The sequence below is a fragment of the Klebsiella sp. 54 genome, assembly GCF_018223875.1.
GTDB lineage: Bacteria > Pseudomonadota > Gammaproteobacteria > Enterobacterales > Enterobacteriaceae > Klebsiella > Klebsiella quasipneumoniae.
In genome coordinates this window covers 1-113,605 of record NZ_JAGRRA010000007.1, presented here as the reverse complement: position 1 = coordinate 113,605, position 113,605 = coordinate 1, and the positions used below count along the sequence as shown (strand labels likewise).

At 59.0% G+C, this 113,605-nt stretch carries 109 protein-coding genes and 5 pseudogenes (1 of these 114 cut by a window edge); 65 read left to right on the top strand and 49 right to left on the bottom strand.

Features of this window, described 5'->3' with window-relative positions; all coding sequences use genetic code 11:
- A protein-coding gene (locus KHQ24_RS17170) for a PqiB family protein (RefSeq protein ID WP_017900210.1) crosses the window boundary here: on the bottom strand, positions 1-1,858 show its 5' portion. It extends 776 nt beyond the left edge of the window; only the first 1,858 of its 2,634 coding nucleotides appear in the window; its start codon is at positions 1,856-1,858; its stop codon lies beyond the left edge, outside the window.
- Positions 1,827-3,110, bottom strand: a complete 1,284-nt coding sequence (yebS, locus tag KHQ24_RS17165) for a membrane integrity lipid transport subunit YebS (protein WP_004203379.1) — start codon at positions 3,108-3,110, stop codon at positions 1,827-1,829. Before yebS ends, KHQ24_RS17170 begins: the two co-directional genes overlap by 32 nt.
- 132 nt (positions 3,111-3,242) lie before the next feature.
- Here yebS and KHQ24_RS17160 point away from each other — a divergent pair.
- The 4 genes and pseudogenes from KHQ24_RS17160 (at position 3,243) to htpX (ending at position 7,703) form a co-directional block, all read left to right on the top strand.
- A pseudogene (locus KHQ24_RS17160) lies at positions 3,243-3,756 on the top strand (GAF domain-containing protein).
- 81 nt (positions 3,757-3,837) lie between these two features.
- The gene (proQ, locus tag KHQ24_RS17155; RefSeq protein ID WP_004203375.1) at positions 3,838-4,515 is read left to right on the top strand and encodes an RNA chaperone ProQ; all 678 of its coding nucleotides are present in this window, start codon (positions 3,838-3,840) and stop codon (positions 4,513-4,515) included.
- Between the two features lie 19 nt (positions 4,516-4,534).
- A complete protein-coding gene (gene prc / locus KHQ24_RS17150; protein ID WP_080846935.1) occupies positions 4,535-6,583 on the top strand; it encodes a carboxy terminal-processing peptidase in 2,049 nt (682 codons plus the stop codon).
- Between the two features lie 235 nt (positions 6,584-6,818).
- A complete protein-coding gene (htpX, locus tag KHQ24_RS17145; RefSeq protein WP_004203371.1) occupies positions 6,819-7,703 on the top strand; it encodes a protease HtpX in 885 nt (294 codons plus the stop codon).
- Positions 7,704-7,772: 69 nt separating this feature from the next.
- On the opposite strand, the gene KHQ24_RS17140 is transcribed toward htpX, so the two are convergent.
- A complete protein-coding gene (locus KHQ24_RS17140; protein ID WP_004203370.1) occupies positions 7,773-9,143 on the bottom strand; it encodes an MFS transporter in 1,371 nt (456 codons plus the stop codon).
- Between the two features lie 177 nt (positions 9,144-9,320).
- Between KHQ24_RS17140 and kdgR the strand changes: the two genes are divergently transcribed.
- Positions 9,321-10,112, top strand: coding sequence for a DNA-binding transcriptional regulator KdgR (gene kdgR / locus KHQ24_RS17135; RefSeq protein ID WP_004203369.1), 792 nt, complete (start codon positions 9,321-9,323; stop codon positions 10,110-10,112).
- 55 nt (positions 10,113-10,167) lie between these two features.
- Here kdgR and KHQ24_RS17130 read toward each other — a convergent pair whose 3' ends face one another.
- On the bottom strand, positions 10,168-10,407 hold the full coding sequence (locus KHQ24_RS17130) for a YobH family protein (RefSeq protein ID WP_004203368.1): 240 nt from the start codon (positions 10,405-10,407) through the stop codon (positions 10,168-10,170).
- Between the two features lie 159 nt (positions 10,408-10,566).
- Between KHQ24_RS17130 and mgrB the strand changes: the two genes are divergently transcribed.
- The 6 genes and pseudogenes from mgrB to rlmA all read left to right on the top strand — a co-directional run bounded on the left by mgrB (position 10,567) and on the right by rlmA (position 14,825).
- Positions 10,567-10,710, top strand: a complete 144-nt coding sequence (gene mgrB / locus KHQ24_RS17125; RefSeq protein WP_002911375.1) for a PhoP/PhoQ regulator MgrB — start codon at positions 10,567-10,569, stop codon at positions 10,708-10,710.
- A 74-nt stretch (positions 10,711-10,784) separates the two neighbouring features.
- Positions 10,785-11,075 (top strand): YebO family protein, encoded by a 291-nt coding sequence (locus KHQ24_RS17120; protein ID WP_004203366.1) that lies wholly within the window; start codon positions 10,785-10,787, stop codon positions 11,073-11,075.
- A 591-nt stretch (positions 11,076-11,666) separates the two neighbouring features.
- Positions 11,667-11,738 (top strand): annotated as a pseudogene (locus tag KHQ24_RS17115) (DUF2627 domain-containing protein); the annotation flags it as partial.
- An 85-nt stretch (positions 11,739-11,823) separates the two neighbouring features.
- Positions 11,824-12,033, top strand: a complete 210-nt coding sequence (cspE, locus tag KHQ24_RS17110) for a transcription antiterminator/RNA stability regulator CspE (RefSeq protein WP_001062678.1) — start codon at positions 11,824-11,826, stop codon at positions 12,031-12,033.
- 187 nt (positions 12,034-12,220) lie between these two features.
- The gene (gene ftsI, locus KHQ24_RS17105) at positions 12,221-13,969 is read left to right on the top strand and encodes a peptidoglycan glycosyltransferase FtsI (protein ID WP_048295092.1); all 1,749 of its coding nucleotides are present in this window, start codon (positions 12,221-12,223) and stop codon (positions 13,967-13,969) included.
- 61 nt (positions 13,970-14,030) lie between these two features.
- Complete coding sequence (gene rlmA, locus KHQ24_RS17100) at positions 14,031-14,825, top strand: 23S rRNA (guanine(745)-N(1))-methyltransferase (protein WP_048295091.1); 795 nt, start codon at positions 14,031-14,033, stop codon at positions 14,823-14,825.
- Between the two features lie 3 nt (positions 14,826-14,828).
- Here rlmA and mntP read toward each other — a convergent pair whose 3' ends face one another.
- The 5 genes from mntP to manX form a co-directional block, all read right to left on the bottom strand.
- Positions 14,829-15,395: a manganese efflux pump MntP gene (mntP, locus tag KHQ24_RS17095; RefSeq protein WP_017900206.1), complete on the bottom strand. Its 567-nt coding sequence runs from the start codon at positions 15,393-15,395 to the stop codon at positions 14,829-14,831.
- Positions 15,396-15,814: 419 nt separating this feature from the next.
- Entirely contained in the window at positions 15,815-16,273 is a 459-nt protein-coding gene (locus KHQ24_RS17090; protein ID WP_211777373.1) for a DUF986 family protein, read from the bottom strand.
- A 62-nt stretch (positions 16,274-16,335) separates the two neighbouring features.
- Complete coding sequence (locus KHQ24_RS17085; protein ID WP_004145526.1) at positions 16,336-17,187, bottom strand: PTS mannose transporter subunit IID; 852 nt, start codon at positions 17,185-17,187, stop codon at positions 16,336-16,338.
- A 12-nt stretch (positions 17,188-17,199) separates the two neighbouring features.
- Positions 17,200-18,000: a PTS mannose/fructose/sorbose transporter subunit IIC gene (locus KHQ24_RS17080; RefSeq protein WP_004203359.1), complete on the bottom strand. Its 801-nt coding sequence runs from the start codon at positions 17,998-18,000 to the stop codon at positions 17,200-17,202.
- Positions 18,001-18,056: 56 nt separating this feature from the next.
- Positions 18,057-19,028: a PTS mannose transporter subunit IIAB gene (gene manX / locus KHQ24_RS17075; protein ID WP_004203357.1), complete on the bottom strand. Its 972-nt coding sequence runs from the start codon at positions 19,026-19,028 to the stop codon at positions 18,057-18,059.
- 446 nt (positions 19,029-19,474) lie between these two features.
- Here manX and yoaE point away from each other — a divergent pair, with 446 nt between their 5' ends.
- Positions 19,475-21,037 carry a CNNM family cation transport protein YoaE gene (gene yoaE, locus KHQ24_RS17070; protein ID WP_004203354.1) on the top strand — a complete coding sequence of 521 codons (1,563 nt, stop codon included), beginning with the start codon at positions 19,475-19,477 and terminating at the stop codon, positions 21,035-21,037.
- 36 nt (positions 21,038-21,073) lie between these two features.
- Here yoaE and KHQ24_RS17065 read toward each other — a convergent pair whose 3' ends face one another.
- The 4 genes from KHQ24_RS17065 to pabB form a co-directional block, all read right to left on the bottom strand.
- The gene (locus KHQ24_RS17065; RefSeq protein WP_211777372.1) at positions 21,074-22,630 is read right to left on the bottom strand and encodes an EAL domain-containing protein; all 1,557 of its coding nucleotides are present in this window, start codon (positions 22,628-22,630) and stop codon (positions 21,074-21,076) included.
- Between the two features lie 189 nt (positions 22,631-22,819).
- Complete coding sequence (gene sdaA / locus KHQ24_RS17060; RefSeq protein ID WP_004203344.1) at positions 22,820-24,184, bottom strand: L-serine ammonia-lyase; 1,365 nt, start codon at positions 24,182-24,184, stop codon at positions 22,820-22,822.
- A 162-nt stretch (positions 24,185-24,346) separates the two neighbouring features.
- The gene (locus KHQ24_RS17055) at positions 24,347-24,925 is read right to left on the bottom strand and encodes a CoA pyrophosphatase (protein ID WP_211777371.1); all 579 of its coding nucleotides are present in this window, start codon (positions 24,923-24,925) and stop codon (positions 24,347-24,349) included.
- Between the two features lie 3 nt (positions 24,926-24,928).
- On the bottom strand, positions 24,929-26,284 hold the full coding sequence (pabB, locus tag KHQ24_RS17050) for an aminodeoxychorismate synthase component 1 (RefSeq protein WP_049116231.1): 1,356 nt from the start codon (positions 26,282-26,284) through the stop codon (positions 24,929-24,931).
- A gap of 88 nt (positions 26,285-26,372) precedes the next feature.
- Here pabB and KHQ24_RS17045 point away from each other — a divergent pair, with 88 nt between their 5' ends.
- Positions 26,373-26,558, top strand: coding sequence for a YoaH family protein (locus KHQ24_RS17045; RefSeq protein WP_004203339.1), 186 nt, complete (start codon positions 26,373-26,375; stop codon positions 26,556-26,558).
- Here KHQ24_RS17045 and KHQ24_RS17040 read toward each other — a convergent pair whose 3' ends face one another.
- On the bottom strand, positions 26,559-26,903 hold the full coding sequence (locus tag KHQ24_RS17040; RefSeq protein ID WP_002910910.1) for a RidA family protein: 345 nt from the start codon (positions 26,901-26,903) through the stop codon (positions 26,559-26,561).
- A 131-nt stretch (positions 26,904-27,034) separates the two neighbouring features.
- On the opposite strand from KHQ24_RS17040, the gene KHQ24_RS17035 reads away from it, so the two are divergent.
- The 5 genes from KHQ24_RS17035 to rnd all read left to right on the top strand — a co-directional run bounded on the left by KHQ24_RS17035 (position 27,035) and on the right by rnd (position 33,494).
- Positions 27,035-28,945, top strand: a complete 1,911-nt coding sequence (locus KHQ24_RS17035; RefSeq protein WP_004175456.1) for an ATP-dependent DNA helicase — start codon at positions 27,035-27,037, stop codon at positions 28,943-28,945.
- Between the two features lie 145 nt (positions 28,946-29,090).
- The gene (tsaB, locus tag KHQ24_RS17030) at positions 29,091-29,786 is read left to right on the top strand and encodes a tRNA (adenosine(37)-N6)-threonylcarbamoyltransferase complex dimerization subunit type 1 TsaB (protein WP_017900203.1); all 696 of its coding nucleotides are present in this window, start codon (positions 29,091-29,093) and stop codon (positions 29,784-29,786) included.
- Positions 29,787-29,824: 38 nt separating this feature from the next.
- Positions 29,825-30,406: a Slp family lipoprotein gene (locus KHQ24_RS17025; protein WP_211777370.1), complete on the top strand. Its 582-nt coding sequence runs from the start codon at positions 29,825-29,827 to the stop codon at positions 30,404-30,406.
- Between the two features lie 205 nt (positions 30,407-30,611).
- Complete coding sequence (gene fadD / locus KHQ24_RS17020; protein WP_025999236.1) at positions 30,612-32,297, top strand: long-chain-fatty-acid--CoA ligase FadD; 1,686 nt, start codon at positions 30,612-30,614, stop codon at positions 32,295-32,297.
- Between the two features lie 81 nt (positions 32,298-32,378).
- Complete coding sequence (gene rnd / locus KHQ24_RS17015) at positions 32,379-33,494, top strand: ribonuclease D (protein WP_072500816.1); 1,116 nt, start codon at positions 32,379-32,381, stop codon at positions 33,492-33,494.
- Between the two features lie 77 nt (positions 33,495-33,571).
- Here rnd and minE read toward each other — a convergent pair whose 3' ends face one another.
- From minE to minC, 3 genes are read right to left on the bottom strand one after another with little or no spacing between them, the layout of a single operon-like run.
- The gene (gene minE, locus KHQ24_RS17010) at positions 33,572-33,841 is read right to left on the bottom strand and encodes a cell division topological specificity factor MinE (RefSeq protein WP_004103270.1); all 270 of its coding nucleotides are present in this window, start codon (positions 33,839-33,841) and stop codon (positions 33,572-33,574) included.
- A 3-nt stretch (positions 33,842-33,844) separates the two neighbouring features.
- Complete coding sequence (gene minD, locus KHQ24_RS17005; protein ID WP_002910900.1) at positions 33,845-34,657, bottom strand: septum site-determining protein MinD; 813 nt, start codon at positions 34,655-34,657, stop codon at positions 33,845-33,847.
- Positions 34,658-34,680: 23 nt separating this feature from the next.
- A complete protein-coding gene (gene minC / locus KHQ24_RS17000; RefSeq protein ID WP_004203323.1) occupies positions 34,681-35,379 on the bottom strand; it encodes a septum site-determining protein MinC in 699 nt (232 codons plus the stop codon).
- A gap of 126 nt (positions 35,380-35,505) precedes the next feature.
- On the opposite strand from minC, the gene KHQ24_RS16995 reads away from it, so the two are divergent.
- The 3 genes from KHQ24_RS16995 (at position 35,506) to KHQ24_RS16985 (ending at position 37,004) form a co-directional block, all read left to right on the top strand.
- The gene (locus KHQ24_RS16995; protein WP_004203320.1) at positions 35,506-35,787 is read left to right on the top strand and encodes a YcgL domain-containing protein; all 282 of its coding nucleotides are present in this window, start codon (positions 35,506-35,508) and stop codon (positions 35,785-35,787) included.
- Between the two features lie 16 nt (positions 35,788-35,803).
- A complete protein-coding gene (locus KHQ24_RS16990; RefSeq protein ID WP_023318603.1) occupies positions 35,804-36,463 on the top strand; it encodes a fumarylacetoacetate hydrolase family protein in 660 nt (219 codons plus the stop codon).
- 94 nt (positions 36,464-36,557) lie between these two features.
- Positions 36,558-37,004: a YcgN family cysteine cluster protein gene (locus KHQ24_RS16985; RefSeq protein ID WP_017900197.1), complete on the top strand. Its 447-nt coding sequence runs from the start codon at positions 36,558-36,560 to the stop codon at positions 37,002-37,004.
- Positions 37,005-37,009: 5 nt separating this feature from the next.
- Here KHQ24_RS16985 and KHQ24_RS16980 read toward each other — a convergent pair whose 3' ends face one another.
- From KHQ24_RS16980 to nhaB, 3 genes are all read right to left on the bottom strand, one after another.
- Positions 37,010-37,354 carry a DUF1971 domain-containing protein gene (locus tag KHQ24_RS16980; RefSeq protein ID WP_211777369.1) on the bottom strand — a complete coding sequence of 115 codons (345 nt, stop codon included), beginning with the start codon at positions 37,352-37,354 and terminating at the stop codon, positions 37,010-37,012.
- Between the two features lie 148 nt (positions 37,355-37,502).
- Positions 37,503-38,033, bottom strand: coding sequence for a disulfide bond formation protein DsbB (dsbB, locus tag KHQ24_RS16975; RefSeq protein WP_004203315.1), 531 nt, complete (start codon positions 38,031-38,033; stop codon positions 37,503-37,505).
- Between the two features lie 128 nt (positions 38,034-38,161).
- Positions 38,162-39,712 carry a sodium/proton antiporter NhaB gene (gene nhaB / locus KHQ24_RS16970; RefSeq protein ID WP_004203313.1) on the bottom strand — a complete coding sequence of 517 codons (1,551 nt, stop codon included), beginning with the start codon at positions 39,710-39,712 and terminating at the stop codon, positions 38,162-38,164.
- A gap of 248 nt (positions 39,713-39,960) precedes the next feature.
- On the opposite strand from nhaB, the gene fadR reads away from it, so the two are divergent.
- Positions 39,961-40,680, top strand: coding sequence for a fatty acid metabolism transcriptional regulator FadR (fadR, locus tag KHQ24_RS16965; protein WP_004203311.1), 720 nt, complete (start codon positions 39,961-39,963; stop codon positions 40,678-40,680).
- A gap of 72 nt (positions 40,681-40,752) precedes the next feature.
- Here fadR and KHQ24_RS16960 read toward each other — a convergent pair whose 3' ends face one another.
- Positions 40,753-42,285 carry a SpoVR family protein gene (locus KHQ24_RS16960; protein WP_004203310.1) on the bottom strand — a complete coding sequence of 511 codons (1,533 nt, stop codon included), beginning with the start codon at positions 42,283-42,285 and terminating at the stop codon, positions 40,753-40,755.
- 76 nt (positions 42,286-42,361) lie between these two features.
- On the opposite strand from KHQ24_RS16960, the pseudogene KHQ24_RS16955 reads away from it, so the two are divergent.
- The 3 genes and pseudogenes from KHQ24_RS16955 to dadX all read left to right on the top strand — a co-directional run bounded on the left by KHQ24_RS16955 (position 42,362) and on the right by dadX (position 44,985).
- Positions 42,362-42,508: pseudogene (locus KHQ24_RS16955) on the top strand (hypothetical protein).
- A gap of 98 nt (positions 42,509-42,606) precedes the next feature.
- A complete protein-coding gene (locus KHQ24_RS16950; RefSeq protein WP_023318600.1) occupies positions 42,607-43,905 on the top strand; it encodes a D-amino acid dehydrogenase in 1,299 nt (432 codons plus the stop codon).
- Positions 43,906-43,914: 9 nt separating this feature from the next.
- The gene (dadX, locus tag KHQ24_RS16945; protein WP_004203306.1) at positions 43,915-44,985 is read left to right on the top strand and encodes a catabolic alanine racemase DadX; all 1,071 of its coding nucleotides are present in this window, start codon (positions 43,915-43,917) and stop codon (positions 44,983-44,985) included.
- Between the two features lie 16 nt (positions 44,986-45,001).
- On the opposite strand, the gene KHQ24_RS16940 is transcribed toward dadX, so the two are convergent.
- Positions 45,002-46,735, bottom strand: a complete 1,734-nt coding sequence (locus KHQ24_RS16940; protein WP_004203303.1) for a potassium/proton antiporter — start codon at positions 46,733-46,735, stop codon at positions 45,002-45,004.
- A gap of 92 nt (positions 46,736-46,827) precedes the next feature.
- Positions 46,828-47,742, bottom strand: coding sequence for a muramoyltetrapeptide carboxypeptidase (gene ldcA, locus KHQ24_RS16935; protein ID WP_017900195.1), 915 nt, complete (start codon positions 47,740-47,742; stop codon positions 46,828-46,830).
- 175 nt (positions 47,743-47,917) lie between these two features.
- On the opposite strand from ldcA, the gene emtA reads away from it, so the two are divergent.
- Entirely contained in the window at positions 47,918-48,529 is a 612-nt protein-coding gene (emtA, locus tag KHQ24_RS16930; RefSeq protein ID WP_004203299.1) for a membrane-bound lytic murein transglycosylase EmtA, read from the top strand.
- Between the two features lie 32 nt (positions 48,530-48,561).
- On the opposite strand, the gene KHQ24_RS16925 is transcribed toward emtA, so the two are convergent.
- The 4 genes from KHQ24_RS16925 to KHQ24_RS16910 form a co-directional block, all read right to left on the bottom strand.
- Positions 48,562-49,371 (bottom strand): TIGR04222 domain-containing membrane protein, encoded by an 810-nt coding sequence (locus KHQ24_RS16925; protein WP_228298008.1) that lies wholly within the window; start codon positions 49,369-49,371, stop codon positions 48,562-48,564.
- Positions 49,372-49,398: 27 nt separating this feature from the next.
- Positions 49,399-49,941 carry a hypothetical protein gene (locus KHQ24_RS24425; protein ID WP_224051269.1) on the bottom strand — a complete coding sequence of 181 codons (543 nt, stop codon included), beginning with the start codon at positions 49,939-49,941 and terminating at the stop codon, positions 49,399-49,401.
- Between the two features lie 489 nt (positions 49,942-50,430).
- The gene (locus KHQ24_RS16915; RefSeq protein WP_108433293.1) at positions 50,431-52,551 is read right to left on the bottom strand and encodes a TonB-dependent siderophore receptor; all 2,121 of its coding nucleotides are present in this window, start codon (positions 52,549-52,551) and stop codon (positions 50,431-50,433) included.
- Between the two features lie 251 nt (positions 52,552-52,802).
- The gene (locus KHQ24_RS16910) at positions 52,803-54,548 is read right to left on the bottom strand and encodes an alpha,alpha-trehalase (protein WP_069734115.1); all 1,746 of its coding nucleotides are present in this window, start codon (positions 54,546-54,548) and stop codon (positions 52,803-52,805) included.
- 486 nt (positions 54,549-55,034) lie between these two features.
- Between KHQ24_RS16910 and KHQ24_RS16905 the strand changes: the two genes are divergently transcribed.
- The 6 genes from KHQ24_RS16905 (at position 55,035) to KHQ24_RS16880 (ending at position 61,215) form a co-directional block, all read left to right on the top strand.
- Positions 55,035-56,474, top strand: a complete 1,440-nt coding sequence (locus KHQ24_RS16905) for a circularly permuted type 2 ATP-grasp protein (protein WP_211777367.1) — start codon at positions 55,035-55,037, stop codon at positions 56,472-56,474.
- A complete protein-coding gene (locus KHQ24_RS16900; protein WP_002910835.1) occupies positions 56,468-57,397 on the top strand; it encodes an alpha-E domain-containing protein in 930 nt (309 codons plus the stop codon). Before KHQ24_RS16905 ends, KHQ24_RS16900 begins: the two co-directional genes overlap by 7 nt.
- Positions 57,394-58,209: a transglutaminase family protein gene (locus tag KHQ24_RS16895; protein WP_017900188.1), complete on the top strand. Its 816-nt coding sequence runs from the start codon at positions 57,394-57,396 to the stop codon at positions 58,207-58,209. Before KHQ24_RS16900 ends, KHQ24_RS16895 begins: the two co-directional genes overlap by 4 nt.
- 16 nt (positions 58,210-58,225) lie before the next feature.
- Positions 58,226-58,972, top strand: coding sequence for a proteasome-type protease (locus KHQ24_RS16890; RefSeq protein ID WP_004203290.1), 747 nt, complete (start codon positions 58,226-58,228; stop codon positions 58,970-58,972).
- Between the two features lie 469 nt (positions 58,973-59,441).
- Positions 59,442-60,422, top strand: a complete 981-nt coding sequence (locus KHQ24_RS16885) for a fatty acid desaturase (RefSeq protein WP_043520523.1) — start codon at positions 59,442-59,444, stop codon at positions 60,420-60,422.
- Entirely contained in the window at positions 60,415-61,215 is an 801-nt protein-coding gene (locus KHQ24_RS16880) for a phosphate/phosphite/phosphonate ABC transporter substrate-binding protein (RefSeq protein WP_004203279.1), read from the top strand. Before KHQ24_RS16885 ends, KHQ24_RS16880 begins: the two co-directional genes overlap by 8 nt.
- 47 nt (positions 61,216-61,262) lie before the next feature.
- Here the strand turns inward: KHQ24_RS16880 and KHQ24_RS16875 are convergent, their stop codons facing one another.
- The 6 genes from KHQ24_RS16875 to KHQ24_RS16850 form a co-directional block, all read right to left on the bottom strand.
- The gene (locus KHQ24_RS16875) at positions 61,263-62,606 is read right to left on the bottom strand and encodes an NtaA/DmoA family FMN-dependent monooxygenase (protein WP_227665912.1); all 1,344 of its coding nucleotides are present in this window, start codon (positions 62,604-62,606) and stop codon (positions 61,263-61,265) included.
- Between the two features lie 58 nt (positions 62,607-62,664).
- A complete protein-coding gene (locus tag KHQ24_RS16870) occupies positions 62,665-63,564 on the bottom strand; it encodes an ABC transporter substrate-binding protein (protein ID WP_114466107.1) in 900 nt (299 codons plus the stop codon).
- A gap of 60 nt (positions 63,565-63,624) precedes the next feature.
- Entirely contained in the window at positions 63,625-64,293 is a 669-nt protein-coding gene (locus KHQ24_RS16865; RefSeq protein WP_211777383.1) for an ABC transporter permease, read from the bottom strand.
- The gene (locus tag KHQ24_RS16860; protein WP_004203268.1) at positions 64,293-64,922 is read right to left on the bottom strand and encodes an ABC transporter permease; all 630 of its coding nucleotides are present in this window, start codon (positions 64,920-64,922) and stop codon (positions 64,293-64,295) included. Before KHQ24_RS16860 ends, KHQ24_RS16865 begins: the two co-directional genes overlap by 1 nt.
- Positions 64,915-66,003, bottom strand: a complete 1,089-nt coding sequence (locus KHQ24_RS16855) for an ABC transporter ATP-binding protein (RefSeq protein ID WP_065904538.1) — start codon at positions 66,001-66,003, stop codon at positions 64,915-64,917. The genes KHQ24_RS16860 and KHQ24_RS16855 overlap by 8 nt, the downstream gene beginning before the upstream one ends.
- Positions 66,004-66,440: 437 nt before the next feature.
- On the bottom strand, positions 66,441-66,584 hold the full coding sequence (locus KHQ24_RS16850; protein ID WP_043520518.1) for a hypothetical protein: 144 nt from the start codon (positions 66,582-66,584) through the stop codon (positions 66,441-66,443).
- Between the two features lie 176 nt (positions 66,585-66,760).
- Between KHQ24_RS16850 and tdcA the strand changes: the two genes are divergently transcribed.
- From tdcA to pflB, 5 genes are all read left to right on the top strand, one after another.
- Positions 66,761-67,699 (top strand): transcriptional regulator TdcA, encoded by a 939-nt coding sequence (gene tdcA / locus KHQ24_RS16845; protein ID WP_004203266.1) that lies wholly within the window; start codon positions 66,761-66,763, stop codon positions 67,697-67,699.
- Positions 67,700-67,792: 93 nt separating this feature from the next.
- Entirely contained in the window at positions 67,793-68,782 is a 990-nt protein-coding gene (tdcB, locus tag KHQ24_RS16840) for a bifunctional threonine ammonia-lyase/L-serine ammonia-lyase TdcB (protein WP_004203265.1), read from the top strand.
- Between the two features lie 25 nt (positions 68,783-68,807).
- A complete protein-coding gene (gene tdcC / locus KHQ24_RS16835) occupies positions 68,808-70,139 on the top strand; it encodes a threonine/serine transporter TdcC (RefSeq protein ID WP_004203264.1) in 1,332 nt (443 codons plus the stop codon).
- 27 nt (positions 70,140-70,166) lie between these two features.
- The gene (tdcD, locus tag KHQ24_RS16830) at positions 70,167-71,375 is read left to right on the top strand and encodes a propionate kinase (RefSeq protein ID WP_017899865.1); all 1,209 of its coding nucleotides are present in this window, start codon (positions 70,167-70,169) and stop codon (positions 71,373-71,375) included.
- 29 nt (positions 71,376-71,404) lie between these two features.
- Positions 71,405-73,699 carry a formate C-acetyltransferase gene (gene pflB / locus KHQ24_RS16825; protein WP_017899864.1) on the top strand — a complete coding sequence of 765 codons (2,295 nt, stop codon included), beginning with the start codon at positions 71,405-71,407 and terminating at the stop codon, positions 73,697-73,699.
- Between the two features lie 51 nt (positions 73,700-73,750).
- Here the strand turns inward: pflB and KHQ24_RS16820 are convergent, their stop codons facing one another.
- Positions 73,751-73,897 (bottom strand): hypothetical protein, encoded by a 147-nt coding sequence (locus KHQ24_RS16820; RefSeq protein WP_032425919.1) that lies wholly within the window; start codon positions 73,895-73,897, stop codon positions 73,751-73,753.
- 289 nt (positions 73,898-74,186) lie between these two features.
- Between KHQ24_RS16820 and KHQ24_RS16815 the strand changes: the two genes are divergently transcribed.
- The 5 genes from KHQ24_RS16815 (at position 74,187) to KHQ24_RS16795 (ending at position 79,153) form a co-directional block, all read left to right on the top strand.
- On the top strand, positions 74,187-75,245 hold the full coding sequence (locus KHQ24_RS16815) for a branched-chain amino acid ABC transporter substrate-binding protein (protein ID WP_004203259.1): 1,059 nt from the start codon (positions 74,187-74,189) through the stop codon (positions 75,243-75,245).
- Positions 75,246-75,354: 109 nt separating this feature from the next.
- Positions 75,355-76,269, top strand: a complete 915-nt coding sequence (locus KHQ24_RS16810; protein ID WP_017899862.1) for an ABC transporter permease subunit — start codon at positions 75,355-75,357, stop codon at positions 76,267-76,269.
- 9 nt (positions 76,270-76,278) lie between these two features.
- Positions 76,279-77,565, top strand: a complete 1,287-nt coding sequence (gene livM / locus KHQ24_RS16805; RefSeq protein WP_004203256.1) for a high-affinity branched-chain amino acid ABC transporter permease LivM — start codon at positions 76,279-76,281, stop codon at positions 77,563-77,565.
- Positions 77,562-78,437 (top strand): ABC transporter ATP-binding protein, encoded by an 876-nt coding sequence (locus KHQ24_RS16800; RefSeq protein ID WP_004148803.1) that lies wholly within the window; start codon positions 77,562-77,564, stop codon positions 78,435-78,437. The genes livM and KHQ24_RS16800 overlap by 4 nt, the downstream gene beginning before the upstream one ends.
- On the top strand, positions 78,434-79,153 hold the full coding sequence (locus tag KHQ24_RS16795) for an ABC transporter ATP-binding protein (RefSeq protein WP_211777366.1): 720 nt from the start codon (positions 78,434-78,436) through the stop codon (positions 79,151-79,153). The genes KHQ24_RS16800 and KHQ24_RS16795 overlap by 4 nt, the downstream gene beginning before the upstream one ends.
- Positions 79,154-79,158: 5 nt before the next feature.
- On the opposite strand, the gene KHQ24_RS16790 is transcribed toward KHQ24_RS16795, so the two are convergent.
- The gene (locus KHQ24_RS16790) at positions 79,159-80,052 is read right to left on the bottom strand and encodes a LysR substrate-binding domain-containing protein (protein ID WP_004203253.1); all 894 of its coding nucleotides are present in this window, start codon (positions 80,050-80,052) and stop codon (positions 79,159-79,161) included.
- A 283-nt stretch (positions 80,053-80,335) separates the two neighbouring features.
- Between KHQ24_RS16790 and pckA the strand changes: the two genes are divergently transcribed.
- The gene (gene pckA, locus KHQ24_RS16785) at positions 80,336-81,979 is read left to right on the top strand and encodes a phosphoenolpyruvate carboxykinase (ATP) (RefSeq protein ID WP_053810212.1); all 1,644 of its coding nucleotides are present in this window, start codon (positions 80,336-80,338) and stop codon (positions 81,977-81,979) included.
- A 49-nt stretch (positions 81,980-82,028) separates the two neighbouring features.
- On the opposite strand, the gene KHQ24_RS16780 is transcribed toward pckA, so the two are convergent.
- Complete coding sequence (locus KHQ24_RS16780) at positions 82,029-82,505, bottom strand: GNAT family N-acetyltransferase (protein WP_004203250.1); 477 nt, start codon at positions 82,503-82,505, stop codon at positions 82,029-82,031.
- Positions 82,506-82,604: 99 nt separating this feature from the next.
- Between KHQ24_RS16780 and KHQ24_RS16775 the strand changes: the two genes are divergently transcribed.
- From KHQ24_RS16775 to KHQ24_RS16765, 3 genes are all read left to right on the top strand, one after another.
- A complete protein-coding gene (locus tag KHQ24_RS16775) occupies positions 82,605-83,537 on the top strand; it encodes a LysR family transcriptional regulator (RefSeq protein WP_032425943.1) in 933 nt (310 codons plus the stop codon).
- A gap of 326 nt (positions 83,538-83,863) precedes the next feature.
- Positions 83,864-85,159: an MFS transporter gene (locus KHQ24_RS16770; protein ID WP_004203248.1), complete on the top strand. Its 1,296-nt coding sequence runs from the start codon at positions 83,864-83,866 to the stop codon at positions 85,157-85,159.
- An 11-nt stretch (positions 85,160-85,170) separates the two neighbouring features.
- The gene (locus tag KHQ24_RS16765; protein WP_025999205.1) at positions 85,171-85,980 is read left to right on the top strand and encodes a substrate-binding domain-containing protein; all 810 of its coding nucleotides are present in this window, start codon (positions 85,171-85,173) and stop codon (positions 85,978-85,980) included.
- Here KHQ24_RS16765 and KHQ24_RS16760 read toward each other — a convergent pair.
- The gene (locus KHQ24_RS16760) at positions 85,955-86,854 is read right to left on the bottom strand and encodes a LysR family transcriptional regulator (protein WP_017899856.1); all 900 of its coding nucleotides are present in this window, start codon (positions 86,852-86,854) and stop codon (positions 85,955-85,957) included. The two genes, KHQ24_RS16765 and KHQ24_RS16760, sit on opposite strands and share 26 nt — an antisense overlap.
- A gap of 114 nt (positions 86,855-86,968) precedes the next feature.
- Complete coding sequence (locus KHQ24_RS16755; protein WP_004203243.1) at positions 86,969-87,451, bottom strand: cold-shock protein; 483 nt, start codon at positions 87,449-87,451, stop codon at positions 86,969-86,971.
- Positions 87,452-87,642: 191 nt separating this feature from the next.
- Between KHQ24_RS16755 and KHQ24_RS16750 the strand changes: the two genes are divergently transcribed.
- Positions 87,643-88,341, top strand: a complete 699-nt coding sequence (locus tag KHQ24_RS16750; protein WP_032456279.1) for an RluA family pseudouridine synthase — start codon at positions 87,643-87,645, stop codon at positions 88,339-88,341.
- 24 nt (positions 88,342-88,365) lie between these two features.
- Here the strand turns inward: KHQ24_RS16750 and KHQ24_RS16745 are convergent, their stop codons facing one another.
- Together KHQ24_RS16745 and KHQ24_RS16740 are read right to left on the bottom strand one after the other, a co-directional pair.
- A complete protein-coding gene (locus KHQ24_RS16745) occupies positions 88,366-88,905 on the bottom strand; it encodes a DUF2058 domain-containing protein (protein ID WP_017899854.1) in 540 nt (179 codons plus the stop codon).
- Positions 88,906-89,020: 115 nt separating this feature from the next.
- Complete coding sequence (locus KHQ24_RS16740) at positions 89,021-89,350, bottom strand: gamma-glutamylcyclotransferase family protein (protein ID WP_004203231.1); 330 nt, start codon at positions 89,348-89,350, stop codon at positions 89,021-89,023.
- Positions 89,351-89,647: 297 nt separating this feature from the next.
- Here KHQ24_RS16740 and KHQ24_RS16735 point away from each other — a divergent pair.
- The 3 genes and pseudogenes from KHQ24_RS16735 to KHQ24_RS16725 all read left to right on the top strand — a co-directional run.
- Positions 89,648-90,010: pseudogene (locus tag KHQ24_RS16735) on the top strand (VasL domain-containing protein); the annotation flags it as partial.
- Between the two features lie 131 nt (positions 90,011-90,141).
- A complete protein-coding gene (locus tag KHQ24_RS16730; RefSeq protein WP_004203227.1) occupies positions 90,142-91,056 on the top strand; it encodes a sugar ABC transporter substrate-binding protein in 915 nt (304 codons plus the stop codon).
- A gap of 83 nt (positions 91,057-91,139) precedes the next feature.
- Positions 91,140-91,469, top strand: a complete 330-nt coding sequence (locus KHQ24_RS16725) for a DUF1869 domain-containing protein (protein ID WP_004203225.1) — start codon at positions 91,140-91,142, stop codon at positions 91,467-91,469.
- An 86-nt stretch (positions 91,470-91,555) separates the two neighbouring features.
- On the opposite strand, the gene ychF is transcribed toward KHQ24_RS16725, so the two are convergent.
- Together ychF and pth are read right to left on the bottom strand one after the other, a co-directional pair.
- A complete protein-coding gene (gene ychF, locus KHQ24_RS16720) occupies positions 91,556-92,647 on the bottom strand; it encodes a redox-regulated ATPase YchF (RefSeq protein ID WP_004203224.1) in 1,092 nt (363 codons plus the stop codon).
- A gap of 117 nt (positions 92,648-92,764) precedes the next feature.
- Positions 92,765-93,349 (bottom strand): aminoacyl-tRNA hydrolase, encoded by a 585-nt coding sequence (pth, locus tag KHQ24_RS16715; RefSeq protein ID WP_004180389.1) that lies wholly within the window; start codon positions 93,347-93,349, stop codon positions 92,765-92,767.
- A gap of 272 nt (positions 93,350-93,621) precedes the next feature.
- On the opposite strand from pth, the gene ychH reads away from it, so the two are divergent.
- Together ychH and KHQ24_RS16705 are read left to right on the top strand one after the other, a co-directional pair.
- Complete coding sequence (gene ychH, locus KHQ24_RS16710) at positions 93,622-93,897, top strand: stress-induced protein YchH (RefSeq protein ID WP_002910437.1); 276 nt, start codon at positions 93,622-93,624, stop codon at positions 93,895-93,897.
- Positions 93,898-94,119: 222 nt separating this feature from the next.
- Positions 94,120-95,166: a MerR family transcriptional regulator gene (locus tag KHQ24_RS16705; protein WP_211777365.1), complete on the top strand. Its 1,047-nt coding sequence runs from the start codon at positions 94,120-94,122 to the stop codon at positions 95,164-95,166.
- On the opposite strand, the gene dauA is transcribed toward KHQ24_RS16705, so the two are convergent.
- From dauA to lolB, 4 genes are all read right to left on the bottom strand, one after another.
- Positions 95,167-96,846 carry a C4-dicarboxylic acid transporter DauA gene (gene dauA / locus KHQ24_RS16700; RefSeq protein ID WP_154041145.1) on the bottom strand — a complete coding sequence of 560 codons (1,680 nt, stop codon included), beginning with the start codon at positions 96,844-96,846 and terminating at the stop codon, positions 95,167-95,169.
- A gap of 250 nt (positions 96,847-97,096) precedes the next feature.
- A complete protein-coding gene (gene prs / locus KHQ24_RS16695; RefSeq protein WP_002910407.1) occupies positions 97,097-98,044 on the bottom strand; it encodes a ribose-phosphate diphosphokinase in 948 nt (315 codons plus the stop codon).
- A gap of 183 nt (positions 98,045-98,227) precedes the next feature.
- Positions 98,228-99,076 carry a 4-(cytidine 5'-diphospho)-2-C-methyl-D-erythritol kinase gene (gene ispE, locus KHQ24_RS16690; RefSeq protein WP_025999204.1) on the bottom strand — a complete coding sequence of 283 codons (849 nt, stop codon included), beginning with the start codon at positions 99,074-99,076 and terminating at the stop codon, positions 98,228-98,230.
- Positions 99,076-99,687 carry a lipoprotein insertase outer membrane protein LolB gene (gene lolB / locus KHQ24_RS16685; protein WP_004203216.1) on the bottom strand — a complete coding sequence of 204 codons (612 nt, stop codon included), beginning with the start codon at positions 99,685-99,687 and terminating at the stop codon, positions 99,076-99,078. The genes ispE and lolB overlap by 1 nt, the downstream gene beginning before the upstream one ends.
- 271 nt (positions 99,688-99,958) lie before the next feature.
- Between lolB and hemA the strand changes: the two genes are divergently transcribed.
- The 6 genes from hemA to kdsA are packed head-to-tail and all read left to right on the top strand — an operon-like array spanning position 99,959 to position 105,290.
- Positions 99,959-101,215, top strand: coding sequence for a glutamyl-tRNA reductase (hemA, locus tag KHQ24_RS16680; RefSeq protein WP_002910404.1), 1,257 nt, complete (start codon positions 99,959-99,961; stop codon positions 101,213-101,215).
- Between the two features lie 42 nt (positions 101,216-101,257).
- A complete protein-coding gene (gene prfA / locus KHQ24_RS16675) occupies positions 101,258-102,340 on the top strand; it encodes a peptide chain release factor 1 (RefSeq protein WP_004203214.1) in 1,083 nt (360 codons plus the stop codon).
- Positions 102,340-103,188: a peptide chain release factor N(5)-glutamine methyltransferase gene (gene prmC / locus KHQ24_RS16670; RefSeq protein ID WP_017899848.1), complete on the top strand. Its 849-nt coding sequence runs from the start codon at positions 102,340-102,342 to the stop codon at positions 103,186-103,188. Before prfA ends, prmC begins: the two co-directional genes overlap by 1 nt.
- Complete coding sequence (gene sirB2, locus KHQ24_RS16665; protein ID WP_008804389.1) at positions 103,188-103,580, top strand: invasion regulator SirB2; 393 nt, start codon at positions 103,188-103,190, stop codon at positions 103,578-103,580. Before prmC ends, sirB2 begins: the two co-directional genes overlap by 1 nt.
- Positions 103,581-103,583: 3 nt before the next feature.
- On the top strand, positions 103,584-104,396 hold the full coding sequence (gene sirB1, locus KHQ24_RS16660; protein ID WP_017899847.1) for an invasion regulator SirB1: 813 nt from the start codon (positions 103,584-103,586) through the stop codon (positions 104,394-104,396).
- 39 nt (positions 104,397-104,435) lie between these two features.
- On the top strand, positions 104,436-105,290 hold the full coding sequence (kdsA, locus tag KHQ24_RS16655; protein WP_002910393.1) for a 3-deoxy-8-phosphooctulonate synthase: 855 nt from the start codon (positions 104,436-104,438) through the stop codon (positions 105,288-105,290).
- 87 nt (positions 105,291-105,377) lie between these two features.
- On the opposite strand, the gene chaA is transcribed toward kdsA, so the two are convergent.
- Positions 105,378-106,478, bottom strand: coding sequence for a sodium-potassium/proton antiporter ChaA (gene chaA, locus KHQ24_RS16650; protein ID WP_004203207.1), 1,101 nt, complete (start codon positions 106,476-106,478; stop codon positions 105,378-105,380).
- Between the two features lie 263 nt (positions 106,479-106,741).
- Here chaA and chaB point away from each other — a divergent pair, with 263 nt between their 5' ends.
- Positions 106,742-106,972, top strand: a complete 231-nt coding sequence (chaB, locus tag KHQ24_RS16645; RefSeq protein WP_004203206.1) for a putative cation transport regulator ChaB — start codon at positions 106,742-106,744, stop codon at positions 106,970-106,972.
- 136 nt (positions 106,973-107,108) lie between these two features.
- Positions 107,109-107,789 carry a gamma-glutamylcyclotransferase gene (locus KHQ24_RS16640; protein ID WP_004203203.1) on the top strand — a complete coding sequence of 227 codons (681 nt, stop codon included), beginning with the start codon at positions 107,109-107,111 and terminating at the stop codon, positions 107,787-107,789.
- A gap of 56 nt (positions 107,790-107,845) precedes the next feature.
- Here the strand turns inward: KHQ24_RS16640 and KHQ24_RS16635 are convergent, their stop codons facing one another.
- Together KHQ24_RS16635 and KHQ24_RS16630 are read right to left on the bottom strand one after the other, a co-directional pair.
- Positions 107,846-108,088 carry a DUF1883 domain-containing protein gene (locus KHQ24_RS16635; protein ID WP_002910387.1) on the bottom strand — a complete coding sequence of 81 codons (243 nt, stop codon included), beginning with the start codon at positions 108,086-108,088 and terminating at the stop codon, positions 107,846-107,848.
- 238 nt (positions 108,089-108,326) lie between these two features.
- Entirely contained in the window at positions 108,327-108,680 is a 354-nt protein-coding gene (locus KHQ24_RS16630) for a DsrE/DsrF/TusD sulfur relay family protein (protein WP_012541343.1), read from the bottom strand.
- 68 nt (positions 108,681-108,748) lie between these two features.
- On the opposite strand from KHQ24_RS16630, the gene nasR reads away from it, so the two are divergent.
- The 5 genes and pseudogenes from nasR to KHQ24_RS16605 form a co-directional block, all read left to right on the top strand.
- A complete protein-coding gene (nasR, locus tag KHQ24_RS16625; RefSeq protein ID WP_080841577.1) occupies positions 108,749-109,930 on the top strand; it encodes a nitrate regulatory protein NasR in 1,182 nt (393 codons plus the stop codon).
- 245 nt (positions 109,931-110,175) lie between these two features.
- Entirely contained in the window at positions 110,176-111,432 is a 1,257-nt protein-coding gene (locus tag KHQ24_RS16620; RefSeq protein ID WP_004203198.1) for a CmpA/NrtA family ABC transporter substrate-binding protein, read from the top strand.
- A 1-nt stretch (position 111,433) separates the two neighbouring features.
- The gene (gene ntrB, locus KHQ24_RS16615; protein WP_017900761.1) at positions 111,434-112,318 is read left to right on the top strand and encodes a nitrate ABC transporter permease; all 885 of its coding nucleotides are present in this window, start codon (positions 111,434-111,436) and stop codon (positions 112,316-112,318) included.
- Between the two features lie 9 nt (positions 112,319-112,327).
- Positions 112,328-113,116: an ABC transporter ATP-binding protein gene (locus KHQ24_RS16610; protein ID WP_004203195.1), complete on the top strand. Its 789-nt coding sequence runs from the start codon at positions 112,328-112,330 to the stop codon at positions 113,114-113,116.
- 10 nt (positions 113,117-113,126) lie between these two features.
- Positions 113,127-113,594 (top strand): annotated as a pseudogene (locus KHQ24_RS16605) (FAD-dependent oxidoreductase); the annotation flags it as partial.
- Between the last annotated feature and the right edge of the window lie 11 nt (positions 113,595-113,605).

Below are 113,605 nucleotides of genomic sequence, written 5' to 3'. Positions count from 1 at the left end.
TGTTATTCAGCCGCGCATTGGCGCTGCTGCCGTTGAGGTTATCGAAACTGATCGCCCCTTTTATGGCGCGGGCCAGCGGCGAGGCCTGAACGGTGAGTCCGTTGCCGTCAAGTTTAACCTTCGCACCCCCTTCCGCCCAGAAGACGCTGTTGTTGGTCAGCAGGTAGCGGTACTCGGGCTTGATATGCAGATCGATATCGAAAGCGTCTTTGCGCGGTTTGACGGCGATGATCTCGCCGACGGCGAATTTACGATACAGCACCACCGAGCCAGCCTGAACGTCAGGCAGCGTCTCAGCGGAGAGGCTCAGAGTGGTGGTCGGCACTTCGCTCAGGCTGTTTTCCTGCGCCTTTTCGAGGTTGGCGTACAGCGGATAGCTGCTCTGCATTTCGCCTTTTTCACCCGGGATCACCCGGATCCCGCCGTTCACCCATTCGCTGGCGCTGGCGCCCAGCACCTGCACGCCATCAAGTCCCACTTTGACGTCCAGACGACTGTTCACCACAAACTTGCTGTCGCCGCGAATCAGATCGCGGTATTCCGGGGCAATCGCCACCTGGAAGGTTACCCCTTTGGCCGTCAGCTTGCGCTCCAGCACCTGGCCGACTTTCACTCCGTGAAGCACCAGCGGCTGGCCGCCGTCGATCCCGTAGCTCTCCGGCGCCGATAGGGTGACGGTGGCGACATTGGGCTCCTCCAGCAGCGCTTTATCCGCTGGCATGACGGAGAAGTGATTACGCGGCTCGCCTTCGCCGGGCACCAGCTCAAAGGTATTGCCGGTGAGCAGGGCGCTGACGCTGGGGTTATCGAGGGAGATCTTCGGCTTCTTCATCTGAATCAACGTTTTCTCCCGCAGCAGGGTCACCACGCTCGGATCGACGGTCATCTCGCCAGTGACTTTGCCGCCGGGGTTAAGATTCAGTTTGCTTAACTGGCCCACTTCCAGCCCCTGATACATCAGCGGCGTCGAGCCCGCTTTCAGGCCGTCGCCGTCAGGCAGGTCAAGGGTCACCACCACCCCGCGCTGGCTGTGCGCCAGGTCTTCATACAGATGATAGTCATCGTTTTGCGACGCGACCTGCGAATCGGCAGGGGAGTCAAAGGCGATGGCACCGTTCACCAGCGCGGAAAGGTTCTCCAGCTGCACTTTGGCCCCGCTCAGGCCGACATCGGCTTTGATCCCCGAGACGTTCCAGAAACGGCTGCCTTTTTTCACCAGGTTGGTGAACCGGCGCTCGATCAGCACATCAATGGTGACCCCCTGATTATTATCATTCAGCGTGAAGTCATACACCCGCCCGACCGGGATCTTACGGAAGTAGACCAGCGAGCCGCTGCTCAGAGAGCCAAGGTCGGGCGCCTGCAGGTGGATCATCAGCTCGCCGTTGTTGATACGGTATTTTGGCTGAGTGTCGAGGGCGACGAAGTGATCTTCGGGTTCGCCCTTGCCCGGCATCATGCCGATATAGTTCCCGCCCACCAGCGCATCGAGGCCCGACACGCCGGCCAGAGAGGCTTTCGGCGTGACCAGCCAGAACTGCGTATCTTTGCGCAGCGCCTCTTTCATATCGCGCTTGATGCTGGCGGAAACTTCAATCTTGCTCAGGTCTTTACTGAGACTAATATCCTGGACGGTACCGACTTCCACCCCCTGATAGCGGATAGGCGTCCGCCCCGGCACGATGCCGTTAGCAGACTGGAAATCGATAGTAATCGTCGATCCGCGGTCGTCAAAGCTGGTCCAGATGAGCCAGGCGGCAATCAGCAGCGCGATGACCGGCAACAGCCAGAATGGCGAGATACGACGTTTGGTTTTTATTCTGGCTTCAGTCTGCGAAGCGGGCGTTTCCTGACTCATGTGCGTCCCAAAGTAAGCGGCTGTCCAGCCATTCAACTGCAAGAATAGTTAAAATTACCGCGCCGCCAAAGTAAACCGCGGCCGGCCCCATCGTAAAGGCGAGGAGCTGATCGCGATTAATGAGCGACATGGTGAGTGAGATAACAAACAGATCCAGCATCGACCAGCGGCCAATCCAGGTTATCAGCCGCAGCAGCAGGATGCGGGTGCGCAGCCCCTGCTCGCACTTGAATTGTATGCTGAGCAGCAGGGTAAATAACACTATAACTTTGGTGAATGGCACCAAAATACTGGCGATAAACACCACGCCGGCGATGGCGATATTGCTGCTGGCGAGGGAGATGATCCCGGAAAGGATGGTGTCTTCCTGGCGCGCGCCGTTGACGTAGATGATAGAGATCGGCAGCAGGTTGGCCGGTAGGAGGAAAACCAGCGAGGCAATCAGCGCCGCCCAGCTGCGCTGCAGGCTCTGCGGCCGGCGATGGTGCAGCGGCGTGTGGCAGCGTCGGCAGCGGCCGCGGGCGTCGCGGTAGCCGGTGTAGTGGCAGCCGGTGCACACCTGCAGATTGTTATCGGCGCGGGTCGCCGGCCGTTCGGGATAGAAGCGCTCCCATAGCTCTTCGACGTTCATATGGATAAGCGTCAGGATACTCAGCAGCGTCAGGGAGATAAACGCCACCAGGCCGATGCCGGGCTGCAGAAAGGCGTAATCCTGCACCTTGATGGAGGCGACGCCGATGCCCACCAGATAGATATCCAGCATCACCCACTCCTTGAGCTTATCGAGCATTAGCAGCACCGGGCGCAGGTTCATCCCCAGCACGTTGCCCAGCCACAGATAGCTAATCGAGACCACCAGCAGTACCGGGGCGACCACCGCGCAAAACAGCACCATCGCGGCGGTAAGCGGGTCGCCCTGCGCGGTCATCTGCCAAATCCCCTGCAGGACGTTGGCGTCAATGCGAACCCCCAGCAGGTGAAGGCGCAGTAGGGGTTCGGACCAGGCAAAGGGCATTAACAGCAGCATGGCCAGGGCCATGCTGCCCAGACGGGTCAGCGACCAGTCGCGGCCATCGCGCACCTTCGCGTTACAGCGTGGACACCAGGCGCTTTGGTTGCGTTTGAGCACCGGTAAGCGGAACAGCATGTCACACTGCGTACAGCGCTGATAATGCGCATAGGGAAGCGGCGTGCTGACGGCATGCACGACCATCTTATTCGCAGGCTTAAGGGTGGGTGTTTTTATCGGCATTTATTACGTACAGGAATGAATGTATCTCACTATCTTAACCTATGAATGAATTCATCTTGAGCCCAAGCGCATTTAATGCTTATTTTAGTAGGCTGTACGTATGAGGCAGTAAGACAACCAAGTGAAGATATAATGAGCAAAACAGAATTTTACGCGGATTTGAACCGCGATTTCCAGGCATTAATGGCAGGTGAAACCAGTTTTCTGGCGATGATCGCTAATACCAGCGCGCTGCTGTTTGAACGACTGGGCGAGGTCAACTGGGCCGGTTTCTATCTTCTGGAAGGCGATACTCTGGTGCTGGGGCCGTTCCAGGGCAAACTGGCCTGCGTCCGGATCCCGGTTGGGCGCGGCGTATGCGGCGCGGCGGTGGCGCAAGCCCAGGTGCAGCGCGTCGAGGACGTCCACGCCTTTGACGGCCACATTGCCTGCGATGCCGCCAGTAATTCGGAAATTGTCTTCCCCCTGCGCGTGAACGACCAGATTATCGGCGTGCTGGATATCGACAGTCCGGCTTACGGCCGCTTCACTGCTGAAGATGAGCAGGGGTTGCGCACACTGGTCGAGCATCTGGAAAAACTTATCGCGGCCACTGATTATCAAAAAATCTTTACCCGTGTCGTGGGATAATCAACGGATAACGTAGCATTTAGCGAGGACGTCATTATAATGTCGCCTGTTCATGCCTGCGGCTTGTTGGCTACGTCCGTTGTAATCAGGAAATTTCATGGAAAATCAACCTAAGTTGAATAGCAGTAAAGAAGTTATCGCCTTTCTGGCCGAACGTTTCCCTCAGTGCTTCAGCGCTGAAGGCGAAGCGCGCCCCCTGAAAATCGGAATTTTTCAGGATCTCGTTGAGCGAGTGGGTGGTGAGATGAATCTCAGCAAAACCCAGCTTCGCGCTGCATTACGTCTTTACACCTCGAGCTGGCGCTATCTCTACGGCGTAAAAGCCGGCGCTATCCGCGTTGACCTGGACGGCAACCCGTGCGGCGAACTGGAAGAGCAGCACATTGCCCATGCGCGTCAGCAGCTGGAAGAAGCGAAAGCTCGCGTTCAGGCGCAGCGCGCTGCCCAGCAGGCGAAAAAACGCGAGGCCGCTGCCGCTGCAGGCCAGCCGGATGAAGGCGTTCGCCGCGAGCGTAAACCGCGTCCTCAGCAGCCGCGTCGTAAAGAGGGCGCTGAACAGCGTAAACCGCGTCCTGTTGCGGCCAAAGCTCCGCGTGAAGAGCGTCTTACTCCGGTATCGGATGTTTCCGTTCTGACCGTCGGCCAGGCGCTGAAGGTAAAAGCAGGCAATAACGCAATGGACGCCACCGTTCTGGAAATCACCAAAGATGGCGTTCGTGTACAGCTGACTTCTGGTATGTCAATGATTGTACGCGCAGAACACCTGGTGTTCTGAAACGGAGGCCGGGCCAGGCATGAACACATTTTTTAAAATCACCGCGCTTGCGGGCCTGCTGGCAATAGCAGGCCATGCTTTCGCTGTTGATGAAATAACCCGTGCAGATCAAATCCCCGTGCTGAAAGAAGAGCCGCAGCACGCGACGGTGAGCGAGCGCGTGACGTCGCGCTTTACCCGCTCTCACTACCGTCAGTTCGATCTCGACAACGCCTTCTCGGCAAAAATTTTTGACCGTTATCTGAACCTGCTGGACTACAGCCATAATGTGCTGCTGGCCAGCGATGTGGCGAAGTTCGCGGCGAAAAAAGACCAAATCGGCGACGAACTGCGCACCGGGAAACTGGACGTCTTCTACGACCTCTACAACCTGGCGCAGCAGCGCCGCTTCGAACGCTATCAGTATGCTTTGAAGGTGCTGGAACGTCCGATGGACTTTACCGGCAACGACAATTTCAACCTTGACCGCTCCAAAGCGCCGTGGCCGAAAGACGAGGCCGAGCTGAACAAGCTGTGGGACGCCAAGGTTAAATTTGACCAGTTAAGCCTGAAGCTGGCGGGAAAAGACGATAAAGAGATCCGCGACACCTTAACCCGTCGCTACAAGTTCGCTATCCGTCGTCTGGCGCAAACCAACAGCGAGGATGTCTTCTCGCTGGCGATGACCGCCTTCGCCCGCGAAATCGACCCGCACACCAACTATCTGTCGCCGCGCAATACCGAGCAGTTCAACACCGAGATGAGTCTCTCACTCGAAGGGATCGGCGCTGTGCTGCAGATGGATGATGACTACACGGTGATTAATTCGCTGGTGGCCGGTGGTCCGGCTGCGAAGAGCAAAGCGATCAGCGTCGGCGACCGCATCGTCGGCGTCGGCCAGACCGGGAAGTCGATGGTCGATGTCATTGGCTGGCGTCTGGATGACGTCGTGGCGCTAATTAAAGGGCCGAAGGGCAGCAAGGTTCGCCTTGAGATCCTGCCGGCCGGCAAAGGGGCCAAGACGCGTATCGTCACCCTGACCCGCGAGCGCATCCGTTTGGAAGATCGCGCGGTGAAGATGTCGGTGAAAACCGTTGGTAAAGAAAAAGTCGGCGTGCTGGATATCCCGGGCTTTTACGTTGGCCTGACCGATGACGTGAAGGTGCAGCTGCAGAAGCTGGAAAAACAGAACGTCAGTAGCATCGTTATCGATCTGCGCAGCAACGGCGGCGGGGCGCTGACCGAAGCGGTATCGCTGTCGGGGCTGTTTATTCCGTCCGGCCCGGTGGTGCAGGTGCGGGATAACAATGGCAAGGTGCGCGAAGACAGCGATAACGATGGCGTAGTCTATTACAAAGGGCCGCTGGTGGTGCTGGTTGACCGCTTTAGCGCCTCGGCGTCTGAGATCTTTGCCGCCGCAATGCAGGATTATGGCCGCGCGCTGATCGTTGGCGAGCCGACCTTCGGTAAAGGTACCGTACAGCAGTATCGCTCGTTGAATCGTATCTACGATCAGATGCTGCGTCCGGACTGGCCGGCGTTAGGTTCCGTGCAGTACACTATCCAGAAGTTCTACCGCATTAACGGCGGCAGTACTCAGCGCAAAGGCGTTACGCCGGATATCATGATGCCAACCGGCAATGAAGATCGCGAAACCGGCGAGCAGTATGAAGACAACGCGCTGCCGTGGGATAGCATCAACGCGGCCACCTACGTGAAGTCCGGGGATCTGACCCCATTTGGACCGGAACTGCTCAAGCGCCACGACGAGCGTATTGCCCAGAATCCTGAGTTCCAGTACATCATGAAGGATATTGCCCGTTATAACGCGATGAAGGACAAACGTAACATCGTCTCTCTGAACTACGCTCAGCGTGAAAAAGAGAACGAAGAGGATGATGCGATTCGTCTGGCGCGGATTAACGATCGCCTGAAACGCGAAGGCAAACCGCCGCTGAAAAAACTGGACGATTTGCCGAAGGATTACCAGGAGCCGGATCCGTATCTTGATGAGACGGTCCATATCGCGGTAGACCTCGCCCATCTCGAAAAAGCGCGCCCAGCGGTGGAACCGCCGGCCAGCCAATAAGTCGCCAACGGGCACCCTGAGAGGTGCCCGTTTTTTTTATGCCCTTTGTCATCGCCATTCAGCTCATCTAACAAAATGTCAACCTGCTCTGCCGCTGTCAGCAAGATGCTACAAAATGTAAAGTTGTGTTTTTATCGTGACTTAGCGGGGGTTGATGGTTGAAAATTGCAGCCTGACCCATACGATGTGGGTAATCGCATAGTGCGTTTTGTTAAATTGAGGTAAAAAGAAAATTATGATGCGAATCGCGCTTTTCCTGCTGACGAACCTGGCAGTGATGGTCGTGTTCGGGCTGGTGTTAAGCCTCACGGGGATCCAATCCAGCAGCATGACCGGTCTGTTGATTATGGCCCTGCTGTTCGGCTTCGGTGGTTCTATCGTTTCGCTGATGATGTCGAAATGGATGGCGCTGAAGTCTGTGGGTGGGGAAGTGATCGAGCAGCCGCGCAACGAAACGGAACGCTGGCTGATGAACACCGTTGCGCAGCAGGCGCAGCAGGCGGGCATTGCCATGCCGCAGGTGGCTATCTATCACGCCCCTGACATCAACGCCTTCGCTACCGGTGCGCGTCGCGACGCCTCGCTGGTCGCTGTCAGTACCGGGCTGTTGCAAAACATGAGCCGTGATGAAGCGGAAGCGGTCATCGCCCATGAAATCAGCCACATCGCCAATGGCGATATGGTCACCATGACTCTGATTCAGGGGGTGGTGAACACCTTCGTTATCTTTATCTCCCGCGTTATCGCGCAGATTGCGGCCGGCTTCCTCGGCGGCAACCGGGAAGATGAAGGCGAGAGCAGCAATGGCAACCCGCTGATCTACTTCGCCGTCGCCACGGTGCTGGAGCTGGTGTTCGGTATTCTGGCCAGCATTATCACCATGTGGTTCTCTCGTTATCGCGAATTCCATGCTGATGCCGGCTCGGCGCGTCTGGTGGGCCGCGAAAAGATGATTGCCGCCCTGCAGCGCCTGAAAACCAGCTATGAGCCGCAGGAAGCCAGCAGCATGATGGCGTTCTGCATCAACGGTAAAGCGAAGTCCATGAGCGAGCTGTTTATGACCCACCCGCCGCTGGACAAGCGTATTGAAGCGCTGCGTAGCGGAGAATATCTGAAATAGTCCGTCAATCTGACGCTGAAAATAAAAATCCGCAGCCCGAAGGCTGCGGATTTTTTTTGTCCTTAATCGTCAGGCTGCGCGCGGCTGAGTGACGCGCAGACCGCTAATCAGCGCAGCGACGGTCGCCAGGATGCCGGCCAGCAGCAGGGCGGTGTGGGTGCCGCTGTTGCCGAGCAGGTTGAATAAAAGGGCCACCAGCGCGGCGCCGGTGCTCTGGCCGAGCAGGCGAGCGGTACCCAGCATGCCGCTGGCGCCGCCGCTGCGATGGCTCGGGGCCGAGGCGACAATGGTGTGGTTGTTTGGCGACTGGAACAGCCCGAAGCCGGCGCCGCACAGCGCCATACGCCAGATAATATCCAGATCGCTGGGCGACGCCGGAAGCAGCGCCAGGCCGAACAGGCCGCAGGCCATAACCAGCAGCCCAATGGCCCCCAGCAACCCCGCATGGCATTTTTCAATTAAATAACCGGCCAGCGGCGCCATCACCATCGTTGCCAGCGGCCACGGCGTCAGCAGCAGGCCGGTCTCCACTTCGCTGCGCCCGATCATTGTTTGCAGGAAGAAGGGCAGAGAGACCATCGCCAGCATTTGCGCACAGAAAGAGCAGATGGAGGTGCAGATAGAGAGGGAGAAGAGCGGGATGCGAAGCAGATCGACCGGCAGCAGCGGGACGGGCATCGTGAGCTGACGGCGAACGAAGAAAAAGCCCACCACCAGCATAGCGGCGACCTCCGCCAGCACCAGCTGAGTGGACTGGCCCTGGGCGAAACCGCTCAGGGCGGTGATCAACAGCCCGAAGGTCAGCGCGTTCATGATGGCGCTCGGCAAATCGAAGCGGACGATTTTGCTGCGCGCGCTGTTGGGCGGCAGAAAGCGCATCGCCAGAAGTAAGGCGACGATGCCGAGAGGCACGTTAATTAAAAACAGCCATTGCCATGAGGCGAGGGAGAGGATCGCAGCGGCGATCGTCGGGCCTGCTGCTGAAGAGACGGCGACGACAAAGGAGTTGATACCCATGCCACGACCGAGAAAGCGCTGCGGATAAATCAGGCGGATCAACGCGGTGTTTACGCTCATCAGCGCGGCGCCGCCCAGCCCCTGGGCGACGCGGGCGAAGGTTAGCATTTCGAGGCTGCGCGACAGGGCGCAGGCCAGCGAGGTAAAGATAAACACCACCAGGCCTATCTTATAGATACGACGATAGCCGACCATGTCGCCGAGGAAAGAGAGCGGTAGCAGGGCGATCACAATGGCGATTTGGTAGGCGTTAACAATCCAGATTGAAGCCGCCGGGGAGGCGTTAAGATCGCTGGCGATGGTCGGCAGCGCGACGTTGGCGATGGCCCCGTCGAGCACGGCCATGGTCAGCCCAAGCACAATGGTCAGAATGGCGCCATAGCGCTGCGGCAGCGGCACGCCATCGGAAGAGTTTTTATCCATGGTGAAAATGAGTCTTAAATGAAACGGTTTTTTGAATGATGAGTTTAGCATTGATTATTCCGCCGTATGTCGCAGATTTGTAACGAAGTGGCAGAAGAATGATTGCGGCGCAGAGGCGGCGAATTTATAATAAAAACCGGTTCTAAATTTTATAAAACAGTTACGACGAGGTGATAAATGGCAGGTGCAGATTTGGATAAACAGCCAGATTCTGTCTCTTCGGTATTGAAGGTTTTCGGCATCCTGCAGGCGCTGGGTGAAGAGCGTGAAATTGGCATTACCGAACTGTCCCAGCGCGTCATGATGTCGAAAAGCACCGTTTATCGCTTTTTACAGACCATGAAATCACTGGGCTATGTGGCGCAGGAGGGAGAGTCTGAGAAATACTCCCTCACGCTCAAACTGTTCGAGCTGGGGGCGCGCGCGCTGCAGAACGTCGACCTGGTGCGCAGCGCCGATATTCAGATGCGGGAACTTTCCCGACTGACGAAAGAGACGATCCATCTCGGCGCGCTGGATGAAGACAGTATTGTTTATATTCACAAGATTGATTCGATGTATAACCTGCGGATGTACTCTCGTATCGGCCGTCGCAATCCGCTGTACAGCACCGCGATTGGCAAAGTACTGCTGGCGTGGCGCGATCGCAGCGAAGTGGAGCAGATCCTTGACGGCGTGGAGTATAAACGCAGCACCGAGCGGACCATCACCAGTACCGCTGAGTTGCTGAAGGTGCTGGATGGCGTTCGCGAGCAGGGATACGGCGAAGATAACGAAGAGCAGGAAGAGGGGCTACGCTGCATTGGGGTACCGGTATTCGACCGTTTCGGCGTAGTCATCGCCGGGTTGAGCATCTCTTTCCCGACCTTACGGTTCTCTGAAGAACGTTTGCATGAATATGTGGCGATGCTGCACCAGGCGGCGCGCAAGATTTCTGAGCAGATGGGCTACAACGACTACCCCTTCTGACCGCGCTGAAGCATTCGGCGACCGCGGCGCTATCGTCGCGGTCGCCGGTTCGATCTTAGCCGTTATCCACGACGGTTGCGCTTTTACGCAGCAGCGGGCAGCTGCTGACGCCGATCACGCCGCTATCGGAATGCACATAAAGTGCGGTACTGACCCCACGGGCGGTGAGATATTGACACTTCAGGCCCAGGCCGCCGACGTTTTCTTCACTGTGGAATAATACCCCGTAGCCGCTTAATAATACGCCAATCCATAAGATAGCCACGACCACAATAGTACGAATGATTAATCGCATTGATGCCTCATTATTTGTATGATCCTTGCCGTGATTTTGACACGAACACGTTTTGAAACAAGTCGATGATTCCTAAACTTGCCTTTCGTATTACAGTTAGCCGCGGTTTAAGAAGGCCGTGTTATCCTGGCGACATAAAGTACTGATGCGGAGAGTGGAGTGAAAAAATTACGGTGGGTTTTACTGATAGTCATCATAGCAGGCTGCCTGTTGCTGTGGACTCAGATGCTTAACGTAATGTGCGACCAGGATGTTCAGTTTTTCAGCGGCATTTGCACTATCAATAAATTTATCCCGTGGTAAGACATTTTTCTGACGACTGATTTCCTTCTGCGCCGCGGGTGGTAGAATGAACGCCTTCTCTTTGAGGTGGTGAAATGAGTGAGTTACTAAATCCTGGGATCTTAAATCTGGCATCGCTGGCCGTGTCTGTGGCGCTGCTGCTTGTCGGTCTGTTGTTATGGTTCTTCGTCAACCGCGCCAGCTCGCGGGCGAATGAGCAGATAGAACTGCTGCAGGCTCTGCTGGATCAGCAAAAGCGGCAGAATGCGCTGCTACGTCGCTTGTGCGAAGCCAGTGCGCCGGAAAAAGAGGACGTGGTCGAGCCGACCGTCGCCGGTAAGGCGAAAGGGGAGGATGAGTTTATCCGCCTGGTGGCAGAGCGCTAAGTACCTCGACAGGTGTGCATCATATGATGCGCACCTGCATGATAGCGGTCGGTAATATCTTATTCTTATTCCATTATTCCTTTCTCAATGCACTATCCTCTTTTATACACGCTGTAAATAAAGTGATCCCCGCCGCGTTTATTGTCGGATAACGTGACGCTGTCATCTTTTTTTCATTATTAAGGTGCAGAATTAGCACTATTTTTAGCGAGACGACTGAAAGGATTTATTATCACTACACTGGCCTGGCTTTAGCGATTTTTCGTCTGGGGTTATAACGAATTTTGCGCATCAATATTCATCACGGCTCGTCAGTCGCCCGTATACTGGCAGTTCGTATACGGACATACCTGGACGAAGCGAAGTTGTTGAGCTATGGTAAAAAAGTTGCAGTTACAAGGCAGCGCTCCGGCGTTATTGATAAACGCCATAGCGCCTTGCCAGGGGCGGCAAAGACGCATAAATGTGCAGGCGATCAAAGGATTACCTTATAATTTGTGCGAACGATCGAGACACGTTTAAAAATGGCTTGCCATTATTTACGTAGTGTGTGATAACACCTTTCGGGTTAAACGAGGTACAGTTCTGTTTATGTGTGGCATTTTCAGTAAAGAAGTCCTGAGTAAACACGTTGTCGTTGAATACCGCTTCTCTGCCGAACCTTAAATTAGTGCCTCATGCAGTTATGTGTCAGTTTTATCTATGTAAACGCCAGCAGGCGAAGAAAACAGTCTAAGGAATTTTGCAAATGGCAAAGATTAAAGGTCAAGTTAAGTGGTTCAACGAGTCTAAAGGTTTTGGTTTCATTACTCCGGCTGATGGCAGCAAAGATGTGTTCGTACACTTCTCCGCTATCCAGGGTAACGGCTTCAAAACTCTGGCTGAAGGCCAGAACGTTGAGTTCGAAATTCAGGACGGCCAGAAAGGTCCGGCTGCAGTTAACGTAACTGCTATCTGATACAAGACCACTCTTCTTGTATAAAAGCCTCGCCTGTGCGGGGCTTTTGCGTTTTTATTGCAAAGCATGTCATTTTCCCCCCTCTCGTCGCGTCTTGTTGCAAATACTCAACTTTATTAGCATTGTGTAGCAGTCTGTTTTGCTAATTTTCTGTTAAATCAGTTGGTTGCAAAACAATGCCGGAGCTATGGTGCTAAACAAAAAAATGAAGTCCGCCGCCAGCTTTACCCCGATTCGCTTCGGGTTACTCTGTGTGGCCATACTCGGTTGTCTGGGACTGCTATTGGCCCGCGTGGGCTGGCTGCAGGTTGTTTCCCCCGATAATCTGGTAAAACAAGAGGATATGCGTTCTCTGCGCGAAGAGCCCGTTGCGGTTGAGCGGGGGATGATCACCGACCGGGAAGGACGACCGCTGGCGGTGAGCGTTCCGGTTAGCGCGATCTGGATCGATCCGCAGACCACCATGGAGAAAGGCGGCGTCGGCTACGGGCCCCGCTGGCAGGCGATGGCCGAAGCGCTGCATCTCAACCTCGGGGAACTGGCCCAGCGGGTACAGAGCCATCCTCACGCCCGCTTTCTCTATCTGGCGCGGCAGATCAATCCCGAGCAGGCGGAGTGGATTGATAAACTGCATCTGCCTGGCGTCTACCTGCGTGATGAATCGCGGCGTTTCTATCCGGCAGGCCACGTGGCTGCCAATCTGCTGGGCTTTACCAATGTCGATAATCAGGGCATCGAAGGGGTGGAGAAAAGCTTCAACGCCCAGTTGACCGGTAAACCCGGGCGACGTCTGGTGCGTAAAGATAAACATGGCAATGTGATTGAGAATATTACCGAAGTACCGCCGGTGCCGGCGCATAATCTGCAGTTGAGTATCGATGAGCGCCTGCAGACGGTAACGGAAGATGCCCTCGACAACGCTGTTCGCTGGAATAAAGCCGAGTCAGGGGCAGCGGTGCTGATCAAAATCGATACCGGCGAGATCCTGGCGATGGCCAGCTATCCCGATTTCAATCCAAACAATCGCGATGCCGCAACGCTGGATGATTTTCGCAACCGGGCCATCAGCGATACCTTCGAGCCGGGGTCGACCGTCAAACCGCTGGTGATCATGACCGCGCTGCAGCAGGGGATTGTCCAGCCGGACAGCGTCGTGGACACCCATCCGTTTGTCCTTGACGGCCACCGTATCCGCGATGTCGGCTATTATCCGGAGCTGAGCCTGACCGGGATCCTGCAGAAATCCAGCGATACCGGCGTGTCGCATCTCTCGCTGGCCATGCCGGTGCAGCATCTGATTGACACCTATACGGCTTTCGGTTTCGGCGAGCCGACGGGGCTGGGGTTGACCGGGGAAAGCGCTGGGCTGATGCCGCATCGTCGCTACTGGGGGCAACTGGATCGCGCCACCTTCGCTTTCGGCTATGGTTTGATGGTGACCCCGCTCCAGCTGGCGCATGTTTATGCCACCATCGGCGGCTTCGGCATTGAACGACCGTTGTCGATCACCCGCATCGACCCGCCAGTGATTGGCACGCGCGTAATGCCGGAGAATATTGTCCACAGCGTGGAGCATATGATGGAGAGCGTGGCGCTCCCGGGCGGAGGCGGCACTAAGGCGGCGGTGCGCGACTATCGGGTGGCGGTAAAAACGGGGACGGCGAAGAAGATCGGCCCGGACGGCAAATATATCGATAAATATGTGGCCTATACCGCCGGCGTGGCGCCCGCCAGCCGTCCGCAGTTCGCGCTGGTGGTAGTGATGAACGATCCCAGCAATGGCTCGTATTACGGCGGGGCCGTTTCCGCCCCGGTATTCAGCCAGATTATGGGCGACGTCCTGCGGCTGGAGAACGTCATGCCGGACGGTATGCCGCAAGGCGCGGAGAATCTGATCGTCATGCACGACAGCCACCCGCTGGCGCCGGCGCTGTAACAGTGGTCTGCAAGGGCGAATAGCGCTACACTTTCGCCCTTTCAGCGACACCGGAGCCGTCATGTCATACAGTTGCCCCCTTTGCCACGCGCCGCTCAGCCGTAGCGACAACCACTATTCCTGCCCGCAGCGGCACCAGTTCGATCTGGCGAAAGAGGGGTACGTCAATCTGCTACCGGTGCAGTTCAAACGGTCGCGCGATCCCGGCGACAGCGCTGAGATGATGCAGGCCCGTCGGGCGTTCCTTGACGCCGGGCATTATCAGCCGCTGCGGGACGCTATCGCTGAACGACTGCGGCACGCTGCCCCTCAGGCGTTACTGGATATCGGCTGTGGCGAAGGATATTACACCCACGCGTTTGCCGCCATCGCCAGCCGCAGCTGGGGGCTGGACGTGTCGAAGCCGGCAATTCGCGCGGCGGCAAAACGCTATCCGCAGGTGAATTTTTGCGTCGCCTCCAGCCAGCGTCTGCCGTTCTCCGATAACAGCTTCGATGCGATAGTGCGCATTTACGCCCCCTGCAACGCCGGTGAGCTGGCGCGAGTGGTGCGGCCTGGCGGGTGGGTGATCACCGCCACGCCGGGACCCCGCCATTTGCTGGAGCTGAAAGGGCTGATTTACGATGAGATCCGCCTGCATGAGCTGAAGACGGAAGCGATGCCGGGGTTCCGCCTGGCTGCTCAGCAGCAGCTGGCTTATCCGATGACCCTGACGGGCAGTGAAGCGCAGGCTCTGCTGCAGATGACGCCGTTCGCGTGGCGGGCCAAGGCCGACGTGCATGACGCGCTGCGTCAGCAGGCAACCTTTGGCTGCCAGACCGATTTTATGATCCATTGCTGGCAGCGCGAGGAGTAAAGCTTAACCGGCGAAATGGCTCCAGAGGATTTCGCTGCCGATGCCAATCAGCACGATACCGCCGAGAATTTCGGCCCGTTTGCCCAGCAGCGGGCCGATAAAGCGACCTACCATGATCCCCAGCGTCGACATGATAAAGGTGGCGCAGCCGATCGCCAGCGCGGTGGTGACAATGCTGACCTGCAGGAAGGCCAGGCCGACGCCGACCGCCATGGCGTCAAGGCTGGTGGCGAAGGCGGTGGTGACCAGCAGCCAGAAGCCATGCCGGCGAGGCGCCTCGCACGCCTCGTCGCTGTCGCCGCGAAACCCCTCGATGATCATCCGCCCGCCGAGAAACACCAGCAGAATAAAGGCAATCCAGTGGTTCCATTCGAGAACAAACTGGCTGGCCAGCATGCCCAGTCCCCAGCCGACCAGCGGCGTCAGGGTTTCAATAGCGCCAAAAATCAGCCCGGTGCGCACTGCTTCTGAGAATTTGGGTTTGTGCAGGGTGGCGCCTTTGCCAATAGAGGCCGCGAAGGCGTCCATAGACATGCCGAAAGCGAGAAGAAGGGTTGCGGATAAATTCATGTGCCTGTCCTGACCGGGGATAATCCATATGACACATCGCTGCCCCCAGTAAATATACGCGGAGCCGCTCAATGGCTGAGCAATACGTACAGCAGTGATGTATCTATGGTCTCGCCTGATTGAATCACTTCAACCCGTACGTGCCACGTTTTGCAACGAGTATGTTGACACGTACATTTCCTGGCGGGCAGGAAATCGGCTACTCCCCAACGACGGGCGCAACCTTAACATATTTTTAGAATATAAAACAATAACAGAAGAGGGCTATTTTAATAACCAAATGATAACGATTTTCATTTGAATTTATAAGTAAATAAATAGTTAATGAAAAACAGAAGAGCAGGTGGGGAAATATAGCCATGGCTATATAATCCCCCAGACGAAATCGGAAAAAGCATAGCGCTGGCTATATTTATAACTCATTGAGTTGAAACAATAAGTTTGTATATCTTCTCCAGATCGTCGATATTTCGTACGCGAATCAGCAGCCGCCGTTGCTCTAATTGCATCACCAGCACGCCGTCTTCGGATAAATTCATCTCTTTAATTCGCTGATATTCTATCCACACGTTGGCGAAGAAAAAGCCGCGCGGTTTGAAAATGATTTTCGGCGTACGGATCCAGAATAAATAGAGTCCCATCAGCGCCAGCGCAGACAATAGCCAGGTGGTGATCGGGGTGCCGTGCTGGGTGATGTTGTTATAGATCAGAATGGCGATGAGGCCGACAAAGATCAGGCCGTCAACGCGGCTGCGGCGAAGCAGGGGAATGGCCAGCAGCACCGGGCCGTTGCGCCTCGGCATAATAAACTGGTCATACACCGCGTAGGCCAGTAGCGCAAGGATGAACAGGATGATCACCAGGTCCGTGAATGTCATTGCTTTGCGTTCCTCCTGATAAAAAAAAGCCGGGGGCTAGCCCCCGGCGTACAACCTGGAAATTACAGACCCAGCAGGCCGACAGCGTAGCCTGCGATACCGATGACGAAGAAGCCAACGATGATCCACAGCGGGTTAACTTTCTTACGCAGCAGCCACATACAGGCGAAGGTCAGCAGCAGCGGTACCAGGCCCGGCATCAGCTGGTCGAGGATCGTCTGCACCGTGGTGACATGAACCTGTCCGTCAGAGCCGGTGATTTTTGACACCACCATCGGAATGTTCACGTGCGTCCACTTGTTAACCAGCGCCCCCATGACAAACAGGCCGAGGATTGACGCCCCCTCAGTCAGTTTCTGCAGGAAGCCGCCGCCCATATCTTTCACGATGTCCACGCCTTTGCGGTAGCCGTAGGCGACGCCATAGTAGCGGGTCAGCAGTCGCACTGCGTTGAACAGGATAAAGAACAGCAGAGGGCCGAGCAGGCTTCCGCTCATCGCGATCCCGGCGCCTAAGGCCGCGAACACCGGACGCACAGTGCCCCAGAAGATCGGGTCGCCGACGCCGGCCAGCGGTCCCATCAGACCGACTTTGATGCCGTTGATAGCGCCATCGTCAATCTCTGCGCCATTGGCGCGCTGCTCTTCCATCGCCAGCGTTACGCCCAGTACCGGAGCGGCAACGTAAGGATGGGTATTGAAGAACTCAAGGTGACGCTTAATCGCCTGCTTACGCGCATCGTTATTCTCCGGGTACAGACGACGAATCGCCGGAACCATAGAGAAGCAGAAGCCCAGCGCCTGCATACGTTCGAAGTTCCATGAACCCTGGAACAGGTTAGAACGAATGAACACGCCACGAATATCACTCTGAGTGAGTTTTTTCTCGGTGGTATTTTTAGTCATATCAACCATTTCGCTCACCTGTTAGTCCAGTTCGTTATCGAGATCGTTGTTACCAGCCGCCTGAGCCGGGGCACCGGCGACGCGGTTATATTTCGGGCTCAGCTGGATGTAGAGGATTGCCATGACCGCGCCAATCACGCCCAGGGCCACCAGGTTGAAGTTGGTGAAGGCGGCGGTGACGAAGCCGAGGTAGAAGAACGGCATCAGGTAGCCCGCGCGCATCATATTGATGACCATCGCGTAACCAACCACCACGATCATGCCGCCGGCAATGTTCAGGCCGCTGGTGACCACTTCAGGGATTGCGTTCAGCAGGCCCTGGACTTCGCTGGTACCGACGGAAATGGCCACGATGACGGCCGGGATAGCGATACGCATCGCCTGCAGGAACAGGGACGAGACGTGCAGCCACGACAGGGCAGTCAGGTTGCCATTCTCCGCCGCTTTATCCGCCGCGTGCTGGAAGGCTACGGTGATAGTACGCACGATGATGGTCAGCACCTGGCCTGCAGCCGCCAGCGGGATAGCCAGCGCGATGCCGGCGCCGATGCTCTGATGGCCGGCAATAACCAGAACGGTGGAAATAATGGACGCCAGCGCGGCATCAGGGGCAACCGCCGCACCGATGTTCATCCAGCCCAGGGCGATCATTTCCAGCGTACCGCCGATAATAATACCGGTTTTCATATCGCCGAGAACGGCGCCGATCAGCGTACAGGCGACCAGAGGACGGTGGAACTGAAATTCATCAAGCACCGACTCCATACCCGCAATACACGCGACGATGAACACCAGCACAATCTGAAGAAGGGTAATCTCCATTGTACTTCTCCTGTTGATTAAGTCTTAAAGTGAAAACTGGGGCGCGATCGTCCGGGTTATTTATCGACCTTGGCGATCAGATCCATCATTTTCAGTTTCGGGTCGGTGGACACTTTACGTGCCTCCAGCTCGATACCGCGTGCGTTCAGCTTGTTAAACGCCTCAATATCTTTGGCATCGACCGAAATCGCGTTGTTAACCTGGGTTTTGCCCTGGCGGAACGCCATACCGCCGATGTTGACGCTGGTGATTTTCACGCCGCCCTCGACGACGCGCTCAACGTCGGTCGGGTTAGTAAACAGCAGCATGACGCGCTGTCCGGCGTACATCGGGTTGTTGTAGACGCGGATCATTTTGGCGACGTCCACCACGTGGGCGGTGACGCCCGGCGGCGCAACCTGGGTCAACAGGGTTTTGCGCACGGTATCTGCGGCGACTTCGTCGCTGACGACGATGATGCGGGTGACGTTGGTCTCTTTGGTCCAACGGGTGGCGACCTGACCATGGATCAGGCGATCGTCGATACGCGCGAGGCCAATCACCATGTAGTCATTCGGACCCATCGGTTTGGCCGGTGCTGCGGCTTTAGGCGCCGCGGCTGGAGCGGGCGCAGGGGCCGCTTTTTCCACCGGTTTGGCCTTCAGCGCTTTCACGCCTTCGCTGCCGGTCTCTACCGCTAAGGCGACCAGCTCATCAAAGGAAGGATCGTCATCGCGGGCCATGAAGGTTTCCACCAGCATCGGGATGTTGACGCCGGCGATAACTTCGTAGTGCTCTTTATCGACGACAATGCGGCTCGCAGCGTTGAACGGGCTGCCTCCCCATGTATCGACGAGAAACAGCACGCCTTTACTGGTATCCAGTTTTGCCAACTGGGCATTGTATTTCTCGATCAGCGTTTCGGCGTTTTCACCCGGAACGAAATCGATCCAGCCAACGTTTTCCTGCTCGCCCAACAGCATCTCTGCTGTTTTCAGCAGCTGTTCTGCAGCCCAACCATGTGTGCCTATTACAATAGCAATCGTCACTTGCTACCTCCTTTATTATCGTGAATGCATCATCTGCTTTGATACATCCTGAATCACTTTTGAGGACAAAATCGATTCAGTTAGGGTGTAAGATAGAAAATAGTTACTACCGCGAATTATTTTAGACAGTGAAAAAATAATTAATGTGATGAAGATCCGTTAATCAGGCATCGCCTGCTAATAATTTTGCAGCGCAAAAAATAGCCTTAGTTATTGCAAATTCAGGTAAATCTTTTCCAATTTCGCTCTATATTTTGCTATGTTTAACTTCCGTTTAATTACTCAGGAGTATAGGGCATAGCCCGCAGTATGGACCGTCATCGACGTCTTTTCACTTTCTGGCACCTGGTTGCCACCTCCACGCATCACGCTTATCTTTCAGCATCTATTGTCGCGTCCGTGCATGACATGGCGATGACTGACCTTGCCGCTAACCGGAGTCGCACATGGAATTGTTAATGGATCCCTCAATCTGGGCCGGCCTGTTGACGCTTATCGTTCTGGAAATTGTGCTCGGTATTGATAACCTGGTGTTTATTGCCATCCTGGCGGACAAACTGCCGCCGAAGCAGCGTGATAAAGCGCGACTGATCGGCCTGTCGCTGGCGCTGGTGATGCGCCTGGGGCTGCTGTCGGTGATCTCCTGGATGGTGACGCTGACGAAGCCGCTGATTACTATCGCCGATTTCTCCTTTTCCGGGCGTGACCTCATCATGCTGCTTGGCGGGATCTTCTTGCTGTTCAAGGCGACAACTGAGCTGCATGAACGGCTGGAAAACCGCCAGCACGATGCCGGTCACGGGAAAGGCTATGCCAGTTTCTGGGTGGTGGTACTGCAGATCGTAGTGCTGGATGCCGTCTTCTCACTGGACGCGGTGATCACCGCGGTCGGGATGGTGAACCATCTGCCGGTGATGATGGCAGCGGTCGTGATTGCGATGATCATGATGCTGCTGGCCTCCAAGCCGTTGACGCGCTTTGTCAACCAGCACCCGACGGTGGTGGTGCTCTGTCTGAGCTTCCTGTTGATGATCGGCCTGAGTCTGGTGGCGGAAGGGTTTGGCTTCCATATTCCGAAAGGGTACCTTTACGCGGCGATCGGTTTCTCGATCATCATTGAGTTCTTTAACCAGGTGGCGCGCCGCAACTTTGTACGTCACCAGTCGACGTTGCCGCTGCGCGCCCGTACCGCGGATGCGATCTTGCGTCTGATGGGCGGCCGTAATAAACAGGCCTCCGTCAACCACGACGCTGACAGCCCGGCGGCGGTGCCGGTACCGGAAGGCGCCTTTGCGGAAGAAGAGCGCTACATGATTAACGGCGTGCTGACCCTGGCTCAGCGCTCTCTGCGCAGCATCATGACGCCGCGCGGGGAAATCAGCTGGGTCGACGCCGAGCAGAGTGAAGATGAAATTCGCCGTCAGCTGCTTTCGTCGCCGCACAGTCTGTTCCCGGTCTGCCGCGGAGAACTGGATGAAATCATTGGTATCGTGCGGGCGAAGGAGATGCTGGTGGCTCTGGAGTCGGGCGAAAACGTCGCGGCGCTGGCCTCCGCCTCCCCGGCGATCGTGGTACCTGAAACGCTGGACCCGATCAATCTGCTCGGCGTCCTGCGCCGCGCCCGCGGCAGTTTCGTCATCGTGACCAATGAATTTGGCGTGGTGCAGGGATTAGTGACCCCGCTGGACGTTCTGGAAGCGATCGCTGGAGAATTCCCGGACGCCGATGAGACGCCGGAGATCGTTATCGATGGCGACGGCTGGCTTATTAAGGGGTCGACCGACCTGCATGCGTTGCAGCAGGCGCTGGGGCTGGATCCGCTGATCAATGACGATGAGGATATTGCTACGGTTGCTGGTCTGGTGATCTCCGCCAATGGCCATATCCCGCGCATTGGCGACGTGGTGTCATTACCGCCGCTGCATTTCACCGTGGTGGAAGCGAATGACTACCGGGTCGATCTGGTTCGCGCGGTGGTCACCCGTCCGCCGAGCGACGAAGAAGAGTAATCGTCCTGCGCACCGGTCCCCTTGGGGACCGGTGCGTTATTCTGTTGCCTCTCGACTGGCCAGCCACGCCGGGAATGCCTCCACCGGCATCGGCCGGGCATAATAAAACCCCTGCAGCACATCGACACCGTGGTCTCTGAGGTAGCTTTCCTGTTCCTGCGTCTCCACCCCTTCGGCAACGGTAATAATATTCAGCCGGTTGGCGAGGGCGATAATGATATCGGTCACCGTGGCATTGACGCTGTCTATCCCCACCGAGCTGGTAAACGAGCGGTCAATCTTCAGCACGTCCGGGCGCAGTGTTTCCAGCCACGACAGGGAGCTGTTGCCGGTGCCAAAGTCATCGATCGCCAGCTGGACGCCTTTCTGGTGCAGATCTTCGGCCATGTGCTGGTCGCCATCCTGCAGGACATCGCGTTCGGTCAGCTCGACCACCAGCTGCTGTACCGGGTTCATGCTGAACCAGTAATTATGCAGGTCATGCAGCAGTAAGCCGTTGGCAAAGTGGCGGGCAGCGACGTTAATCGCGATATGAAACTGGCGGTCGCGGGGAAAAGCATCCAGACGGCGGGCGGTTTCGGCAATCACATAGCGGGTGAGGGGGATGATCAGATTGTCCCCTTCGGCGATGGGAATAAACACCTCCGGCGAAATCGCACCGCGGCGAGGGTTGTTCCAGCGCAGCAGGATCTCCACCCCGCAGCAGCGGCCGCTGCGCGCATCCTGCAGCGGCTGGCACCAGAGGGCAAACTCCCGGGCGGAAATACCGAGGCTTATCTCCCGCGAGAAGCTCATTCTGCCGGCGGTGGCCAGCCAGGCGATGCCGGTCATCAACAGGCTGAAGATCAGCGCCAGCGGCAGCTCGCCGGGCAGCTCCTCAAGCGCAATCGCAGAGGCGCCAGGGCCATTGATATTGACGATAAACGGAAACTCGGTAGAGCGCTGGCGATAAATCACCGTTCCCGGCGGGGTATGCGCTTTCTCGAGAAGCCCATGGCTGCTGCTAAAATAACGATCGCCAACCTGCAGGCTGACGTCGCTTATCAGGGATGATTTTTCGTTGAGAATTAAGGTCCCCAGCAGCTCGATATTGACAATCAGCATCACGCCATCCACGCCTCTCTCCGAGGCTGGATACCACTGTATCAGCACCGGTGTGCCTTTGAGCAAGGAGCTGTCGTTCGAAAAGAGCAGCAGAGGACGGGGTGCAGGAAGCGCAGGCTGCAGGCGATGTAAATCCGACTGTCGCGGCCCAAAAATACTCGAACAGTAAACGATACCTGACGTCACGAGCGCGACGGAACGAACGGTCTGCAACGAGGCCGCGATTTTACGCAGCGACAAATGGATATCCGGGCAGGGGTGGCCCACCAGAGGAAGCAGGGTGGTTCGCTGCGCGCTCAGCGGACGCAGGATGTTATCCAGCGCCGCCACCCGTTGGCTGGCGGCCATGCGAATATAGCCTTCATTTTCGCTACGCTGCGAAATAAATCGGATAGCTAAGGTGGCGCCCAGGGTCACCAGGGCTACCAGCAGGCAGACAATAATGCGTTTGCGACGATAGGCCGTAATGACTTTTTGTGCAGTCTGCATGTGCGACACCCTGTCGACAGGACGAGTGGTTAAGCGTGGCTTATTTAATAGAGCAATTGTAGTGGCAGAATATCGTCAGGTATAGAAAAAAGAAATGCGCCACAGAGGGCGCATCAGGAAGGCAGGGGGCTTTCAGTTCCCCTCGCTTTACGCCTGCGCACCGGGAGGGGGCAGGCGAAAGCCAACACTTTAGTCACACTGAACTTTAATCGCCAGTCCGCCGCGCGAAGTTTCGCGGTACTTGGCGTTCATGTCTTTGCCGGTTTCGTACATGGTCTCGATCACTTTATCGAGCGAGACGCGCGGTTCGCTGGTGCGGCGCATTGCCATCCGCGCGGCGTTGATCGCTTTCACGGAGGCGATGGCGTTACGTTCAATGCACGGCACCTGTACCTGGCCGGCGACCGGGTCGCAGGTCAGTCCGAGGTTATGTTCCATGCCGATCTCCGCCGCCACGCAGACCTGTTCCGGGCTGGCGCCGAGCAGTTCGGCCAGACCCGCCGCCGCCATCGAGCAGGCGACGCCCACTTCGCCCTGACAGCCGACTTCGGCGCCGGAAATGGAGGCATTCATCTTGTACAGCGCGCCGATCGCACCGCAGGCCATAAAGTAGCGGATATAGATCTCCGGGCTGACGGATTCGATAAAGTGATCGTAATAAGCGAGTACCGCCGGAACGATGCCGCAGGCGCCGTTGGTCGGCGCGGTCACCACGCGACCGCCGGCGGCGTTCTCTTCATTGACCGCCAGCGCGAACATGTTGACCCAGTCAACGACGTTCATCGGATCGCTGGAGAGCTTATCGCTGGCCACCAGCAGACGACGCAGCGCCGACGCGCGACGCGGTACGCGCAGCGGGCCAGGCAGCACGCCTTCGGTGTTCATGCCGCGGTCGATACAGGCGCGCATGGTCTGCCAGACATTAGCGAAATAGTCCTCGATCTCTTTTTTGCTGTGCAGCGCCAGCTCGTTCTGCATCACCATCCCGGAGAGCGACAGGCCGGTCTCTTTGCAGTAGGCCAGCATTTCCTGCGCCGATTTAAACGGGTAGGGCACCTGCAGTTCGTTGGCGTTCTCTTTGCCGAAGTGCTCTTCATCGACGATAAAGCCGCCGCCAATCGAGTAATAGGTCTTGCAGTAGATCTCTTTCTCGCCGGCCCAGGCATGAATGGTCATGCCGTTTTCGTGCAGCGGCAGATTGTCGCTGCGAAAACGCATGCCGTCATCCGCCGGGAAGTCCACTTCGTGCTGACCGTTGGCCAGCAGCAGACGGCCGCGTGTCTCGACGTCACGGATAAATGCCGGTATCGCGTCTATATCGACCGTATCGGGCTGATTGCCCGCCAGTCCCATGATAATGGCGATGTCCGTATGGTGGCCTTTGCCGGTTAATGACAGCGAACCGTAGACGTCAACCGCCACGCGGGTCACTGCATTAAGCAATCCTTTTTCGACCAGGTCATCGACGAACTGTTTACCGGCCTTCATCGGGCCAACAGTGTGGGAAGATGAGGGACCAATCCCCACCTTAAACATGTCGAATAGACTAATCACGATAATACTCCTGACAGGGTTACCGCGGGTGCGGTAACGATGTAATAACTGCGCATAGTGTAAGAGGGAAGCGCCCTGTCAGTTCAACTATTCACATGAATTAAACTAATGGATAACCGCGATTTTACTAATAGTGAGAGCGCCCTCTCATAATCAGTATAGCTAAGGGCGCGCGCCTATCTGCAGCGCCAGCTTGCGAATGATCCCGGCGGTCATTCCCCAGACAAAATAATGCTGGTACCAGGAGAGCCAGACGCGGTGGTCGTTGCCCCGGCGGTGGATATCGAGAGGATGGTAGCGCCCGAGGCGCAGGGCTTCGGCGAGCGGCATTTCAAATACCGCGGAGACCTCGTCCTGGCTGGCGTGATAGTGCAGATCCGGTGGAATAATGCCCACCACCGGCGTCACCTGGAAGCCGGTGACACTGTCCACCGGCGGCAGAACGCCAATCACCTCAACCTTCTCTGGCGGGATCGCCACCTCTTCCTGGGCTTCGCGCAGAGCGGCGGCGATAAGCGTCGCATCGGTATTATCTACCGCCCCACCGGGAAAGGCGACCTGGCCGGCGTGCTTGCGCAGCAACGGCGAACGCTGGGTCAACAGCAGGCCAGGCTGCGGCCGGCGTACGATCGGTACCAGCACCGCCGCCTGCCGCTGGTTTAGCGCCTGTGGCGAAGGCTGTGGACGCAGCAGCTGAAAGCGGGACAGAAAGTCATCCAGATTGAGGGCGCGGTCCGCCATGGTCTAGTTCTCCAGTTGGTGCAGGATACGATTAACTTTATCAAAAGTTTCCTGATATTCTGCGGCTTCCTCACTATCCGCCACAATCCCGCCGCCGGCGGAACAGTACAGTTGCCCCTGCCAGGCCGTTAGGGTGCGAATGGTGATGCTGGTATCCATATTGCCGCAATAGCTCAGATAGCCGATGCTCCCGCACCAGGCGTTACGTCGCTGGGGTTCCAGTTCATCAATAATCTCCATCGCCCGGACCTTCGGCGCGCCGGTGATCGACCCTCCCGGGAAGGCGGCGCGCAGCAGATCGCTGGCGTGCAGCGTCGCCGGCAGGCGGGCGGTGATGGTGCTGACCAGATGATGGACCGCCGGGAACGGCTCCACCACGAACAGCTCAGGGACCCGCACGCTGCCCGGGACGGCGACGCGGCCGATGTCGTTGCGCATCAGGTCGACAATCATTAAATTCTCGGCGCGATCTTTCGGCGAGTTCGCCAGCTTCTCCGCCTGCTGCGCATCCGCCAGCGGCGAATCGAGCCGCGGCAGGGTGCCCTTAATCGGGCGCGTCTGGATTTCCCCCTGGCGGAGCTGAATAAATCGCTCCGGCGACAGGCTTAAAATCGCCCCTTCCGCAAGGCGGATGAAGGCGCTAAAGGGGGCGCGGTTGGCGGCGTTCAACTGGCGGAAAGCCTGCCATTCATTCCCGACGTAGCGTGCCTGAAAACGCTGGGCGAGATTGACCTGATAGCAGTCACCGCTGCGCAGATAGGCCTGCACCTGACGAAATTTCTCGCCGTATTGCTGGCGGCTCATATTTGACTGCCAGGCAGAGGTCAGGGTGAAGGTTTCACCTGGCGCCGACGTTTGCGCCTCCAGCCACTGCAGACGCTGCTGCGGGTCGTCATAGCTGAGCAGCGACACCTGCTGGCGCTGATGGTCGACGATTAGCGCCCAGTCATAAATCCCCACCGCCATATCCGGCAGCGCGATATCGGCCTGCGCCACAGTGGGAAGTCGCTCAAAACGGCGGCCCAGATCGTAACCGAACAGCCCCAGCGCGCCGCCAAGAAACGGCAAATCCTCATGGGGCTGCGGCGTGAACGGCTGACGATCCAGCTGCTGCTGGAGTAGTTGCAGCGGATCGTCCGCCGAGACAAAAGTGGTCTCGCCGTCATCGACCCAGGTCTGTTCACCGCGCGTCAGCAGCGTGGCGCGCGGGGCCGCCACCAGGATATCAAAACGGTTATGCGGATGGTCGGCAAAGCCGGAATGTAGCAGCATCGCCCAGGGCAGGGCGCTTAACGGCGTAAAATAGTGTTCGGCGGCATCCGGGCGCCAGGGCAGGGTAATAATCGCGGGGGACAACATCTTTCTCGATCCTGAACGTTACCGTCCCTCTGGCGTAGGCGGGGACGGCGTGAAATAATTACGCCCCACAATGTAGCAGGAGTACAAGATGTTTGCAGGTTTACCTTCGCTGAGCCACGAGCAACAGCAAAAAGCGGTCGAACGTATCCAGGAACTGATGGCCCAGGGGATGAGCAGTGGCCAGGCGATTGCCCTGGTGGCGGAAGAGCTACGCGCGACGCATACCGGCGAACGGATCGTCGCGCGCTTTGAAGATGAAGACGAAGACGAGTAATTACACCGCGGCGATAATTTTGATTTCAACCTTATACTGCGGGTTCATCAGCGTTGCTTCCACCGTGCAGCGCACCGGGGCGTGACCGGCTACCACCCAGGCGTCCCACGCTTTATTCATCGCCGCAAAGTCGCTTTTGTCGGCGAGGAAAATGGTGGCGTCAAGAATGCGCGACTTGTCGCTGCCCTGTTTTTCCAGCACCGCGTCAATCTGCGCCAGGGTGTTGGCGGTTTGCTCGAAGGCATCGGCATCAAGATTCGCCGGCACGCCGGTGTAGTAAAGGGTCTGATTGTGGATCACTACATCTGACCAGCGGGCTTCGGCATCAATACGCGTAATTGTCATTTCTCATTCCTCTCTGAGCATTCCATTTAGCTGCGGCAAGACTGCCATAATGTTCCGCTCGCGTCACTACCCGGACTGGCGAAACGCCGCCCTCCCTGACATAATCACTGTCCAAATAACCAGGGGGCAATGTGATCGACGATTTTGCAGCAGACGGCCAGCTAGCCAAAGCCATACCGGGATTTAAACCGCGCGAGCCGCAGCGCCAGATGGCGGTGGCGGTCAGCGAAGCGATTGAGGCCTCCCGGCCGCTGGTGGTGGAAGCGGGGACCGGAACCGGTAAAACCTACGCTTACCTGGCGCCAGCGCTGCGGGCGAAAAAAAAGGTGATTATCTCCACAGGGTCGAAAGCGCTGCAGGATCAGCTCTACAGCCGCGATCTGCCCACCGTCGCCAAAGCGCTCAAATTCACCGGCAAACTGGCGCTGCTCAAAGGGCGCTCCAACTACCTGTGCCTAGAACGCCTGGAACAGCAGGCGCTGGCGGGCGGCGATCTGCCGGTGCAAACCCTCAGCGACGTGATCCTCCTGCGCTCCTGGTCGAACCAAACTCAGGATGGCGATATCAGCACCTGCGCCAGCGTGGCGGAAGATTCCCAGGCCTGGCCGCTGGTCACCAGCACCAACGATAACTGCCTCGGCAGCGACTGCCCGCTGTATAAAGATTGCTTCGTGGTGAAGGCGCGTAAAAAAGCGATGGACGCCGACGTAGTGGTCGTCAACCATCACCTGTTCCTTGCCGATATGGTGGTCAAAGAGAGCGGCTTTGCCGAACTGATCCCCGAGGCGGAGGTGATGATCTTCGACGAAGCCCATCAGCTGCCGGATATCGCCAGCCAGTACTTTGGCCAGTCGCTCTCCAGCCGCCAGCTGCTGGATCTGGCGAAAGACATCACCATTGCCTATCGCACCGAACTGAAAGACACTCAACAGCTGCAAAAATGCGCCGACCGCCTGGCGCAAAGCGCCCAGGATTTCCGCCTGCAGCTGGGGGACCCTGGCTACCGCGGCAACCTGCGCGAACTGCTGGCGGACAGCCACATTCAGCGGGCGCTGCTGCTGCTCGATGATGCGCTTGAACTGTGTTACGACGTCGCCAAACTCTCGCTGGGGCGTTCGGCGCTGCTCGATGCCGCCTTTGAGCGCGCCACCCTTTATCGCGGGCGCCTGAAGCGGCTGAAAGAGATCAATCAGCCGGGCTACAGTTACTGGTATGAATGCACTTCGCGCCACTTTACCCTTGCGCTGACGCCGTTGACCGTGGCCGAGAAGTTTAAAGAGGTGATGGCGCAGAAGTCGGGGAGCTGGATCTTTACCTCGGCGACGCTGTCGGTAAACGACGATCTGCACCATTTCACCGCCCGGCTGGGGATCGACGAGGCGCAGACACTGCTGCTGCCGAGCCCCTTTGATTATCAGCATCAGGCGCTGCTCTGCGTGCCGCGTAACCTACCGCTGCCGAACCAGCCCGGCGCGGCGCGCCATCTGGCGGCGATGCTCAAGCCGCTGATCGAGGCTAACGACGGTCGCTGCTTTATGCTGTGCACTTCGCACGCCATGATGCGCGATCTGGCGGAGCAGTTCCGCGCCACCATGACTCTGCCGGTGCTGCTGCAGGGCGAGACCAGTAAAGGCCAGCTTCTGCAGCAGTTCGTCAGCGCCGGCAATGCCCTGCTGGTGGCCACCAGCAGCTTCTGGGAAGGGGTCGACGTGCGCGGCGACGCGCTGTCGCTGGTGATCATTGATAAGCTGCCGTTTACCTCGCCGGACGATCCGTTGCTGAAAGCGCGGATGGAAGATTGCCGGCTGCGCGGCGGCGATCCGTTCGATGAAGTGCAGCTCCCGGACGCGGTGATCACCCTTAAGCAGGGGGTGGGCCGCCTGATCCGCGATATCGACGATCGCGGGGTGCTGGTGATCTGCGACAACCGGCTGGTGATGCGCCCCTACGGCGCGGTCTTTCTGGCCAGTCTGCCGCCGGCGCCGCGAACCCGCGATATCCGCCGGGCGGTGCGCTTTCTCGCCGTGCCGCCGGCAAGGTAATCCGCCCTGAAATGTGTTAAGCTGCGCGCCATTTTGTTAATTAGCGGTTCCCACTAGACTTCGGGCGGTGTGGCGACGGGTTGTCCGTCTGCCGGAAAACAGGCTGCCTGAAGGCCTGAACTATGTAACGAGAGCGTGACCACCCATGCGAATTTTGGCTATCGATACCGCCACAGAAGCCTGCTCCGCAGCGCTGTGGAATGATGGCACCCTTAGTGCTCATTTCGAAATTTGTCCCCGCGAACATACCCAACGTATCCTGCCGCTGGTGCAGGAGGTCCTCGCCGAGAGCGGCACCACCCTGACCGAGCTGGACGCGCTGGCCTTTGGCCGCGGTCCTGGCAGCTTTACCGGCGTACGCATTGGCATCGGTATCGCTCAGGGGCTGGCGCTGGGCGCGGAGCTGCCGATGATCGGTGTTTCCACGCTGGCCACCATGGCGCAGGGCGCGTGGCGCAAAACCGGCGCCACCCGCGTGCTGGCGGCGATTGACGCCCGGATGGGGGAAGTCTACTGGGCCGAGTATCAGCGCGACGAGCAGGGCGTCTGGCACGGCGAAGAGACGGAAGCGGTGCTCAAACCGGACGCGGTGGCCGAACGGCTGGCGCAGCTTTCCGGCGAATGGGCCACCGTCGGCACCGGCTGGCAGGCGTGGCCGGATCTGGCGAAAGAGAGCGGACTGACCTTAAGCAGCGGCGAAATTGAACTGCCGGCGGCAGAGGATATGCTGCCGTTAGCCTGTTATCTGCTGGCGGCAGGGAAAACCGTGGCCGTGGAGAAAGCGGAGCCGGTTTATTTGCGTAACGAGGTGGCGTGGAAGAAACTTCCGGGCCGCGAGTGAATCTCAGTAACAAGAAGACTGAGAAAAGGAGTCGCATCATGGCGGGTCAAATACAGGGCGTTCGCTTGCTGCTGGCCGCGGCAGTTGCCGTTGCGCTGAGCGGCTGCGTATCGGTGCCGGATGCCATCAAAGGCACCAGCCCCACGCCGCAGCAGGATTTAGTGCGGGTGATGAATGCCCCGCAGCTGTACGTCGGTCAGGAAGCGCGCTTTGGCGGCAAGGTGGTCAACGTGCAGAACCAGCAGGGGAAAACCCGCTTAGAAATCGCTACCGTGCCGCTGGACAGCGGTGCGCGACCGGAACTTGGCGAACCCTCGCGCGGGCGGATCTATGCCGATGTTAATGGCTTCCTCGATCCGGTGGACTTCCGCGGTCAGCTAGTGACCGTGGTCGGGCCGATTGCCGGAGTGGTCGAAGGCAAAGTAGGCAGCACGCCCTACAAATTTATGCTGATGAACGCCACCGGCTACAAACGCTGGAACGTGGTGCAGCAGGTGGTGATGCCCCCGCAGCCGATCGACCCGTGGATGCTGGGTCCGCGCCCCTGGGGTTACGGCTATGGCGGATGGGGGTGGTACAACCCCGGCCCAGCTGAGGTCAGAAACGTTGTAACCGAATGATTTTGTTGTTTTTGTTAGTTCAAAGAAACAGCGGCCGGTCCGCTGTTTCTTTGTTTTCAGTCGAATAAGAAAAAAAATAGTGACGCGCTTCGCAACCTGCTCATTGCCTAATTAATAAACTGGTACGCTGAGTTAATATAATGTTAACAAAATGTATTTTCCAGGGGCTGTGATGACGACGAATAACTATTTCAGAGGTGATGCAGTGAAAAAGGTTTGGCTAAACCGTTATCCCGCAGATGTTCCGGCGGAGATAAATCCTGACCGCTATCAATCCCTGGTTGAACTGTTTGAACATGCCACCACCCGCTACGCCGACCAACCGGCGTTTATCAATATGGGTGAAGTGATGACCTATCGTAAGCTGGAAGAGCGCAGTCGCGCCTTCGCCGCTTACCTTCAGGAGGGCTTAGGACTACAGAAGGGCGACCGGGTGGCCCTGATGATGCCTAACCTGCTGCAGTATCCGGTGGCCCTGTTTGGCATCCTGCGCGCCGGGATGATCGTGGTTAACGTCAACCCCTTATATACCCCGCGTGAACTGGAGCATCAGCTCAACGACAGCGGCGCGGCGGCGATCGTCATCGTCTCCAACTTTGCCCATACCCTGGAAAAAGTGGTGGCGAAGACCCAGGTGAAACACGTGATCCTGACGCGCATGGGCGACCAGCTCTCCACCGCCAAAGGCACGCTGGTGAACTTTGTGGTTAAGTACATCAAGCGGCTGGTGCCGAAGTACCATCTACCGGATGCCATCTCGTTTCGCAGCGCGCTGCAGCACGGCTATCGCATGCAGTACGTGAAGCCGGAGATCGTTGCGGAAGATCTGGCGTTTCTACAGTACACCGGGGGCACCACCGGGGTGGCTAAAGGGGCGATGCTGACCCACCGCAACATGCTGGCCAACCTTGAGCAGGTCAATGCCACCTACGGCCCGCTGCTGCATCGCGGCAAAGAGTTTGTGGTCACCGCGCTGCCGCTGTATCACATTTTCGCCCTCACCATGAACTGCCTGCTGTTTATCGAGCTGGGCGGGCAGAATCTGCTGATCACCAACCCGCGCGATATCCCCGGGCTGGTGAAGGAGCTGGCGAAATATCCGTTTACCGCCATGACCGGGGTCAACACCCTGTTCAACGCCTTGCTGAACAACAAAGAGTTCCAGCAGCTTGATTTCTCCTCGCTGCACCTCTCCGCCGGCGGCGGCATGCCAGTGCAGCAGGCGGTGGCTGAGCGCTGGGTGAAACTGACCGGACAATATCTGCTGGAGGGCTACGGCCTGACCGAGTGTTCGCCGCTGGTCAGCGTCAACCCGCACGACATCGACTACCACAGCGGCAGCATTGGCCTGCCGGTGCCCTCCACTGAAGCCAAACTGGTGGACGACGACGATAACGAAGTGGCGCCGGGTCAGCCGGGCGAGCTCTGTATCAAGGGGCCGCAGGTGATGCTGGGCTACTGGCAGCGTCCTGACGCGACGGATGAGATTATTAAAGACGGCTGGTTGCACACCGGGGACATCGCGGTGATGGATGAAGAGGGATTCCTGCGCATCGTTGACCGGAAAAAAGATATGATCCTGGTGTCGGGTTTTAACGTCTATCCGAATGAAATCGAAGATGTGGTCATGCAGCACAGCGGCGTGCTTGAGGTGGCGGCCATCGGCGTGCCGTCCGGCAGCAGCGGCGAAGCGGTGAAGATCTTCGTGGTGAAGAAAGATGCCGCGTTAACCGAAGAAGCGCTGATTACGTTCTGCCGTCGCCATTTGACCGGTTACAAGGTACCGAAGCTGGTGGAATTCCGTGACGAACTGCCGAAATCCAACGTCGGGAAAATTTTGCGGCGAGAACTGCGTGACGAAGCGCGCGCTAAAGTGGACAATAAAGGCTAAGTAACGAATGAGTCGCCAGACGCCGGCTACGCCGGCGTTTTTTATGGGCGCAAGTTAAGAGAGTATGCTTTGAACTATCAGATGATCACCACCGACGATGGCCTGCGCGCTGTCTGCGAAGCGGCAAGCGCCGCCTCCGCCGTCGCTCTGGATACGGAATTTGTCCGTACCCGCACCTATTACCCGCAGCTGGGGCTGCTGCAGCTGTTCGACGGCCGCCAGGTCTCTCTGATCGATCCCTTGACGATTACCGACTGGGCGCCGATGCGCGAGCTGCTGCTCAACCCGGATGTGACCAAATACCTGCATGCCGGCAGCGAAGATTTAGAAGTCTTTCTCAACGCGTTCAACCTGATGCCGCAGCCGCTGATCGACACCCAGATCCTGGCAGCCTTCTGCGGTCGGCCGATGTCCTGGGGCTTCGCCTCGATGGTGGAAGAGTATTCCGGGGTTGCGCTGGACAAAAGCGAATCCCGCACCGACTGGCTGGCGCGTCCGCTAACCGAGCGTCAGTGTGAATATGCCGCGGCCGACGTCTGGTACCTGTTGCCGATCGCCAGCCAATTAATGGCGGAGACCGATCGCGCGGGCTGGCTATCGGCGGCACTGGACGAATGCCGCCTGATGCAGCAGCGTCGCCAGGAGGTGGTCGACCCGGCTGAGGCCTGGCGCGATATCGGCAACGCCTGGCAGCTGCGTACCCGCCAGCTGGGCTGCCTGCAGCTGCTGGCGGAGTGGCGCCTGCGCAAAGCGCGGGAGCGCGACCTGGCGGTGAACTTTGTGGTGCGGGAAGAGCATCTGTGGAGCGTGGCGCGCTATATGCCCACCAGCCTCGGCGAGCTCGACAGCCTCGGGTTGTCCGGTAGCGAAATTCGCTTCCATGGCAAAACGCTGATTAGCCTGGTCGAGAAAGCACAGGCGCTGCCGGAGTCGGCCCTGCCGGCGCCGCTGCAGAATCTAATCGACATGCCGGGCTACCGCAAAGCCTTTAAAGATATTAAAGCGCTGGTGCAGGAAGTGAGCGCTGAGAAGGGCGTAAGCGCGGAGCTGCTGGCGTCGCGTCGGCAGATCAACCAGCTGCTGAACTGGCACTGGCAGCTGAAAACGCAGGCCGCTGAGCCTGAGCTGATTTCCGGTTGGCGTGGTGAGCTGATGGCCGAACGGCTGAAGAGGCTGTTAAGCGACTATCCGCGCTAGCGGACGGTCTGGTTCAGGCCATAAAAAAACCGGCGGCGCGTGGCGTAGCCGGTTTTTTTTCGGGATGGAACAGCAGGTCAGGGTTTCGACTCTTCCGTTTCGGGTAGGGTCACGTTCAGCTCAAGAATGGAAATATCACCGTCCCGCTGCTCCAGTTGCACGCTGACCATCTCCGGGTCGATCTGCACGTATTTACAGATCACTTCCAGGATATCTTTGCGCAACTGCGGCAGGTAATGTGGCTCCGCGTCCCCGCGGCGGCGCTCGGCGACGATGATTTGCAGGCGTTCTTTCGCAATATTAGCCGTGTTCTTTTTTCGCGAGAGAAAAAAGTCGAGTAAAGCCATAATTTATCCTCCGAACAGGCGTTTGAGGAATCCTTTCTTCTCTTCTTCAATGAAGCGGAAAGGGCGTTCTTCTCCGAGCAGACGTTCAACGGTATCGGCATAGGCTTTGCCTGCGTCCGACGCGGCATCGAGGATCACAGGCTCACCCTGGTTGGATGCGCGCAGGACTGACTGGTCTTCCGGGATCACGCCCACCAGGTTGATGCGCAGAATCTCCAGCACGTCTTCCATGCTCAGCATATCGCCTTTATTGACGCGGCCTGGATTGTAGCGGGTCAGTAGCAGGTGCTCTTTGATCGGCTCTTCGCCATTTTCCGCGCGGCGGGATTTGGAGGCGAGAATGCCAAGGATACGGTCGGAGTCGCGAACGGAGGAGACTTCCGGGTTGGTAGTAATAATGGCTTCGTCAGCGAAATAGAGCGCCATCAGCGCACCGGTTTCAATGCCTGCCGGGGAGTCACAGACGATGAAATCGAACTCCATCTTCTTCAGTTCTTCGAGAACTTTGTCGACGCCTTCGCGGGTCAGGGCGTCTTTATCCCGGGTCTGGGACGCCGGAAGAATGTAGAGGTTTTCCGTGCGCTTATCTTTGATCAGCGCCTGGTTCAATGTGGCATCGCCCTGGATGACGTTGACGAAATCATAAACGACGCGACGTTCGCAGCCCATAATCAGGTCGAGGTTACGCAGGCCGATGTCGAAGTCGATAACGACGGTTTTCTTTCCCTTCTGGGCCAAACCTGTAGCGATGGCCGCGCTGGAGGTGGTCTTGCCAACGCCCCCTTTACCCGAAGTCACAACAATAATGCGTGCCATAGAAATTCCTTGTTAAAAAGGGATTAATTTAACGGTTGAATTGTCAAAGCGCTTTCGCCTAAACGCAGGCGTGCCGCTTTGCCATAAAATTCGGCCGGGATGTTATCGCTCAGCCAATATTCCCCAGCGATGGAGACCAGCTCCGCCGCAAGGTGGGTACAAAATATCTGGGCGTCTCTGTCGCCACCGGCGCCTGCCAATGCGCGTCCTCGCATCATGCCATATACATGGATATTGCCGTCAGCGATAAGTTCCGCACCGGCACTCACATGATTTGTAACAATAAGATCACAGTGTGGCGCATAAATGCGCTGACCGGAACGTACCGGCTGATCAATCAAACGCGTTTTTGTGATCTGACTAGCAACTGGCGGCGGCGGGGCGGGTTCGGACGGTGCCGGACGAGGGGCTTTTTCTTTCCCTTCGGTTAATAACGGGATCCCGGCGCGGTCGATTTCGGTTTTCAGGCGCGGGATTTTGCATCCGCTGACGCCCATAATGCGTAAACCGGTCGCGGCGATAGCCTCGTTGACGGCGCGCCATTCGACACTCTCCTCGACGCTGGCGATATTCACCACCACCGGAGCATGGCGTAAAAAGGCGGGAGCCTGGGCGATTTTGTCTTCTAACGCCTGACGAATAACCTCGGGATTTGCATCGTGCAAATGAACGACAGATAACGTGAAGCTACTGCCTTTAAGTTCGATTGGCGTATTTGACATCCTGGCCTTACTCAATTTGCTGTTTATCGACCGCCGAAGTGCGGTGATATTCCGAAGACTAAAAGGCATGTTATAGTCACTGATATATTGAGGCAAGTGACCACGGGTCTAATTCCGAGTAAAACTATGTTTTGTGTGATCTATCGAAGTACTAAACGTGAACAAACCTATTTATACGTCGAAAAAAAGGACGATTTCTCACGCGTTCCTGACGAGCTCATGCGCGGTTTCGGCACGCCGCAAATGGCGATGCTGCTGCCGCTTGATGGGCGCAAAAAACTGGTTAACGCCGACCTTGAAAAAGTGAAACAGGCGCTAAGCGAACAGGGCTATTACCTGCAACTTCCTCCGCCATCTGAAAATCTACTAAAGAAACACCTGGCGGAACAGGGGAAACAATCCGATTAACCCACGAGGGAAAATAATGTACCAACATCATAACTGGCAGGGAGCGCTCCTGGATTATCCGGTGAGCAAAGTGGTTTGCGTCGGCAGCAATTATGCAAAGCACATCAAGGAAATGGGCAGTGCGACGCCGGAAGAGCCGGTGCTGTTTATTAAACCTGAGAGCGCGCTGTGCGATCTCCGTCAGCCGTTGGTGCTTCCTGAGGGGCTGGGTTCGGTGCATCATGAAGTGGAGCTGGCGGTGCTGATCGGCGGTACGCTGCGTCAGGCGACGGAAGAGCATGTGCTGAAAGGGATTGCCGGCTATGGCGTCGCGCTGGATCTCACCCTGCGCGACCTGCAAGCTAAAATGAAAAAGGCCGGGCAGCCGTGGGAGAAGGCCAAAGGCTTCGATAACGCCTGTCCGATCTCCGGCTTTATTCCGGCGGCCGAGTTCCACGGCGACCCGCAGAATACGCCGTTAAGTCTGAAGATTAACGGCGAAGTGCGCCAGCAGGGCACTACCGCCGACATGATCCATAAGATTGTGCCGCTGATCGCCTACATGTCGCGCTTTTTTACCCTCAAAGCCGGCGACGTGATCCTCACCGGCACCCCCGAAGGGGTGGGACCGCTGCACAGCGGCGACGAGCTGGAGGTCGGTTTCAACGGCCTGTCGCTCACCACCCGCGTACTGTAAGCGCGGTTTGCCGCCTTTTGGGGCGGCAAAACTTGCATCGTCGTGCCAGACTGGTTATAAGGTGCACCCTTAACTGGCAACGACGGACATTCCGATGAGCGAACAACCTTTCTGGCAACAAAAAACCCTGGATGACATGACCGACGCGGAGTGGGAATCGCTGTGCGACGGCTGCGGCCAGTGCTGCCTGCATAAGCTGATGGATGAAGATACCGATGAGATCTACTTCACCAACGTCGCCTGCCGTCAGCTCAATATCAAAACCTGCCAGTGCCGTAACTACGAGCGTCGCTTCGAATATGAGCCGGACTGCATCAAGCTCACTCGTGAAAATCTGCCGACCTTCGAATGGCTGCCGCCGACCTGCGCCTATCGCCTGCTGGCGGAAGGCAAACCTCTGCCGGCCTGGCACCCGCTGCTGACCGGCTCAAAAGCGGCGATGCACGGCGAACGTATCTCCGTCCGCCATATAGCGGTGCCCGAGTCCACCGTTGTCGACTGGCAGGACCATATCCTCAATCTGCCTGACAGGGCGCGGTAAGCCCGTCACGCTTTCTTCGCGTGAAACAGCCCGTTTTCACCGTCGGTTTCTTCCGCCACCCAGAAGTGAATATTGAAGCGGGCATCGTCGCTGAGTTCGACGCGGTGCCAGTACTGCGGCGGACTGATGGCAAACTGCCCGGCATGAATCACGACTTTTTTCTCCGGCTCCGTCGCCTGTTCATTGGCAAAACCGTAATAGGTGACCGTACCTTCCATGACGCACAACTGACCGAAGACACCGGCCGCGGTGTTGTGGTGGCTCAGCAGGGCGGCGGGGACGTTCTCTTTGGTAAAGAACGGGGTGGAGCGTTTAACTTTCCAGTCTGCGGGGATCAGTAAAGATGACATGTGAGCTCCTGTGGGGTTATAAAAGATGTATTTAATATGCACCTTTTGGTGTGTGTGGTCAACCACGGACAGGAAACGATTCAGTGATGAACGGCAGGCACAAAAAAACGCCCCGTAGGGCGTTTCAGTGTGCGGTACTCGCTGCGGCTTAGCGGCCAAACAGATCGCGCTTTTTGGCTTTAAAAGGCTGAGCAACGATCACCAGGATAGCGACCACCAGATAAGCCGCGAAAATTCCCACCAGCCATTGCGGCATCTCCAGCGACAGGAACTGCCACTGGCGTACCGAACAGTCGCCGGACGCGACAAACACCTGCGGCAACCATTTATCCAGCGGCAGCCAGCTCGGGAAACGGGCGGCGAAATCGCAGGTCTGGAACGGCGATGGGTGCAGCTGAATCATCGTATGTTCCCACGCCAGCTGTAGCCCACGTACCGCGCTGTACAGCCAAATCAGCATGGCGACATAGCGCAGCGGCGTTTTAGGGGCGATAGCGCCCACCAGCCCCGCGCCCATGATGCCAAACAGGGCGCAGCGTTCATAAATGCACATCACGCACGGCTGCAGCAGCATCACGTGCTGGAACCACAGCGCGACGAGTTCGAGAATGAACGCGGTCAATGCCATCAGCAGCCAGGCGCCGCGTCCCCGCGAGCACTGGTTTAAATATTGCAACATAATCATTTCCCTGGAAGATGCTAAATCATGGCAGTGTAAACGAAAACCGTACCGACGCCAGCGGCCCGGCGGAAAATATTACGTAACTGGTTATTGAATCGCCCGGGCGAACCCGGGCGACGCGTGGATCACGGCAGGGTGGGGGTAACCAGCCAGCCGTGAGCCAGCAACCATTCGGTGACCGGCATCAGGGTGAACTCGACGCACAGCAGGCCGACCAGCGTCAGTACGAGGGTGTAGGGCAGGGCCATCCACACCATGCGGCCATAGGAGAGTCGGATAAGCGGCGCCAGCGCGGAAGTCAGCAGGAACAAGAATGCCGCCTGGCCGTTCGGGGTGGCCACTGACGGCAGGTTGGTGCCGGTGTTGATTGCCACCGCCAGCATCTCAAACTGCTTCAGGCTGATGGCGCCATGCTCGAGGGCGGTTTTCGCTTCGTTGATGTAGACCGTGCCGACAAAAACGTTATCCGAGATGGACGACAGCAGGCCGTTAAACAGATAAAACAGCGACAGCTGCGCGTGCGGAGAGGCCTGCAGAACAAACTCGATGACCGGCGTGAACAGCTGCTGGTCGATGATCACCGCCACTACGGCAAAGAACACCGTGAGCAGCGCGGTGAAGGGCAACGCCTCGGTGAACGCCTTGCCAATCGCGTGCTCATCGGTCACCCCGGTAAAGGTGGTGGCGAGGATGATCACCGACAGGCCAATCAGGCCGACCTCAGCCAGGTGAAAAGCGAGGGCGACGATCAACCAAACGCCAATGAGCGCCTGGGCAATCAGCCGTAGCCGCTCCTGACGACTGCGCTGGGCGCGGCTGCGATCGTCAAACTCCTGCAGCACCTTGCGCACCGTCGGCGGCAGCGGTTCGCCGTAGCCAAACAGGCGATACTTTTCCACCAGCAGACAGGTTAACAGACCGCAGACCATCACCGGCAGGGTGACGGGCGCCATGCGGAGAAAGAACTCGCCAAAATGCCAGCCCGCCGCTTTGGCGATAATCAGGTTTTGCGGTTCGCCGACCATGGTCATGACGCCGCCGAGCGCGGTCCCGACGCCGGCGTGCATCATCAGGCTGCGTAGAAAGCCGCGGAACTGCTCCAGCACCTCGCGGTAGTGTTGCTCGATATGGCTGTCGTCGAGCAGGTCGCTATCGTCCGGGCGTGCCGAGGCGACGCGGTGATAGATGCCGTAGAACCCGACGGCGACGCTTATCACCACCGCCACCACCGTCAGCGCATCGAGAAAGGCGGAGAGGAAGGCAGCGGCCAGGCAGAAGGCCAGCGACAGCAGCATCTTGCTGCGGATCCCTAACAGCAGGCGCGTAAAGACAAACAGCAGCAGCTGCTTCATAAAGTAGATGCCCGCCACCATAAACATCAGCAGAAGCAGCACTTCCAGGTTGCTGGCGATCTCTTCCCGCACGTGCGCTGGGCTGGTCATGCCGATCAGCAGCGCCTCGATAGCCAGCAGGCCACCCGGCAGCAGCGGATAGCACTTCAGCGCCATGGCGAGGGTAAAGATAAACTCAACCACCAGCAGCCAGCCGGCGACAAATGGCGCCACGGCGAACACCAGCGGATTGATAATTAAGAAAATGATTAATGCCAGCTTGTACCAGTCAGGCGACTGGCCAAGAAAATTGCGCCACAGCGCGCGGCCATAAGAAATTTCCACGACAGAATCCTTCCCCGTCAATTAGTGCATGATTTTGTGCGTAACTATTGGCAAGAGTACCAGTTGAGCAAAATGAGAAGCAACTTTCTTCGCAGCGCTGCGGCGGTTACGGGAGATAAGGAAAAGCGTAAAGTAAAAACGGAAAATGAAACGGCGATCCCTTTTTAATTCACTTGCGATGCTATCTGCGCTATAGCGGCTCTGGTATGATGAGTGCAATTGCAACAATGTGTAATGGAAATATTATTATGGTCATTAAGGCGCAGAGCCCTGCGGGTTTCGCGGAAGAGTATATCATTGAGAGCATCTGGAATAACCGCTTCCCACCTGGATCGATTCTCCCCGCTGAACGCGAGCTTTCTGAGCTGATCGGTGTCACCCGCACCACGCTGCGCGAAGTGTTGCAGCGTCTGGCGCGTGACGGCTGGTTGACCATTCAGCACGGCAAACCCACCAAAGTGAACAACTTCTGGGAGACCTCCGGGCTGAATATCCTTGAAACACTGGCGCGTCTCGATCACGACAGCGTCCCCCAGTTGATTGATAACCTGCTCTCCGTGCGCACCAATATTTCCACGATTTTTATTCGCACCGCGTTCCGTCAGCATCCGGATAAAGCGCTGGCGGTGCTGGACAGCGCCCGGGAAGTGGAAGATCACGCCGACGCCTTCGCCGATCTCGATTACAACATTTTCCGCGGTCTGGCTTTCGCCTCCGGCAACCCGATTTATGGCCTGATCCTCAACGGCATGAAGGGGCTATATACCCGCATCGGCCGCCACTACTTCTCCAGCCCGGAAGCGCGCAGCCTGGCGCTGGGCTTTTATCATCAGCTGGCGAAGGTGTGCGAAGGCGGCCTGCACGATCAGGTGTATGAGCTGGTTCGTCGCTACGGCCATGACAGCGGTGAGATCTGGCACCGGATGCAGAAATCGCTGCCCGGCGATTTAGCCATGAATGTGCGTTAAGCCGCTATTCGCGATCGATAAATAAAATAAGGGGGCCGATGGCCCCCTTCGTCGTTTTAACGTCCCGCAATGCTATAGCGCGTTTGGCCGCGCCGGGCAGCGGTCCAGCAGCTCAATGCTGCCGTCGGCATTCTGCTGCTCCAGCAGCACATCGAACCCCCACAGACGATGCACATGTTTCAGCACTTCGCGCCGCCCTTTGTCCAGCGGGACGCGGTTGTGCGGCACATAGCGCAACGTCAGCGAGCGGTCGCCGCGCAGGTCAACGTTCCACACCTGGATATTCGGCTCGAGATTGCTGAGGTTATATTGCGCCGAGAGCTTGTTGCGGATTTCGCGATAGCCCTCTTCGTTGTGGATCGCCGAGATCTCGAGATAATTGTTGTGATCGTCGTCGAGCACGGTAAAGAAGCGGAAATCGCGCATGATCTTCGGCGACAGGAACTGGCTGATAAAGCTCTCATCCTTGAAGTCGCGCATGGCGAAATGCAGCGTTTCCAGCCAGTCGGAACCAGCGATATCCGGGAACCAGTACTTGTCCTCTTCGGTAGGCGACTGGCAGATGCGCTTGATGTCCTGGAACATGGCGAACCCCAGCGCGTAGGGGTTAATCCCGCTGTACCACGGACTGTTGTACGGCGGCTGGAAGACCACGTTCGTGTGGCTGTGGAGAAACTCCAGCATAAAGCGCTCGGTCACTTTCCCTTCATCATAGAGATGGTTGAGGATGGTATAGTGCCAGAAGGTGGCCCACCCCTCGTTCATCACCTGGGTCTGTTTCTGCGGGTAGAAATACTGGCTGACTTTGCGCACGATGCGCAGGATCTCGCGCTGCCACGATTCCAGCAGCGGGGCGTTCTTCTCCATAAAGTACAGCAGGTTCTCCTGCGGTTCGGAAGGGTAGCGGCGGGCGGACTCAATCGCCTTCTCCTCTTCGCGCTTCGGCAGGGTACGCCACAGCATATTCACCTGGCTCTGCAGATACTCTTCCCGGCTTTTCTGCCGCGCCTTCTCCTCCTGCAGCGAGATTTTTTGCGGACGTTTATAGCGGTCGACGCCGTAGTTCATCAGCGCGTGGCAGGAGTCGAGCAGTTTCTCCACTTCGTCGACGCCATAGCGCTCTTCGCACTCGGTAATGTATTTGCGGGCGAAAATCAGGTAGTCGATGATTGAGCTGGCGTCGGTCCAGCTGCGAAACAGGTAATTGTTTTTGAAGAACGAGTTATGCCCGTAGCAGGCGTGCGCCATCACCAGCGCCTGCATGGTGATGGTATTTTCTTCCATCAGATAGGCGATGCAGGGATTGGAATTGATGACGATCTCATACGCCAGGCCCTGCTGGCCGTGCTTATAGGCCTGCTCGGTCTCAATGAATTTTTTGCCGAACGACCAGTGCGGATAGTTGATGGGCATGCCGACGCTGGAGTAGGCGTCCATCATCTGTTCGGAAGTAATGACTTCGATCTGGTGCGGGTAGGTGTCAAGACGATAGAGCTTAGCGACCCGGTCCACTTCGGCCAGGTAGGTCTCCAGTAACTCAAACGTCCAGTCGGGTCCATCGCTTAAACGGGTGGTGTCCCTGTTCATGGAGTCAATCGTAGCCATTAGCGCGCCCTCGTTGTTGTTGGTTTTCTCTGAACGGAAAACCTCTAAACAAGCATAGAACACCGCACAGCAAACTGTGTTGTCAGCCAATCGCTTTTCTTCGCGATTTCCCCATCTCAAAGCCGTTTTTTGCGCTTATTTGCAGAATTAAATGCTGGGTAAAAATAAAGCGCAGCATGAGATCGTAAATCTTACAGCTCAGGACTGGTGCGGTTTGCTGTGAGTTAAGTCACCATAAATAAAGCGTATGTTGAATAATATTTTCAACTGAGTTATCAATTTGTAATTAGATGATTGTTCTTTAACTGTTACGGAGTTGCTATGCGTGTCGTCATACTGGGAAGTGGGGTGGTTGGGGTAGCCAGCGCGTGGTATTTGAGTCAGGCGGGTCATGAGGTGACAGTCATCGACCGTCAGCCCGGTCCGGCAGAGGAGACCAGCGCGGCCAACGCCGGGCAGATATCTCCCGGCTATGCGGCGCCCTGGGCGGCGCCGGGAGTGCCGCTGAAGGCGATCAAATGGATGTTCCAGCGCCATGCGCCGCTGGCGATCGGCCTTGACGGCACGTCGTTCCAGCTGAAGTGGATGTGGCAGATGCTGCGCAACTGCGACACCCGCCACTATATGGAGAACAAAGGCCGGATGGTGCGCCTGGCGGAGTACAGCCGCGACTGCCTGAAGGCGCTGCGCGACACCACCGGCATTCAGTATGAAGGGCGTCAGGGCGGGACGCTGCAGCTGTTCCGTACCGCCAAACAGTATGAAAACGCCACCCGCGACATCGCGGTGCTGGAGGACGCCGGCGTGCCCTATCAGCTGCTGGAGGCGAAGCGGTTGGCGGAAGTGGAGCCCGCGCTGGCGGAGGTTAGCCACAAACTGACCGGCGGCCTGCGTCTGCCAAACGATGAAACCGGCGACTGCCAGCTGTTTACCACTCGTCTGGCGGCGATGGCGGAACAGGCCGGGGTCACCTTCCGCTTCAACACCGCGGTGGACGCCCTGCTGCAGGAGGGCGATCGCATTGCCGGGGTGAAATGCGGCGATGAGATTATCAAGGGCGACGCCTATGTCATGGCTTTTGGCTCTTACTCGACGGCGATGCTCAAGGGGCTGGTGGATATTCCTGTCTACCCGCTGAAAGGCTATTCGTTAACCATCCCGATTGCCCAGGAAGACGGCGCGCCGGTTTCCACTATCCTTGATGAGACCTATAAAATCGCCATCACCCGTTTCGATCAGCGCATTCGCGTCGGCGGTATGGCCGAGATCGTCGGTTTTAATAAAGCGCTGCTGCAGCCGCGTCGCGAAACCCTGGAGATGGTGGTGCGCGATCTGTTCCCGCGCGGCGGCCACGTTGAGCAGGCCACCTTCTGGACCGGCCTGCGGCCGATGACGCCGGACGGCACGCCGGTGGTCGGGCGCACGGCGTTTAAAAACCTGTGGCTCAACACCGGCCACGGCACGCTTGGCTGGACCATGGCCTGCGGCTCCGGGCAGCTTATCAGCGATCTGATCTCCGGCCGCACGCCGGCGATCCCTTACGACGATCTGGCTGTCGCCCGCTATAGCCCCGGGTTTACCCCGGCGCGTCCGCAGCATCTGCATGGCGCACACAACTAAGGAGCTTGCATGACCCGTCCGGTAGTGGCCAGTATCGACTTGCTGGCCTTGCGGCAGAATTTACAGATAGTGCGTCGCGCGGCCCCCGGGTCGCGCCTGTGGGCGGTGGTCAAAGCAAATGCTTATGGCCATGGCGTGGCGCGGGTATGGAGTGCGTTAAGCGCGGCGGATGGTTTCGCCTTGCTCAACCTGGAAGAGGCGATCCTGCTGCGCGAGCAGGGCTGGAAAGGGCCGATCCTGTTGCTGGAGGGCTTCTTCCATGCCGATGAGCTGGCGGTGCTGGATCAATATCGCTTAACCACCAGCGTCCACAGCAACTGGCAGATTAAGGCGCTGCAGCAGGCGAAGCTGCGCGCGCCGCTGGATATCTATCTCAAGGTGAACAGCGGTATGAACCGGCTGGGCTTTATGCCGGAGCGGGTGCATACCGTCTGGCAGCAGCTGCGGGCGATAAGCAACGTCGGCGAGATGACGCTGATGTCGCACTTCGCGGAGGCGGAGAACCCGCAGGGGATTGTTGAGCCGATGCGCCGGATCGAACAGGCGGCGGAGGGGCTGGATTGCCCACGCTCGCTGGCCAACTCGGCGGCGACGCTCTGGCATCCGGAAGCGCATTTTGACTGGGTTCGTCCCGGCATCGTGCTGTATGGCGCATCGCCCTCCGGGCAGTGGCAGGATATCGCGAACACCGGCCTGAAGCCGGTGATGACCCTGCGCAGCGAAATCATCGCCGTGCAGAACCTGCGCCCCGGCGAAGCGATTGGCTATGGCGGCCTGTATCGCACCACCCAGGAGCAGCGGATCGGCATCGTCGCCTGCGGCTATGCCGACGGCTACCCGCGGGTGGCGCCGAGCGGCACGCCGGTGCTGGTGGACGGCGTACGCACCACCACCGTCGGGCGCGTGTCGATGGATATGTTGGCGGTCGATTTAACGCCCTGTCCGCAGGCCGGGATCGGCGCGCCGGTCGAACTGTGGGGCAAAGAGATTAAAATCGACGACGTGGCGGCCAGCTGCGGCACCGTCGGCTATGAGCTGATGTGCGCCCTGGCGCCGCGGGTGCCTGTTGTGACCCTGTAACCTGTTCCGGGGCGGATCACTCCGCCTCGTCTTCCGCGACCCGTACCCCTACCTTCAGCACGTGATCGTTCTCTTTTTCCGCGACTGTCCATACCATCCCGGCGAACTCCACCTGGTCGCCCACCACCGGCGCGGCGCCCAGCAGCTGCTGCACCACTTCCCCCAGCGACTGCTGATGTTCGCGGAACTCCTCTCCGCCGTCGAGGCCGTAGATTTGCGCCACATCGGCGAAGCGGGCCTCGGCATCAAGTATAAAGTCGCCGAAAAAACGCTGATCGAGCGCCACCGGCGGCGACTGGCTGAACATTTTGCCCAGCGCCGGCAGGTCGTGCTCGCGGCCAATGACGCACAGGATATCGCCTTCCCGCAGGCGGGTGCTGCCGGTGGGGTGCAGCAGGGCATTGTTGCGAAACAGGGCGGCAATCCGCGTCTCCGGCGGCATATGCAGGTCGCGCAGCGCCGCGCCGATGCACCATTTATCGGCGCCCAGCTGGTAGACAAACTGCTCCCACGGGTTTTCCGGGTGAATATCCAGCCCGACGCGGGAGATGGGCCAGCTGACGGGCGGCACCACCACTTTGGCTTTTTTCGCCGCCCACGATAGCGATGTGCCCTGGAGCAGAAGCGACACCAGCACCACGAAGAAGGCGACATTGAAGAACAGGCGGGCGTTGTCCAGGCCGGCCATCATCGGGAACACCGCGAGAATAATCGGCACCGCGCCGCGCAGGCCGACCCAGCTGATAAATACCCGTTCGCGGAGGTTGAACCCGCGGAACGGCAGCAGACCGGCAAATACCGACAGCGGACGGGCAATGAAAATCATCCACATCGACAGCAACAGCGCCGGGATAGCGATCGGCAGCAGGTCGGAGGGCGTCACCAGCAGGCCCAGCACCAGGAACATGGCGATTTGCGCCAGCCACGCCAGACCGTCGAAGTTCTGCAGGATACCGTGCCGGTTGCGGATAGGCCGGTTGCCCAGCAGAAAGCCGCAGAGATAGACGGCGAGGATACCGCTGCCGTCGAGGGTAGTGGTGACGGCGAAAATCATGATCCCGCCGCTCAGCGCCAGCAGCGGATAGAGCCCGGCGGGCAGCACGATGCGGTTGATCATCTGCAGCAGCAGGTAGCCGCCGCCGAGGCCGATGGCGATCCCGAGACCGAACTGTTGAATGATATGCACGGCGAACATCCAGCTGAGGCCGGTCTGGTGCTGCTGGATCATTTCGATCAGGGTGATGGTCAGGAAGACCGCCATCGGGTCGTTACTGCCTGACTCAATCTCCAGCGTCGAGCCGACGCGCTCGTTGAGCCCCTTGCCGCCGAGCAGCGAGAAGACCGCCGCGGCGTCGGTGGAGCCGACAATGGCGCCGATCAGCAGGCCTTCGATCATATCCAGTTTGAACAGCCAGGCCGCCATCATCCCGGTCAGCGCCGAGGTGATCAGCACCCCGACCGTCGCCAGCGACAGTGCTGGCCACAGCGCGACGCGAAAGGAGCTGGCCTGGGTGCGCATCCCGCCGTCCAGCAGGATCACCGCCAGCGCCAGGTTACTCACCATGTAGGCGAAGGGGTAGTTGTCGAAGGGGATGCCGCCGATGCCGTCAATGCCTGCCAGCATCCCGATGGCCAGAAAGATGACCAGAATCGGGATGCCAAGGCGCGAAGAAAAGGAGCTCAATAAGATACTGCAGGTTACTAAAACAGAACCCAGAATAAACAGACTAATGACCGCAGCGGCGTCCAATGTTCACGTACTCCCTGACTGGCGTGAAAAAATGGCTAAAAGTGACACTATTTTAACAATTCGCAGGGAATCCGCCTATGCGTCTGGGAAATTTATTCTGCCAGCACCGGGTGGCCGCTGATTGTCAGGGTGGTGGCTGATGGCTGGTTGACCAGCCGCGCGCGCGCGCCCAGCGGCAGGGTCACCGTGCGCTGCTCGTGGCCAAACTCCAGTCCGCTTATCAGCGGTACAGAGAGCTGCTGGCGCAGATAATCAAAAACCTGCGGCAGGTCATATCCCACGTCATAGTCGTTCGGCGCGCCGCCGGTGAAGCTGCCGAAGATCACCGCCTTCTGCGCCGCCAGTACGCCGCTGTGCAACAGCTGAAGCAGCATGCGTTCGACGCGGAACGGGTGCTCATTGATATCCTCTACCACCAGGATGCCGTCGCGGATCGCCGGTAGCCACGGGGTACCGATAAGCGAAGTCAGCATCGCCAGATTCCCGCCCCACAGGGTGCCTTCCACCCGGCAGTTCGGCCCTTCGCCCGGCCATTCGAGGGTGAATTCAGGCTGGCGCAGCGCCTGCCAGAAATGCTGTTCGGTAAACGGATCGAGGGTCTCCGCGCCGAAGTTCCCTGCGAGCATCGGCCCGCTGAAGGTGACGACGTTGCCCATGGCCAGCAGGCCCGACTGGATGACGGTGAAATCGCTGTGGCCGCAAATCAGCAACGGGTCACGCTGCTGGCGGGCAATCAGCCCCTGCCAGTCGATATGCGGCAGCAGGCGGCTGGCGCCGTAGCCGCCGCGCACCGCGAGAACGATCCGGTTGCGGCCAGGCAGCTGGGCAAGCTGGTTAATATCGGCCAGCCGTTCATGTTCAGTTCCGGCGAAACGCTGCTGCCGACGGGGAATGACCTGCTGGTGGGCCACCTCGTGCCCGGCCTGCTGCAGACGCTCGACGCCGCGGGCCGCCGCCTGCTGGTTGATGCAATAACCGGATGGCGCGACCAGATAAAACTGAGACATGATAATTCCTTGCTATGAATGAAAGGGTTATGATGCCGCCTGGAATGGCGATTGTCATCTCCAGGTGGCTAACTTCAATCCGCACCCGTCATCCATCAGGCTGTCGGCGGGCGGGGGACGTACCGCTGCCGTCGTTCTGCAGCATGATGGCGTTTGGGTAGATAAGGATAGATGTGTGAAATTGAGATGGTTGCTTATTTTAGTCGTTTTTCTGGCCGGTTGTAGTTCGAAACACGATTACACCAATCCACCGTGGAACCCCGAGGTCCCGGTGAAGCGGGCGATGCAGTGGATGCCGATCAGTGAAAAAGCCGGCGCCGCCTGGGGCGTGGATCCGCAGCTGATCACGGCGATCATTGCCATCGAGTCGGGCGGTAACCCTGCGGTAGTGAGTAAATCCGGCGCCGTCGGGCTGATGCAGCTTAAGCCGTCGACCTCCGGACGCGATGTTTACCGGCGGATGGGCTGGCGCGGCGAGCCGTCGGTCAGTGAACTGAAAAACCCGGAACGGAATATCTCGATGGGGGCCGCCTATCTGAGCATTCTGGAGAATGGTCCGCTGGCGGGGATCAAAGACCCGCAGGTGATGCGCTATGCGGTGGTGGTCTCCTATGCCAACGGCGCTGGCGCGCTGCTGCGCACCTTCTCGTCAAACCGGCAGGACGCCATCGAGGAGATTAACGACCTCGACGCCGATGAGTTCTTCGAGCATGTGGCGAAAAAACACCCGGCTCCGCAGGCGCCGCGCTATATCTGGAAGCTGCAGAAAGCGCTGGACGCCATGTAACCTTACCTTCGCCCCGCCGGCCTGGCGGGGTCCTAATCCTCTGTGCGCAGCGACGTGATAACGCTAATCGGCGCTATTAACGCTTTATATTCCCGGTAGCGCTCGGGAAGCGATTCCACGCCGTTTACCGCCACGCAGAGCATGGCCGTCGCGTCATCCTCCTGCGCGCCTTTATACGCTAACGTTTCTCGTAACGCATTGATGCAGGCGTGGGCGTCATGATGCGAAATGCCGTTGATATCGAGACGAATGGTTTTGCTAATGGCCTCTATCCATAATCCGCCCCACAGAACGCAACCCGAGGGCATGAGCAGGCAACTGAAGATGCTGTATGCGGTGAGGTCGAGCCAGATAAAGGTCTTACTGGCAACGATAACGCCGAGGGCGACCGAAGGGATGCTGATGGCCAGCATATTCCATCCGCGGCGCAGCGGACTTAAGGCTAAACCCGCACTTGCTATCTGTTCCTGCCAGAGGTTACGTCCGGCGATACTCAGGCAGCGGGGCAGATCTTCATGACACGGCTTTCGCACCGCAAAATGGTCAAATAGTATGCTTTCAATGACGTTCATTTCGTGGTTTGCATAGCGTCCGTTAGCCAAAACCTGCCCGGGCTCCGGGATCCACAGATGCTTATTACTGAGTAAGCTGAACATTGCCAGTTGAATCACCCGGGTCCCTTCTCCGGTCAGCCACGCCAGCAGCCAGGGGCTAACCTCTATCGCGTGCGGCTGGGGCTGAGCCGCTGGCCGCGACAGGATAATCATTATACCAATAGCAATATAGATACCCGGGACGATAAGTATAAAACCGCCAAGAAAAAGCAGTGGATGCAGATGCATTATAAAATTCCACATACCATCCCCTCGTTAATCCAGCCTCTGCAGACAAAAGGGATACTTAATAAGGTTGATGATTTTTACATATTCACCATATCTTTCGGGAAGCAGGGCGGTTTTACCGATCGCCACGCAATAATCGGCGTTTTCATCGGTCAGGGTATCTGAGTCAGCAATAAGCGTCTCCTTCAGGGTATCAATATAGTGATGAAAGATATTAACGGCGATCCCTTCCCGGTCCAGCCGGGTGGCATTTAAGGTGATGCATAACAGCCACAGCCACCACAGGCCGGAAACCATCCCCATTGTCAGCCAGCTGAATACGCTGGAGTGAATTATCGCCTGATTATCAAAAAGCGTTTTCCAGGCGAGCGCGGCGATTAATAGCAGGGAGGGGGCGGCAATCAATATCATATTCCACGTTTGGTGCGTCGGGCTGAGCCGCAGCCCTTGGCAGTGAGGATCGGTGGCCCAGTGGTTCTTTTCGGCGACGTGCAGAGAAAGCGGCAGATCCTGGTCACTGGATTTTGGCGTAGCGAAATGGTCAAACAGTATTTTTTCCACACAGGTCATTTTGCATTCTGCGTACTGCTGATTGGCGCAGAGTTGAATATTGTCCGCAGAATGGATGAGAGTGACATAGTTTTTTCTTAACAGCCTGAACATGGCCAGCTGAATGACGCTGGTGGCGCTATTACGTAGCCAGGCTAAAAAAGAGGGTGAGATAGAATAGGGCGCCGGAACGGCTGTGGTATTTTCAGTAGGGCGGGTCTTCGCAATAATTATATTTACCAGAATATATATCACTGTGGTGGATAATATATGGTAACCCATAAATGATAACGGATGTAAATTGGTGAGATAGCTAATGACAGGGTTCACTTTTATTCCTTGTGAGCGTCCTAACCTGTTTTCGCCAGCATATTAAGTCCTCTCATCATCGGGGGGCAAGTGAAATAATGGCCTGGCATCTTTAAGTCAATATTAGCCATCAAAGCGTGACGTCACCTGTTAACGAAAGCCCCCGCCGTCACGGGCGGAGGCTTATCTTTACGCTGTCAGTTAAAAGTCGTAGCCCACGGTGGCCATGACGCTGCGCTCTGCTCCCCAGTAGCAGTTGCCGGTGCCGTAGCAGCCGGAAACGTATTCACGATTGCCGATATTGTTGGCGTTGACCTGCACATAAGCGCCTTTCAGCCCCGGCGACCAGACGCCGAGGTCAGCCCGCATCATGGCGTCCATCAGCGTGACCGACGGCAGCCGCGCGGTGTTGGCATCATCCGCCCACTGTTTACCAATGTAGCGGACGCCGGCGCCCAGCGAGATCCCCGCCGGAAACTGATAGCGCGCCCAGAAGGAGGCCATCTGATCCGGGGTCAGCTGCGGCGTGTTGTTGTCGGTACCGTCCTTAGTGTCCTGGAAGCGCAGACGATTCCAGGTATACGAGGCGAGGGTGCTCAGCTGCGGGGTGATCTGGTGGTGCGCTTCCAGCTCAACCCCCTGGGAATGGACCTTACCCGCCGGAATATAGGTGGCGGTGGCGATGTTGGGGTCGCGGGTGGCGACATCCTTTTGCATCAGATCGTAAATCGCGATGCTATAGAGGTCGCTGCTGCCCGGCGGCTGGAACTTCAGGCCGGCTTCGACCTGTTCGGCGGTGGTCGGTTTCAACGGTTTGCCGTCAGCGCCGGGCAGCATCGCCGGGGTAATCGCCTGGCTGTAGCTCAGGTAGGGCGAAAGACCGTTGTCCAGGGCGTACAACAGCGAGGCGCGGCCGCTGATATGGTCGTCTGAACGGCGGTTTGAGGTGCCCAGGGTATCGCTGACCTGCTGGGAAACGATACGGTCATAGCGGGCGGAAACATCCACATGCCAGCGGTCCCAGACCATCTCATCCTGCAGATACAGCCCGGTCTGGTAATAACGGCGATTATTATCATCGCTGTAGGTCACGGTATGCCCGGTCTGGGTGGTATAGCCGGTAAACGGGTTAAGGGGCGCCGCGCCGCCGGCGCCGGTCCACAGATCGTTGCGGAAGCGATGGTATTCAGCGCCGAGGATCAGGGTATGCGCCAGATCGCCAGTATTGAAATCGGCGCGCAGGCGGTTATCGGTTGACCAGCCGTCCAGCGAACCGCGCGAGCCGCTGTAGCCGCGAGCCAGCATGTCGCTGTCATCTATCCAGCCGACCTGGTAGACCTGATCGAGGGAGACGTTGGTGTGGGTGTAGCTTCCCGCGGAATAGACCGACCAGACGTCGGTGAACTGGTGGTCAAACTCATAGCTGTAGATCTGCTGGCGGCGCTGATAGCCATCTCCCGGATCGCCCTCGTTGGTGCTGGTGGAGAGCTTACGGCCATTGTGCGCGTAGCGGGTGCCGTCCAGCGGCAAAGAGCCATGATAGCCACCGGAAGGATCTTTTTGCAGATAGGCGCGTAGCAGCAGCGAGGTATCGCTGTCCGGCTGCCACAGCAGGGAAGGTGAAATGGCGTAGCGCTCTTCGCGGGTATGGTCATACTGCGTGTCGCTGCTGCGGGTCATACCGATCAGCCGCCATGCCCACTGCTCATTGATGGCGTCGGTGTAATCGAAGGCCGCGCCTTTGGTATTTTGCGTCCCGCCAGTCAGGCGGACGTGGCCCTGCTGACTGAACTGCGGGCGCTTGGAGGTCAGGTTGACCACGCCGCCCGGCACGCTCTGCCCGTAGAGCGCGGAGGAGGGGCCGCGGATCACATCGACGCGTTCGATAAACCACGGGTCGATCTGCACCACGTTATGGCTGCCGCCGTCGCTCATCAGACGCATGCCGTCGAGGAACAGGTTATCGACGTCGCCGCCGTGGTAGCCGCGCAGGGAGATAGCGTCAAACCGGGTGGCGCCACCGCCGAAGCTGGAGTAGACCCCCGGGGTATATTCCAGCGCCTGGCTGATGGTATTCGCCCCCTGATCCGCCATCTGCTGGCGGGTGACAACCGACACCGACTGGGCGGTGGTGATTAACGGCTGGTCGGTTTTCGTCGCCCCGAGCGAGGTGCTGGCGCTATAGCCCTCAGTCGGCGCGCTGGCGGATGCCGGCGGGCTGGCCGTCACCACCACCGTCTCTTCGGCCTGCGCGGTGAAGGGAAGTGCGACCGCGAGGGCGTACAGCAGCCCCGGGCGTTTGCGAGAAATAGCCACGTTCATAAGATCATCCTGAACCTGCGCGGTTTGGTACTCCTGTACGCCGCCGCGGGAAAAACGAATCTGTCATTATTCGTTAAAAAGTAATGCGAATTATTATTGTTTGTATTTATGCGATCAAGCGAAAAGGTGATCTGTTCAGCGCGAGGGGATGGAGAAGGGTTTCCCGCGAGCCGCAGAATGGGCCTGCGCGGGACGGTAGTGACCAGGGAGACCGCTTCCCCCTACCGATTTTGGTAGGGGGCGGCAAAGCGTCAGGAGCCGGTCTTTTGCGGTTCCGCAGGGGCGGGGTCGTTAGCCGCGGGCGCCGCAACAGGTTTGTCCTGCGGTGAAGGCGTTGTCGCCGGACGGGTAGCAGGCAGCGCATCGCAGGGTTTCTCCTGCGGGCAGATCAGATCCAGCATCTTAAGGGTGACGCCGTTGGTCCAGCCAAAGCCGTCCTGCAGTGGATATTCCCCACCGCCGCCCCCGGTGCCGGTTGAGCTTACGTCATACTTCTCCACCAGCTTTTGCTTGCTGTCATAGGTATGCTGCACGTTGGTCAGGAAGCGCCAGGTGACCTCCATGGCGATCTTCTGCTGACCATAGTTTTGCAGCCCCTCGACGGCCACCCACTGCAGCGGCGCCCAGCCGTTGGGGGCGTCCCACTGCTGGCCGCTGTTGACGGTGGTGGTGGTCAGCCCGCCGGGTTTGAGCAGCCGCGACTCGGCGGCGGCCGCCACTTTCGTCGCTCGCTCGCGCGACGCGGCATTGACGTACAGCGGGAACAGCGCCGCGGCGGTCAGCTGATTGCGCACCTTGTGGGTTTTCAGATCGTAATCGGCGTACCACCCCTCTTTTTCATTCCACAGGTATTTCTCGATAGCCTGCTGGCGGGCGTTGGCCAGCGCGTCGTACCGGGTAGCGCCGGCGCTGTCCCCCGCTGCTTTACTGGCGCGGGCGAGGGTTTTCTCCAGATGGAACATCAGGGCATTGAGATCGACCGGGATAATCGAGGTGGTGCGAATGGTGGCGAGCTGCTGCGGATTGTCCATCCAGCGGGAGCTGAAATCCCAGCCGGAAGCGGCGGCGGAGCGCAGGTCGCGATAGATCTCGGTGGCCGGACGATTCGGGTTGCTTTTGGCGGTTTTGACGTCGTCAAGCCAGGACTCGGGACGTGGGGTGTCGTTATCGTCCCAGTAGCGGTTGAGCAGCGCACCATCCGCCATCCGCACTGCCCGTTTGTCGGCGCTGCCGGGTGCCAGCGCGTCCGCCCCGGCCATCCAGTAGCGATACTCTTTCTCCAGCTGCGGCTGGTAGGTTTTCAGCACCTGGTCGCCATCGTGCGTCGCCAGCAGGCTTACCATAAAGGAGAAGAAGGGGGGCTGCGAACGGCTGAGGTAATAGGTGCGGTTACCGTTGGGGATATGGCCCCAGGTGTCAATTTCCGCAGCGAAGTTGGCGACCATATCTTCGACTTTATCCCAGTGACCGCTTTCGGCAAGACCCAGCATGGTGAAATAGCTGTCCCAGTAATAGACTTCGCGAAAGCGTCCTCCGGGGACCACGTAGGGCTTAGGCAGCGGCAGAAGCGAGTCCCACTTTTCCACCTCGACGGTGCTGCGGGTCAGGACCGGCCACAGGCCGTCGATATGCTGACGCAGGGTTTGCCCTTTGGGCGGCACATAGGCGTCGTTCTCTTTCGGCAGCGTGAAGTTCAGCTCAACGAAGTGACGCAGATCGAAGCTGGCCTGGTTTTTTTGCATCCGGTAATCGGCAAGGATCATCAGCGGATCGCTGTTAGGGATCGCGTCGGCGAAGGTTTTTTGATCGGCAAAGAGCTTTGCGCTCTGGACATCATTAAACAACGGGCCCAGCAGAATATCCGGCGAGGGTGGCGGCGCGGTTTTGCCGTCTTCCGCCTGGACATTCAGGCTCATCAGGGCGAGCAGGGCGCCGCCGATCGCCAGGCGCAGGGAACAGGGCAAAGCAGCGGGACGATGTGCATCAGTACTCGTCATGGGGAGTTCTCCTTATCATTATCGACTGCGGGCCACGACGTTTGGCCATCCAAAAACCTTAGACGAATATCTGCCGCTACGCGTGTCAGGGGTAACATTTTGCGCGAAAACAGAGGATTTACCTGCCTGGTTTTCTGCTACAACCGCCGGCAACGCGATTAGGCTTACCGGCAAGCCAAGGCGCCCGGGCTACTGGCCACGGCGCGCTGGAGGCGAATACCAGCGGATCGAGAAGGGCTGTGAGGCCCGGCCTGCGGCACACTGGCTGACGGCGCTGGCGTCCACCATGGCGCAAAAATCGTCGCCCTGCCTCACGACGGTGCAACCGCAGCCGGGCGCAGGCGGCCATTGTGGCGATTTTTTGCACAACCAGACGGCGGGTCAGAACCGATTTGCACAACGCCGCGGCGGCGGATGACCTGGCATAATTAATGCTTATCTCTTATCGGGATTACCACAAAGTGAGTACAACCGGAGGAGACGGCCATGATAAAAATAACGCTTCCTGACGGGCATTATTATGACGAGATGCTGACCGCCCAGGGTGAGCAGCGGCCGCACTATAATGCCTGGTGGCAATGGTTTCGCAACACCGATCAATTCTCTATCCGGCAGAAAAAAGCGCAAGCGGAACTGCTTTTTCACCGTATCGGCATCACCTTTAACGTGTACGGCGAGGATGAGGGAACCGAGCGGCTGATCCCGTTTGATAGCGTGCCGCGGATCATACCCGCCGGGGAGTGGCAGCGCATTGACCGCGGTATACGCCAGCGGGTGAAAGCGCTGAACGCTTTTCTCTATGACATCTATCATGAGCAGAATATCCTGCGTGCGGGGCTGATCCCGGCCGAACAGGTGCTGGCCAACGAGCAGTATCAGCCGTGCATGAAGGGCATCAACCTGCCAAACAACACCTATGCCCATATCACCGGCGTCGATATGGTGCGCAATAACGACGGTCAGTATTACGTGCTGGAGGATAATCTGCGCACGCCGTCCGGCGTCTCCTACATGCTCGAAAACCGTAAGATGATGATGCGCCTCTATCCGGAGATGTTCGAGCAGCATCACATTGCGCCGGTGGAGCGCTACCCGAGCTACCTCCTGCAGACCCTGCGCGAAAGTTCGCTGGTGGATGATCCCTGCGTCGTGGTGATGACCCCGGGTCGCTTCAACAGCGCCTACTTCGAGCACAGCTTCCTGGCGCAGCAGATGGGGGTCGAGCTGGTGGAAAGCGCCGATCTGTTTATTAAAAACGGCGCGGTGTATATGCGCACCACCGAGGGGCCGCGGCGGGTGGATGTGATTTATCGCCGCATCGACGACGCCTGGCTCGACCCGCTGGCCTTCCGCGCCGATTCGATGCTCGGCGTCCCGGGGCTACTGTCCGTCTATCGCGCCGGCGGCGTAGTGCTGGCCAACGCCATCGGCACCGGGGTGGCTGACGACAAATCGATCTATCCGTACGTCCCGGAGATGATCCGCTTTTACCTCGGCGAACAGCCGATCCTCAGCAATATCCCCACCTGGCAGTGTCGGAAAGCGGAGGACCTGCGCTACGTGCTGAGCAATCTGGAGCTGATGGTGGTCAAGGAGGTCCATGGCGCCGGGGGCTACGGCATGTTGGTCGGCCCGCGTTCCACCAAAGAGGAGCGGGAGGCCTTCCGCCAGCGCCTGCTTGCCAATCCGGCCAACTATATCGCCCAGGACACCCTTGCGCTGTCGACCTGCCCAACCTTCGTTGATGAAGGGCTGTCGCCACGGCATATCGATTTACGCCCCTATGTGCTTTCCGGACAGGAGATGCGCCTGGTGCCCGGCGGCCTGACCCGCGTGGCGCTGACCGAAGGGTCGCTGGTGGTCAACTCGTCGCAGGGCGGCGGAACCAAGGATACCTGGGTGATGGAGGATGACACATCATGCTAAGTCGTACGGCGAGTGAACTGTTCTGGATGGCCCGCTACCTTGAGCGGGCGGAGAGCTACGCCCGGGTGCTGGACGTGACCTGGAAATTATCAATGATCCCCCGCCACAGCCAGCAGTCGCGGGATCTGGCGCTACCGCTGAATTTGTCGATGACCCACGAGCTGTTTCAGGCGCGCCATGCCCGCTTTACCATGAGCAATCTGCTCAACTTTTTTGCCCTCGATGGCAACAACCCCTGCAGTATTTACAGCTGCGTGGAGATGGCGTGGAACAACGCGCACGCGGTGCGCGGCAGTCTGTCGGCCGAAGTGTGGGAGAGCATCAATGCCACCCGCATCGAACTGCGGACCCTCCGCCAGCAGGGGCTGGGCGAACTGGGGAGCGACGGTTTTTTCGAGTGGGTGAAAGAGCGGGTGCATCTGTTTCGCGGAGCGGTGATAGGCACGCTGCTGCGCAACGACGCCCTGAGTTTTATCGGTATCGGCACGCTGATCGAGCGCGCGTTCGCCACCACCCAGCTGCTGCTGATTAAGGATCAACAGCTGACCAACGATCCGGACCCGGTGCGCGAATACTACCGGCTGGATACCCTGCTCAATGCGGTCAGCGCCCGCGAAGCTTACAACAGCCTCTACCGCCAGCCGGTCAGTCGCGAAACGGTGATGGAGCTGCTGATCCTGCGTAACGATATTCCACGTTCGCTGCGCGCCAGCATTGCCGACCTGGTGGGCGAACTGGAGAAGATCGCCAACGATCGCTCTTATCAGCCGCTGCGCCTCGCCCATCAGCTCAACGTTGACCTGCGCTTCAGCACCCGTGACGACCTGGCGCAGGCGGACCTGCAGACCACGCTTAACGGACTGCTGGCGAGAATTAACGCCCTGTCCGACAGCATCAGACAAACCTATCTGGAGGCCTTATGAAACTGGTCATCGATCATCTCACCCGCTATGGCTACGATGAAGAAGTGAAGTTTTCCACCCAGTATCTGCGCCTGACCCCGCGCAGCACCGGACGGCAGACGATCACCGCCTGGACGCTGACCCTGCCGGACGGCGCGGCGGTGACCACGACCGACGGCTGGGGTAATGTGCTGCATGTGCTGACGCTGGATAACCCGCATAAAGAGATCACCATCCGCGCCAGCGGGATTGTCGATATCGCCGACGAGGGGGAAGAGACGTGTGATGAAGAGGCCGAGCTGCTGTCGCCGCTGGTTTTTCTGCGCAGTACGCCGCTGACCCGCGCCGATACGGCGATCCGTGAGTTCGCGCAGCGCCTCTATCGTCCCGATGCGGCGGAAGAGAGTTTGAATCAACTGATGGCGGATCTGCTGTTAAGAATGCCATACTCCCCCGGCGCGACCCAGGTCCAGGACTCCGCTGCCGACGCCTTCGCCCGGGCGAAGGGCGTGTGCCAGGATCATACCCATGTTTTTCTCGCCTGCTGCCGGGCGCTGGAGATCCCGGCGCGCTACGTCAGCGGCTATGTCTACAGCGATAACGCCCAGCATGTCGCGATGCATGCCTGGGCGGAAGTGTGGCTCGACGGCCGTTGGCTGTCGTTTGATATCACCAATAATACCCGTCGCCTGAATCAGCATCTGCGGCTGGCGACCGGACTGGATTATCTCGACGCCTGCCCGGTACGGGGCACCCGGCTGGGCGGCGGCGGGGAGATTATGTTAACCAACGCTGAAGTGCGCGAACACAGCCAGCAGGCGCAGCAGCAATAATACGGGAATAACCGCAATGACCTACTGTGTGGCCATGTGCCTGGCGGATGGACTGGTGTTTGCTTCCGACTCCCGCACCAACGCGGGCGTCGACCATATTGCCACTTTTAAAAAGCTGCACGTTTTCCATCAGGAAGGGGAACGGGTGCTGGTGCTGCAATCCGCCGGCAACCTGGCCACCACCCAGAGCGTGATAAGCCTGCTCAGCGCGCGGATCCGTACCCAGCAGGAGCCGAACCTGATGCAGGTGACTTCCCTCTACGACGCCGCAATGCTGATCGGTAAAACGCTGCTGGAGGTGATCCAGCGCGACAGCAGCAACCAGCAAAACTGCAGTAACACCAACTTCAACTGCAACCTGTTGCTTGGCGGCCAGATCGCCGGCGAAACCCATCGTCTGTTCCATATTTATCCGGAGGGCAACTTTATTGAAGCCACCCGCGACACGCCTTATTTCCAGATTGGCGAAAGCAAGTACGGCAAGCCGATCATCGATCGGGTGCTGACCATCGATACGCCGCTGGAGCAGGCGATGTGCTGCGCCTTGATCTCCATTGACTCGACGCTGCGCAGTAATCTGTCCGTTGGCCTGCCGCTGGATACGCTGCTCTACCGCAGCGGCAGCCTGAGCAGCGCCGGGCAGCATCGCATCACCGACAGCGATCCCTACTTCAACCGCATCCGCAAGGCGTGGTCCGAGGGGCTGTTGCACACCTTCCAGACTCTGCCGGCCTGGACGCCAGCAGAGCGGGAAGGGGAGTAGTTTCTTTGATGCGCTACAACTAACCTCGACGCGAAGATGGATAAGGCTATGGAGCCCTTAAGTGTCCTCGACCTGGCGGTAAAGTTACAGCGGTGTCGAGGCTGCCAACAGCGAGTTTCAACAAGAATGGTGAATTAATTAACGACAGGTCGCACGGATCGTAGGCCGGGCAAGGTGCCGTCGCCGCCCGGCACAAAAGCGACTCTACTGTTTTTGTCCGGCGGGGCTGCGCCTGCACCGGCCTGGATGGAGCGGGGGTGGGGATCATCCCGTAGGCCCGGCAAGCGCAGCGCCGCCGGGCAATGGATCTGTTTAAACGCCGCCAGCCTGTTGCGCCATGGACGGTATTTTTTGCCGTGCTCAATACAAACGCGCTTTTTGGCAAAGCTAAGTAAATTAAATACTTTGTTATTTAACGTGTTATCTCACATCTTCGGAGGGAATGAGGCAACACGGCAAGGTATCGGAAGTGACGGAAAAGAAGACGGCTGTCTATGTGGATGACCAACAGCGCATCCTGATCCGCCAGCTGGCGCGCAGCTGGCTGTGGCGCAGCGAGCTGCCGACCTGGCTGCTGTTGGTGACGGTTTACGGCGGCTGGTTTGCCTGCGTGGCGGGCTGGCGGACGCTGGGCCTGTTTCCGGCCACGCTGCTGCTGATCTGGTTTACCGCCTGGTATATGTCCTTACAGCATGAGCTGATCCATGGGCATCCCACCCGGCTGGCATGGTTTAACCAGCTGCTGGGGACGCTGCCGCTGGCGGTCTGGTATCCCTATGGCGTCTATCGCGACAGCCATCTGGCGCACCATCGCAACCATCTGCTGACGCACCCCGAGGATGATCCCGAATCGTACTACGTGACCGCGGAAAGCTGGCAGCGCTTCTCAGCCTGGCAACGCCGCCTTATCCACCTGCGCAATACCTTCTGGGGGCGTCTGCTGCTGGCGCCGCTGATGGATATCGTTCACACCCTGCGCAGCGCGCTGCGGGCTTTCCGCGAGGGCGACCACCGCGCCATCGCCATGTGGAGCCTGCATCTGTTGCTGCTGACGGGCCTGCTGGCCTGGATGGCGGCGCAGGGTTTTTCCCCGCTGTGGTTTGTGCTGGCGGTGAGCTACCCGGCGCTGGCCCTGACCAAAGTGCGCTCTTTTCTCGAACACCGGGCCGCGGATGACCCGCTGGCCCGCTCGGTGATCAACGAGGCCGGGCTCCCCTGGCGAGTGCTGTTCCTCAATCTCAACTACCATGCGGTGCATCATGACCTGCCAGGGGTTCCCTGGTACGCTTTACGTCAGCTGTATCTGCATCGCCAGACGGCCTATCTGCAGCGTAATCAGGGGTTCCTGGTGCGTGGGTACGGTGAGTGGCGACGCCATTTTAGCCGCCGGGCGGTGGCGGTGAACGCCCATCCGGGCTTTGGCGAGCAGGCGGGAGGAGAACATGGCTGAACGCATGACCTTTCCGATGTATGCCATCCACCGTCAACAAACCCAGGCTCTGTGGCAGGCGGTACAGTCGCTGCTGGCCGAACGCGGCGTGATGGTGGCGGGGGACCCGCCGGCGGATGACCCCGAGGATCTGCTGGCCCACTGGCGCCAGCCGAGGCTGTTGCTGAGTCAGACCTGTGGCTATCCGCTGGTGACCCAGCTGCCGGAGGTGCAGACGGTGGGCTGCTTCCACTACGCCGCGCCCGGTTGCGAAGGGCGCCGCTACCGCAGCCTGCTGGTGGTCCGCGAAGCGGATAGTCACCGGATGCTGGCGGACTTTTTTGGCCGCCGGGCCGTGTGCAATGCCGAGCACTCGCAGTCCGGCTACAACGTGCTGCGCAAAATGGTCGCGCCGCTCTCGCGGGAGGGGCGATTTTTTTCGGCTGTGGTGTTTAGCGGCAGCCATCGGCAATCGCTGCGCGAGCTGCAGCAGGAAAACGCCGATATCGCCGCCATCGACTGTGTGACCTACGCTCTGCTGCAGCGACATCAGCCGCAGGCCCTGGCAGGACTGGTGGCGATCGGCTGGAGCCCGGACGCGCCAGGGCTGCCGCTGATCACTGCCAGCGCCACCCCGGCTTCGACGCTGAACAGCCTGCGCGAGGCGCTCCAGCAGTTAGTGAGCGATGCGCGCTATCGTTCCCTGTGCGACGCCTTGCTGATCTGCGGCTATAGCGATATGTCGCGGGAGGCCTATGCTCCGCTGCTGGCGTGGCGGGATGAGGCCGCGGCGCAGGGAGTCAGCCAGCTATAGGTAAAATGCCCCGGCCAGCGATCTGCGCCGGGGCGGGTCATGGCAGACTACGGCGTCGGCGGTAACGCGGGGCGGGAAGGGGCGGTGAAGCGGTTTGCCACCGCCGGCAGACCGAGCTTTTCACGCAGGGTGCCGGGCGGATAGCGGTCACGCATGACGCCGTTACGCTGCAGAAGCGGCACCACCTGGTCAACAAAGCGGTCAAAGTCTCCCGGCAGCAGCGGGAACATCAGGTTGAACCCATCGGCGGCGCCCGCCTGCCAGGTCTCCGTTAAGGTGGCGGCAATCTCCTCGGCGCTGCCCAGCAGCAGCCAGCTATCAGAACTCTGTAATAACAACTTCCCCAACTCCAGCAGAGTGAGCCGCGGATCGTACTGGCGGATAAGCTTCAGCGCGGTACGGATGCCGTCAAAGCTCTCTTCATCAGGGAGCGGCGGCAGGGGCTGCTCCCTCGGCAGGGCGCTGAGATCCATTCGAAGATAAGAGGAGAGCAGATCGATAGCCATCTGGTCGCTCATCAGCTGTTCGTTAAGCTGCTGGCGGGCCGCCTTCTCCTCGTCGGAGTTCACCACCACCGGCAGGACCCCGGCGATGATTTTGAAATGGGCCGGATCGCGCCCGTGCTGGCGCAGCCGCTGATTCATCTCTTCGCGATAGGCCAGCCCCTCGGCGATCGAGTGAATAAACACGAAGTGCATATCGGACCAGGCGGCGGCCAGCGCTTTCCCTGCTTCCGAAGAGCCGGCCTGCACCAGCAGTGGATGGCCCTGCGGCGGGCGAGGGACGTTGAGCGGGCCGCGCACGCGAAAGTACTCGCCCTGATACTCGAGATGATGCACCTTGTCGGCATCGGCAAATAATCCGCGCGCTTTATCGAAGATCGCCGCGCCATCTTCCCAGGAATCCCACAGGCGAGTGACCACGTCGATGAATTCATTGGCCCGCTGGTAGCGCGTGCCGTGGCGGGGAAGCTGCTCCAGACCGAAGTTTGCTGCTTCTTCTTCCAGCCACGACGTGACCACATTCCAGCTTGCCCGGCCATTGCTGAGGAAATCCAGCGAGGCAAAGTAGCGAGCCAGGTTATAGGGTTCGTTATAGGAAGTGGACGCGGTGGCCATCAGGCCGATATGCTCCGTCACCGCGGCGAGGGCGGAGAGCAGCGTCAGGGGTTCAAGCCGGGCGTTGGCGTAGTGGGTCAGGCCGCTGGGCACCGTATCCCACACCGCGATATGGTCGGCGACAAAGATAGCGTCGAGGGTCGCCGCTTCGGCCTTGCGCGCCAGACTGGCGTAATAGTTGAGGGTAAATATGTCCGCTTCAGGCGCGTCAGGGTGACGCCAGGAGAAACGGTAATCCCCCTGTGGGTTATAAAAGAACAGGTTCAGGATCATGTGTCGGGTAGACATAGCGTGGACTCGCGGCTGAACGCCATCCGTGGCGGAGTGAAGGTCAGTGTTGGGATAGGTTGGCATTCACCCACTGTTCGGCGACGGCCGCTGGATCTTTATGCTGAAGATCTACCTGCTGGTTGAGGGCAATCAGTGTGGCATTGTCCAGTTTGCCTGAGACTTCATTGAGCACGGCGCCGATCTCCGGCGTCAGACTGGCTTTGCGCACCAGCGGCACCACGTTCTGACTCGGTTGCTCATGTTTATTATCTTCCAGAACCACCCATTTCTCCTTCGCCAGATTGCCCTGGGTGGAGACGACCGTCGCGACGTCGATTTTGCCCGAATTGAGCGCCAGCCGGGTCAGCGGCCCGCCCATGTCCAGCGATTTCACTGCTTTGAACTCAAGACCATAGACGCGTTTCAGCCCCGGCAGGCCCAGGGCGCGTACCGCCAGCTCCGGCGGTCCGCCGATCACCAGCTGCGGGGCGATGGGCTTCAGGTCGGAGAGGGTGCGCAGATGGTATTTCTCCGCGGTCTCGGCACGTACCGCCCAGGCGGTGATCGAGGTGGCCGGGGCCGGGTTCAACAGAGTGAAATTGGCAGGCAGGACCTGAGCCAACTCAGCGCTGACGTCCTGCTGGCTGGTGGCCTCGGTTTTGCCGTTATAGAAATTGAGCAGGGCGCCAAGATATTCCGGAACGATATCGATCTCACCGCTCTGCAGCGCCGGAATAATAATTTCCCGGTTGCCGAGGTTGAGACGGGTGTTGGCCTCGATATGATTTTTCTTTAGCGCGCTGGCGTAGATGTTGGCGAGAATGGAACTTTCGGTAAAGTTGGCCCCGCCCACCGTGACGCTGGCGGCATAGGTGTAAACGCTCAGGCTGAACAGCCCGGCGGCCAGCAACGAGAGACGAAATCGACGGGCGGTGACGGCCTTGCCAAATAATTGCTTCATAATACCTCTTTTATTTTCAGGTTAATCAGCGCCAGGCGCTGGGGTCATGTCAGTGTCACGCTAATAAGGCGCGGCAATACGGCGATGAACCAGGCGGCCGGCGCAGAGGGCGAAAAGCAGTTCGCCGCCTATCGCCAGCAGGGAAACCACCAGCGAGCCGCCGATCACCTGCGGGATATCCCGTTGCCCGAGTCCGTCGATCAGAAATCGTCCCAACCCGCCCAGACCGGCATAGGCTGCGACCACCGCCGTGGCGATAAGCTGAACCAGCGCGGTGCGCACCCCGGCGAGGATCAGCGGCGCCGCCAGCGGGATCCGCACCTGCCACAGGCTTTGCCAGGGGGTCATGCCCAGCGCGATGGCCGCATCGCACAGCGGGCGGTCGGCGTGATAAATCCCCACCCAGGTGTTAGTGAGAATCGGCGGAATAGAAAGCGCGATAAGCGCCGCCAGCACCGGGATATCGTTAAAGCCAAAAACGATGATGCATAATAAAATCAGCCCTAACGAAGGGATGGCGCGGCCAAGATTAAACAGGTTGATCACCACGAAGGCGCCTTTGCGCCAGTAGCCCAGGGCGATACCAAGCGGCAGGGCAATGGCGCAGGCCACGGCCATGCTGACCAGCACGTAATAAAGGTGTTGGCCCAGGCGCAGCAGGATGCCCTCGTCGCCCAGCCAGTGCTCCGGCTGGGTCAACCAGTGAAAGGTGGCGAGAAGCAGTGTCATCATTTCGTCCACGGCGTTAGCCAGTCGCCGAGACGGGCGATCAGCCCGTCAAAGACCAGCGACAGCAGCAGGCTCAGGACCAGGCTGACGATAATCGGCGTCAGAAAGTCCTGATTAAAACCCGCCAGCAGCAGCTGTCCCAGCCCGCCCTGGCCGATCAGCGCGGTGACGGTGACCAGGCCGACCAGCGTTACCGAGGCAATGCGCAGCCCGGCAAACAAGGAGGGCAGCAGCAGCCACAGCTCGATATCGAAGAAGCGGAATCCCCGGGTGTAGCCGAGCGCCCGCGCCGACTCCAGCGCCGCCTGTGGCAGCTTTTCTATGCCGGCCAGCATGTTGCGCAACAGGATCAGCAACGAGTACAGCGTCAGGCCAATCAGCGAGGTAGTCAGCGACAGCCCGGTAAACGGCAGCAATAAAATAAATAGCGCCAGCGAGGGAATGGTAAACAGCACGCCGCAAAGGGTGATGAGCGGCTGCGCCGTCGCGGGCCAGCGCAGGGTAATGGCTAACAGGCCGCCGGTGAGCAGGGAGCCGAAAAGTAGCGCCAGCAGGACCATCCGCGCATGCTGCCAGAGGAGATCGCCGATCATCGCGCGGTTATCGATAACCCAGCCCCAGTCAATCATGAGGTCTCACTCCCACCGCGCCGTCGAGCACTTGCTGCAGCAGGGCGTGAGACACCGCCCCCTGGTATTGTCCTTCGCCATCCACATGCACCAGCACGCCGGTCGCCACGTCGAGCAGCGCGCTATAGGCAAAACGCAGGCTGTGGCTGCTGGCGAGCGGGCGCTCCACCGGCAGGGTGAGACCCCGCAGCGGATCAAACCAGTGCAGCGGGCGTCGCTGGCGGTCAAGCACCAGGCGCAGCGGGCTGGCCAGCGGTGGATGGGCGCTGGCGATCGGCGTTAGCGCTTCGTCGAGCAGGGGGACATCGTGACGCGGCAGCTGGCCGACCTGTATCATGCCCAGCCGCTTCAGATTGGGTTCCGGACCAATAAAGCGGCGCACGAACTCGCTTGCCGGGTGGGCCAGAATACGGTCGGGGGTATCAAACTGCGCCAGCAAGCCGCCTTCCTGGAAAATGGCGATTTTATCGCCGAGACGGATCGCTTCATTGATGTCGTGGGTCACCAGTACAATGGTTTTCTGCAGCCGCTGCTGCAACAGCAACAGCTCGTCCTGGAGGCGTTCACGGACCACCGGGTCGATGGCGGCGAAGGGCTCATCCATCAGTAAAATCGGCGGATCGGCGGCGATGGCGCGGGCGATGGCTACGCGTCCCTGCTGGCCGCCGGAGAGCTGATGCGGATAGCGGTGCAGCAGATGGCTGTCGAGCGACATCAGCGCCACCAGTTCGTCAATGCGCGCGCGGATCCGCGCTTTGCTCCAGCCCGCCAGCCGCGGTACGGTGGCGATATTTTGCGCCACGGTACGATGGGGAAAGAGCGCGGCGCTTTGCATCACGAAGCCGATCTGGCGGCGGACCTGGATAATATCAGCGTCAGCGAGGCGGACGCCCTGAATATAGACGTCGCCGCTGTCGGGAATATCCAACTGGTTAATCATGCGCAGGATAGTCGTTTTTCCGCAGCCGCTCGGGCCGACGAAGGTGCAGAATTCGCCATGATCAATATCCAGACTGAGGTCGCGAATGGCCGGCTGGGCGCTGCCTGGATAGGTTTTGCAAAGATGCGTTAATTTAATCATGGTGGAATTCAACACTCTGAATAATAAAGTCCTGACCCGGATAAAGTAGCGCCGGGATCCTGGCTCAAACTACAGAGCGCCTGCGGGGAGGGCAAATACGTTATTTGCATTTGCATAGTGAAAAGCTGGTTAATCAGTTGCGGTGGAAGAAAAGCCGGAAGGTTGTTTTATGGATTTGTGATCGGCAACACAAATGACTCTCAAGCGGCCACCGTAAAAGATAAATTACCAGGGTTGATTTTAATCAAAGTATGACCGCCTGCGATAGGGCGGAAAAAGCCGCACCGTCCGCCGCACAAGAAAAACCAGATTGTGAATATAATGTTTCTTTGATGTAAATATTGCCTGTGCCCTTTTCCCGCTCGCCGCAGATAAAATGTGATGCCAAACCGACTTGTCGCTAAATAAGGGCGTTGATTACGTCTGCTTTTTATTCTTTACAGCATTAATTTAATTTTCGGCTTTCTTTTCACCCTGACAGTGTTGGTCAAATAGCGTGCAAAAGGCGTATTTTTTATCGCCATTTTGCCGTCGATGTTATTGCCATCAATTATTTTTATCCCCGCATTCGGGCACGGCAAAAGACGTGCAAATAGCGTTCATGATGCTTTTAATGTATTGATTTTAATTTATTTATTCTGACTTGTGACTCTTGCTCATCCGCCGCGGCGGAGCCTTTGTGAGAGCTCTCACATAACCCGGTGATCGCGATTTGTTACACTTTCCGCCGTCAACAAAGGAATGAAAGCGAGACGTGATGAATACTTTTTCTCTGCCTAAAACTCAGCATCTGGTGGTTTTCCAGGAAGTGATCCGCAGCGGGTCAATCGGGGCTGGAGCAAAAGCGTTAGGACTCACTCAGCCGGCGGTCAGTAAAATCATTGGCGACATGGAAAGCTATTTTGGCAGCGAGTTAATCGTTCGGCGAAATACCGGCGTCTCGCTCACCGAGGCCGGGCAGGTATTTCTTAACTGGTCAGAGACAATCACCCGTGAAATGAAAAATATGGTCAATGAAATGAATGCCCTGACCAACAGCACGGTAGTGGATGTCTCCTTTGGTTTCCCCTCGCTGGTGGGGTTTACCTTTATGTCGGAGATGGTGCATCAGTTCAAAATGACCTTCCCCAAGGCGCGGGTCTCAATGTATGAGGCGCAGCTCTCCGCCTTTTTGCCGGCAATCCGCGACGGCCGCCTCGACTTCGCCATCGGGACGCTGAGCGATGAGATGAAGCTGCAGGACCTGCACGTCGAGCCGCTGTTTGAGTCTGAGTTTGTGTTGGTGGCGAACCGGGCGCGGATCGGCAACGGCACCGTCCGCCTGGCCTCGCTCCAGCACGAGCAGTGGGTGCTGCCGGAGACCAATATGGGTTACTACAGCGAACTGCTGACCACCCTGCAGCGCAGCGGCATCCGCCGCGAAAATATCGTCAATACCGATTCGGTGGTGACGATCTATAACCTGGTGCTCAATGCCGATTTTCTGACGGTCATTCCCTGCGACATGACCACGCCGTTCGGCTCGAGCCAGTTTGTCACCATCCCCATTAAAGAGGCCTTGCCGGTGGCGCGCTATGCGGCGGTGTGGTCGAAAAATTACCGGCTGAAAACCGCGGCGGCGTCGCTGGTGGAGATGGCGAAACAGTATTCATCGGGGCAGGGCAACCGCCACTGGCAGCCAATAGAAATTGCCTGACTGATAGTTATTAAATAACCCAACACCCATCCTCGCTGTTATCAGCAGGATGACGCCCGGTTATTGACTTTATCTTAAGAAACAGAGGCCATCATGCATATTACCTACGATCTTCCGGTATCGATTAACGATATTCTCGAAGCGAAACAACGCCTGGCAGGAAAGATATATAAAACGGGTATGCCGCGCTCGAATTATTTTAGCGAACGCTGCAAGGGGGAAATATTTCTTAAATTCGAAAATATGCAGCGCACGGGCTCATTTAAAATTCGCGGCGCCTTTAATAAGCTCAGCGGGTTAACCGCGGCGGAAAAACGCAAAGGGGTGGTGGCCTGCTCAGCGGGCAACCACGCCCAGGGCGTCTCGCTCTCCTGCGCCATGCTCGGCATTGACGGGAAAGTGGTGATGCCGAAAGGGGCGCCGAAATCGAAAGTCGCCGCCACCTGCGATTATTCGGCGGAGGTGGTGCTGCATGGCGATAATTTTAACGATACCCTCGCCAAAGCCAGCGATATTGTTGAACTTGAAGGCCGTATTTTTATTCCCCCCTATGACGACCCGCAGGTTATTGCCGGGCAGGGCACCATCGGTCTCGAAATATTAGAAGATCTGTATGACGTGGATAATGTCATCGTGCCGATTGGCGGCGGTGGCTTAATTGCCGGCATCGCGATTGCGATTAAATCCATTAACCCGACGATCCGTATTATCGGCGTGCAGTCGGAGAATGTTCACGGTATGGCCGCCTCCTGGTACGCCGGAGAGATCACCAGCCATCGCCACGCCGGCACTTTAGCCGATGGCTGCGATGTCGCCCGCCCGGGGAAACTGACCTATGAAATCGCCCGCCAGCTGGTGGATGACATCGTCCTCGTCAGTGAGGACGACATTCGCCAGAGCATGGTCGCCTTAATTCAGCGCAATAAAGTGATCACCGAAGGGGCCGGGGCCTTGGCCTGCGCCGCGTTATTAAGCGGCAAATTAGACAGCTATATCCAGAACCGCAAAACGGTCAGCCTGATTTCCGGCGGCAATATCGATCTCTCGCGGGTCTCGCAAATTACGGGTTTTGTTGACGCTTAATTCAATACAGTAGTGAGGACAGGATATGAGTACGACTGAGAGCATTGCATCCAGCCAGACAAGCCTTTCGTCCTGGCGTAAATCTGACACCACCTGGACCCTGGGCCTGTTTGGCACCGCTATCGGCGCCGGGGTACTGTTTTTCCCCATCCGCGCCGGCTTCGGCGGGCTGATCCCGATCCTGGTGATGCTGGTGCTGGCCTATCCCATTGCCTTCTATTGCCATCGGGCGCTGGCGCGGCTGTGCCTGTCGGGGGCTAACCCCTCCGGCAATATCACCGAAACGGTGGAAGAGCATTTTGGCAAAACCGGCGGGGTGGTGATCACCTTTCTGTACTTCTTCGCCATCTGCCCGCTGCTGTGGATTTATGGCGTCACGATCACCAATACCTTCATGACCTTCTGGGAGAACCAGCTACAGATGCCGGCCCTCAACCGCGGGGTGGTGGCGCTGCTCCTGCTGCTGCTGATGGCGTTTGTCATCTGGTTTGGTAAAGACCTGATGGTCAAGGTGATGAGCTATCTGGTGTGGCCGTTTATCGCCAGCCTGGTGGTGATCTCCCTGTCTCTGATCCCTTACTGGAATAGCGCGGTGATTGACCAGGTGAACCTCAGCGATATCGCCTTAACCGGTCATGACGGCATTCTGGTGACAGTATGGCTGGGCATCTCCATTATGGTGTTCTCCTTCAACTTCTCGCCGATCGTCTCCTCGTTTGTGGTCTCCAAACGCGAAGAGTATGAAGCGCAGTTTGGCCGGGAGTACACCGAACAAAAATGTTCGCAGATTATCTCCCGGGCCAGCATGCTGATGGTGGCGGTGGTGATGTTCTTCGCCTTCAGCTGCCTGTTTACCCTCTCGCCGCAGAACATGGCGGACGCCAAGGCGCAGAATATCCCGGTGCTCTCCTATCTGGCGAATCACTTTGCCTCGATGTCGGGCACTAAATCCACCTTTGCCACCCTGCTGGAATATGGCGCGTCGATTATCGCCCTGGTGGCCATCTTCAAATCGTTCTTCGGCCACTATCTCGGCACCCTCGAGGGGCTGAACGGGCTGATCCTGCGCTTCGGCTATAAAGGGGATAAAACCCGCGTCTCCAGCGGCAAGCTCAATACCCTGAGCATGGTGTTCATCATGGGCTCGACCTGGGTGGTGGCGTATGCCAACCCCAATATCCTCGACCTGATTGAGGCCATGGGCGCGCCGATTATCGCCTCGCTGCTGTGTCTGCTGCCGATGTACGCCATTCGTAAAGCGCCTTCGCTGGCCAAATACCGTGGCCGTCTCGACAACCTCTTTGTGACCGCTATTGGTCTGCTGACCATCCTCAACATCGTTTACAAACTGTTCTAATCCGGCTCAGGCCACGCGGAGTACAACATGACTGAATTTCCGGTAGTTCTGGTGATCAACTGCGGCTCGTCGTCGATCAAATTTTCCGTGCTGGACGCCGCCAGCTGCGACTGCCTGCTCAACGGCGTGGCCGAGGGCATCAACGCAGACCAGGCGTCTCTCTCGCTTAACGGCGGCAAACCGGTGGCGCTGGCGCCGCGCGGCTACGAAGGCGCCCTCCAGGCGATTGCCGGGGCATTAGCCCAACGCGACCTCATCGGCAGCGTGGCCCTGATTGGCCACCGCGTCGCCCACGGCGGCGACCTCTTCACCGAGTCGGTCATTATCAGCGAGGAGGTTATCGACAATATTCGCCAGGTGTCGTCCCTGGCCCCCCTGCATAACTACGCCAGCCTCAGCGGCATCGCCTCGGCGCAGCGGCTGTTCCCGGAGGTGATGCAGGTGGCGGTCTTTGATACCAGCTTTCACCAGACCCTGGCCCCGGAAGCCTTTCTCTATGGTCTGCCGTGGGAGTATTACCAGAACCTCGGGGTGCGCCGCTATGGCTTCCACGGCACCTCGCACCGCTATGTCTCCCGGCGCGCCCTGGCGCTGCTCGGGTTGCCGGAGCAGGAGAGTGGTCTGGTGATCGCCCACCTGGGCAATGGCGCCTCGGTCTGCGCAGTGCGCAACGGCCGCAGCGTAGACACCTCGATGGGGATGACGCCGCTGGAGGGGCTGATGATGGGCACCCGCAGCGGCGATGTCGACTTCGGCGCCATGGCGTGGATTGCCGCGGAAACCCGGCAGACCCTCAGTGACCTGGAGCGGGTGGCCAACACCGCCTCCGGCCTGCTGGGGATCTCCGGCCTTTCCTCCGACCTGCGGGTGCTGGAGCAGGCCTGGCATGAGGGCCATGCCCGCGCCCGCCTGGCGATCAAAACCTTCGTCCATCGCATCGCCCGCCATATCGCCGGCCACGCCGCCGCGCTGCAGCGTCTCGACGGCATTATTTTTACCGGCGGGATTGGCGAAAACTCGGTGCTAATCCGCCGGCTGGTAAGCGAGCGGCTGGCGGTCTTTGGCCTTGAGATGGACGCCGCCCGCAACCAGCAGCCCAATTCGGACGGTGAGCGTCTGATCTCCGCCGACGGCAGCCGGGTGCGCTGTGCGGTTATCCCCACCAATGAAGAGCGCATGATTGCCCTCGATGCGATCCGCTTAGGCCGGATCCACACCGCGGCGGCGCTGGCCTGATTTTTTTATTCTGTAGAGAGACGATGTTCATGAAAGTAGATATCGACACCCACGACGCACAATACGCCGACGCCTGGCAGGGCTTTCGCGGTACGGCGTGGCAAACGCAGATTAACGTTCGCGACTTTATTCAGCATAACTACACCCCTTACGAGGGCGATGAGTCTTTCCTCGCCGACGCGACGCCGGCCACCACTGCCCTCTGGGAGCAAGTGATGGCCGGGATCCGCGTCGAGAACGCCACCCATGCGCCGGTGGATTTCGACACCAATGTCGCTACCTCCATCACCGCCCACGCGGCGGGCTATATCAACCAGCCGCTGGAAAAGATCGTCGGCCTGCAAACGGACCAGCCGCTGAAGCGCGCTCTGCATCCCTTTGGCGGCATCAATATGATCAAAAGCGCCTTCGAGGCCTATGGTCGCGAAATGGATCCTGACTTTGAGTATCAGTTTACGGCGCTGCGCAAGACCCACAATCAGGGCGTTTTTGACGTCTATTCCCCGGATATGCTGCGCTGCCGTAAATCCGGGGTGCTGACCGGGCTGCCGGACGGCTACGGTCGCGGACGGATCATCGGCGATTACCGCCGCGTGGCGCTGTACGGCATTCGCTTTCTGGTCCGCGAACGTGAGCTGCAGTTTGCCGACCTGCAGCCAGCCCTGGAGCGCGGCGAGGCGCTGGAGGCCACCCTGCGCCTGCGCGAAGAGCTGGCCGAACAGCGGCGCGCGCTGCTGCAGATGGAGGAGATGGCGGCCCGCTACGGCTGCGATATTTCCCACCCGGCGCGCACTGCCCGTGAGGCGGTACAGTGGCTCTACTTCGCCTACCTGGCGGCAGTGAAGTCGCAGAACGGCGGCGCCATGTCGCTGGGGCGCACGGCCACCTTCCTCGACATCTATATTGAACGCGATCTGCGCGCCGGCTTACTGAATGAGGAGCAGGCCCAGGAGCTGATTGACCACTTCATCATGAAGATCCGCATGGTGCGTTTCCTGCGCACCCCGGAATTTGATTCGCTGTTCTCCGGGGATCCCATCTGGGCGACGGAAGTGCTGGGCGGCATGGGGCTGGATGGTCGCACCCTGGTCAGCAAAACCACCTTCCGCTATCTGCATACCCTGCACACCATGGGCCCGGCGCCGGAGCCCAACCTGACCGTGCTCTGGTCGCAGGCGCTGCCGGTGGCGTTTAAAAAATACGCCGCCCGGGTCTCTATCGCCACCTCGTCGCTGCAGTATGAGAACGACGACCTGATGCGCAGCGATTTCCACAGCGACGACTACGCCATCGCCTGCTGCGTCAGCCCGATGGTCATCGGCAAGCAGATGCAGTTCTTCGGCGCCCGCGCCAATTTGGCCAAAACGTTGCTCTACGCAATTAACGGCGGGATGGATGAGAAACTGAAGATCCAGGTGGGGCCGAAAACCGCGCCGCTGCGCGATGAGGTGCTGGACTACGACACCGTGATGGCCAGCCTCGACCACTTTATGGACTGGCTGGCGGTGCAGTACATCAGCGCGCTGAACATCATCCACTGCATGCATGATAAATACAGCTACGAGGCGGCGCTGATGGCCCTCCACGACCGCGACGTTTACCGCACGATGGCCTGCGGCATCGCCGGCCTGTCGGTGGCGGCGGATTCGCTGTCGGCAATAAAGTACGCCCGGGTGAAGCCGGTACGCGATCATCACGGGCTGGCGGTGGACTTTGTCATTGAGGGGGATTATCCGCAGTATGGCAACAACGACGATCGCGTCGATGCCATCGCCTGCGACCTGGTGGAGCGCTTTATGCGCAAAATTCAGGCGCTGCCCACCTGGCGCCAGGCGGTGCCGACCCAGTCGATCCTGACCATCACCTCCAACGTGGTGTACGGGCAGAAAACCGGCAACACGCCGGACGGACGTCGGGCGGGGACGCCGTTCGCCCCGGGGGCCAATCCGATGCATGGCCGCGATCGCAAAGGGGCGGTGGCGTCGCTGACCTCGGTGGCGAAACTGCCGTTTACCTACGCCAAAGATGGCATCTCGTACACCTTCTCCATCGTGCCGGCGGCCCTCGGCAAAGCGCCGTCGGCGCAGGAAAATAACCTGGTGGGGCTGCTGGACGGCTACTTCCATCACGAGGAGACGGTGGAGGGGGGACAGCATCTCAACGTCAATGTGCTGAACCGGGAAAAGCTGCTCGATGCGATAGAACATCCGGAGCAGTATCCGAATCTGACGATTCGGGTCTCTGGCTATGCGGTCCGCTTTAACGCGCTGACCCGCGAGCAGCAGCAGGATGTGATCTCCCGAACGTTCACCAGCCAACTCTGAGCGGCCGCTGGGCCACAGGCGAGCCCTTAACGGGCTCTCCTGTTATCATCTTCACATTACCGCAACAAAATAATCACCACTGTTGATCATATTCGCATTTTTGCACCACGCTGGCGCGCAGCGAGCGCTAACTGCATCTATGTTTAGCTCACGGGCCGGTACGGATACCGCGTTGTCCGGCTCGCCACGTGATGGCAACCGATCTCCTGACCTGAAAGGGAATGCGCCCTTGCCGGATGCGGCACGGGTTGCCGTCGCGTGCGCACCGACCGGGGCGTCCGCTCTCCGGCGGGCCCTCTCTACCTGGCGGGATTTTTGCTTCTTCCACCCTGGCCGTCCTGGCGCTGTGCCTGCGTCGGCACCACACGGTAAGTGATATTTTCTGCGTCATTCCATGACGCCAGGCTCTAAATCGCTGAGGAATATCCGAATGTCTTTGAAACTGAAAACAATGACGCTTCATGTTGTGATAGCAGGTTGTATGAGCATGGCCTTTTACGCCCAGGCTGACGTAAAGATCGGCGTCGCCGGGCCCTTCACCGGCCCCAACGCTACCTACGGCGCCCAGTACTGGAAAGGGGCTTCGCAGGCGGTGGCTGATATCAATGCCGCCGGCGGCATCAAAGGCGAAAAAATTGTGCTGGTGCAGGGGGATGACGCGTGCGAACCGAAACAGGCGGTAGCGGTAGCTAACCGACTGGTGGACGAGGCGAAAGTCTCCGCCGTGGTGGGGCACTTTTGCTCTTCCTCAACGATGCCGGCCTCCGAGGTGTATGACGAAGCCGGGATCCTGACCATTACCCCCGGCTCCACCAACCCGCAGATCACCGAGCGCGGCATGAAGGATCTCTTCCGCATGTGTGGTCGCGACGATCAGCAGGGGGCGATTGCCGCCAACTATATGCTGGACGTGCTGAAGGCGAAGAAAATTGCCGTCATCCATGATAAAGACACCTATGGCCAGGGGCTGGCCGATGCCACCCGCGCAGCGCTGGCGAAGCGGGGCACCAAAGAAGTGTTGTACGAAGGCCTCTCCCGCGGTGAAAAAGACTTTAACGCCCTGGTGACCAAGATCGGCGCCCTCAAGCCGGACGTGGTCTACTTTGGCGGCTGCCACCCTGAGGCCGGCCCGCTGGTGCGCCAGATGCGCGAGCAGGGAGTGCAGGCTAAATTCTTCTCCGGCGACTGTATCGTCACCGAGGAGCTGGTGACGGCCGCCGGCGGGCCGCAGTTCACCAACGGCGTGCTGATGACCTTTGGTCAGGACCCGCGCACCCTCCCGGACGGCAAAGCGGTGATCGAGAAGTTCCGCGCCAGCGGCTTTGAGCCAGAAGGCTATACCCTCTACGCCTACGCCTCCATTCAGGCCATTGCCGCGGCCTGGAACGCCGTCGGCACCGATAACGCCAAAGCCAGCGACTGGCTGAAGAACCACGACGTCGAGACGGTGATGGGCAAGAAAGCCTGGGATGGCAAAGGCGACCTCAAGGTGTCCGACTACGTGGTCTATCAGTGGGATGACAAGGGCAAATATCACCAGCTCTGATCGGCCACGACCTGAGGACGTTCTGTCCTTTTGACTTGCGAATCGTCACATGACGGCGGTCGACCGGGTACCCATCCCGGCGGCCGTCGGCCTGGCGGCTGGAGGGGCTATGACGGCGTTTTTTCTGCAACAATTGATCAATGGGCTGACGCTGGGGGCGGTGTACGGCTTAATCGCCATCGGCTACACCATGGTGTATGGGATCATCGGCATGATCAACTTCGCTCACGGCGAGGTGTATATGGTCTCCGCCTACCTGTGCGCCATCGGCCTGGCGCTGCTCTCTTTCTTCGGGATCCACTCCTTTCCGCTGCTGATTTTCGCCACCCTGGTGTTCACCATCGTGGTCACCGGCGTGTACGGTTGGGCGATCGAGCGCATCGCCTACCGGCCGCTGCGCAACTCGACGCGGCTGGCGCCGCTGATCTCGGCTATCGGGATGTCGCTGATCCTGCAGAACTATGTCCAGCTGAGCCAGGGGCCGAACCAGCAGGGGATCCCGACGCTGCTCAGCGGCGCGCTGCGCATGACGGTGGGCGATGGGGTGGTGCAGATCACCTGGACCAAGGTGTTTATTCTCGTCGCGGCGCTGGCGGGGATGCTGATCCTGACCTGGATTATTCAGTACACCCGGCTGGGGCGCATCTGCCGTGCCACCCAGCAGGACCGGCGCATGGCGGCGATCCTTGGCATCAATACCGACCGGGTGATCTCCCTGGTGTTTGTCATCGGCGCGGCGATGGCCGGCCTGGCCGGGGTGCTGGTGACCATGAACTACGGCACCTTCGACTTCTACATCGGATTTATTATCGGCATCAAAGCCTTCACCGCCGCGGTGTTGGGCGGGATTGGCTCGCTGCCGGGCGCGATGCTGGGTGGTCTGCTGCTTGGGGTGGCCGAAGCCCAGTTCGCCGGGCTGGTGAATTCGGATTACAAAGACGTTTTTTCCTTTGCGCTGCTGGTGGCGATCCTGATTTTTCGCCCGCAGGGGCTGCTGGGTCGTCCGCTGGTGGCCAAGGTCTGAGGGGGCTCTATGGGTGAACTGACGCGCCAGCCTGCGCGGGAAATCAAAAGCGCGCTGATCGACAGCGTGCTGGCCGGTCTTTGCGCATTAATTGTCTTTGGCCCGATCGTCGGCGTGGTGCTCAAAGGGTATGGCTTTACCCTCGCGCCCGCGCGGGTGGCGATTCTGGTGGCGGTGGTGATGGCCGGCAGGCTGGCGCTCAGCCTGCTGCTGCAGAGCCACAGGGGAAAAGCCTTTATTGCCCGCTTTGAGGGGGCGGATGACGGGGTGTACGTCCGGCCGCCGGGCTACCGCTCGCGGCTGCGCTGGATAATGCCGATGCTGGTGGGCCTGGCCATTGTCTTTCCGTTTCTCGCCACAAAATATCTGCTGACCGTGGCCATCCTTGGGCTGATCTACGTTCTGCTTGGCCTGGGGTTAAATATTGTGGTGGGCCTCGCGGGGCTGCTCGATCTGGGCTATGTGGCGTTTTACGCCATCGGCGCCTACGGCCTGGCGCTGGGCTACCAGTACCTCGGGCTCGGCTTCTGGGCGATGCTGCCGCTGGGGGCGGTGATGGCGGCCCTCGCCGGGGCGTTGCTCGGCTTTCCGGTGCTGCGTATGCATGGCGACTATCTGGCCATCGTCACCCTCGGCTTTGGCGAAATTATCCGCCTGGTGCTCAACAACTGGGTGAGCTTCACCGGCGGTCCCAACGGCGTACCGGTGCCGTCCCCTACGCTATTTGGCCTCGAATTTACCCGCCGGGCTAAGGATGGCGGCATCCCCGTCCATGAGTTTTTCCACGTCAGCTACAACCCCAACCTGAAATTCATCTTTCTCTACGCCGTGCTGTGCCTGGTGGTGATGCTGGTGCTGCTGGTGAAGCATCGCCTGACGCGGATGCCTATCGGCCGCGCCTGGGAGGCGCTGCGCGAGGATGAGATCGCCTGTCGGGCGATGGGGCTCAACCACGTGCTGGTCAAGCTTTCGGCGTTTATGCTCGGCGCGTCGACCGCCGGCATCGCCGGGGTGTTCTTCGCCAGCTATCAGGGATTTGTTAACCCGACGTCGTTCACCTTTTTTGAGTCGGCGCTGATCCTGGCGATTGTGGTGCTGGGAGGTATGGGCTCCACCCTGGGGGTGGTGCTGGCGGCGTTTGTCCTGACGGTCACCCCGGAGCTGCTGCGCGGGTTTGACGAATATCGCGTGCTGCTGTTCGGCGTGCTGATGGTGATGATGATGATCTGGCGGCCGCGCGGCCTGGTGCGCACCAGCCGCAGCGGGGTTGCGTGGCGAAAAGGAGTCGCGCCATGACCGACAGCATCTTACGCGTTGAGCATCTGATGATGCATTTCGGCGGCATCAAAGCGCTGAATGACGTCAATCTGGAGGTGGAGCGGGGGTCGATCACCGCCCTGATCGGCCCCAACGGCGCGGGCAAAACCACGGTATTTAACTGCCTGACCGGCTTTTATCGGGCGACGGGGGGGAGCATCGTGCTGCGGGCGCGGGAAAAGGTCACCGATGTCATTCAGGTGCTGGGGCAAAAGCTTCACCCGGACGATTTTCTCCACCCGGCGCAGCTGGGGCGGCGGATCTATTACAAGATGTTCGGCGGCACCCATCTGGTGAACCGCGCTGGCCTGGCGCGTACCTTCCAGAATATTCGCCTGTTCCGCGAGATGTCGGTGATTGAGAACCTGCTGGTGGCCCAGCATACCCAGGTTAACCGCCATCTGCTGGCCGGGATCCTCAATACCCGCGGCTATCGGCAGGCGGAGAGTCAGGCGCTGGATCGCGCTTTTTACTGGCTGGAGGTGGTGGAGATGGTGGACTGCGCCAACCGTCTGGCGGGAACGCTTTCCTACGGACAGCAGCGGCGGCTGGAGATCGCCCGCGCCATGTGCACCCGCCCGGAGATGATCTGTCTGGACGAGCCGGCGGCCGGACTCAACCCGGTGGAAACCCAGGCGCTGAGCCGGATTATCCGCTTTCTGCGTCAGCAGCACGGCATCACGGTGCTATTGATCGAACATGATATGGGGATGGTGATGGAGATTTCGGATCATATCATCGTCCTCGACCACGGGGACGTCATCGCCCGCGGCGCGCCGCAGGCGATCCAGGCCAACGCCAGCGTGATTGCCGCCTATCTTGGCGCTGAGGAAGAGGAGACCCGCCGATGAGCCAGCCACTGCTTGCCTTTGATGAGGTGGATGTCTTCTACGGGCCGATCCACGCCCTGAAGCAGGTCTCCCTCACCGTCAACGATGGGGAGACGGTGGCGCTGATTGGCGCCAACGGCGCCGGTAAATCAACGCTGCTGATGTCGGTCTTCGGCCAGCCGCGCATTGCCGGCGGGGAGATTTTCTATCGCGGGGAGGCGATCAGCCGGAAATCGACCCACTTTATCGCCAGCAACGGCATCGCCCAGGCCCCGGAAGGGCGGCGCATTTTTCCCGATATGACCGTCGAGGAGAATCTGCTGATGGGGACCATTGCCATCGGCAACCGCTATCAGGCCGAGGACAAGGCCCGGATGTACCAGCTGTTCCCCCGGCTGGAAGAGCGGCGGGGACAGCGGGCGATGACCCTCTCCGGCGGCGAGCAGCAGATGCTGGCCATCGCCAGGGCGCTGATGAGCCGGCCGCGCCTGCTGCTGCTGGATGAGCCGAGCCTGGGGCTGGCGCCGCTGGTGGTGAAGCAGATATTTCAGATCCTGCGCGAGCTGACGGCCCAGGGAATGACGCTGTTTCTGGTGGAGCAGAACGCCCGCCATGCCCTCAACCTGTCGGACCGCGCCTACGTGATGGTGAACGGCCAGATCCGCCTGAGCGGCAGCGGCCAGGCGCTGCTCAACGACCCGGAGGTGCGTAAGGCGTATCTGGGGATCAGCGGCTGAGAGAGTTAATCCTGCGCTTCGTTACGGGTTTTAATGTGCTGCCAGAAACGTTCGGCGGCCTGGTTAAGCCGCGAGCCGGAGCGGTAGAGCCAGGCGCCGATCGGCAGCGACAGGCTCTCATCGAGGATCGTCAGTCGGCCTTCGTCCAGCTCGCGCTGAATAGAGTACTGCGGCAGCCAGCCCACGCCGTCGCCATTGAGGATCATGCGCTTGAGCAGCTCGCTCATGGAAGAGACAAAGGTGAGGGAGAAGGTGATCTCCGGCGTGCGGTCGATGACCTGGTTCACCTGGCGCCCCATATAGCTGTCGTTGGCGTATTTCATCAGCGGCAGCACGCCGCGATGTAAATGAAACAGCGGCCGGCCATGTTCGTCGCAGGGGGAGACCAGGTGTAGGTAAGAATCAAAAATTTTATGATTAATAAACGGATAGTTCATTAATTCTTCATTATAGAAGGAGAGGATAAAATCGCTTTTACCCTCTTTCAGGTTAAATACGGCGTCGTTGACGTTAATCGATTCAACATGAAAAGTCTTATTTTTACGGTCGGTGTAACCGGCGATAATTTCCGGCAGCAATAACACCGACAGCGAAGGGGCGGCGTCGATTCTTATTTTTTGCGTGGTGTTATTTAAACCTTTAATACGGCTGATCTGAAAATCCATATCGTCGAGCATATTTCGCGCATAGCCGACAAAAATTTTCCCGCGGTTGGTCAACTGCAGGGGGTTGGCGCTGCGGTCGAAGATGCTGAATCCGAGGGAAGCCTCCAGCGACTGGATGCGTCGGCTGAACGAGGACTGGGAGATATTGCGGGCTTTGGCCGCCAGGGTAAAGCTGCGTGACTCCTCGAGAGCAATCACATCATACAGCCATTTTACTTCCAGATTTGCCAACACCGATCCAGTCCTCAAAAACGCAATAAAGGCTATGCAATTTTAGCATAGCGCATAGAAACTATGCAATTAACATAATTATCGACAGGTGTTAACATTTTTTGGAAAGTTGAGATTTATGAATGCGTATCGGCAACCCTACATGAGCACGATATGAAATCGCGACTCACGGTTATTTATTGCTTTATTTCATTGCCCCGGAATTATCTTATTCAATAGCGGGCGACGAAGACGAAAGCAATGAATAACCCAGGCCTCTTACCTTAAATAGTTTGTCAGGAGTTCCATGTCACAACAAATTGAATCAGTAAAAATGGCTCTGCAGGAGCTGGGGATTAATGCAAGCGGCGAATTGTTTTACAACCCTGATTACGATTTGCTTATTGCACATGAAACCTCCCCTGAGCTGACCGGCGCGGCCCGCGGCGTGATGACCGACTCTGGCGCTGTGGCAGTGGATACCGGTATCTTCACCGGCCGCTCGCCGCGCGATAAATATATCGTCAGAGACGAGCAGACGCGCGACACCGTATGGTGGGCTGACTCCGGCCTCGGCCGCAATGACAATAAGCCATTATCGCCAGACGTGTGGCGCAGCCTGAAAAGCCTGGTCGCAGGCCAGCTGAGCGGCAAAAAACTGTACATCATCGACGCCTGGTGCGGCGCCAGCCCGGACACCCGCCTTGGCGTGCGCTTCGTTACCGAGGTGGCGTGGCAGGCCCACTTTGTCAAAAACATGTTTATCGTGCCGAGCGCCGACGAGCTGGCCAGCTTTACGCCAGACTTCGTGGTGCTCAACGGCGCCGGCTGCACCAATGCCAACTGGCAGGCGCAGGGCATGAACTCCGAGAACTTCGTCGCCTTTAACCTGAGCGAGCGTATTCAGCTCATCGGCGGCACCTGGTACGGCGGCGAAATGAAAAAAGGGATGTTCTCGGTCATGAACTACCTGCTGCCGCAGAAAGGCATCGCGTCGATGCACTGCTCGGCCAACCGTGGCGAAGCAGGGGACGTCGCGCTGTTCTTCGGCCTCTCCGGTACCGGCAAAACCACGCTGTCCACCGACCCGCATCGTCAGCTGATTGGCGATGACGAGCACGGCTGGGACGATGACGGGGTATTTAACTTCGAAGGCGGCTGCTACGCCAAGACCATTAATCTCGACCCGCAGGCGGAGCCGGAGATTTATGGCGCCATCCGCCGCAATGCGCTGCTGGAAAACGTGGTGGTGCGCGCCGACGGCAGCGTGGATTATGCCGACGGCAGCAAAACCGAGAATACCCGCGTCTCCTATCCGCTGTCGCATATCGACAATATCGTCAAGCCGGTGTCCCGCGCAGGCCATCCGTCGAAGGTCATTTTCCTTGCCGCTGACGCGTTTGGCGTCCTGCCGCCGGTCTCCCGTCTGACCACCGAGCAGATGCAGTACCATTTCCTGTCGGGCTTCACCTCGAAGCTGGCGGGCACCGAGCGTGGCATTACCCAGCCGACGCCGACCTTCTCCGCCTGCTACGGCGCGGCGTTCCTGCTGCTTCACCCGACCCAGTACGCCAGCGTCCTGGCGGCGAAGATGGCGGAATCCGGTGCGGAAGCCTGGCTGGTCAACACCGGCTGGAACGGCGAGGGCAAACGCCTGTCGCTGCGCGATACCCGCAGCATCATTAGCGCAATCCTCAACGGTACCACCGGCCCGCTGCGCGATGAGGCCATCCCGGTATTCAATCTTGCGATCCCGCAGAGCATTCCGGGAGTCGACAGCGCGGTGCTGGATCCGCGTAATGGCTGGAGCTCAGCGGATAAGTGGCAGGAGAAGGCGGAGAGTCTGGCTCAGCTGTTTATGGATAACTTTAAGCAGTACAGCGATACCGAAGCGGGCGCGCGTCTGGCGCTGGCCGGTCCGCAGCTGCAGAATAGCGCGGTCGAAGCCTGATCCGCGGCCAGCAGGTCGACGCCTGGCGCCGACCTGCTGGCGAGCCGCTTTACTCCGCAAAGGCCCGCAGCGCATCGCCCGTGAGGCGATAACGCACCCACTCATCCTGCGGCTGCGCGCCAATGCTCAGATAGAAATCAATCGCCGGCTGGTTCCAGTCGAGCACGCTCCACTCCAGACGCCCGCACTGACGCTGTACAGCATATTGCGCGATGGTTTTCAGTAGCGCTTTCCCGGCGCCGATCCCGCGATAGTCGGGGGTCACGTACAGATCTTCCATATAGATGCCATTGCGGCCAAGCCAGGTGGAGTAGCTGGTGAAGAACACGGCGTAGCCCACCGCTTTGCCCGCCACCTCGCAGATCAGCGCCTCAGTTTTGCTGCTGCTGGCAAACAGCGTCTCTCTGATCTCCTCTGCCGTCGTCACCACCTCTTCGGGGGCTTTCTCGTAGACCGCGAGTTCATAAATCATGTCGTAAATGGCGGTGGCGTCGTCCGGGGTGGCCTGGCGGATCGTGATGCTCATGGGTCGTCCTGTCTGAATGGTATCAAGGAAAGCAACATTGCTGACCCAGAGCATAAGCGGTATTGTGAAAAGAATTAAGTGCAATGAAATCAGCAAATGATGAATATTATGCATCCAGTCCTGCGCCGGATTGACCTCAACCTGCTGCCGGTCTTTGACGCGGTCTATCGCTCCCGCTCGGTGCGCCTGGCGGCGGAAGAGCTGGCGATGAGCACCTCGGCGCTGAGCCATGCGCTTTCCCGGCTGCGCAGCGCCCTCAACGACCCGCTGTTCTATCGCGAAGGCCACCGGATGTGTCCCAGCGTCTATGCCAGCCAGCTGGCGCCCTCTATCGCTTCGGCGCTGAAATTTCTCAATCAGGAGCTGACGCCGCCGGCGGCGTTTGTGCCGAGCGCCAGCACCGACTGCATGCAGATTGCGATCACCGATTTCACCGCATTCTGCGTCTTTCCGACGCTGATGCACCGCCTGCAGCGGGAGGCGCCCGGGCTGCGGTTTGAGCTTCGTTATCTGCCCCATAGCCCGGCGCTGACCGAGCTGCTGGCGGGCGAGGTCGACCTGGCTCTCGGGTTCAACACCCCTGACGAGCCAGCCCATCCCGATCTTGAGGAGATCAACTGGCTGCGGGACGAATATGTGGTCATCAGTCAGGCTGACCGCACGGCGCTGACCCTGGACGCCTATCTTGCGGCCCGTCATCTGGTGGTAACCCCGTGGAATGAGCGGCAGGGGGTGCTGGACTGCGAGCTGGAGCGGCAGGGCTATTCGCGGCAGGTGGCGGTGAAAACGCCCTCGATGCTGAGCGCCCCCTTTATTATTGAGCAGAGCGATCTGCTGATGGCGCTGCCCCGGCGGGCGGCGGAGACGATGGCCCGCGCCGCCCGGCTGACCATTTTCCCGCTGCCGTTTCCGGTTCCCCCGTTTGACGTCAAGATTTACGCCCATAAACGCAGTGGGAAACGCGAGGCCACCCGCTGGCTGATCTCCTTGCTGCAGACGCTGGGGAACGTCGCCACGGCGCCGGCGCCCTGAGGCCACATCCGGGTTATTAACCTATCGCCGCTGCGCATCGCGTTAACCATCCCGGACCAGGCATGTCTTATACCGTCGGGGGCGCAACCGCGTACCCTGGCCTCGGTCACAAAACGGAAAACTCACATTTTCATCTCCACCACCGATGCTGAGGGTACAGAAAGTGTTAAATGATTGTATATAAAAGTAATGTTAATTAGCTAAATGTTATTTATGCGTAAATTGCATCAATGGATGCGTTTATTACGCTTATTTCATACCGGGTTCTGTTTCAGTCTTCAGCAACAGGCGCGCGACAACGCGTGGATAACAAACTGGAGACCTGCATGCATTCGACAACCTCACTGATGAGTACCCGTGATCGGCTCGGCGCCATTCTGCGCGTCACGTCCGGTAACTTTCTCGAACAGTTCGACTTTTTCCTGTTCGGGTTTTATGCCACCTACATCGCACATACCTTTTTTCCGGCCAGCAGTGAATTCGCCTCGCTGATGATGACCTTTGCGGTCTTTGGCGCCGGCTTTCTGATGCGGCCCATCGGCGCCATCGTGCTTGGCGCCTATATCGACAAGGTAGGGCGGCGCAAAGGGCTGATTGTGACCCTGACGATCATGGCCACCGGCACCTTCCTGATCGTGCTGATCCCCTCTTACCAGACCATTGGCCTGTGGGCGCCGTTGCTGGTGCTGATCGGCCGTCTGCTGCAGGGCTTCTCCGCCGGCGCTGAGCTGGGCGGGGTATCCGTCTATCTGGCCGAGATCGCCACCCCGGGCCGCAAAGGGTTTTACACCAGCTGGCAGTCGGGCAGCCAGCAGGTCGCCATCATGGTGGCGGCCGCGATGGGCTTTGCCCTCAACGCCGTACTGGAGCAGAGCGCCATCAGCGACTGGGGATGGCGTATTCCGTTCCTTTTTGGCTGCCTGATCGTGCCGTTCATTTTTGTGCTGCGCCGTAAGCTGGAGGAGACTCAGGAGTTTACTGCCCGCCGCCATCACCTGGCGATGCGCCAGGTGTTCGCCACCCTGCTGGCGAACTGGCAGGTGGTCATCGCGGGGATGATGATGGTGGCGATGACCACCACCGCGTTCTACCTGATCACTGTCTATGCGCCGACCTTTGGCAAAAAAGTGCTGATGCTCAGCGCCTCTGACAGCCTGCTGGTCACGCTGCTGGTGGCGATTTCCAACTTCTTCTGGCTGCCGGTGGGTGGGGCGCTGTCCGACCGCTTTGGCCGCCGACCGGTGCTGATTGCCATGACGCTGCTGGCGCTGGCTACTGCCTGGCCTGCGCTGACCATGCTGGCGAACGCGCCGAGCTTTTTGATGATGCTGAGCGTGCTGCTGTGGCTGTCGTTTATCTACGGCATGTACAACGGGGCGATGATCCCGGCGCTGACCGAAATTATGCCCGCCGAAGTGCGCGTGGCAGGCTTCTCGCTGGCCTATAGCCTGGCGACCGCGGTGTTTGGCGGCTTCACGCCGGTGATCTCCACGGCGCTGATCGAATATACCGGTGATAAAGCCTCCCCTGGCTACTGGATGAGCTTTGCCGCCGTCTGCGGTCTGCTGGCCACCTGCTACCTCTATCGCCGCAGCGCCGTCGCGCTGCAGACGGCACGTTAATCAGGGAGAGGATGATGCGTAAAACGACAGGAACCCTGCTGGCCACGCTGCTGCTGGCCGCCACCGGCGGCAGCGCGCTGTCCGCTGAGGTCACCGTGATGATCTCCGGCGGCTTCAAAGCGGCGCTGGAAAAGCTGGCCCCGGCGTGGGAAAAACAAACTGGCAACCATCTCGTGGTGATCCCCGGCCCGTCAATGGGGAAAACGCCGCAGGCGATCCCTAACCGCCTGGCGCGGGGCGAACACGCGGACGTGGTGATTATGGTCGGCGACGCGCTGACCAGCCTTGAGAAAGCGGGCCGAACGCAGCCGGATTCCCGCCGGGAGCTGGCCGACTCGCCCATCGGCGTGGTGGTGAAAGCGGGAGCGCCGCTGCCGGCCATCCGCAGCGCAGACCAGCTGCGGGCGGCGCTGCTGGCTGCCCCGTCGGTCGCGTACTCCGACAGCGCCAGCGGACGCTATGTCAGCTCGACGCTGTTCCACCGCCTGGGCATTGATGAGGCAATGCAAAGCAAAGCGCAGATGGTGGAGCGTATTCCGGTGGCCTCGGAAGTGGCGAAGGGACGTTATGCGATCGGTTTTCAGCAGGTGAGCGAACTGCTGCCGGTGCCCGGCGTAACCTTCGTCGGCGAACTGCCGGATAACCTGCAGTACATCACCCGTTTTGCCGGGGCGGTGACCGTCAGCGCCGACCACCCGCAGGAAGGAAAGGCGCTGCTGACCTATCTGGCCTCACCGGCGGCGCAGGAGACCATCCACGCCACCGGTATGCGAAGCGTGGCCGCCGCTGCGCCGGTCAGCCAGAAGGATACTGTTCAATAATCAGCTTCTCCAGCTCTGCCGCTACGTAGGACTGAATACGGCCGCTGAGGCGGATCAGGCCTACCGTGCGGGTGACCACCGGATCAGTGAGCGGCACGGCGCGGAGAACGGAATGCTCCCCAGCGGGCATTGACATCGCGGGTACGGCGGCAATGCCGATGCCCGCTTCCACCATCCCCAGCATCGTGGTGACGTGGCGGGTTTCGCAAATGCTTGGCCGCGCCGGCGTCAGATGCGCCAGCTCCCGGTCGAGCAGCGTCCGGTTGCCGGAGACCCGATCGAGGCCAATATAATCTTGTTCAAAATATGCCTGCCAGCTGAGGTGCGTCCTGCCTGCCAGCGGATGGTCATGCCGACAGGCGGCGACATAGCGGTCGTCGGCCAGCGGGGTGAATTCGATGCTGGCCGGCAGGTTTTTGGCAAAGCAGAGCCCAAAGTCAGCCTGTCCGCTGCTGACCGCCTCGATCACATTCCCGACGCTGCTGTCAATCAGCCGGATACGCACCTGGGGATAACGCGCCTGAAAGCTGCGGATGATGTCCGGCATAAAGTAGTAGGCGGCAGAGGGTACCGTCGCCACCGTCACCAGCCCGGTGCGCGCCTTGCTGACCTGGCTGATATCCGCCAGCACCGTCTCGACGTGGGCCAGCAGCTGCTCTGAACGTTCGGCAAAATTCTGTCCATACAGCGTAAGGGTCACGCGGCGGGTGGTGCGCTCGAACAGCCGGTTGCCCAAGGCGGTCTCCAGCTTTTCGATGCGCCGGCTGAGGGCCGACTGCGACAGGCAAATGGATTCTGCGGCCAGCCGAAAGCTGCCATACTCCATCAGGGCGCGAAAGGCATAGAGATCGTTGAAGTCAAAATTTACGGGCATGGCGGCGGCATCCTTATCGGCTGTCTGACGCCTCGCCCCGTCCGGTGAGGGGCGATGGCGACGAAAATCGGCTCGGCAGGTGACTGGGCGCGCGGCTGACCGCACGCCGGGTCGTCAAACCTTGAGCAGTTTTACCGTGGCATCGATATCGATTTCGTCTTCCGAGAAGATCAGGGTTGTCCCCTGAAAGGTGGTGATCGCCAGCTTTTTCACCGAGCGCATCTCTCCCGGCTGCACCGTGGATTTTGGCCGGATGCTGTTCATCAGCAGCCCGACCGACAGCACCGCGTTTTCTTTATCCACGCGGGTCTCGACCGGCTCTTCTTCCCGGTAAACCACATAGGACTTGATGGAGGTCAGCTTCAGCCGCTCGCCGGCGATATAGATATATTTGCTCTCCGGAATGACCTTGACCGCGTAGGCCGACAGCCCTTTATTGTTGGTGGTTGGTTCGAAAGTCACCGCCGCGTCTTTCTTGATGAGATCGGGATTGGCGACCTTAATCACATGAAAATACCGGTTTTCGCCGTTTTCATCTTTGATAAATCCAAAACCTTTATCTTTAAACCACGTTGTGATTGTTCCGTTCATCGCCATTACCGTTCTTACTCGTTGGTTAACTCAAATTTTGCAGCGCGCAGTGTAAAGCACATTGCCTGCGCAGACCATGCCTTTACGATAAGTGTGGGTGATAAATGACACCGCCGCGAGGGCGGATCGTGCGCCAGCGTCGTACCGGCGGACAAAATGGGGTACTATCGCCGGCCACTCCTTCTTCGGGCCGCCTGATGTCCACCATTATCGATACCTTTGTCGCGCCGCCGTGCCGCGACCAGATCACCCTCTTGTATCAGGATGAACACCTGCTGCTAATCAATAAACCGGCCGGGCTGCTGAGCCTGTCAGGCAAAGATCCGCGCAACCTCGACTCTGTCCATCATCGACTGGTCCAGCGCTTTCCGGGCTGTACCCTGGTACACCGCCTTGACTTCGGCACTTCCGGTCTGATGGTGGTCGCCCGCAACAAGGGGATTAACGCTGCGCTGTGCCAACAGTTCAGCCAGCGCACGGTGGGTAAGGTCTATACGGCGCTGCTGTGCGGCCATCTGCCGGAAGACGAGGGGGTCGTGGAGGCGGCGATCGCCAAAGACCCGGCCCGTTTCCCGCGCATGTCGATCAGTGTCCGGCACGGCAAACCGGCGCGTTCGCGCTACCGGGTCATTGACCGCCTGTACCAGACGCGGGAAGGGGAGAGGGCGCTGGCGCTGACGAGGGTGGCGCTTACCCCGGAGACCGGGCGCACCCATCAGCTGCGGATCCACTGTCAGCTGCTGGGCTATCCGATCCTTGGCTGCGATCTCTATGGCGGCCGGGAATTGCCGGGCACGGAACAGGCTCCGCGGCTGATGCTGCACGCCAGCGAGCTGCGCTTTGTCCATCCCGTCAGCCGCGAGCCGATGCATATCCAGCAGGCAAGCTCGTTCTGATCGCCTGCCGCCGGAAGCCCGCGATCACCACATCAGGTCGTCGGGCACCTTAAAGTCGGCGTACGGATCGTCTTCATCCTGTTCATCCTGACTCAGGGCGCTGTGCAACACGATGCTGCTGGCATCGCGCTGGGCAATTTTCTCTGCCACGACCGCCGGAATAATCGCATACTCCCCTTCAGGTTTGTTATCCACCGCCAGGCGGGCAATCGCCAGACGGCCGTTAATCAGCTGGGTTTGGGTGGTCTTGTCGACCATGATTTTTTTGATCAGATTATTATCGGTAAAGTTAAAGCCGATATCGCCCCGGGCGACCGTAATGCGATTCATCTCAATCAGCTGCTTGACCTGGGCTTTATACTCTTTCGCCAGCACCGCCTGCTTTTGCTGCTCGCTGAGCAGTTTATCGCGCTCCAGCTGGGCTTTTTTATTCTCTTCCACCGCTTCCCGGGCCTCACGGGCCTGCACGCGGGATTTTTTCGCCGTTCTCTGGACTTTGGCCATTTTTTTGCTGCTGACCAGGCCGGCTTTGAGCATCTGCTCTTGTAAGGTAAGTTTTGTCATTTGCGTATCTGAAGCTTAGGAAACATCTGGCAAGTATACCTGCATTGGCGGAAACGACGCCAGACCCGCGGACGTGCTGGGCCGCTGTGGCCAGTAGCGCGAGACTGGCGGGGGATTACTCCCGGGGCTGGAGCTGATAAATCCAGGCGCTGACCTGCTGTCCATCGTCGGTGGTCACCTCAACCGACACCCGATCGTACCCCTCCTCAAACTCGTCCAGCATGGGCCAGTGCGCCGCCAGCCGGTCGGACAGGAACAGATAGCCGTTGACCCGCGGGCCGTTGGCGTCGAGGACGATCCCCGGAAAATCAGCGGCAGCGCCCCAGCCGCGCGCGTAAAAGGTGCCAGTGACGTAGCCCGGACGCCACTCGCCCCCGATCGTCTCCAGAATATGCGCATTGCTGCGACCGGGACAGAGCGTCCCATAGACAAATAACGGTTTCATTGTTCCTCTCGCGATCGTGACTTCATCCGCCCACAGCGGAAACCCAAAATACGGGGTAATGTAGCGCCTGGCAATGGCCGGGTGTTGATCCGCCACCTCAACCGCCAGCAGTACCTTGACGCTCGCTCCGCCCGCTAATCCTCGCGCTGACAGACATCATGATGACAACACATACAGACCTCCGCTATTAAACCGGTGGCGACCCGCGCACGCTGGCCGATTTTATTGCGCTGCGTGCAGAAATGAACAAGCTCAACCACCCGGCGCGGCCGAATATTAACTGGCCGTATGCCGAGCAGCTTGCCCGCGGAACACCTCACCGGCTGGGCGGAGGGCATGCGGCAGCTGCAACGGCTCGCCGGTCAGCTCAATGCCCTCGACGAGCAGAAGGGGAAGCACCTGACGGTGAGCGAACTGAAAACGGCGGTGTTTGCCATCATGCAGTCGCTTAACCGCGCCGTTCCGCTGGAGGAGTAGCTGCGCGAGCTGGCCGCGCTCCCCGCGGGTCAACCCTGGCCTGCCGCCCGCGGCAGCCTCGCCGAACTGCATCTGCAACAGCCGATCGTGGAGTATGCCCTGCTGAAGCGAAATCAGCCGGCGTCGCCGCCCGCTGCGCGACCCGCAACCGGTGGGCCTTCGGTGAGTGAGGCGGTGAAATAAAGTGTGCGCATGGCAACATTTTCTTTACATCATGATTGCAAGAACTCTACGCCCTTCGTAGTCTGAAAATGATTTAAATATACCGTTTGTGTTTATATTGAAAATTTTATTTCGACCTCTGAGGGCATGCTATGAAGCACTGTAAAATCATCCTGTTAGTAGGCCTTCTGGCCAGTTCCGCTTCGGCATTAGCGGATAAGATCGGCGTCTCGATGGCTTACTTCGATCAAAACTTTCTCACCATTATCCGTCAGTCCATTGAGAAAGAAGCTCAAGCCCGTCACGTCGATGTGCAGTTCGAAGACGCCCGCGGCGACACCGGACGCCAGGCCGATCAGGTGCAGAGCTTCATCGCCTCCGGCGTGGACGCCATCATTGTGGACCCCGTGGACTCCGCCAGCACCCCGCAGCTGACGAAGATGGCGCAGCAGGCCAGAATGCCGCTGGTGTATGTGAACCGGACGCCGGGGGATAAAACGTTACCGCCTGGCGTGGTGTTTGTCGGATCGGACGAGCGGGAGTCCGGTACATTACAGATGGAAGCGCTGGCGAAGCTGGCAAACTACAAAGGCAACGTCGCCATCATGATCGGCAATCTCACCGATGCCGGCGCGCTGCAGCGCACCAAAGACGTAGAGCAGGTGGTGGCCAAATACCCGGCGATGAAAGTGGTGCAGAAACAGCCGGCCAACTATTCCCGCAGCGAGGGAATGGATCTGATGCAGAACTGGGCAGGTAACGGGGAAGAGATTGATATTGTGGCGGCGAACAACGATGAGATGGCGATTGGCGCGGCGATGGCGCTGGAGAAGAGCCAGAAGAAGTTGCTGATCGGCGGGATCGACGCCACGCCGGATGGGCTAAAAGCGTTGGCCAGCGATAAGATCCAGGTAACAGTCTTCCAGGATGCCGTTGGTCAGGGCAAAACGGCCTTAGCGGTGGCGCTGAAGCTGATTAAAGGAGAAAAAGTCGAATCCCATGTCTGGATCCCGTTTGAGTTAGTGACCAAAGAAAATATGCAGACCTATGTGGAAAAGAGTCATTAACGGCAAGGCGGAAGTGTTCGAACTTTGCTGATAAAACCGGGCTGAGAATGTGTCGCCCGGGCAATGAAACCGGAGGATAAGACATGGCAATGGCAAAAAGCGGTTATACGCTGCAGGTGATAAAGGCAGGGCAGCAGGGGCATGTTGAAATGAGGTGGGGGCATCTCGCGGAAGTCGATACGCGCGCGGCGGCGGCGACCATCGCGCAGCATATCGGGCGACCCTCGTCTGCGGCGGATCCGCAGGAGATTAGCCTGTCGCTGACCAATGCTGCCAGCGGCATCTCGGTGGAGCTTCATCACCCGGCCTCAGGGGAAAGCGCCACCCCGGCTTTTATTGAGGACGAGTTAAAAAAGATTGTGCAGATCGTTGATGGCTACGAAGCGGCAGAAGAGACCCATATCGTGGAGTAGCGCGCCGTCTGGCGCACGAAAAAAAATCCACGCCGGTGCGTGGATTTTTTATTACTCGATGGCGGCAGAAATGCCAGCCAGCGGGATCAGACGTTGAACAGGAAGTTCATCACATCGCCATCTTTGACGATGTAATCTTTGCCTTCAGCGCGCATTTTACCGGCTTCTTTCGCGCCCTGTTCGCCTTTGTAGGCGATAAAGTCTTCATAAGCGATGGTCTGCGCGCGGATAAAGCCTTTCTCGAAGTCGGTGTGGATCTTACCGGCTGCCTGCGGCGCAGTCGCCCCTACCGGGATGGTCCATGCGCGCACTTCTTTCACCCCAGCGGTGAAGTAGGTCTGCAGGTTCAGCAGGGCGTAACCAGCGCGGATCACGCGGTTCAGACCCGGCTCTTCGAGGCCCAGCTCAGCCATAAACTCGTCACGTTCTTCATCGTCCAGCTCGGCGATGTCCGCTTCAACCGCGGCGCACACCGGCACCACCACAGACCCTTCCTGCTCGGCGATGGCGCGAACCTGATCGAGGTACGGGTTGTTCTCGAAACCGTCTTCATTGACGTTCGCGATGTACATGGTCGGCTTCAGGGTCAGGAAGCTCAGATAGCGGATGGCGTCTTTCTCTTCTTTGGTCAGATCCAGCGCGCGCAGCATACCGGCGTTTTCCAGCTGCGGCAGGCATTTCTCCAGCGCGGCCAGCTCAACTTTCGCGTCTTTATCGCCGCCTTTGGCTTTTTTGGAGACGCGGTGAATCGCACGTTCGCAGGTATCAAGGTCAGACAGCGCCAGTTCGGTGTTGATAACGTCGATATCTTCCGCCGGGTTCACTTTCCCCGCGACGTGAATGATATTGTCGTTTTCGAAGCAGCGAACCACGTGACCGATAGCTTCGGTTTCGCGGATGTTGGTCAGAAACTGGTTGCCGAGACCTTCGCCTTTGGACGCGCCTTTAACCAGGCCCGCGATATCAACGAACTCCATGGTGGTCGGCAGGATACGCTGCGGTTTGACGATTTCAGCCAGCTTGTCCAGACGCGGATCGGGCATCGGTACGACACCGGTGTTCGGCTCAATGGTACAGAAGGGGAAGTTGGCCGCTTCAATACCCGCTTTGGTGAGCGCATTGAACAGGGTGGATTTGCCGACGTTGGGCAAACCGACGATACCGCATTTGAATCCCATGATTTAAATCACCTTAATCTTTGGATAATCAATCTGTTACAAGGAACAGATTGCAGAAAATTGAATAGCTTTGCCTATTATACACGGTGCGCGGCAAAAATGCCGCACGACAACGGCTTATTGCGCCTTAAAGGCGTGTAAACGGTTGGTCGCTTTGGTGAGACCATCCTTTAACCAGATTTCCGTACAGCGCGCCGCTTCGTCGACGGCATCATCAATCAGTTTCTGCTCGCTGGCCGGCGGTTTGCCGAGCACAAAGCCGACAACCTTGTTTTTATCGCCCGGATGGCCGATCCCGACGCGTAAGCGGTGAAAGTTCGGGTTATTGCCGAGCTTGCTGATGATGTCCTTCAGGCCGTTGTGGCCGCCATGGCCGCCGCCAAGCTTAAATTTCGCCACGCCCGGCGGCAAATCCAGCTCATCATGGGCAACCAGAATTTCGTCCGGGTTGATGCGATAAAAGGTTGCCATCGCGGCCACGGCTTTACCGCTAAGGTTCATAAAGGTGGTGGGCACCAGCAGGCGAACATCCTCGCCCGCCAGGTTGATGCGCGAGGTGTAGCCGAAGAATTTGCTCTCTTCGCGCAGCGGCGCGCGATGGCGATCCGCCAGTAAATCCACATACCAGGCGCCAGCGTTGTGCCGGGTGGCGGCATATTCCGCACCGGGGTTGGCCAGGCCGACAATCAGTTTAATGGTCACGTTTTCTATCCTGCATGGGGCATTCTCTGCCGCGTAGTGTACTGTCTGCGGGCGCGCTTGACAAAATTCTGGCTATAAGACAATACCGGCATTGATGATTTACTCACTAAATCATTAGAATTTGATATGGTTCATAGACTTATTTGTAAATTTTTGTCTATTCGCTGTTCACTAATGTGATCGTGGGCGCACTCCGCAGAAGAGAGCTTGTCTATACTACACCTATAAGATTTGGGGACATTCCCTGGCAACCCAAAGTCCGGAGGTGACACATGAAACGCAAAAACGCTTCGTTACTCGGTAACGTACTCATGGGGTTAGGGTTGGTGGTGATGGTTGTGGGGGTGGGTTACTCCATTCTGAACCAGCTTCCGCAGCTTAACCTGCCACAATTCTTTGCGCATGGCGCTATCTTAAGCATCTTCGTCGGTGCTGTGCTCTGGCTGGCCGGAGCCCGTATTGGCGGCCACGAGCAGGTCAGCGACCGCTACTGGTGGGTGCGCCACTACGATAAACGCTGCCGTCGTAACCAGCATCGTCACAGCTAACCGCAACCGCATTTTCCGCATCGGCCTTCCGCGGCCGATGCGTTTTTCTCTGACTCTCGTTATCGCTTCTTCTTTTTCCCGCCATATGACGACCCCCATTCCGACCTGAGCTTCGTGATGCTATGGTTGCCGCCAAAAGTGAATATTAAGCGCGTTTTATGCTTGACCCTGACGTTACGTCAGGCAGCAGAGTAGCGGACCTGGCCACAGAGAGGAGCAGTCATGTTAATTCAGGTGGGAGAGCTGGCGAAGCGCGCCGGACTGACGGTGCGTACGCTGCATCATTATGAACAGACGGGGCTGTTAACGCCTTCGGCCAGAAGCGAGGCGGGCTATCGGCTCTATAACCTGTCAGCGGTTCAGCGCCTGCATATGATAAAGGCGCTGGCGCAGACCGGGCTGACGCTCGCCACCATCAAGGACTATCTCGATCGGCAAACGCTGTCGCTGCCTGAGCTGCTGACGCAGCAGATAGAGACGCTGAATGACCAACTGCGTGATGTCGCCAGGCTGCGCGACCGGCTGTTGGCGCTGCGCGAGGCGCTGGCGAGCGGCAATGAACCCGATCTGGAGTCCTGGCTACAGACGCTGGAGTTAATGAAAATGTACGATCGTTGGTTTAGTCAACAGGAGTTAGCCGCGCTGCCGTTTGCGGCACAGGATGAACAGCGCGCCCAAGCGTGGCGCGAGCTAACGGAGGAGGTGCAGACGCTGATGGCGAGCGGCTGCCCGACGGACAGTCCGCAGGCGATGAGTCTGGCGACGCGCTGGATGGAGCGCCTGGAGCAGGATACAGCAGGGCGCCCGGAGTTTCTGACCCGCCTGAACGCGATGCATGCCGCCGAGCCGCAAATGGTTGAACAGACCGGCGTCACGCCGGCCATCATCGCCTTTATCACCGAAGCCTTTGCCGAAAGCAAACTGGCCATCTGGGCGCGGTATCTCGATGATGAAGAGATGGCGTTCACCCGCCAGCACTATTTCGACCGGCTACAGGAGTGGCCAGCGCTGGTGGCGAAGCTGCATCAGGCATGTCGGGAGGGTATAGCGCCGGATTCAGCGTCGGGTCAGGCGCTGGCCCGGGCGTGGCTTGAGCTGTTTCAGTCCTACGCCGGTACCCGGCCGCAGACGTTGCAGAAGTTTCGTCGGGCAATGGAGCAGGAGCCGCATTTGATGAAGGGCACCTGGATTACGCCGGCGGTGCTGAGCTGGCTACAACAGGCGACGGGGGCGTTGATGCGGCAGGCGCAGGGGCCTGCCGCCGGGTGATCACAGGTCAGCCAGCGCGGCCTGACGATCGGGGTAGAAGCTCAGGCGGCCTGGCAGCGGCTTGACGCCGGCGCGCGCTAACGTGCGTAGCGGCTGAAACTCGAGGTTAGATACGCGCAATTCACAGCCTTCCGGCAGCTTGTTCACAAAGCGCTGGAAGGCATCCAGACCGCCGGCGTCGAGAACCGGCACGGCGTCCCACTTCAGCACCACGATGCGCTTGCCGGCGATCCGGGTCTCCAGATCGTTGAATAAACCTTCGGCGGCGGCAAAGAATAGCGGACCGATCACCCGCAGCACCAGCACATCGTCTGGCACTTCGACGTTGACCGGCGCCAGATGCGTCATGCGCGCGATACGGCGCATAAACAATAGCGAAGCCAGCACGATCCCGACGCTGATGGCGATCACCATATCAAACAGCACCGTCAGCGACATGCACATCAGCATCACCACGATGTCGTCCTTCGGCGCGTGGCGCAGCAGATTGATGACTTTATGCGCCTCACTCATGTTCCATGCCACCATCATCAGCAGGGCGGCCATCGCCGACAGCGGCAGCCAGGAGAGCAGCGGGGCGAGGATCAGCAGCGCCATGATCACCAGCAGGGCGTGGATCACGGCGGCAACCGGCGATGTGGCGCCGGCGCGCACGTTCGCCGCCGAGCGGGCAATCGCCGCGGTGGCGGTGATCCCGCCGAAGAACGGCGCAACGATGTTGCCCAGCCCCTGGCCAATCAGCTCGCTGTTGGCTTTATGCTTGGTACCGGTCATACCGTCGAGCACCACCGCGCACAGCAGAGATTCAATCGCGCCGAGCATCGCCATGGAGAATGCGGCAGGCAGCAGCGCCTGCAGCGAAGCCCAGCTCAGGGTAAAGCTGGAGCCCGGCATATCCCAGGGCAGCACCAGCTGCGGCAGCAGCTGCGGAATGCCGTTGCCCTGAGTGCCGTCCGCCAGCTGATAGTGAAACTGTGAGCCGATCGTCGCCACATCGCCGCCCAGCAAGTTGACTACCAGCATCACCGCGCAGCCGGCCAGCAGCGCGGGGAGGTGGCCCGGCAGGCGGATACCCAGCCGCGGCCAGAAGATCAGGGTGCCGAGGGTGACGACGCCGATGGCGGCGTCCCCGACGTTAATGGTCGGCAGGGCCATCGCCAGCGCGGCCACTTTCTGCAGATAATGCTCCGGCACATGGGGCATCTGCAGGCCGAGAAAATCCTTAATCTGCATGGTACCGATAGTGATACCGATCCCGGAGGTGAAGCCGAGGGTGACCGACAGCGGGATATATTCGATCAGGCGGCCAAAGCGCGCCAGGCCGAAAAGAATTAAAAAGATCCCCGACATCAGCGTCGCCACCAGCAGCCCCGCCAGGCCGAACTGCTGGGAAACCGGATAGAGGATCACCACAAAGGCGGCGGTCGGGCCGGAAACGCTAAAGCGCGACCCGCCGGTTAAGGCGATCACAATCCCTGCCACCGCTGAGGTATAGAGGCCGTATTGCGGCGGCACACCGCTGCCAATCGCCAGCGCCATCGCCAGCGGAATCGCAATGATCCCGACGGTGATCCCGGCGATCAGGTCACGCGTGAAGCGGGCCGTGGTGTACTGTTCTTTCCAACAAGCGTCGATGAGGGCGCGGAAAGGCATCACATGTGAGGAAAATAATCTGTTCACAATAATGTTTCATCCATGAGCGCATCATCTGTCAACTAAATGGCAGGTGAAGGAGGCATTGATCATTTCCACGTCATCTTTCGGGATGCCTCTGTGTTGGCTGCGTTCATTTACCCCAGTCACGTACTGCCTGTACGCTCCCGGGGATTCATTCACTTGCCGCCTTGACGCATGCCGAATGATGTTGTGGAAGAATTAAAAATGCAGAGACAAAAAAACCCGCCGCAGCGGGTTTTTGTGCTCGGCTCGATTAATGTTCGAACATAGCAGAGATTGATTCTTCATTGCTGATACGGCGAATAGCTTCAGCCAGCATACCGGAGAGCGTCAGAGTACGCACTTTATCCAGCGCTTTAATTTCTGGTGCCAGCGGAATGGTATCGCAGACGACAAATTCATCGATCACAGAGTTTTTGATGTTCTGGATTGCGTTGCCGGAGAAGATTGGGTGCGTCGCGTAAGCGAATACGCGTTTCGCGCCGCGCTCTTTCAGCGCTTCTGCCGCTTTACACAGGGTGCCGCCGGTGTCGATCATATCGTCGACCATCACGCAGTCACGACCAGCGACGTCGCCGATGATATGCATCACCTGGGAGACGTTGGCGCGCGGACGACGCTTGTCGATGATGGCCATATCGGTATCGTTCAGCAGTTTAGCGATAGCGCGAGCACGAACTACGCCGCCGATGTCTGGAGAAACCACGATCGGGTTGTCCAGGTTCAGCTGCAGCATATCTTCCAGCAGGATTGGGCTGCCGAACACGTTATCAACTGGCACATCGAAGAAGCCCTGGATCTGTTCTGCGTGCAGGTCAACGGTCAGCACGCGGTCAACGCCGACGCTGGACAGGAAATCCGCCACCACTTTCGCGGTGATTGGCACACGAGCAGAACGAACACGACGGTCCTGACGAGCATAACCGAAGTAAGGGATAACGGCGGTGATACGACCTGCCGAAGCACGACGCAGAGCATCAACCATAACAACCAGTTCCATCAGGTTGTCATTGGTGGGAGCACAAGTGGACTGGATGATGAAAATATCACCACCGCGTACGTTTTCATTGATTTGTACGCTGACTTCGCCGTCGCTAAAACGACCTACAGCGGCGTCGCCAAGAGAAGTGTACAGGCGGTTGGCAATACGTTGTGCTAGTTCCGGGGTGGCGTTACCAGCAAAAAGCTTCATATCAGGCACGAGAAGAACCTCAGGCATGCGTCCAGTGGTGGATGAATGGGCCAATAATGTGCGGGCTGGCGCCATTCGATCCAGTCGGTGTATTTAAAGAGCACGATGCAACGTCTGGAACAGGGTGACGTTGTCACCGTAACTCAATTTCCCCGGCTGACTCATGATCGTTGCGCCATCACAGCGCAGGAATCAGAGCAGGGCCTGCTTGAGCGGCGAGAGATTGACTCCGCGCGCCACAAAGCCATTTAGCCATGCCGGGGCAGTGTCCAGCACCTGACGGGCAGCGGATTCGGTGTTAAATTCAGCAAACACACAGGCCCCTGTGCCGGTCAGGCGTGACGGCGCATATTCTAACAGCCAGGAAAGCGCGGCATCAACCTCGCGAAAACGTTTTCTTGCGATAAGCTCGCAATCGTTGCTGAATTCACAATTTAATAACGTATTAATTGACCGGCGCGGGGTATTTCGTGGTAGCTCCGGGTCGCGAAAAATGATCGGCGTCGGAATACTGACGCCTGGATGAGCCACCAGGTACCATTTTTCCTCGGGGTCCACCGGCGTGAGAATTTCACCCACTCCCTCGGCAAAGGCGGCATGGCCGCGCACGAAGACCGGCACATCGGCCCCCAGCTGCAGACCAAGGGTCGCCAGCTCATCTTCCGAAAGCCCGCAGCCCCAGAGATGGTTAAGCGCCACCAGCACGGTGGCGGCATTGGACGAGCCGCCCCCCAGGCCGCCGCCCATCGGCAGGCGTTTATCGATACTGATATCGGCGCCACTGCCCGCCGGCAGGCGGCCGCTTTCGCCGGCGGCGCGCATCAACAGACGCGCGGCGCGAATAATCAGATTTTCTTCATCCGGTACACCGGCCACCGGCGTAAGCAAACGCAGTTCGCCGTCAGCGCGCGGTTCGATGGTCAGCGTATCGCCATAGTCGAGGAACTGAAACAGCGTCTGCAGGGTGTGGTAACCATCGGCCCGCTGGCCGGTGATATATAAGAACAGATTCAGTTTTGCAGGTGAGGGCCAGCGGCTCATCATTTCACGATCCAGTTATCCATCTTCAGCTTGATGCGCTGGGCGCCATTGTTTAGCTCGACATTAGACGGCAGGGCTGGCTGGGTATCGGTGGTGTAGCCGCCGTAGGTGACGTGCCAGGTTTTGCCGTTTTGCGTGTAGTTCAGTTCGCGCAGACGGTACCGATCGTCCAGCGAATAGTCGGTGGCGTCACCCGGCAGGCCGATGATCCACTGGCGCAGGCTGTTCAGCGGGATCGGCATCCCGGTCAGGCGGCCAATCATCTCTTCGGCATCGGTGGCGGTATAGGTCTGGCCTTTGTTGTCGATCAGCTGCACGCTGCCCGGCTGGGCGGTCAGCGACAGCTCGGTGCTGCCCAGCGGGTTAGTTAACAGCAGGCGATAGCGGTCCTGACCGGTTTGCTGCCAGAAGAAGCGGGCATAGACTTTTTGCTCGTCGGAGAGATAGGCAAACGCCCCGCGGGTCTGGAACTGGTTGAGGCTGCGAACAGCCTGCTGGTGCTGGCGCCACTGCGGCGAATCCGGGCTTTTGCCAGGCCCCTGGGGGGTATGAACAGAACAAGCGGTCAGGACGAGGCTGGCCAGCGGCAGCAGGCGGAACAGTCGATTCATAATGATGACAAATCCTTGATGTCTACAGTGAAATCCGGCGGCAGGGGAACAGCGGGCCGATTTGTGTAGCAGGTTACATTTATAACCCTTAATGCTAGCGTCGCCGGGCGATAGCGTCTACGTTCAAGTTGTCTGAAATCAAAAAATTAACCTTAATGGCGGTCTTGCTTTGGCTATTACTCCAAAAGGGGAGCCTCTCTTTTATTGATTACGCGCATCCTGTATGATGCACTCAGACTAACCTTAGCAACGCTGGTACTACTCCCTCACAATGACCCTTTTAGCTCTTGGCATCAATCACAAAACAGCTCCGGTCGCCCTGCGAGAACGCGTCACGTTTTCGCCGGAAACGCTCGATAAGGCGCTGGAGAGCTTGCTGGCTCAGCCGATGGTGCAGGGTGGAGTGGTGCTGTCGACCTGCAACCGCACGGAACTCTATCTCAGCGTCGAAGAGCAGGATAACCTGCAGGAAGCGCTGATCCGCTGGCTGTGCAATTACCACGGCCTCAATGAAGAAGACCTGCGTAAAAGCCTCTACTGGCACCAGGATAACGACGCCGTCAGCCATCTGATGCGCGTCGCCAGCGGCCTTGATTCGCTGGTGCTGGGCGAACCGCAGATCCTCGGTCAGGTGAAAAAAGCCTTCGCCGATTCCAGCCGCGGCCACCTCAACGTGAGCGAACTGGAGCGGATGTTCCAGAAATCGTTCTCGGTGGCCAAGCGCGTGCGTACCGAAACCGATATCGGCGCCAGCGCCGTTTCCGTCGCCTTCGCCGCCTGTACCCTGGCGCGGCAAATCTTTGAATCCTTGTCGAGCGTGACGGTGCTGCTGGTCGGCGCCGGTGAAACCATCGAACTGGTGGCGCGTCATCTTCGCGAACATCACGTGCGCAAAATGGTGATCGCCAACCGCACTCGTGAACGCGCCCAGGCGCTAGCGGAAGAAGTGGGCGCCGAGGTGATTGCCCTTAGCGATATCGACGAACGGCTGAAAGAGGCCGACATCATTATCAGCTCCACCGCTAGTCCGCTGCCGATCATCGGCAAAGGCATGGTGGAGCGCGCGCTCAAGGCGCGGCGTAACCAGCCGATGCTGCTGGTGGATATCGCCGTCCCGCGCGACGTCGAACCGGAGGTCGGTAAACTGGCTAACGCCTACCTCTACAGCGTCGACGATCTGCAAAACATCATTCAGCATAACCTGGCGCAGCGTAAGGCAGCGGCGGTGCAGGCGGAATCGATCGTCGAGCAGGAGACCAGCGAATTTATGGCCTGGCTGCGCGCGCAGAGCGCCAGCGAGACCATTCGTGAGTACCGTTCGCAGTCTGAGCAGGTCCGTGAGGAGCTGACGGCGAAGGCGCTGGCCGCGCTGGAGCAGGGCGGCGATGCCCAGGAAATTATGCAGGATCTGGCGCGTAAGCTCACCAACCGCCTGATCCATGCGCCAACCAAATCTCTTCAGCAGGCCGCCCGTGACGGGGACGACGAACGCCTGCATATTCTGCGCAACAGCCTCGGGCTGGAATAGCGCACCTTTCTCTTATTTTCAGGACAGGGTGAATTCACGCCTATGAAGTCTTCTATTGTTGCCAAACTGGAAGCGTTGTACGAGCGCCACGAAGAAGTGCAGGCGCTGCTCGGCGATGCCGCGACGATTGCCGATCAGGATAAATTCCGCGCGTTGTCGCGGGAGTATGCTCAACTGAGCGATGTGGCGCGCTGCTATACCGACTGGCGTCAGGTGCAGGAGGATATTGAAACCGCACAGATGATGCTCGACGATCCGGAAATGCGCGAAATGGCGCAGGAAGAGCTGCGGGACGCCAAAGATAAAGGCGAACAGCTGGAGCAACAGCTGCAGGTCCTGCTCCTGCCGAAAGATCCCGATGACGAGCGTAACGCCTTCGTGGAAGTACGCGCCGGGACCGGCGGCGACGAAGCGGCGCTGTTTGCCGGCGATCTGTTCCGCATGTACACCCGTTACGCGGAATCGCGCCGCTGGCAGGTGGAGATCCTCAGCGCCAACGAAGGTGAACACGGCGGCTTTAAAGAGGTGATCGCCAAGATCAGCGGCGACGGCGTCTACGGCCGGCTCAAATTTGAATCCGGCGGTCATCGCGTGCAGCGCGTGCCGGCCACCGAGTCGCAGGGGCGTATCCACACCTCCGCCTGTACGGTGGCGGTGATGCCGGAGCTGCCGGAGGCGGAAATGCCGGATATCAACCCGGCGGATCTGCGCATCGATACCTTCCGCTCCTCCGGCGCGGGCGGGCAGCACGTTAACACCACCGACTCGGCGATCCGTATTACCCACCTGCCCACCGGCATCGTGGTGGAGTGTCAGGACGAACGTTCTCAGCATAAAAACAAAGCCAAGGCGCTGTCGGTGCTGGGTGCGCGGATCCGTGCCGCCGAAGTGGCCAAGCGTCAGCAGGCGGAAGCCTCCACGCGCCGCAACCTGCTGGGCAGCGGCGACCGCAGCGATCGCAACCGTACCTACAACTTCCCGCAGGGCCGCGTGACCGACCACCGCATCAACCTGACCCTTTACCGTCTGGATGAGGCGATGGAGGGCAAACTCGACATGCTGATTGAGCCGATTGTCCAGGAACACCAGGCCGATCAGCTGGCGGCGCTGTCCGAGCAGGAATGATGACCTTTCAGGCCTGGCTGCAGCAGGCAATCGCCCGCCTGGCGGAGAGCGACAGTCCGCGACGCGACGCCGAGATCCTGCTGGGACACGTCACCGGCCGGGCGCGCACCTGGATCCTGGCCTTCGGCGAAACGACGCTCTCCGCTGACGAGGCGACGACGCTGGAGGCGCTCCTGCAGCGACGCCAGCGCGGAGAGCCCATCGCCCATCTGGTCGGGCAGCGGGAGTTCTGGTCGCTGCCGCTGTTTGTCTCCCCGGCGACGCTGATCCCCCGCCCGGATACCGAATGTCTGGTAGAGCAGGCGCTGGCGCGTCTGCCCGTCGCGCCGTGCCGTATTCTCGACCTCGGCACCGGGACCGGCGCCATTGCCCTGGCGCTGGCCAGCGAGCGTCCGGACTGTGAGATCACCGCGGTGGACGTCATGCCGGACGCCGTGGCGCTGGCGTTGCGTAATGCCGCCCATCTGGGCATCGCTAACGTGACGATACGGCAAAGCGACTGGTTTGCCGCGCTGGCCGGGCAGCGTTTCGCCATGATCGTCAGCAATCCCCCCTATATCGACGCTGCAGACCCGCATCTCGCCGAGGGCGATGTGCGCTTTGAGCCGCTAACGGCGCTGGTGGCGGGCGATGAGGGGCTGGCCGATCTGGCGCAGATTATCCGCGAGGGGCGGCAGTATCTGCAGCCCGGCGGCTGGATGCTGCTGGAGCATGGCTGGACCCAGGGCGAAGCGGTGCGCGCGCTGTTCCGCGAAGCGGGCTATCTGGACGTCGCGACCTGTCGCGACTATGGCGACAATGAGCGTCTGACCCTCGGACGTTTACCCGACATGGAGAACGTTGGCTGATGAACTTATTCACGGCTGTCCTCTATCTGCACATCGCCAGCGTGGTGGTGTCGGTAGGATTGTTCGTTTTACGTTACTGGTGGATGTATCACCAGAGCCCGCTGCTGAACCAGCGGTGGGTGCGAATTGCGCCGCACTGCAGCGATACGCTGCTGTTTCTCAGCGGTGCGGGATTAATGGCGATAACGCACTACCTGCCGTTCACAGAAGACGGCGCATGGCTGACTGAAAAGCTGTTTGGCGTTATCATTTATATCGCATTAGGTTTTATCGCGCTGGGCCGTCGTCGTCCGCGCAGCCAGCAGAGCCGCTTTATCGCGTTCCTGCTGGCGCTGGTGGTGTTGTTTATCATCATTCAACTCGCCATCACAAGAATACCGATACTGGGGTAGGTCATGGGGTCATTAGCGGATTTCGAATTTAACAAAGCGCCATTGTGTGATGGCATGGTCCTCATTTCTGAACAGGTTCGCGACGATTTTCCGACGCGTTTTGTCGAGGAAGAGCTGCAGCGGCTGCTGCGCCTCGCGCAGGAGGAAATTGCGCCTTCGTGGGACCAGGAACGCCAGATAGAACGCCTGCTGGCGCTGTTTTACGAGGAGTGGGGCTTTGGCGCCTCGCAGGGCGTTTATCGTCTTTCCGACGCGCTTTGGCTGGATAAAGTGCTGGTCAACCGTCAGGGGAGCGCGGTGTCGTTAGGCGCGATCCTGCTGTGGATCGCCCAGCGTCTGGGGCTGCCGGTGGTGCCGGTGATCTTCCCGACCCAGATGCTGCTGCGCGCGGACCCGGAAACCAGCGAAGAGATGTGGCTGATTAATCCGTTCAATGGCGAAACCCTCGACGAACATACTCTGGAGGTATGGCTGAAGGGCAACATCGGGCCGGTGGCGGAACTGTTTAATGAAGATCTCGACGAAGCGGATAACGCCGAGGTGATCCGCAAGCTGCTGGACACCCTGAAGTCGGCGCTGATGGAAGAGCGGCAGATGGAGCTGGCCCTGCGCGCCAGCGAAGCGCTGCTGCAGTTTAACCCGGAAGACCCGTATGAGATCCGCGACCGCGGGCTGATATATGCCCAGCTGGATTGCGATCACGTGGCGCTGCTGGACCTGAGCTATTTTGTCGAGCAATGTCCGGAGGATCCGATTAGCGAGATGATCCGCGCACAAATCAACACGATTTCGCACAAACAAATTACATTGCATTAGTCTGGAACCATTCCGGTTACACCCTGATAAGGCGAACTTATGAAACAAAAAGTGGTTAGCATTGGTGATATCAACGTAGCGAACGACCTGCCGTTCGTGCTGTTCGGCGGGATGAACGTGCTGGAGTCACGCGACCTGGCGATGCGTATCTGCGAACATTACGTCACCGTTACGCAGAAGCTCGGCATCCCCTACGTCTTCAAAGCCTCCTTTGATAAAGCCAACCGTTCCTCCATCCACTCCTATCGTGGGCCGGGTCTGGAAGAAGGGATGAAGATTTTCCAGGAGCTGAAGCAGACCTTTGGCGTGAAAATCATCACCGACGTTCATGAAGCCAGCCAGGCGCAGCCGGTGGCTGACGTCGTGGACGTGATCCAGCTTCCCGCCTTCCTCGCGCGCCAGACGGACCTGGTGGAAGCGATGGCCAAAACCGGGGCGGTGATCAACGTCAAGAAACCGCAGTTCGTCAGCCCGGGCCAGATGGGCAACATCGTCGATAAGTTCATCGAGGGTGGTAACGACAAAGTGATCCTCTGCGACCGCGGCGCTAACTTCGGTTACGACAACCTGGTCGTGGATATGCTTGGCTTCGGCGTGATGAAGAAAGCCTCCAACAACTCACCGGTTATCTTCGACGTCACCCACGCGCTGCAGTGCCGCGACCCGTTTGGCGCTGCCTCCGGCGGTCGCCGTGCGCAGGTGAGCGAGCTGGCCCGCGCCGGTATGGCGGTAGGTATCGCCGGTCTGTTTATCGAAGCGCATCCGGATCCGGACCACGCGAAATGCGACGGCCCTTCCGCGCTGCCGCTGGATAAACTGGAGCCGTTCCTCAAGCAGATGAAAGCGATTGACGATCTGGTGAAAAGCTTCGACGAGCTGGATACCAGCAAGTAAGCCTGACCTCATCAGTTAAAAAGCCTGCCGGCGTCAAAACCGGCAGGCTTTTTTTTCGCCCGGACTCCGCCGGGCGGGGAAGCGAGGTCAGGCGAAAATGGTCATCAGGTAGGCGGCGAAAAGCGCCAGATGGGCCGCGCCGTTCAGCACATTGGTGCGTCCGGTGGAGAAGGAGATATGGCACAGCACCAGCGAGGCGACCATCACCACCATTTCCGGCGCGCCAAGGCCAAAGCGCAGCTCATTGCCGGTCAGGAAGGCGATGAGGGTGACTACCGGGACCGTCAGTGAGATGGTGGCCAGCACGGAGCCGAAGAACAGGTTCATCGCCCGCTGTACCTGATTGTTGAGCACCGCTTTGAGCGCGCCAAGGCCTTCCGGCGACAGGATCAGCAGGGCTACCAGGAAGCCGGTAAAGGCCACCGGGGCGTTCATGCTGGTCAACAGCGTTTCCAGCGGGTTGGCGTTCATTTTCGTGACGGCGATAACCGCCACCAGGTGCACCAGCAGCCAGGCGGTATGCCACCCGCTGCTGTGGGCGGACGGTTTACCGTGGTGCGGGTCGTCATCGTCGCCGTCGTCTTCATGCTCATAAACAAACAGACTCTGATGGGTTTTGGTCTGAATAAGCAGGAAAACACCGTACATGGCCGCCGATATCACCGCCACCAGCAGCGATTGCCCGGTGCTAAAGTTCGCGCCCGGCAGCGCCATGGGAAACACCAGCACGATAATCGCCAGCGGAAACAGGGCGATAAGATACTGCTTAATGCCGAACAGATTCATATATTGGGTGGCGAATTTACGCCCGCCCAGCAGCAGGGAAAAACCGACCAGACCGCCGGTGACGATCATAATGATGGAGTAGAGCGTGTCACGCATCAGGGTCGGCGCGGCGTCGCCGGTGGCCATTAACGCCGAGATCAGACTGACCTCAAGGATAACCACCGACAGGCTGAGGATCAGGGAGCCATAGGGTTCGCCCAGGCGGTGGGCGAGGACGTCGGCGTGGCGGACCACGCTGAAGGCGCTGCTTAAAATACCGACCAGCGCGAGGATGTTAATCGCGATAACCACTGGCAGTGACTGGCTGCTGCCCCAGAAAAACAGCACCGCCAGCGCTAGAACCGGAAAGACGAGGGAGGACTCCTTATGGCGGGTTTTTACCGCCTCATGTGCATGGGTCATGAACCATCTCCATTTATGCAGGTGTTATAATTATAAAAACGCAGGGCGATAAAGTAACAGATTTTGCTAAATTGCCGCTGGATTTTTACTTAAATTTACGGGTGTCGAGAGATACCTTGATTAGTTTATTATAATTTGCGATTACTCTATTTTTATCATTAATATTCAGATAATTACTAAAATTCATTTTTAACTCATCATCGGCTTGATAGCCTGCCGCCTGCGTTCCAGACTTAAACTTTATGCTCAAACAGGAGGCCATAATGCCCTATCACAGTAAACAAGAGCTACCCGATAGCGTTAAGCATGTTCTGCCTGCCCATGCGCAGGAAATTTATAAAGAAGCGTTTAACAGCGCCTGGGATCAATATAAGGATAAAGACGACCGGCGCGATGACGCCAGCCGCGAAGAGACGGCACACAAAGTCGCCTGGGCGGCGGTGAAGAACAGCTACGAGAAAGGCGATGACGATAAGTGGCATAAGAAAAAATAATTGCTGACGCCGCTTTTACGCTTGCCAGCGCCCCGCTGATTGCTTATTGAAAGATAAAGCTGGATAATATTTCAGCAATATTGACGGATGCATGAGACGAACGCCGGGAAGCGGGCAGTGGCGGAGGTAGTAAACAGTGTTAACTCGTGATTTCTTGATGAATGCGGATTGTAAGACAGCGTTTGGCGCTATTGAGGAATCGCTACTCTGGTCGGCAGAACAACGCGCAGCCTCGCTGGCGGCGACGCTGGCCTGCCGCCCGGATGATGGCTCAGTATGGATCTTTGGCTACGGTTCGCTTATCTGGAACCCGGCGCTCAATTATCGCGAGTCCTGCACCGGCACGCTGCCGGGCTGGCACCGCGCGTTTTGCCTGCGGTTGACCGCCGGGCGCGGAAGCGCATGCCAGCCGGGACGCATGCTGGCTCTGAAAGAGGGCGGCCGGACTACCGGCGTCGCTTATCGTCTGCCGGACGACACGCTGGAAGAAGAGCTGACTCTGCTGTGGAAACGGGAGATGATCACCGGCTGCTATCTGCCCACCTGGTGCAAGCTGGAGCTGGACGACGGGCGAACGGTAAATGCTCTGGTGTTTATTATGGATCCGCGTCATCCGCTGTTTGAGCCGGATACCAGCGCCCAGGTCATCGCTCCGCTGATCGCCCGGGCCAGCGGGCCGCTTGGGACCAACGCTCAGTACCTGTTTTCGCTGGAACAGGCGTTAAGTAAGCTCGGGATGCACGACGCCAGTCTTGATGATCTGGTGGCCAGCGTCCGCGCGCTGTTGGGCGAGAGCCCGACGCCGGGCCTGGCCTGAGCGTGCGGAAAAGAAAAACGCCCGGCATGGCCGGGCGGGTGTTCTGTCAGTGACGGTCAGGCTGGCACGTAGCTGATGGAGTGCTCCAGTGACTGGCTGTGACTGTCGATAAGCACGTTCCAGGTGCCGCTGTAGGGCACCGTCAGATAGGCGCTGTCCCGATCCTGCACGCTCAGAATATCCGCATGGCTGTCGCCAGGGACCTTCGCGCTCATCAGATGAATATGGCAGCGCTCTGAGCACCGCACCACCAGCGTGTCACCGCCAAACAACGTCAAACTTGCTTTTACCATCGCCATTTTTGTACCCCGTTTCTGTCCTGCTACAGCATCCTGCCCACCCAGTCCTCGCGTGATATTGTTCACACTTTGCTCTGTGCATCACACCAAACGGCGCGGGTCGGGATGCTGATTTTGATCAAAAAAAGGGATAAAGATTAAACAAAAATGACGTTGTTCCTGAAAGCATTCAGCTAACGTTTTTTTCGCCTCTTCAGGTGGCGAAACCTAATATTTCCTGCCGTTCGGCACCCCAGATTCAGAAGGTCAGCACTTTATCTGCCGCCAGGGTCCACTGGGCCAGCTCAACGAGAGTGCCAACCTCCACCCCGTCAATCAACGGCAGTGCGCTGACCCCGCGGCCGTCCGCGCAGGTTTTGCACAGCTTCACGGGAACCTGCTGGGCGGTGAGGATCTCCAGCATCTGCTGCACATTATAGCCTTCCGCCGGCTTCTGCCCGCGCAGCCCGGCGGTGACCGCGTCGGACATCAAAAACAGCTTGAGGTCGAGGTCGGACTGCTGTTCGCGCAGGGCAATGGCCAGGCGCAGGCTGTTGAACAGGGACTCGCTGCCGTAGGCGGCGCCGTTGGCGATAATCACAATACGTTGCATACAAACTCCTTCTTAAAGGCACGGTTATTGCTTTACCGCAGTATAAAGCGTTAACCCGGAGGAGGGGTATGAATAATACGACTGGTCACGCGGACGAGGCGACGGCCTGGCTGCAGCTGGCGCGCCGCCTGCAAAAACAACAGCTTCAGCAACTAGCCCGGCTGGGCGAGCTGGCAAGTCAGCTCAGCGCGCTGGTGCATATGCTGCAGTGCGAGCGCGGGGCGTCGAATATTTTTCTTTGCTCGGGCGGCCAGCTGTACGCGGCGGAGTGTCGGGCGGGTGGGGCGCTGGTTGATGAGCGGCTGGCCTTGTTCTATGCCGCCCTCGAACGGGCGCGCGCGGTCGCCGGCAGCGCGCTGTGCTGGCGCATCGCCCGGGCGGTAGGCGATCTGGCGCAGCTCCCGACGCTGCGTGAGCAGGTCAGCCGCCGGCAGGTAGCCGCTGAAGCCGCGACGGAGCAGTTCAGCCGTATTATCCGCCATCTGCTGAATATCGTCCCGCAGCTCAATGACAGCATTGACGACCCGCCGGTAGCCGGGCGTATGGTCGCCCTGTACAGCTTTATGCAGGGAAAAGAGCTGGTGGGTCAGGAGCGCGCGCTGGGAGCGTTGGGCTTTACCCGCGGCGAGTTCAGCGACAGCCTGCGCCAGCAGCTGGTGGACCGTATTGACGGTCAGCAGCCCTGCTTCGACAGCTTCCAGGCGCTGGGCAGTCCGGCGACCGTCCAGCTGTTTACTACCGAGTGCCAGGCCGGTCTGGACATAGAGCAGCTGCGGCGGATCGCCTGCACCCGCCAGCCGGCGGCGGACGGTGGGGAAACGGCGCTGCGCTGGTTCGGCCTGCAGACCCAGCGGCTTGAGCAACTGCGCGAAGTGGAAGAGCAACTGATCGACGATCTGCTGGACGCCTCCGACGCGCTGTTAGAAGACGACGCGCCTGGCTGGCTGGCCGGGGAGGAGAGCGACAGCGTGACGCCGCGGCTGGATAAACAGCTGCTGCCGCTGGTGCGCCAGCAGGCCTATGAGCTGCAGCAGCTCTCCAGCCAGCTGGCTTCGCTGAAAGACGCACTCGAGGAACGCAAGCTGATCGAAAAAGCGAAAAGCCTGCTGATGACACACCAGGGGATGCCGGAGGAGCAGGCCTGGCAGACGCTGCGCAAGATGGCCATGGACAAGAATCAGCGGATGGTTGAGATAGCCCGCGCGCTGCTGATGGTGAAGGCGATCTGGCCAGTAACTCCAAAGGAGTAGATGCACAACCGATGGGCATTTGCTGCCTGTCGGCGGTGCACTTTTGCCTGACAAGCCGACCCGGGCGAAAGGAAAAGCCCGCCAGTGCGCCATTGCCAAAGCTGGCATCCCCTTTGCATTAGTTATAGTGAGTGAATAAAAGTCCGGGCGACGAACCAATGGCGGTTCGGGTGTCCGTGGATAAAGGCGTCCTGCAGTGCATATGCACTGTCGGGCGCTTTTTTTTTTGCGCGTGTGGAGCGGATATGAGCGATAAATTTTCAATTTCACGGCGGCGCTTGCTGCAGGCAGGGGCCGCGCTGGGCGGCGCGATGCTGCTGCCGGGCGTGATGCAGGCCGCATGGGCCGGCGGCTCGGACAGACCGGAGCAGACCACCGTGCGGGTCGGGTTTATTCCGCTGACCGACTGCGCGCCGCTGGCCATCGCCGCGGCGAAGGGGTTTGACAAAAAATATGGCATTACCCTGGCGCTGAGTAAGGAGGCCAGCTGGGCGGCGGTGCGCGACAAGCTGGTGGCCGGTGAACTGGACGCGGCGCATATACTCTATGGCCTGCTGTACGGACTTGAACTGGGGATCGCCAGCAAGCCGCAGGCGATGGCCAATCTGATGACCCTCAACCGCAATGGTCAGGCCATCACCCTCTCCAGCGAACTGCAGGAGAAAGGGGTGACCGACCTCGGCGGTCTGAAGCGGCTGATCGACCGCAGCGCGCCGGGCAGCTACACCTTCGCCCATACCTTTCCCACCGGCACCCATGCTATGTGGCTCTACTACTGGCTGGCGAGCGCCGGCATCGATCCCTTTAACGATGTGCGCACCGTCGTGGTGCCGCCGCCGCAGATGGTGATGAACATGCGCATCGGCAATATGAGCGGCTTTTGCGTCGGCGAGCCGTGGAACGCCCGCGCCATAAACGACCGTATCGGCTTCACCGCGGCCACTTCCCAGGATATCTGGCCCGAGCATCCGGAAAAGGTGCTGGGCGCCCGTCGCGACTGGGTGGAACGCCAGCCGAACACCGCCCGCGCGCTGGTGGCGGCCCTGATGGAGGCGCAGCGCTGGATCGCCGCCTCGGCGGAGAACACCCGGGAGACGGCCCGCCTGCTCGCCAGGCGCGGCTGGCTCAATACCAAAGAGCAGTACCTCACCGGCCGGATGCTTGGGGAGTATGACAACGGCCTCGGCCGCCGCTGGCAGGATCCCCATCCGATGCGCTTTTACGCCGAGGGCGAGGTGAGCTTCCCCTGGCTGTCGGACGGGATGTGGTTCCTCACCCAGTTTCGTCGCTGGGGGCTGCTGAAACAGGCTCCGGATTATCTCGCGGTGGCGTCGCGCATTAATCGCATCGACGTCTGGCAGGCTGCCGCCCAGGCGGTAGGGGGGATCAGCGCGCCGGCAGCCACGATGCGCAGCAGCACACTGATGGACGGTACGGTCTGGAACGGGTCCGACCCGGAAGGCTACGCCCGCCATTTCGCTATTCAACGTAAGGGGGCATGAGATGAAGCAGGCACAACGTAAGCAACCGGCCGTCAGCGTGGAGAACGCGCCTGGCGAAGTGATTCTCCTGCCGCCGGTGCAGGTCCGGCGCACCACGCCAACCGTCACGCGCTGGCTGCGTGAGCTCATCCAGCGCCTGCTGCCCCCGCTGCTGGGGCTGGGGGTGCTGCTGCTGGCCTGGCAGCTGGCGGCGATGCACAGCAAAGGCTTTCCCACGCCGCTGAGCACGCTGGACTCGGCGCTGACCCTGTTTGCCGATCCGTTCTATCAGGACGGGCCGAATGACATGGGCATCGGCTGGAACGTGCTGGCTTCTCTGCAGCGCGTGGCGGTGGGCTTCGGCCTGGCGGCGCTGGCGGGCATTCCGCTGGGGTTTTTGATCGGCCGTTCGCTGTTCTTCGCCCGCATGTTTAATCCGCTGATTGCTCTGCTGCGCCCGGTCAGCCCGCTGGCCTGGCTGCCGATTGGCCTGCTGCTGTTCCAGAAGGCGGAGCCGGCTTCCAGCTGGACCATTTTTATCTGCTCCATCTGGCCGATGGTGATCAACACCGCGGAAGGCGTGCGGCGGATCCCGCAGGACTATCTCAACGTCGCCCGCGTCCTCCAGCTCTCGGAGTGGACGGTGATGCGCAAAATTCTCTTTCCGGCGGTGCTGCCGGCGGTGCTCACCGGCGTGCGCCTCTCCATCGGCATCGCCTGGCTGGTGATCGTGGCGGCGGAAATGCTCACCGGCGGGCTGGGGATCGGCTTCTGGATCTGGAACGAGTGGAACAACCTCAATGTGGAAAACATCATCATCGCCATCGTCATTATCGGCGTCGTCGGCCTGCTGCTGGAGCAGGGTCTGATGCTGCTCGCCCGCCGCTTTAGCTGGCAGGAAAAATAAGGAGCCAACATGAAACCATTAATTCAGGTGCAGGCCGTCAGCCAGCGCTTCAACACCGCCAGCGGCGAGTTTCTGGCGCTGCAGAATGTCTCCTTCGATATCGTCGAAGGGGAGACCATTAGCCTGATCGGCCACTCGGGTTGCGGAAAATCGACTCTGCTAAACCTGATCGCCGGGATCACCACCCCTACCGAGGGCGGACTGCTGTGTGATAACCGGGAAATCGCCGGTCCCGGGCCGGAGCGGGCGGTGGTTTTCCAGAACCACTCACTGCTGCCGTGGCTGAGCTGTTTCGACAATGTGGCGCTGGCGGTGGATCAGGTGTTCCGTCGCACCATGAGCAAGCATGAGCGTCGGGAGTGGATTGAACACAATCTCGCGCGCGTGCAGATGGGTCATGCGCTGCATAAACGGCCCGGGGAGATCTCCGGCGGCATGAAGCAGCGGGTGGGTATCGCCCGGGCGCTGGCGATGAAGCCGAAAGTGCTGCTGCTTGATGAGCCCTTCGGCGCTCTGGACGCGCTGACTCGCGCCCACCTCCAGGACACGGTGATGCAGATTCAGCAGGAGCTCAATACCACCATCGTCATGATCACCCACGACGTTGATGAAGCGGTGCTGCTCTCCGACCGGGTGCTGATGATGACCAACGGTCCGGCAGCGACGGTCGGCGAGATCCTCGCGGTCGATCTGCCGCGTCCGCGCCACCGCGTTCAGCTGGCGGACGACAGCCGGTATCACCATCTGCGCCAGCAGATCCTCCATTTCCTGTATGAAAAACAGCCGAAAGCGGCGTAAGGAGGCGGTCATGACGCGGCGACTGGTGGTGATCGGTAACGGCATGGCGGCCACCCGTCTGGTGCAGCGGCTGGTTGAGCGCGACCCTGCGCGGTTTGCCATTACCGTCGTCGGCGACGAGCCGCACCCGGCCTATAACCGCATCCAGCTCTCGCCGCTGCTGGCTGGCGAAAAAACAGCGGCGCAGCTCCCGTTGCTGCCGGCGGAGTGGTACACCCGGCACGGGGTGTGCCTGCGGTCTGGCGAGGCGGTGGATGAAGTCGATGTTGTGCAACGGCGGCTGCGCATCGCGGAGACCTGGCTGCCGTGGGATGAGCTGGTGTTCGCCACCGGTTCGCGGCCCTTTATCCCGCCGCTGCCGGGCATTGATCGTCCGCAGGTTATGCCCTTCCGCACCCTGGCGGACGTGGAACGTATTCTGGCGATACCCGGCCCGGCGGTGGTGATTGGCGGTGGGGTGCTGGGGGTGGAAGCGGCGGGATAAAGGGC

Excerpts from the sequence above, each read along its gene's own strand:
- yebS (WP_004203379.1), bottom strand. The coding sequence starts at position 3,110 with ATGCCGATAAAAACACCCACCCTTAAGCCTGCGAATAAGATGGTCGTG.
- proQ (WP_004203375.1), top strand. The coding sequence starts at position 3,838 with ATGGAAAATCAACCTAAGTTGAATAGCAGTAAAGAAGTTATCGCCTTT.
- prc (WP_080846935.1), top strand. The coding sequence starts at position 4,535 with ATGAACACATTTTTTAAAATCACCGCGCTTGCGGGCCTGCTGGCAATA.
- htpX (WP_004203371.1), top strand. The coding sequence starts at position 6,819 with ATGATGCGAATCGCGCTTTTCCTGCTGACGAACCTGGCAGTGATGGTC.
- KHQ24_RS17140 (WP_004203370.1), bottom strand. The coding sequence starts at position 9,143 with ATGGATAAAAACTCTTCCGATGGCGTGCCGCTGCCGCAGCGCTATGGC.
- kdgR (WP_004203369.1), top strand. The coding sequence starts at position 9,321 with ATGGCAGGTGCAGATTTGGATAAACAGCCAGATTCTGTCTCTTCGGTA.
- KHQ24_RS17130 (WP_004203368.1), bottom strand. The coding sequence starts at position 10,407 with ATGCGATTAATCATTCGTACTATTGTGGTCGTGGCTATCTTATGGATT.
- KHQ24_RS17120 (WP_004203366.1), top strand. The coding sequence starts at position 10,785 with ATGAGTGAGTTACTAAATCCTGGGATCTTAAATCTGGCATCGCTGGCC.
- cspE (WP_001062678.1), top strand. The coding sequence starts at position 11,824 with ATGGCAAAGATTAAAGGTCAAGTTAAGTGGTTCAACGAGTCTAAAGGT.
- ftsI (WP_048295092.1), top strand. The coding sequence starts at position 12,221 with ATGGTGCTAAACAAAAAAATGAAGTCCGCCGCCAGCTTTACCCCGATT.
- rlmA (WP_048295091.1), top strand. The coding sequence starts at position 14,031 with ATGTCATACAGTTGCCCCCTTTGCCACGCGCCGCTCAGCCGTAGCGAC.
- mntP (WP_017900206.1), bottom strand. The coding sequence starts at position 15,395 with ATGAATTTATCCGCAACCCTTCTTCTCGCTTTCGGCATGTCTATGGAC.
- KHQ24_RS17090 (WP_211777373.1), bottom strand. The coding sequence starts at position 16,273 with ATGACATTCACGGACCTGGTGATCATCCTGTTCATCCTTGCGCTACTG.
- KHQ24_RS17085 (WP_004145526.1), bottom strand. The coding sequence starts at position 17,187 with ATGGTTGATATGACTAAAAATACCACCGAGAAAAAACTCACTCAGAGT.
- KHQ24_RS17080 (WP_004203359.1), bottom strand. The coding sequence starts at position 18,000 with ATGGAGATTACCCTTCTTCAGATTGTGCTGGTGTTCATCGTCGCGTGT.
- yoaE (WP_004203354.1), top strand. The coding sequence starts at position 19,475 with ATGGAATTGTTAATGGATCCCTCAATCTGGGCCGGCCTGTTGACGCTT.
- KHQ24_RS17065 (WP_211777372.1), bottom strand. The coding sequence starts at position 22,630 with ATGCAGACTGCACAAAAAGTCATTACGGCCTATCGTCGCAAACGCATT.
- KHQ24_RS17055 (WP_211777371.1), bottom strand. The coding sequence starts at position 24,925 with ATGGCGGACCGCGCCCTCAATCTGGATGACTTTCTGTCCCGCTTTCAG.
- pabB (WP_049116231.1), bottom strand. The coding sequence starts at position 26,284 with ATGTTGTCCCCCGCGATTATTACCCTGCCCTGGCGCCCGGATGCCGCC.
- KHQ24_RS17045 (WP_004203339.1), top strand. The coding sequence starts at position 26,373 with ATGTTTGCAGGTTTACCTTCGCTGAGCCACGAGCAACAGCAAAAAGCG.
- KHQ24_RS17040 (WP_002910910.1), bottom strand. The coding sequence starts at position 26,903 with ATGACAATTACGCGTATTGATGCCGAAGCCCGCTGGTCAGATGTAGTG.
- tsaB (WP_017900203.1), top strand. The coding sequence starts at position 29,091 with ATGCGAATTTTGGCTATCGATACCGCCACAGAAGCCTGCTCCGCAGCG.
- KHQ24_RS17025 (WP_211777370.1), top strand. The coding sequence starts at position 29,825 with ATGGCGGGTCAAATACAGGGCGTTCGCTTGCTGCTGGCCGCGGCAGTT.
- rnd (WP_072500816.1), top strand. The coding sequence starts at position 32,379 with ATGATCACCACCGACGATGGCCTGCGCGCTGTCTGCGAAGCGGCAAGC.
- minE (WP_004103270.1), bottom strand. The coding sequence starts at position 33,841 with ATGGCTTTACTCGACTTTTTTCTCTCGCGAAAAAAGAACACGGCTAAT.
- minD (WP_002910900.1), bottom strand. The coding sequence starts at position 34,657 with ATGGCACGCATTATTGTTGTGACTTCGGGTAAAGGGGGCGTTGGCAAG.
- minC (WP_004203323.1), bottom strand. The coding sequence starts at position 35,379 with ATGTCAAATACGCCAATCGAACTTAAAGGCAGTAGCTTCACGTTATCT.
- KHQ24_RS16995 (WP_004203320.1), top strand. The coding sequence starts at position 35,506 with ATGTTTTGTGTGATCTATCGAAGTACTAAACGTGAACAAACCTATTTA.
- KHQ24_RS16990 (WP_023318603.1), top strand. The coding sequence starts at position 35,804 with ATGTACCAACATCATAACTGGCAGGGAGCGCTCCTGGATTATCCGGTG.
- KHQ24_RS16985 (WP_017900197.1), top strand. The coding sequence starts at position 36,558 with ATGAGCGAACAACCTTTCTGGCAACAAAAAACCCTGGATGACATGACC.
- KHQ24_RS16980 (WP_211777369.1), bottom strand. The coding sequence starts at position 37,354 with ATGTCATCTTTACTGATCCCCGCAGACTGGAAAGTTAAACGCTCCACC.
- dsbB (WP_004203315.1), bottom strand. The coding sequence starts at position 38,033 with ATGTTGCAATATTTAAACCAGTGCTCGCGGGGACGCGGCGCCTGGCTG.
- fadR (WP_004203311.1), top strand. The coding sequence starts at position 39,961 with ATGGTCATTAAGGCGCAGAGCCCTGCGGGTTTCGCGGAAGAGTATATC.
- KHQ24_RS16960 (WP_004203310.1), bottom strand. The coding sequence starts at position 42,285 with ATGGCTACGATTGACTCCATGAACAGGGACACCACCCGTTTAAGCGAT.
- KHQ24_RS16950 (WP_023318600.1), top strand. The coding sequence starts at position 42,607 with ATGCGTGTCGTCATACTGGGAAGTGGGGTGGTTGGGGTAGCCAGCGCG.
- dadX (WP_004203306.1), top strand. The coding sequence starts at position 43,915 with ATGACCCGTCCGGTAGTGGCCAGTATCGACTTGCTGGCCTTGCGGCAG.
- ldcA (WP_017900195.1), bottom strand. The coding sequence starts at position 47,742 with ATGTCTCAGTTTTATCTGGTCGCGCCATCCGGTTATTGCATCAACCAG.
- KHQ24_RS16925 (WP_228298008.1), bottom strand. The coding sequence starts at position 49,371 with ATGCATCTGCATCCACTGCTTTTTCTTGGCGGTTTTATACTTATCGTC.
- KHQ24_RS24425 (WP_224051269.1), bottom strand. The coding sequence starts at position 49,941 with ATGACCTGTGTGGAAAAAATACTGTTTGACCATTTCGCTACGCCAAAA.
- KHQ24_RS16915 (WP_108433293.1), bottom strand. The coding sequence starts at position 52,551 with ATGAACGTGGCTATTTCTCGCAAACGCCCGGGGCTGCTGTACGCCCTC.
- KHQ24_RS16910 (WP_069734115.1), bottom strand. The coding sequence starts at position 54,548 with ATGACGAGTACTGATGCACATCGTCCCGCTGCTTTGCCCTGTTCCCTG.
- KHQ24_RS16905 (WP_211777367.1), top strand. The coding sequence starts at position 55,035 with ATGATAAAAATAACGCTTCCTGACGGGCATTATTATGACGAGATGCTG.
- KHQ24_RS16900 (WP_002910835.1), top strand. The coding sequence starts at position 56,468 with ATGCTAAGTCGTACGGCGAGTGAACTGTTCTGGATGGCCCGCTACCTT.
- KHQ24_RS16895 (WP_017900188.1), top strand. The coding sequence starts at position 57,394 with ATGAAACTGGTCATCGATCATCTCACCCGCTATGGCTACGATGAAGAA.
- KHQ24_RS16890 (WP_004203290.1), top strand. The coding sequence starts at position 58,226 with ATGACCTACTGTGTGGCCATGTGCCTGGCGGATGGACTGGTGTTTGCT.
- KHQ24_RS16880 (WP_004203279.1), top strand. The coding sequence starts at position 60,415 with ATGGCTGAACGCATGACCTTTCCGATGTATGCCATCCACCGTCAACAA.
- KHQ24_RS16875 (WP_227665912.1), bottom strand. The coding sequence starts at position 62,606 with ATGATCCTGAACCTGTTCTTTTATAACCCACAGGGGGATTACCGTTTC.
- KHQ24_RS16870 (WP_114466107.1), bottom strand. The coding sequence starts at position 63,564 with ATGAAGCAATTATTTGGCAAGGCCGTCACCGCCCGTCGATTTCGTCTC.
- KHQ24_RS16865 (WP_211777383.1), bottom strand. The coding sequence starts at position 64,293 with ATGACACTGCTTCTCGCCACCTTTCACTGGTTGACCCAGCCGGAGCAC.
- KHQ24_RS16860 (WP_004203268.1), bottom strand. The coding sequence starts at position 64,922 with ATGATTGACTGGGGCTGGGTTATCGATAACCGCGCGATGATCGGCGAT.
- KHQ24_RS16855 (WP_065904538.1), bottom strand. The coding sequence starts at position 66,003 with ATGATTAAATTAACGCATCTTTGCAAAACCTATCCAGGCAGCGCCCAG.
- tdcA (WP_004203266.1), top strand. The coding sequence starts at position 66,761 with ATGAATACTTTTTCTCTGCCTAAAACTCAGCATCTGGTGGTTTTCCAG.
- tdcB (WP_004203265.1), top strand. The coding sequence starts at position 67,793 with ATGCATATTACCTACGATCTTCCGGTATCGATTAACGATATTCTCGAA.
- tdcC (WP_004203264.1), top strand. The coding sequence starts at position 68,808 with ATGAGTACGACTGAGAGCATTGCATCCAGCCAGACAAGCCTTTCGTCC.
- tdcD (WP_017899865.1), top strand. The coding sequence starts at position 70,167 with ATGACTGAATTTCCGGTAGTTCTGGTGATCAACTGCGGCTCGTCGTCG.
- pflB (WP_017899864.1), top strand. The coding sequence starts at position 71,405 with ATGAAAGTAGATATCGACACCCACGACGCACAATACGCCGACGCCTGG.
- KHQ24_RS16815 (WP_004203259.1), top strand. The coding sequence starts at position 74,187 with ATGGCCTTTTACGCCCAGGCTGACGTAAAGATCGGCGTCGCCGGGCCC.
- KHQ24_RS16810 (WP_017899862.1), top strand. The coding sequence starts at position 75,355 with ATGACGGCGTTTTTTCTGCAACAATTGATCAATGGGCTGACGCTGGGG.
- livM (WP_004203256.1), top strand. The coding sequence starts at position 76,279 with ATGGGTGAACTGACGCGCCAGCCTGCGCGGGAAATCAAAAGCGCGCTG.
- KHQ24_RS16800 (WP_004148803.1), top strand. The coding sequence starts at position 77,562 with ATGACCGACAGCATCTTACGCGTTGAGCATCTGATGATGCATTTCGGC.
- KHQ24_RS16795 (WP_211777366.1), top strand. The coding sequence starts at position 78,434 with ATGAGCCAGCCACTGCTTGCCTTTGATGAGGTGGATGTCTTCTACGGG.
- pckA (WP_053810212.1), top strand. The coding sequence starts at position 80,336 with ATGTCACAACAAATTGAATCAGTAAAAATGGCTCTGCAGGAGCTGGGG.
- KHQ24_RS16780 (WP_004203250.1), bottom strand. The coding sequence starts at position 82,505 with ATGAGCATCACGATCCGCCAGGCCACCCCGGACGACGCCACCGCCATT.
- KHQ24_RS16775 (WP_032425943.1), top strand. The coding sequence starts at position 82,605 with ATGAATATTATGCATCCAGTCCTGCGCCGGATTGACCTCAACCTGCTG.
- KHQ24_RS16770 (WP_004203248.1), top strand. The coding sequence starts at position 83,864 with ATGCATTCGACAACCTCACTGATGAGTACCCGTGATCGGCTCGGCGCC.
- KHQ24_RS16765 (WP_025999205.1), top strand. The coding sequence starts at position 85,171 with ATGATGCGTAAAACGACAGGAACCCTGCTGGCCACGCTGCTGCTGGCC.
- KHQ24_RS16760 (WP_017899856.1), bottom strand. The coding sequence starts at position 86,854 with ATGCCCGTAAATTTTGACTTCAACGATCTCTATGCCTTTCGCGCCCTG.
- KHQ24_RS16755 (WP_004203243.1), bottom strand. The coding sequence starts at position 87,451 with ATGGCGATGAACGGAACAATCACAACGTGGTTTAAAGATAAAGGTTTT.
- KHQ24_RS16750 (WP_032456279.1), top strand. The coding sequence starts at position 87,643 with ATGTCCACCATTATCGATACCTTTGTCGCGCCGCCGTGCCGCGACCAG.
- KHQ24_RS16745 (WP_017899854.1), bottom strand. The coding sequence starts at position 88,905 with ATGACAAAACTTACCTTACAAGAGCAGATGCTCAAAGCCGGCCTGGTC.
- KHQ24_RS16740 (WP_004203231.1), bottom strand. The coding sequence starts at position 89,350 with ATGAAACCGTTATTTGTCTATGGGACGCTCTGTCCCGGTCGCAGCAAT.
- KHQ24_RS16730 (WP_004203227.1), top strand. The coding sequence starts at position 90,142 with ATGAAGCACTGTAAAATCATCCTGTTAGTAGGCCTTCTGGCCAGTTCC.
- KHQ24_RS16725 (WP_004203225.1), top strand. The coding sequence starts at position 91,140 with ATGGCAATGGCAAAAAGCGGTTATACGCTGCAGGTGATAAAGGCAGGG.
- ychF (WP_004203224.1), bottom strand. The coding sequence starts at position 92,647 with ATGGGATTCAAATGCGGTATCGTCGGTTTGCCCAACGTCGGCAAATCC.
- ychH (WP_002910437.1), top strand. The coding sequence starts at position 93,622 with ATGAAACGCAAAAACGCTTCGTTACTCGGTAACGTACTCATGGGGTTA.
- KHQ24_RS16705 (WP_211777365.1), top strand. The coding sequence starts at position 94,120 with ATGTTAATTCAGGTGGGAGAGCTGGCGAAGCGCGCCGGACTGACGGTG.
- ispE (WP_025999204.1), bottom strand. The coding sequence starts at position 99,076 with ATGAGCCGCTGGCCCTCACCTGCAAAACTGAATCTGTTCTTATATATC.
- lolB (WP_004203216.1), bottom strand. The coding sequence starts at position 99,687 with ATGAATCGACTGTTCCGCCTGCTGCCGCTGGCCAGCCTCGTCCTGACC.
- hemA (WP_002910404.1), top strand. The coding sequence starts at position 99,959 with ATGACCCTTTTAGCTCTTGGCATCAATCACAAAACAGCTCCGGTCGCC.
- prfA (WP_004203214.1), top strand. The coding sequence starts at position 101,258 with ATGAAGTCTTCTATTGTTGCCAAACTGGAAGCGTTGTACGAGCGCCAC.
- prmC (WP_017899848.1), top strand. The coding sequence starts at position 102,340 with ATGACCTTTCAGGCCTGGCTGCAGCAGGCAATCGCCCGCCTGGCGGAG.
- sirB2 (WP_008804389.1), top strand. The coding sequence starts at position 103,188 with ATGAACTTATTCACGGCTGTCCTCTATCTGCACATCGCCAGCGTGGTG.
- sirB1 (WP_017899847.1), top strand. The coding sequence starts at position 103,584 with ATGGGGTCATTAGCGGATTTCGAATTTAACAAAGCGCCATTGTGTGAT.
- kdsA (WP_002910393.1), top strand. The coding sequence starts at position 104,436 with ATGAAACAAAAAGTGGTTAGCATTGGTGATATCAACGTAGCGAACGAC.
- chaA (WP_004203207.1), bottom strand. The coding sequence starts at position 106,478 with ATGACCCATGCACATGAGGCGGTAAAAACCCGCCATAAGGAGTCCTCC.
- chaB (WP_004203206.1), top strand. The coding sequence starts at position 106,742 with ATGCCCTATCACAGTAAACAAGAGCTACCCGATAGCGTTAAGCATGTT.
- KHQ24_RS16635 (WP_002910387.1), bottom strand. The coding sequence starts at position 108,088 with ATGGCGATGGTAAAAGCAAGTTTGACGTTGTTTGGCGGTGACACGCTG.
- KHQ24_RS16630 (WP_012541343.1), bottom strand. The coding sequence starts at position 108,680 with ATGCAACGTATTGTGATTATCGCCAACGGCGCCGCCTACGGCAGCGAG.
- nasR (WP_080841577.1), top strand. The coding sequence starts at position 108,749 with ATGAATAATACGACTGGTCACGCGGACGAGGCGACGGCCTGGCTGCAG.
- KHQ24_RS16620 (WP_004203198.1), top strand. The coding sequence starts at position 110,176 with ATGAGCGATAAATTTTCAATTTCACGGCGGCGCTTGCTGCAGGCAGGG.
- ntrB (WP_017900761.1), top strand. The coding sequence starts at position 111,434 with ATGAAGCAGGCACAACGTAAGCAACCGGCCGTCAGCGTGGAGAACGCG.
- KHQ24_RS16610 (WP_004203195.1), top strand. The coding sequence starts at position 112,328 with ATGAAACCATTAATTCAGGTGCAGGCCGTCAGCCAGCGCTTCAACACC.